This is a genomic window from Pseudomonas inefficax, from assembly GCF_900277125.1.
Taxonomy (GTDB): Bacteria; Pseudomonadota; Gammaproteobacteria; order Pseudomonadales; family Pseudomonadaceae; genus Aquipseudomonas; species Aquipseudomonas inefficax.
On sequence record NZ_OPYN01000224.1, the window covers coordinates 55,528 to 170,870 of the forward strand.

The following is a 115,343-nucleotide window of genomic DNA, read 5'->3' on the forward strand; positions in this document are numbered from 1 at the left end:
AAGACTGGGGCGTGACCGTGCGCTCGGTGGAAATCCAGGACATCAAGCCCTCGGAGAACATGCAACTGGCCATGGAGCGCCAGGCGGCAGCCGAGCGTGAGCGCAAGGCCGACGTGACCCGAGCCGAAGGAGCCAAGCAGGCGGCGATCCTGGAAGCAGAAGCACGCTTGCAGGCTGCCAGGCTGGATGCCGAAGCGCAGATCAGCCTGGCCGAGGCCTCGGCACGGGCGATTTCGCTGGTAAAGGACGCGGTCGGCAACGAGACCGTGCCGGCGATGTACCTGCTGGGTGAGCGCTATGTGGGGGCGATGGAGAACCTGGCGGGCAGCAGCAATGCCAAGGTGGTGGTACTGCCGGCGGACCTGCAGGAAACCGTGCGCGGGCTGATGGGGCGTGGCAAGGCTTGAGCTTGATTCAGTCTTCTTCTCGGGCACGCCCGCTCCCACAGTTCAGCACAGGCCTGAGATCTGCGCGGTCCCTGTGGGAGCTGGCTTGCCGGCGATTGGGCTGCAAGGCAGCCCCGAAACCGCAGCGACCTGCGTCACTTCACCGCACCCCGCCATTTTTACCTATACTCCGCCTTACAATACCCACCATGATTCCTGACCGGATCTCTCCATGCCCCCACGTCGGCACATAGCCTGGATAGCCTGCCTTGCAGTGCTGTTCAACCTGCTGGCCATGCCGCTGTCTTCTGCCGCGCCCAAGGGCCCGGCCGAGCAGCTGCTGTGGGGGGCCTTCTGTTCCAGCATGGCCAACAAGGCCAAGGTCGACGTCCAGGCCCTGGCCAAGATCAACCTCGGCCCGCAAAGCGACGACAGCGCCAGCATGATGAGTTGCTGGTGCTGTACCGGTGCCGCGCCACTGCTGGCCCTGCCCGGCTACCCGCCGCAGCTGCACAACCCGCCGATACTGCTCGCTGGGCTGCTGCCGCCACCCGCCGATTACCACGCCACGCCGCGCCAACTCTGGCCGGCGCTGAACCCCCGTGCCTCTCCGCTGGCCTGAGTTCATCACGCTGTCTGCCTGAACCTGAACAGAAACGGAGATTCACCATGCTCAAGCACGCCCTCGTCATGGCCGCCCTGCTGCTGCCCGGCGCCTTTGCCAACGCCCACGAATACAGCGTGGGTGACCTGCACATCGCCCACCCCTGGTCACTGCAGCTACCCCCCAATGCCCCCAACGTCGCGGCGTATTTCGTGGTGCACAACAATGGCCAGGCCGACGACCGCCTGCTCGGTGTCGACAGCCCCATCAGCGATGACGCACAACTGCACGAGCATGCCATGAGCGCCAGCGGTGCCATGAAGATGCAGCAGGTGCCCAGCGTGCTGGTGCCCGCAGGCAAGGACCTTACCTTCGCCCCCAGCGCCTACCACGTGATGCTGATGCAGCCCAAGGACCGCACCCTGCTCAGCGACGGCAAGCGCTTCCCGTTGACCCTGCACTTCGAAAAGGCCGGCGATATCACCGTCGATGTGGCCGTGCAGAAGCAGGCGCCAACGGACCAGCCGCAAGCGCACGAACACGCGCACTGATCAGCCGCTGAAAGGCACTCGTCATGAGCCTGGCACGCAACAGCATCAGCCGTACTACCCGCCCTGACCGCAGGCGCGCCGGTGGCGGATGGCTGAGCCTGTTCGCCATGTGGATGGTCTTCATCGGCCCGCTGATTTCCCAGTCGATGCCGATGGACCACCACCGCGGCATGAGCATGCCGATGGACATGCCGATGGCGACCGCCCATCAGCACGGCGGCGACACCCATCACGGCCAGCCTGGCGATGGCCAGCTGCATGTGATGTGGGAAAAGTGCGGTTACTGCAGCCTGTTGTTCAACTGCCCGGCCCTGCCTCAGGCCCTCAGCCCGCTCAGCGCAGGCAGCGTCGTACCCACCACTCACCTGTTCGCACCCACGCGCCAGGGCCATGCCCGGCAGGCTGTATTCCCTGGTGCGCGCAGCCGCGCCCCACCTTCCTCGATCAACGTCTGAATCCACATTTTTTGCGCACGAAGCCAGCAGGCTTCGCGCTGACTCATGACTGATCGACTGGAATCATTATGTACGGCTGCACCCCTGTTTTTGCCTTGTCCCTGCGTGGGACCATCGCCGCCGTGTGCGGCTCGCTGCTCGCGCCCGTGGCCCTGGCCGCCGACCCTGGCCATGAAGGCCATGTACATGACGCCCCCGAGCTGAGCCCGACGGTGATTACCGCCGTGGCCCCGAGCTCGCCGCTGACCGTGGTCACCAACCCGAAGGACCCGCGCCAACCGGTGCCGGCCAGCGACGGTGCCGACTATCTGAAGACCATCCCCGGTTTCTCGGCCATCCGCGCCGGCGGCACCAACGGCGACCCGGTACTGCGCGGCATGTTCGGCTCGCGCCTGAACATCCTCACCAATGGCGGCCTGATGCTGGGCGCCTGCCCCAGCCGCATGGACGCCCCCACCTCGTACATTTCGCCAGAAACCTACGACCGCCTGACCGTCATCAAAGGCCCGCAAAGCGTGATCTGGGGCCCGGGCGGTTCGGCAGGCACCATCCTCTTCGAGCGCGAGCCGGAGAAGTTCGGCACCCTCGGCAGCCGGGTCAATGCCAGCCTGCTGGCCGGCTCCAACGGCCGCTTCGACAAGGTACTGGACACCGCCGCCGGCACCGACCAGGCCTACGCCCGCTTCGTCGGCAACCAGTCGCGCTCGGACGACTACCACGACGGCGATGACAACACCGTGGCGTCACGCTGGGACAAATGGAACGGCGATGTCGCCCTCGGCTGGACGCCCGACCAGGACACCTTGCTGGAACTCACCGCCGGCAAGGGCGATGGCGAGGCCCGCTATGCCGGGCGCAGCATGGACGGCTCGCAGTTCAAGCGCGAAAGCCTGGGCCTGCGCTTCGAAAAGTCCAACCTTGGCGAGGTGCTCGACAAGGTCGAGGCGCAGGTCTACTACAACTACGCCGACCACGTGATGGACAACTACAGCCTGCGCACACCCTCGGGCAGCGGCATGATGGGCATGCCGATGGTCAGCAATGTCGACCGTCGCACCATGGGCACCCGCATCAAGGCCACCTGGCGCTGGGCCGATGTGCAACTGATCAGCGGCATCGACGCGCAGACCAACGAACATCGCAAGCGCGGCGGCATGGGCGTGGACGCGCACAAAGGCCAGGCCTGGACCAAGGACGCCGACTTCCACAACTATGGTGCCTTCGGCGAGCTGACCTGGTACGTCAGCGGCGAGGACCGGCTGATCAGCGGTGCCCGCCTGGACCGCGCTTCGGCCCGCGACTTCCGCGCGAATAGCGCCACCAACGGCAACACCCGCGCCGACACCCTACCCAGCGGCTTCGTACGCTACGAGCACGACCTGGCGGCGCTGCCAGCCACCACCTACATCGGCCTCGGCCATGCGCAACGCTTCCCCGACTACTGGGAGCTGTTCTCGGCGGGCGGCCCCACCGGCTCGGTCAATGCCTTCGACAGTATCAAGCCGGAGAAGACCACCCAGCTCGACTTCGGTGTGCAGTACCGCGACGAGCGCATGGAAGCCTGGGCTTCCGGCTACGTGGGGCAGATCCGCGACTACATCCTGTTCGACTACCAGGGGATGAGCTCCCGGGCCCGCAATATCGACGCCCGCATCATGGGCGGCGAACTGGGCGCGGCCTACCAGCTGACGCAAAACTGGAAGGCCGACGCCACGCTGGCCTACGCCTGGGGCAAGAACAGCAGTGACGGCACAGCACTACCGCAAATGCCGCCCCTGGAAAGCCGCCTGGGCCTGACCTACAGCCGCGATGTGTGGAGCGTCGGCGCACTGTGGCGGCTGGTGGCGGCGCAGAACCGCATCGCCGAGAACCAGGGCAACGTGGTTGGCAAGGATTACGACAAGAGCGCCGGCTTCGGCGTGTTCTCGCTCAATGGCGCCTACAAGGTGAGCAACCACCTCAAGCTCAGCGCGGGGGTCGACAACCTGTTCGACAAGACCTACGCCGAGCACTTGAACCTGGCCGGGAATGCCGGGTTCGGCTACCCGGCTACTGATCCACAGCCGGTCAACGAGCCAGGCAGGACCTTCTGGACCAAGGTCGACTTCAGCTTCTGACAACAACAACGGGCGCGGCGCAGTTCGCGCCCATCTGCTGGTCAAACAGGAGGTTCCCATGAGAGGAACACGCATCAACTTCTACAACCTGGCCTGGCGTTGGCACTTCTATGCGGGGTTGTTCGTGGCCCCGTTCATGATCCTGCTGGCAGTTACGGGGATCATCTACCTGTTCAAGCCGCAGCTCGACCCGCTGCTGTACCGCGAGCTGATGGTGGTCGAAGCCGGCCACCACCGACAGGGCGCGGACACGCTGCTGGCCGAGGTACGCAAGGCCTACCCCGAGGGCCACGTAGGCCAGTACCTGCCGCCGCTGGATGCCGAACGCAGCGCGCAATTCGTGGTGCATGACGCCGGACGCGAACTGAACGTGTTCGTCGACCCCTACAGCGGCAAAGTCCTTGGCGAACAGGATGGCAAGCAGAACCTGCAGGCCATCGCCCGCGCCCTGCATGGCGAACTGATGGTTGGCACGGTCGGCGACCGCCTGGTGGAACTGGCCGCGGGCTGGGGCATCGTACTGGTGGTGTCGGGCCTGTACTTGTGGTGGCCACGCGGGCGCAATGGCGCTGGCGTGCTGTGGCCACGGCTGTCTGCCCGCGGCCGACTGCTCTGGCGCGACCTGCATGCGGTGACCGGCTTCTGGGGCTCGGCCTTGTTGTTGCTGATGCTGCTCAGTGGCATGACCTGGACCGGCCTGTGGGGCAAGCAGTACGCCGACTTGTGGAACCGCTTTCCGGCGGCCATGTGGAACGACGTGCCCAAGTCGGACCAGCAGGCGGGTGAACTCAACAGCGCGCACCGCCAGACCGTGCCCTGGGCGCTGGAAAACACGCCGATGCCGCAGTCCGGCGCACATGCCGAACATGCAGGGCATCACACGATGTCGAGCGCGCCGGCAGCGCCACGGATAAGCCTGCAGCAGGTCGAAGACATCGCTACCGCGCGCCAGGTCGAACCGGGTTACAGCATCACCGCGCCGACCACGGCCGATGGCGTGTTCACCATCGCCGTATTCGCCGACGACCCGCGCAACGACGCTACCCTGCATGTCGACCAGTACACCGGCAAGGTCCTGGCCGATGTGCGCTGGCAGGACTACAGCCCGGTCGCACGTGCCACCGAGTTGGGCGTGATGCTGCATGAAGGCAAGATGTTCGGGGTGCTCAACCAGATCATCATCCTGCTGGTGTGCCTGATGATCTTGCTGGGCTCGGTGAGCGGATTGGTGATGTGGTGGAAGCGCAGGCCGGCCGGCGGGCTGGGTGTGCCGCCGCTGCGCCATGACCTGCCGCGCTGGAAGGCGGCGGTGGGGGTGATGCTGGTGCTGGGCTTGATGTTCCCGCTGGTGGGGGTGTCGATGGTGGTGATGTGGCTGGTGGATAGCCTGGTGGTGCGCCGCCGGGTGCTGGCCAGCGCTTGAGCCTTGCTTCGTCTGTGCCGGCCCTTTCGCGGGTAAACCCGCTCCCACAGTTTCTGCGCCAAGCCTGAGGGGAGCGCGGTCCCTGTGGGAGCGGGTTCACCCGCGAAGAGGCCGGTACAGGCAAACACTGCTCCCCAAAAGTCGAGTCGATCTGTCGCGCCCCAACCTGGAACGCGCGTGTTAGCCTAGCCGGCTACCTCTGACAAGACGACCGACTTTCCAAGGGAATGCAGCCTATGACGCAAACCTCACCCGCAGCGCCAGATGAACAGCATCTGCAGCGCAACCTGACCAACCGCCACATCCAGCTGATCGCCATTGGCGGCGCGATAGGTACCGGCCTGTTCATGGGCTCGGGCAAGACCATCAGCCTGGCCGGGCCGTCGATCATCTTCGTCTACATGATCATCGGCTTCATGCTGTTCTTCGTCATGCGCGCCATGGGCGAACTGTTGCTGTCGAACCTCAACTACAAGTCGTTCATCGATTTCTCCGCCGACCTGCTCGGCCCCTGGGCGGGCTACTTTACCGGCTGGACCTACTGGTTCTGCTGGGTGGTCACCGGCATCGCCGACGTGGTCGCCATCGCCGCATACACGCAGTTCTGGTTCCCCGAACTGCCGCAGTGGATACCCGCGCTAACCTGCGTAGGGCTGCTGCTGTCGCTGAACCTGGTAACGGTGAAGATGTTCGGTGAAATGGAGTTCTGGTTCGCCCTGATCAAGATCGTCGCCATCATCGGCCTGGTCGTCACCGGCCTGTACATGGTCATCAGCGGCTTCACCTCGCCCAGCGGGCGCACCGCGCAACTGGCCAACCTGTGGAATGACGGCGGCATGTTCCCCAATGGCCTGATGGGCTTCTTCGCCGGCTTCCAGATCGCCGTGTTCGCCTTCGTCGGCATCGAGTTGGTGGGCACCACCGCCGCCGAAGCGAAGAACCCGGAACGCACCCTGCCACGGGCGATCAATTCGATCCCGGTGCGGATCATCGTGTTCTACGTGCTGGCACTGATCGCGATCATGGCCGTGACCCCATGGCGCGATGTGGTTCCGGGCAAGAGCCCGTTCGTGGAGCTGTTCGTGCTGGCCGGCCTGCCGGCGGCGGCGAGCATCATCAACTTCGTGGTGCTGACCTCGGCGGCCTCGTCGGCCAACAGCGGCGTGTTCTCCACCAGCCGCATGCTGTACGGCCTGAGCCAGGAGGGTGACGCACCCAAAGCGTTCGAGAAACTGTCGAGCCGCTCGGTGCCGGCCAATGGCCTGTACTTCTCCTGCATCTGCCTGCTGCTGGGCGCAGTGCTGATCTACCTGGTGCCGAACGTGGTCGAGGCATTCACCTTGGTCACTACCGTTTCGGCGGTGCTGTTCATGTTCGTCTGGACGCTAATCCTGCTGTCGTACCTGAAGTACCGCAAGCACCGCGCAGCGCTGCACCAGGCCTCGAAGTACAAGATGCCGGGCGGGCGCTTCATGTGCTACGTGTGCCTGGTGTTCTTTGCCTTCATCCTGGTGTTGCTGAGCCTGGAGGACGATACCCGCGCGGCGTTGCTGGTGACGCCGATCTGGTTTGTGCTGCTGGCGGTGACTTATCAGGGGGTGCGCAGCAAGCGTCATCCGCGCACGGCTGTGCGTAACGGCTAATGGCCTCGGGGGCTGCTTTGCAGCCCATCGCGACACAAGGCCGCTCCTACAGGAGTACGCGTTTCCCTGTAGGAGCGGCCTTGTGTCGCGATGGGCCGCAACGCGGCCCCAATCCTGTGCACACTAATCCATCAGGCACCAACCTGGACCCAACCAACGCCCCAACACCTCGCACAACCCCTCTACTGCGCACCTTCCGCCGTTAGGCACACCCCTTGCAACACCCCTCCCCGCTTGCCCAACACATAACAACTCAGCGGAGAGAGCACATGAAGCGACGCAGTCTGATCAAGGCCTTCACCCTTAGCGCATCGATTGCCGCAATGGGCCTGAGCTGGAGCATCCAGGCCGCCGAAACCATCAAGGTCGGCATCCTGCATTCGCTGTCGGGGACCATGGCCATTTCCGAGACTTCGCTCAAGGACATGGCGCTGATGACCATCGAGCAGATCAACGCCAAGGGCGGCGTGAACGGCAAGCTGCTCGAACCGGTGGTGGTCGACCCGGCCTCCAACTGGCCGCTGTTCGCTGAAAAGAGCCGCCAGCTGCTGACCCAGGACAAGGTGGCAGTAGTGTTCGGCTGCTGGACCTCGGTGTCGCGCAAATCGGTACTGCCAGTGTTCGAAGAGCTCAACGGCCTGCTGTTCTACCCGGTGCAGTACGAGGGTGAAGAGATGTCGCCGAACGTGTTCTACACCGGTGCAGCACCCAACCAGCAGGCCATCCCTGCCGTGGAATACCTGATGAGCGAAGACGGCGGCAGCGCCAGGCGCTTCTTCCTGCTGGGCACCGACTATGTCTACCCGCGCACCACCAACAAGATCCTGCGTGCCTTCCTGCACAGCAAGGGCGTGGCCGACAAGGACATCGAAGAGGTGTACACGCCGTTCGGCCACAGCGATTACCAGACCATCGTCGCCAACATCAAGAAGTTCTCCGCCGGCGGCAAGACTGCGGTGATCTCCACGGTCAACGGCGACTCCAACGTGCCGTTCTACAAGGAGCTGGCCAACCAGGGCCTGAAGGCCACCGAAGTGCCGGTGGTGGCCTTCTCGGTAGGCGAAGAAGAACTGCGCGGCATCGACACCAAGCCGCTGGTGGGCCACCTGGCGGCGTGGAACTACTTCGAGTCGGTGGATAACCCGGTCAACCAGAAATTCGTCGCCGACTGGAAGGCCTACGCCAAGGCCAAGGGCCTGCCAGGCGCCGACAAGGCGGTGACCAATGACCCGATGGAGGCCACCTACGTGGGCATCCACATGTGGGCGCAGGCGGTGGAAAAAGCCAAGTCCACCGATGTCGACAAGGTGCGCGAGGCCCTCGCCGGGCAAAGCTTCGAGGCGCCGTCCGGGTTCACCCTGACCATGGACAAGACCAACCACCACCTGCACAAGCCAGTGATGATCGGTGAGATCCAGGATGACGGGCAGTTCAGCGTGGTGTGGGAGACCGAGCAACCGCTGCGGGCGCAGCCATGGAGCCCGTTCATTCCGGGCAACGACAAGCGCCCTGATTATGCCGTGAAAGGTAACTGAGTGCATGGGGCCGCTATGCGGCCCATTCGCGGGTAAACCCGCTCCCACAGGTACGGTGCAAGGTCTGAAACCGGCGCGGTCCCTGTGGGAGCGGGTTCACCCGCGAAGAATCCACCGCCGATTTCCAGGATTGCCCGCATGCTCAGACTGCTACTCACCCTGCTAATGCTGATCCCTCTGGCCACCCAGGCGAGCGAGGGCGAATTCTTTCTCACTGCCAAGCCCGCCGAGCAAGCCCGCCTGCTCGAAAGCTGGGCGGCGCAACCCGATACCGCACGCCTGCCGCTGCTGGACAACCTGCGCCAAGGCCGCATCGCCGCCGATGACACCCGCAAGGTACGCCTGAACAACCGCCTGCGCGGCCTGATCGACAACGCCCTGGCCAGCCACCAGTTGCTCAGCAACACAAGCGCCACCCGCCTGGCCGCCGCCCAGCAACTGCAAAAGAGCGCGCAACCGGCGCAGATGGCCTTCCTCGACCGGCGCTTTGCCCTTGAAGTGGACCCCGCCGTGCACGCCGCCATCGGCCTGGCCCTGGCCAACCTGCAACTGGATGCCAGCGAACCGGCAGTACGTTTGGCCGCCGTTCGCCTGCTCGGCGAAACCGGTGACCCGCTGGCCCGCACCCGCCTCGAGGCATTGCTGCAACCCAACGCGGAAACCGACCCCGGCGTGCGCACCGCTGCCGAAACCAGCCTGGCCCAGGTGCAGCGCAAGCTGCTGGTGGGCGAACTGCTCGGCCAAGCCTTCAGCGGCCTGTCGCTGGGTTCGATCCTGCTGCTGGCAGCCCTTGGCCTGGCCATCACCTTCGGCCTGCTCGGGGTGATCAACATGGCCCACGGCGAAATGCTGATGCTCGGTGCCTACAGCACGTACATGGTCCAGATACTGCTGCAGCGCTACGCCCCCGGTGCCATCGAGTTCTACCCGCTGATCGCCCTGCCGGTGGCTTTCGCCGTCAGTGCCGGGGTCGGCATGGCGCTGGAGCGCACGGTAATCCGCCACCTGTATGGCCGCCCACTGGAAACCCTGCTGGCGACCTGGGGCATCAGCCTGATCCTGATCCAGGCCATCCGCCTGCTGTTCGGCGCGCAGAACGTCGAAGTCAGCAACCCGGCCTGGCTGTCGGGGGGCATACAGCTGCTGCCCAACCTGGTGCTGCCATACAACCGCCTGGTGATCATCGGCTTCGCCCTGGCCGTGGTTCTGCTCACCTGGCTGCTGCTCAACCGCACACGGCTGGGCCTGAACGTGCGCGCGGTCACCCAGAACCGCAACATGGCCGCCTGCTGCGGCGTGTCTACCGGGCGTGTCGACATGCTCGCCTTCGGCCTCGGCTCGGGTATCGCCGGGCTCGGCGGCGTGGCCCTGAGCCAGGTCGGCAACGTTGGCCCGGACCTGGGCCAGAGCTACATCATCGACTCGTTCCTGGTGGTGGTGCTCGGTGGCGTCGGCCAGTTGGCCGGCAGCCTCTGGGCAGCCTTCGGCCTTGGCATCGCCAACAAGCTGCTTGAGCCGCAGATCGGTGCCGTGCTCGGCAAGATCCTCATCCTTGCGTTGATCATTCTGTTCATCCAGAAGCGCCCGCAAGGCCTGTTCGCCCTCAAGGGACGGGTAATCGACTGATGAACCAGCCACTGCTTGTCACCGCTACGCAAAAGGCCGGGCCACGCTTGACCCTGGCCATTGGCGCCATCGTCGTCCTGCTGCTGGTGGCCCTGCCACTGCTGTCGCTGCTGCCGGCGGGCCATGCCCTGCAAGTGTCGGCCTACACCCTGACCCTGGTCGGCAAAATCCTTTGCTACGCCATCGTCGCCCTGGCCCTGGACCTGGTCTGGGGCTACGCCGGGCTGTTGTCGCTGGGGCACGGGCTGTTCTTCGCCCTCGGTGGCTACGCCATGGGCATGTACCTGATGCGCCAGGCCGCCGGTGACGGCTTGCCAGGGTTCATGACCTTCCTGTCGTGGAGCGAGCTGCCCTGGTATTGGGCTGGTACCCAGCATTTCGCCTGGGCCCTGTGCCTGGTAGTACTGGCGCCCGGGCTGCTGGCGCTGGTGTTCGGCTGGTTCGCCTTTCGCTCGCGGATCAAGGGCGTGTACTTCTCGATCATGACCCAGGCCCTGACCTTCGCCGGCATGCTGCTGTTCTTCCGCAACGAAACCGGCTTTGGCGGCAACAACGGCTTCACCAGCTTCCGCACCATCCTCGGCTTCGACATTGCCGCCCAAGGCACCCGCGCGGTGCTGTTCCTGCTCACCGTCGGCCTGCTCCTGGCCAGCCTGTACCTGTGCTGGTGCCTGACCCGCAGCAAGTTCGGCCGCCTGCTCACGGCCGTGCGCGACGCCGAGAACCGCCTGATGTTCTGCGGCTACGACCCGCGCGGTTTCAAGTTGCTGGTGTGGGTGCTCAGTGCCGTGCTCTGCGGCCTGGCCGGTGCGCTGTATGTGCCGCAAGTGGGCATCATCAACCCCGGCGAGATGTCACCGACCAACTCCATCGAAGCCGCCGTGTGGGTGGCCCTGGGTGGGCGCGGCACCTTGATCGGCCCGCTGCTGGGCGCCGGCCTGGTCAATGGCATGAAAAGCTGGTTCACCGTGGCCTTCCCGGAGTTCTGGCTGTTCTTCCTCGGCGCATTGTTCATTCTCGTCACCCTGTACCTGCCCCAGGGCGTGGTCGGCCTGTTGAAGAAAAGGAGCCAGCCATGAGAGGCGTGCCCCCGGTACACCCGGAATTCATGCTCGAACCGGTGTTCGACAACCTCGGCGCCGGCCGCGACGCCATCGGCCTGGGCCAAAGCCGCAAGGCCGGCCTCGACACCCGCCACGGCACGGTGCTGAGCCTGGAAGACATCAGCGTCAGCTTCGATGGCTTCAAGGCGCTGAACGCGCTGAACCTGTACATCGGCGTGGGCGAGCTGCGTTGCATCATCGGCCCCAACGGTGCCGGCAAGACCACGATGATGGATGTGATCACCGGCAAGACCCGGCCCGACAGCGGCACGGCCTATTTCGGTGACACTCTCGACCTGACCCGCATGAGCGAATACCAGATCGCCCAGGCCGGCATAGGCCGCAAGTTCCAGAAGCCCACGGTGTTCGAGGCGCTGACGGTGTTCGAAAACCTGGAGCTGGCGTTGAAGACCGACAAGTCGGTGTGGGCCAGCCTGGCAGCGCGCCTGGGTGGTGAGCAGCGCCAGCGCATCGAGGAGGTGCTGGGCACCTTGCGCCTGCTGCCGCTGGCCCAGCGCCAGGCAGGCTTGCTGTCGCATGGGCAGAAGCAGTTTCTGGAGATCGGCATGCTGCTGGTGCAGGAGCCGCAATTGCTGTTGCTGGACGAGCCGGTGGCGGGCATGACCGATGCCGAGACCGAGTTCACCGCCGAGCTGTTCAAGGGGCTGGCTGGCAAGCATTCGCTGATGGTGGTGGAGCATGATATGGGCTTTGTCGGCAGCATTGCCGACCATGTGACTGTGCTGCATCAGGGCAGCGTGCTGGCGGAAGGGTCGCTGGAGCAGGTGCAGGCGGATGAGCGGGTGGTCGAGGTGTATCTGGGCCGCTAGACATTGAAACCTGTGTCGGCCTCTTCGCGGGTAAACCCGCTCCCACACAGGCCTGAAGAGCTGCGCGGTCGTTGTGGGAGCGGGCGAGCCCGCGAAAGGGCCAGCACAGGCACAGCAACAATTTCAGGAGTCCACACATGCTCAAGATCGACACCCTGCACCAGTACTACGGCGGCAGCCACATCCTCCGGGGCCTGTCCTTCGAAGCCAAGGTCGGCGAAGTCACCTGCCTGCTGGGCCGCAACGGCGTGGGCAAGACCACCCTGCTGCGCTGCCTGATGGGCCTGGTCCCGGCGCGCGACGGCAACATCCAATGGGAAGGCAAGCCGATCACCAGCCTCAAGCCACAGCAACGGGTCCACGCAGGCATCGCCTACGTCCCCCAGGGCCGCGAGATCTTCCCGCGCCTCACTGTTGAGGAAAACCTGCTGATGGGCCTTTCGCGCTTCCCCGCCCGTGAAGCGCGGGAGGTACCGCCCTTCATCTACGAACTGTTCCCCGTGCTGGAACAGATGAAACAACGCCGTGGCGGTGACTTGTCCGGCGGCCAGCAGCAACAGCTGGCCATCGGCCGCGCCCTGGCCAGCCGCCCGCGCCTGCTGATTCTCGACGAGCCCACCGAGGGTATCCAGCCTTCGGTGATCAAGGAGATCGGCGCAGTCATCCGTCGCCTGGCCGAGCGCGGCGACATGGCCATCCTGCTGGTGGAGCAGTTCTACGACTTCGCCGAGGAGCTGGCCGACCAGTACCTGGTGATGGCCCGCGGCGAGATCATCCAGCGGGGCCGCGGCGAAAACATGCAGGCCGAAGGTGTGCGCGGGCTGGTAACCATTTAATCTGCAAGCAACGACCCTGCGAGACGCTGTCATGAGTCATGAAATCCGCGACGCCCTGCTTTCCGATGTGCCGGGCATCCTCGACATCTACAACGACGCGGTGCGCAACACCACGGCGATCTGGAACGAAACGCCGGTGGACCTGGCCAACCGCCAGGCCTGGTTCGATGCAAGGGCACAGCAGGGCTACCCGATCCTGGTGGCGGTGGATGAGAGCGGGGTGCTGGGCTATGCGTCGTTTGGCGACTGGCGGCCATTCGAGGGCTTTCGCCTTACCGTCGAGCATTCGGTGTATATCCGTGGCGACCAGCGTGGCAAGGGGCTGGGGCCGGTACTGATGGCGGCGCTGGTCGAACGCGCGCGCGAATGTGGCAAGCATGTGATGGTGGCGGCCATCGAGAGCGGCAATGCAGCGTCGGTGCGCCTGCACGAGCGCCTGGGCTTCGTGGTGACCGGGCAAATGCCGCAGGTGGGGGTGAAGTTTGGCCGGTGGCTGGATCTGACCTTCATGCAGCTGGTGCTGAATCCGGGGGCAGAACCAAGCTGAATTTGATTTTGCCTGTACTGGCCTCTTCGCGGGTAAACCCGCTCCCACAGGTACTGCACACATCTCAGGAATCGTGCGATTCCTGTGGGAGCGGGCAAGCCCGCGAAGAGGCCGGGCCTGCAAACCTCACATCTGGGTAAACCTGCCCAACCGCTGCCTCAGCATGTTGTTCTCGCTGCGCAACTGCTGCACTTCCTGCAGCAGCTCCAGCGCCAATGCCACCCCTTCCCACTCCAGTTCCAGCTCCTGATGCAGCTTCGCCGCACGTTTGGCCAGCAACGGCGCCTGATCGTCGAACAACCAGTCCTCCGGCGTTCGGCCGGAAGGTTCGACAATGCCGTGCTCGACGATTTCGATCACGCAGTCAGCCGTGATATCGGCCTCCTGACACAAGGTACGCATGTCCAGTTGAACGATCAGGGTGCTGCTCATGATCACTTACTCCATTGTGTCCTCGGGTTGAACGCAGCCTTCTCGGAAAGCTTGGTCCACAGTTCGCGGGCAGACTCGTCGGATGCAGGCGGCATGACCACTTTCAGTTGCGCGTAAAGGTTGCCGCGCTCGCCACTCTTGTTGGCCAGGCCCTTGCCCGGTACGCGCAGGCGCTGGCCACTCTGGCTGTCGGGGCGGATGGTGAGGTTGATCTTGCCGTCCAGGGTCGGCACGGCCACCTTGGCGCCCAGTGCTGCCTCCCACGGTGCCAGCGGCACGGTGATGATCAGGTCATGACCTTCGACATCGAACAGCGGATGCGGTGCCATGCGAATGGTCAGGAACAGGTCGCCATTGGCCCCGCCGCCACTGCCCGGCGCGCCCTGGCCCTTGAGGCGGATGCGCTCGCCGTCGGTCACCCCGGCCGGGATCTTCACGTTCAGGGTCTTGGTAGTGAAGCCGGTGCGCTGGCCCATGGCATTGGTCTGCGGCACCTGGAAGCTGATCTGCTTGGACTCCTTGCTCAGGGTCTCTTCAAGGAATACCGCCAGTTCTAGCTCCACGTCCTGCCCCCGCCTGCCGGCGCTGCGTTGCTGCTGCCGGGCACCACCGAACGGGTTGCCCCCCCGGCTACCAAAGATCGAACTGAAGAAGTCGGAAAAATCACCGCCTTCGAAACCACCGCCACCGCCGCGGCTTTCCCAGCCCGGTGGTGCCTGGAACGGCCGGCCATGCTGGCCGCCATACTTGCGGATTTCGTCGAATTCGGCACGTTTCTGCGCGTCGCCCAGCACTTCGTAGGCCTCGTTGGCCTCCTTGAATTTTTCCTCGGCGTCGCGCTCCTTGCTGACATCGGGGTGATACTTGCGCGCCAGCTTGCGGTACGCGGCCTTGATCGCCTTGTCGTCCGCCGTGGGCTCTACGCCGAGTATCTTGTAATAGTCTTTGAAGTCCATCTATGGATCACCAATGTGAATGTGCGTGTTGCAAGAGAAGATAGGGGTCAAGCATAGCCTTTCAAGACCGCCTTGGGTTTGCTCCATGGCAGACGACCGGTCTTGATTCTGTAGCCAACTGGCATACACTGCGCGGCCGTTTTGCCTCCGGAAGCTCATTTCCCATGTCTGACGTATCCCCGGCCCGCGCCCTGGGCATCGACTTTGGCACCTCCAACTCCACGGTCGGCTGGCACCGCCCCGGCGTCGAGTCGCTGATTGCCCTGGAAGACGGCAAGATCACCTTGCCCTCGGTGGTGTTCTTCAACATCGAGGAGCGTCGCCCGGTATATGGCCGCCTGGCACTGAACGAGTACCTGGAAGGCTACGAAGGCCGCCTGATGCGTTCGCTGAAAAGCCTGCTGGGTTCCAAGCTGATCAAGCACGACACCAGCGTGCTGGGCAGCGCCCTGCCGTTCAAGGACCTGTTGGGCATGTTCATCGGCGAGCTGAAAAAACGCGCCGAGGCCACTGCCGGGCGCGAGTTCGAGCAGGTGGTGCTTGGCCGTCCGGTGTTCTTCGTCGACGAAGACCCGGCCGCTGACCAGGAGGCCGAGGACACCCTGGCCGAAGTGGCGCGCAAGATCGGCTTCAAGGATGTGTCGTTCCAGTACGAGCCGATTGCCGCGGCCTTCGACTACGAGTCGAGCATCAGCCGCGAAGAGCTGGTGCTGATCGTCGACATCGGCGGTGGTACCTCGGACTTCACCCTGATCCGCCTGTCGCCCGAGCGCCACCTGGTCGCCGAGCGCCAGAGCGACATCCTCGCCACCGGCGGTGTGCACATTGGCGGTACCGACTTCGACAAGCAGTTGAGCCTGCAGGGTGTGATGCCACTGTTCGGCTACGGCAGCCGCATGAAGAGCGGCGCGCTGATGCCGACCAGCTATCATCTCAACCTCGCCACCTGGCACACCATCAACGCCCTGTACTCGCAGAAGTCGCAGCTGGCCCTGGGCAGCATGCGCTATGACATCGAGGACAGCTTCGGTATCGATCGCCTGTTCAAGCTGATAGAGCAGCGCGCCGGGCACTGGCTGGCGATGGAAGTGGAAGCCAGCAAGATCGAGCTGACCGAGCAGGCCAGCCGCCGCATCGACCTGGGGCGAGTCGAGCCCGAGCTGGCTGCGGAACTGACCCGCGCGCTGTTCGAAGAGGCGATCGAAGGTTTGCTGGAGCGAGTGCGTGGTAGCGTGAGCGAACTGCTGGCCAAGGCTGGAGTGAGCGAGGCCCAGGTCGATACGGTGTTCTTCACCGGCGGTTCCAGCGGGATTCCGGCGCTGCGCAACAGTGTGTCGGCGATGCTGCCGAATGCACGGCATGTGGAAGGCAACATCTTTGGCAGCATTGGTAGCGGGCTGGCCATCGAGGCGCGCAAGCGTTACGGCGCGGCCTGAGCCATTTTGGGGCTGCTTTGCAGCCCATCGCGACACAAGGCCGCTCCTACAGAAGTTCGCGCAATCATTGGATTCACGCGGTCGCCTGTAGGAGCGGCCTTGTGTCGCGATAGGGCCGCAAAGCGGCCCCAGCAATCTGTCAGACCAGCTCCGCCCGCTTCAGCTCACTCTTCAGGTAGGCATAGTAGATCGGCCCTGCCACCACCCCAGGCAGCCCGAACGCCGCCTCGAACACCAGCATCGCCAGCAGCAATTCCCACGACTTGGCACTGATCTGCCCGCCGACGATCCGCGCGTTGAGGAAATACTCGACCTTGTGGATGACGATCAGGTAACCCAGCGCCGCCGCCGCCACCCAGATCGACAGCGACAGGCCGACGATGGTGATCAGGGTATTCGACATCAGGTTGCCGATCACCGGCAGCAGGCCCAGCAGGAAGGTCAGCACGATCAGCGTCTTGGTCAGCGGCAGGTGCACGTCGAACATCGGCAGCACCACCGCCAGGAAGATGCCGGTGAAGGTGGTGTTGAGCAGCGAAATCTTGATTTGCGCGAAGACGATGTTGCGAAACGCCTGCACCAGCAGGCTCAGGCGCTCGAACAGCGCTGCCGCGAGCGGCTTGCGCCGGGAGATGTCGGGGATGCGCTGCAAGGCGACGATGGCGCCGAGGATCATGCCGATCAGCAGGGTGACGAACATGTGCGCCATGCCCTTGCCGACCAGCTGCAGGTCGCTCAGGTGGCTCTTGATCCAGTCACCGATGGCCACCTTGAACTCCGCCGCACTGGCCGGCAGGTAGCTTTCGATGGACGGCGGCAGCTGGCTGCGGGCACGTTCCACCAGGGCCATGAACTTGTCCAGCGAGGCGCCGGGGTTTTCCGCCTCGTGCAGCAGGAAGCTGAAGGCACCGGCAAACAACAGGGTCAAAGTGCTGACCACAAGCGTGCCGAGCAGCGCCACCGCCAGCCACCGCGCACGCTGCCCGGCGATCAGCGGCTGCAGCCGCGGCGTTAGCATGTTGACCAGCTCGAACACCAGCAAGCCGGCCAGCAGGCTTGGCAGCAACTTCAGGGGCAACGCCAGCAACAGGCCGGCAAACACGATGATCCAGCTGGCCAGGGTGACCTGGCGGGGGGTGAAGGTCATACAGCCTCAACGGCAGACAACGGGAAAGACCCGCAGTCTGCCAGCCTTACGTCTGCAGGCATAGGCGCAGGTCATTTCTTCTTCAGGCAGTCGCTCATGAACGCTTTGCGCTCGTCACCCTTCAGTGCCTTGGTGGTGGCATCAGCGTTGCAGGTTTTCATCTTCTCTTGCTGGGTTTGTGGCACATCCTTCTTCAGGCAAGTGCTCATGAAGGCTTTGCGCTCATCGCCCTTGAGGGCCTTGGCGGTGGCGTCGGCGTTGCAGGTTTTCATCTTTTCCTGCTGCGCGGTATTGGCGGCGAAGCCTTGGGCGCTGAACAACACCGCCAGTACCAGTAAGGGGATTTGCAGCACTTTCATGGAGTAGTCTCCTTGGCTCCGCGCCCGATGCACGGGGGTCGAGCTGAGTGTAGCCAAGATTCTCAACGCCCTGCCCGTGCCTGGCGACGGTAATGCTCGGGCGTGCACCGGGCCTGGCGCTGGAACATGGCGATGAACGCCGAGGCGCTGCTGTAGCCCAGGTCGAAGGCGATGGCCTGGATCGGCTGGCCGGCCTCCAGCGCTTCGATGGCGCGCAAAAAACGCAGGCGCAGGCGCCACTCGCCAAAACTAATACCCAGTTCGCGCAGAAACTGGCGGGCCAAGGTACGTTCGCTGACATGCACCTTGGCGGCCCAGTCGGCCAGCGGGCGGTTGTCGCCCGGCTCGGCACCGAGGGCATCGAGCACCTGGCGCAAACCTTCGCTGTGGGCAAACGGCAGGTAGCAGGCCTGGGTGGGCGCCAGCAGCAGTTGGTCGACCAGCACCTGCACCAGGCGCTGGTCGCGCTCGCCCTCGGCTACTCGCAGGTCGCGCCGGGCGAAGTCGGCGAGGATGGCCTTGAGGATGTCGCTGATCATCAGGCTGCATGGTTGCTGCGGCAGTGCGGCGCACAGGCTGCGGTCCAGGTAGACCGAGCGGTAGACGATGGCCTGTGGGTTGTAGCAGCCATGCTCGGTGTCGGGCGGCACCCACACGGCGTATTGCGGTGGCGACAGGAAGTGCTGGCCGGCGACCTCCAGGTGCATCACGCCGTGGGCGGTGTAGTTGAGCTGGCCCCAGGCGTGGCGATGCAGGGCGCTGCGGGTGTCGGCACCGAACTCGTCGTGGCGGAAGTACACCGGGGCCGGGAGCTGGCTGAACTGGGGAATGTCGAGGTATTTGCGCGGCATGCTGTCTGCTTTGCGGGGTGGGTTGTCTGGATAGGAGTATAGGCTTGTGAACAGACAATCGATAATACAGGCCTGTCTAGGGCCTGCTCCGCAGGCCTTCGCGGGCTTGCCCACTCCCACAGGATCCACGCCAGCTTTCAGGCCTGTGATATCCCTGTGGGAGCGGGCAAGCCCGCGAAGGGCTGCAAAGCAGCCCCAATCCAAGCCCCAGCGAGTAACCTGCTTCATGAACTACCTGTTCCCGCTCACCGCCATCCTGATCTGGGCTGGCAACACCGTGGTCACCAAGATGTCCGCCGGTGCCATCCACCCCGCCGAGATCGGCTTCTACCGCTGGCTGCTGGCCGCGCTGCTGTTCACCCCGTTCCTGCTGCCCGCCGTGTGGCGCAATCGGGTGGCCATCCGCCCACACCTGGGCAAGGTCTTCGTGCTGGGCGTGCTGGGCATGGCGCTGTACCAGAGCCTGGCCTACTTCGCCGCCGGCATCACCAGCGCCACCAACATGGGCATCATCCTCTCGCTGATGCCACTGATGTCACTGGCACTGTCCATCGCCTGGCTGGGGCAGCGCCTGAGCTACGGCGCCCTGCTGGGCGCGCTGGTGTCATTTCTCGGTGTGCTTGAAGTGGTAAGCGCCGGCCACCCTGCCAGCCTGCTGCAACAAGGCCTGAACAGCGGCGACCTGCTGATGCTCGTGGCCACACTGGCCTACGCGCTATACAGCTTCCTGCTGAAGAAATGGCAGCTGCGCCTGCCGCCGATGCAGCTGCTGTACCTGCAGGTGCTGGTAGCCATCGTCGTGCTGCTGCCGCTGTTCCTGCTGTCGGACAAGACTGGCCTGAACAGCCGCAACATCGGCCTGGTGCTGTACGCCTGCGTGCTGGCCTCGATGATCGCGCCCCTGGTGTGGATGCAGGCCGTGCACCGCCTGGGGCCCAGCCGCACCACGCTGTTCTTCAACCTGCTGCCGCTGGTCACGGCACTGATTGCCGCCGTGGTGCTCGACGAGCAGCTGGCCCGCTATCACCTGGTCGGCGGCCTGCTGACCTTGGTGGGCGTAGTGCTGGCCGAGCGCTGGACCACACCGATTCGTCGCTAGAGCCCTGCCGCCTTGAGCCTGGCGGCATGTTCGGTGAACAGCCGTACCGGTTCGGCCCCCTTGCCCACCGCACCAAGCGACTGGTTGACGATATCCAGGTGGTCGAGCGGGTAATCGTCGCCGATCACCTGCCCCAGGTGCGAACTGAAGCGCCCGACCATACCGTCGCAATGGCCCTTTTCCTTGACGAAACTGCGCGCGAACAGGCGGCAGAAGTGGCTGCTGCCGTCAAAACGGTTGCGCCGCTGGTCGGTCAGGCCGGGCTGCAAGGTGCCAGACCAGGAGTAATAGCGCACGCCATCGACCTCATAGGCCCCTTCCCCGCCCCAGCTGTTTGGCAACCCCTGTGGATAAGCCTGGTTGAACAGCGCCACCCCGGCGCTGGTCAACGACTGGTGCGAGGCGTGTACATCCACCGGCAGCGGGTAGCGGCGCCAGCCGGTTTCCAGCCACACCAGCAGCACGGCCAAGCCATGCAGCACAGCCTTCAGGATACGCCCCTGCGGGGAGTCGCCCGGTGCCGTGCGCTCCAGGTAGTCGGCCAGTTCCGAGCCATGGTTGGGCCCCGCCACCGAAGTGACCGAAGCCACCCGCCCGGGCCGCCTGGCGGCCGCGTAGCGCGCGCTCAAGGCGCCCTGGCTGTGGCCGATGAGGTTGACCCTTTGCGCACCGGTGCGCTGGCAGATGTCTTCGATGATCGCCAGCAATTGCTCGCCGCGCACCTCGCTGGAATGCAGCGGCGAAACCTGTACCGGGAACACCTGCGCCCCACCCTTGCGCAGGGCTGGCACGATGCCGAACCAGTAGGGGTAGAGCACTACCCGGACAAAACCGAGCATGCCCGGCACCAGCACCAATGGGTATCGCGTGGCCAATTCCTGCTGCATTGCCCCAGCCCCTTTCCGTGGACGATCGGCCAACACTACAGCGGCCTTGATGACCATCGCAATCGAACTCCCGGCGCGCGCTGCGGTTCCAAACCAGACATACCCTTTGCAAGGAGCGGGACCATGTACAAGCAGACCCTGGCAATCCTTCTGGCAAGCGCCACCCTCGCCGCCTGCGGCAGCCGCCCGGAAAACCCGGTGGACTACGTCACCTACCGCGACGAGCCGCTGGTCAAGCAGGTGGAAAACGGCATGACCATGCAGAAAGTCATCGCCATCGGCGGCAGCCCGTCCAACGTCATCGACCTCCCCCATGGCGGCACCTGCAACGACTACATCCTCAACCATGACGGCCACCAGCAGCCCTACTACGTGCGCTTCGATGCCACTGGCCATGTCGATGCCAAAGGCTTCAAGACCTGCAAGCAACGCCAGGAAGACAGCGACGCTGCCCACGGCGCATAACTTTCACAGGACCTGCCATAACCACCCTGATGCTTTCGGAGATGAACATGAATGCGACTGAACTGACTGATGTGCAAACGCTTCGCGAACGAGCTCGCCAGCATGTCGAGAACGGGGCCGTGACCGAGGGTTACCAGGCTGACCGCGAGCAAATCATCAGCCTGCTCAACGAAGCCCTGGCCACCGAGCTGGTCTGCACATTGCGCTACAAACGCCACTACTTCATGGCCAGCGGCATCAAGGCCAGCGTGGCTGCCGCTGAATTCCTCGAGCATGCCAACCAGGAAGCCGAGCACGCCGACAAGCTTGCCGAACGGATCGTGCAGTTAGGCGGAGAGCCGGATTTCAACCCGGACAACCTGAGCAAGCGGTCTCATGCCCAGTATGTGGCGGGCACTTCACTGAAAGAGATGGTGCTGGAAGACCTGGTGGCGGAGCGGATCGCCATCGATAGCTATCGCGAGATCATTCGGTACATTGGTGACAAGGATCCTACTACGCGGCGGATTTTTGAAGACATCCTGGCGCAGGAAGAAGAGCACGCGGACGATATGTCCGACCTGTTGCAAGGCTTGTGATTCTTGGGGGCGCTTTGCGCCCCTTTCGCGACACAAGGCCGCTCCCACAGGTATTCAACAAGTCTTGAGGGCTGTGAAATACCTGTGGGAGCGGCCTTGTGTCGCGATGGGCTGCGAAGCGGCCCCTGCTACTTCCGCTCTTTCACCACCGCTGGCGCCTTGCCCGCCTTCATCTGCTGCAACAGCGGCGTGCACTGGTTGGGATCATCCCCGCTGCTAGGCGCAATCAGCGCCAGCAACCCCGCAGCCGGCCCGGCCACCACGCCCAACGCCACCATCCCCGCCCCGCGCAAGGCCAGCGGCACCGCCTGCACCCCGGCACTGGGCTTGGCGAACGGTCCGCGCACATACAGCGGCGAGCGCAGCGAGAACAGCCGCAACCCTTTCGATTCAGGGGTAATTTTCAGGTCCAACTGCTCAGTGGCGAAATTGGCCGTGCCGTTAATGTAGATGATCGCGTTCTCGGTATCGAAGATGAACAGGCGCGTAGTCGCCAGGCCATCCTTGATACCGACATCAGCCGCCGCGCAATTGATCTTCACATCCTCATCGCCAAACAGCTTGCCGACCACATAGTTGCCCACGTTCAACCCGGCAATCTCCATCAGGCTGCGGCTGATGGCGCCATCGTTGATGAGCATGCGCAGGTCGCCATTGGCGGTGCCCAGCAAGGCGGCCACCGAGTTGCCCCGGCCGGTGATATCGGCATCGCCGTTCAACTCACCAAAGCTGGTCTGCATTGGCGCAAAGGAGGGGAACAATTGCTTGAGCTTGAAGCCCCGCGCCGTCAGCCGGGCACGCCCCTGTAGCGGTACGTTGCGGCCATCCAGGCGGATCCTGGACGCCAGGTTGCCGCCAGCGACGCCAAAGCGCAGGGGCTCCAGGCGCAGCAGGCCGTCTTCCAGAATCACGTGGGCCGAAAGGTCGTTGAACGGCAGTTGCGCGCTGTGCACGATGCGCTTGCCGGCGAAGGTTACGTCAGCGTCCATCGCGCGCCAGCGCTCGGTGCGGAACTCTTCCACCGGCAGCACCTTGCCCGTCGGCTGCTTGCTGGCACCACCACGGGCCTTCTGCTCGGCGTTGGAGTCGGCGCCGATCAGCGGCGCCAGGTCCTTGAACAGCAACTGGTTGGATACCAGGTTACCGGACAGCTTGGGCCGTGGCTGGCTGGCAACGAAGGCCAGGTCGCCGTGGATATCGCTGTCACCGATCTTGCCGTTGAAACCCTGGTAGTTGAAGGTGGCCCCTTGCGCCGCGTGCAGGTTGGCGCTGAGGTGGCCGTCGGTGGAATAGGCCGGGGTATCGGGCAAGGTTACGCCGGTCAACGGGTAGAGGTTGCCCAGGCTGGCCCCGGACAGGCGCAGGCGCAGGTCGAGGGCACCGAGGTTGCGCGGGTCGGTCAGGGTACCGGCGAGCACCACATGAGTGTCGGCGATACGCACATCAGCCTGCAGCGGGAACGGTTGGCTGGCGTCCTGCAGGGCCAGCAGGCCGCCGATCTTGCCAGAGCCGGACACCGGCTGGCCTTTGTAGCGGCCCTGGGCCTTGAGCCCGAAGGCATAGTCCTGCGCGGCACCGGCCTTCTCGGCGCTGGCCTTGCCGACGATGTCGCTGAACGGGACAGGCTTGCCCAGCGGGTCGATCTGTACCTTCATGCTGGTTTTCAGGGTTTGGTCATCGAAGCTGACATTGCCCTGGTCGAAGCCGATGGCGCCAATGTCCAGCTGCCATTTGGAAGGCTCCGCATTTTCATCCTTTGGGCCGAAGTCAAAAGTCCAGTTGGCGCGGCCGTCGGCCAGGCGGGTGAGGCTGGCTGTGGGCTTGGTCAGGTCGATGCGCGGGATGCTGATCTGCTGGAACAGCAGGGGCAGCGGCGCCAGGCGGAACGCCACGCGCTCCAGGCCGACCATCTTCGGTTCCTTGAGCCAATCGGGGTTGCCCAGGGTCAGGTCTTCGGCAATGAAGTGCGGCCAGGGCACCCAGGCACGCCAGCCGCCTTCTTCTGGTTCGGTGCGCCAGTCCACGGCAAGGTTGCCATTGATCGCGAAAGGACGCTGCAGGGCCTCGGAGACTTTCTCGTTGAGCAGGGGCTTGACGCGGTTCCAGTCGAAGGTGGCGATCACCACCACCAGGATCGCCAGCAGGGTCAGCAGGCTGGTTAAAGTCCAGACGAGGATTCTGGCGGGACGCGTCATTGCGTGATTCTCCTTGCGGTATGGCACAGAACAGGCGCAGCGGTGGCGCTCAATATCTCGGACTGATGAAAACCCGTGGGGTTTTATCAATGGCGCCATGATAGCGAAGTTTTTCCTGGCCCTTTGCTCAGCAATTCGTCGCGCCAGAGCATGCGTGTTACTCGGAAGTGACGACATCAAATTGCCACCAAATGACCTGAAAATCGCTATCTAGAGCAGCTTCTGACCTCTATCAATACGGTCGATTGTTACCATTACCCGTATGAACTTCTCTCTGGCGTTACCCGGCGTAGCATTGGCTCCGTACCCAATTTCCAGCCCCCGAGAGGAGCACCGAATCATGAAACGCCATCTGCTGACCCTGACCCTGTCCATCCTGGCTGCCAACGCTTTTGCCCTGCCAGCCGACGAGCAACATCTGAGCGCCGAATCGCGCTCCAGCGCAGCTGAAATTGCCCAGCCGCTGAAAACTGTTGCCGAAGGCGGCGCTGATCGCCTGATCGAACGTAGTGGCCGTGTTGCCGAAGGTGGCTCCGATCGCCTCATCGAACGTAGTGGCCGCGTTGCCGAAGGTGGCTCCGATCGCCTGATCGAACGTAGTGGCCGTGTTGCCGAAGGTGGCTCCGATCGCCTGATCGAACGTAGTGGCCGTGTTGCCGAAGGTGGCTCCGATCGCCTGATCGAACGTAGTGGCCGCGTTGCCGAAGGTGGCTCCGATCGCCTGATCGAACGTAATGGCCGTGTTGCCGAAGGTGGCTCCGATCGCCTGATCGAACGTAATGGCCGCGTTGCCGAAGGTGGCTCCGATCGCCTGGTTGAACTCAGCCGTGTGAGCTGATCACCATGGCCGAAAACAACAACTTCTGTCACAACGCCTGCTCCCCTCCAAGCCCGGTCCATTGACCGGGCTTTGTTTTTTTAACTAGAGTGCCCAGCCTTACCGCCACAGAAGCCCGCACCATGCTGCCGCGCGCCGAACAGAAGCTACAGACCCGCCAGGCCCTGCTCGATGCTGCCTGCCAGCTCATGGAGAGTGGCCGTGGTTTCGGCAGTATCAGCCTGCGCGAAGTGGCGAAGACGGCCGGCATCGTACCCACCGGCTTTTACCGGCATTTTTCCGACATGGACGCCCTTGGCCTGGCCCTGGTTGCCGAGGTCGACACTACCTTCCGCCAGACCATCCGCCTGGTGCGCCAGAACGAATTCGAACTGGGCGGTATCACTGACGCCTCGGTGCGCATCTTCCTCGACGTAGTCGCCGCCCACCGTGCGCAGTTCCTGTTTCTCGCCCGTGAGCAGTACGGCGGTTCGCAGGCCGTACGCCAGGCCATTGCCCGCCTGCGCCAGGACATCAGCGACGACCTGGCCACCGACCTTGCGCGGATGAAGCGCTGGCAGCACCTGGACAGCGCCGCGCTGGCGGTGATGGCCGACCTGGTGGTGAAAACGGTGTTCGCCACTCTGCCCGAACTTATCGACAGCCCCGAAGCGGGTTACCCACAGGCGCTGACGCCGCAGGAAAAGATCACCCAGCAGTTGCGCTTCATCTTCGTGGGGGCGCGGCATTGGCAGGGGCTTGGCAACCCGGGCTGATCGGTACCTGTACTGGCCTCTTCGCGGGCGCGCCCGCTCCCACAGGTACCCCACATTGCTCTAGCCTGTGGTGATCCTGTGGGAGCGGGCGCGCCCGCGAAGAGGCCGGCACAGGCTACCCACAACCCAGTTCTGCTACCATGGCGCCCTGCCCGACAGCGACGAGCGCCGAAATGTCCGACCCCCGCCCCACCCTGCCCGAACTGGCCCGCTTCAACCAGCACTTCGCCGAACGCATCGTGCCGTTGTGGCAAGGCCCGGGCTGGAACGCCGACATGGCCCTGCCCTACGAAGCCCTGGACGCCCAGCACCAGCCATTGCCGGTGCAGCGCTACCGGGCCATGGCCTGCGCGCGCCAGCTGTACCTGTTCAGCAGCCGCATCGGGCAACCGGGCGCAGCCGAGCGTGCGGCCGCCCTGTTCCGCTCGCTGCAAAAGCACTTCCATGACGCCGAACACGGCGGCTGGTTCTACAGCATCGACGCCCAGGGCAAACCGCTGGATCGGCGCAAGGACCTCTACACCCACGCCTTCATCGTCTTCGCCTGTGCGCATTACTGGGGCAAGGTGCGTGAAAACCTGGTGAAGTCCACGCTGAACGCCGCGCTGGACATCATCGACCAGCAGTTCGCCCGCGACGATGGCCTGTACGAAGCCAGCCTCGCTGAAGACTGGGCAGACCTTGGCAGCGGCCCGCTGCAAAACCCGCAGATGCACCTGGCCGAAGCCTTCCTGCAGGTGCTGGCGGTGCGTGAGGACGAGCACGCTCGCCAGTCACTGCTGCAACTGTGCGAAGCGCTGCAGGCGCACTTCATCGAACCGGCCCACGGCCTGATGCTGGAAAAGCCACGTGGCGCTGTGGATAACTGGTTCGAGCCGGGGCACCAGTTCGAGTGGTTCTACCTGCTGCATACCTCGCCACTGCTGCGCGATACCCCGCTGCATGCGTCCATCGACCGGGCGTTCGGCTTTGCCGAGCAGTACGGGGTAAAGGATGCGGCGGTGCTGGCCATGCTGGATGCAGACGGCAAGGTGCTCGACGCCACCCAGCGGATCTGGGCACAAGCGGAGTATCTGCGTGCGTTGGTCTTGCGGACAGGAGGCGAGGCGAAGCTGGCCGGGCAGCTGCAGGCGCTGGAAACACGGTTCCTGCGTGAAGCGGGTTGGTATGAGTGCCGGGATGGGCAAGGCAGTGTCAGCCGGCATGACATGCCTTCGACTACGCCCTACCATTTGGCGACTTGCCTGGAAGGGCTGCAGCGCCTGGGCTGACGCATTCGCGGGTGAACCCGCTCCCACAGGGATAGCGCCTGCTCTGAAACTGGTGCAGTACCTGTGGGAGCGGGTTTACCCGCGAAGAGGCCCTCGGATCAGCCCTTGACCGACCGGTCGATCGAAAACCCTGCCCAGTCCTGGCTCACCGGCATCAGCTCGAGGCTGTTGATGTTGATATGCGCCGGCTGGTTGAGGATCCAGAAGATGGTCTCGGCAATGTCCTGCGGCTGGATCGGCTCGGCCCCGGCATAGGTGGCGTCATATTTGGCCTGGTCACCGCCGAAGCGCACCAGCGAGAACTCGCTCTCGCACAGGCCTGGCTCGATGTTGCTCACACGCACGCCCGTACCCCGCAGATCGCAGCGCAGGCTCAGCGAGAACTGGCCGACGAAGGCCTTGGTGCCGCCGTACACGTTGCTGCCCGGGTACGGGTAGTTGCCCGCCACCGAACCCACGTTGAGGATCGACGCCCCACGGCCATGGGCGATCAGCCGTGGCAGCAGCAGGCGGGTGGTGTACATCAGGCCCTTGATGTTGGTATCGACCATGGTTTCCCAGTCGTCCAGGCTGCAGTTCTGCGCCGCGTCCACACCCAGCGCCAGGCCTGCGTTGTTGACCAGGCCACGCAACTTGTCGAAGCCGGCCGGCAGGTTGGCGATGGCCTGCTCCATGGCCTTGCGGTCACGTACGTCGAGCACCAGGCCGTGCACTTCGGTCTTGGCCGACAGTTCGGCGCACAGGGCGTCCAGGCGCTCTTTGCGGCGGCCAGTGAGCACCAGCTTCCAGCCGGCTTCGGCGAAGCGGCGGGCTGTGGCCTCGCCGAAACCGGAAGTCGCGCCAGTGATGAATACGGTGGACGTCATGCTCTGTTCCTCACGGTGGGTTGTCATCGGCAGTCTTGCAGCATGCCCGCGCCGGGCGCTTGCAGCAACCCGCCCGCGGCACTGTTCATTTTTTGATCATATGCGGCAAAGCCTTGCAGCAGAGGGCTCGGCAGCAGCTATGCGCACGTTATCCACAAGGCTTTCCCCACGGATTGGGGGCAACTTGGCCACGGTGCGGAACCCTTTCAGCGACTTGCGGTCGGTGGATATCTTTTCGGTGATGGCGCAGGGCTTTCAAACATACAGCCTGCAGCGGTCTGTCCAAGGTTTTTTCACAGGTTTATCCACAGGCTTTGCGCAAAGCCTGGAGTGAATGCATGGCTTTGAAAAACCTGAGATATTTATTCACAAGGCGCTTGTGATCAAAAAATGATCATGAAGCTGCAGGGCTTGGTATCAAAGGGCTTGAGCGAGATGCCACCATGTTTTCCACAGGCGGTTCCACATTATCCGTGGAAAAGATCAGGCCTGTGGAAACAATGGCTTGCGAAGGGATGCAGAGTGTATGGGGACAGGCCCCGCGACAAGTTGTCCACATTTGGAATCGGGGCTGCTTTGCAGCCCATCACGACACAAGGCCGCTCCTACAAGGGACCGCGATGTCACATGGAATCGCAAATCGCTTGTAGGAGCGGCCTTGTGTCGCGATGGGCCGCAAAGCGGCCCCCGAATGCAACTCAATGCCCGCCGAGATAGGCGTTGCGCACTTCCTCGTTGACCAGCAGCTCCTGCCCCGTCCCGCTCATGCGAATCTGCCCGTTGACCATCACATAAGCCCGGTCCGACAGTTTCAGCGCATGGTTGGCGTTCTGTTCCACCAGAAAGATGGTCATCCCGGTCTTGGCCAGTTCGCGCAAGGTCGAGAAGATCTGCTTGACCACGATCGGTGCCAGCCCCAGCGATGGCTCATCCAGCAGCAACAACTTTGGCCGGCTCATCAGCGCGCGGGCAATCGCCAGCATCTGCTGCTCGCCACCGGACATGGTCATGGCCCTTTGGTTACGCCGCTCCTTCAAACGTGGGAACAGCTCGTACATGCGCTGCATGTCTTCGTCGGCATGCTTGTCGCCGATGGGGATGGTACCCATCATCAGGTTCTCCTCGACGGTCATGTCGGGGAACACCCGGCGCCCTTCCGGCGACTGGGCAATACCGTTGGAGGCGATGTAGTGCGACGACTTGCGGGTGATGTCGGTGCCGCGGTACACGATATGCCCGGAAGCCGCGCGCGGCTGGCCGAAGATCGACATCAGCAGGGTCGACTTGCCGGCACCGTTGGCACCGATCAGGCTGACCGTCTCGCCCTCGTTGATGTGCATCGAGACCTTTTTCAGCGCCTGGATCGGGCCGTAGAACACGTCCAGGTCCTTCAGTTCGAGAATGGGTGCACTCATACCAGCTCCTCTTCATCGGCACCCAGGTAGGCGGCGATCACCGTCGGGTTGTGGCGGATATCCTGCGGCGCACCTTCGGCAATCACGTTGCCATGGTCGAGCACCACGATATGGTCGGAAATGCTCATGACCATGCCCATGTCATGTTCGATCAGCACCACGGTGATGTCGTGCTCGTCACGCAGCACGCGGATCATGCGGCTTAGTGCCTCGGTTTCCTGTGGGTTCAGGCCAGCCGCCGGTTCGTCCAGGCAGATGATCTTCGGCCGCGTGCACATGGCCCGGGCAATCTCCAGACGGCGCTGCTGGCCGTACGAAAGCTCACCGGCCAGGCGGTTGGCGCAATCGACCAGATCGACCACCTCCAGCCAGTAGAATGCATGGTCCAGCGCGTCGCTCTCGGCCTTGCGGTAGGCCTTGGTGTTGAGCACCCCGGCCAGCAGGTTGCGGTTGACCCACATGTGCTGGGCCACCAGCAGGTTCTCTACCACCGACATTTCCTTGAACAGGCGAATGTTCTGGAAGGTACGTGCCAGGCCAGCACGGTTGACCAGGTGGGTACCGCCGAACATCTTGTAGTACATGCGGTTGGCAAAGCGCGCCGGCGACACGAAATCGGCCGCCTGGAAGCGTTCGCCGAGCAGCTGGATGACATTGGTATGGCTGCCGCGCACGTTCAGTTCGATGCGCCCGCCGCTGGCTTTGTAGAAGCCGGTCAGGCAGTTGAATACAGTGGTCTTGCCGGCGCCGTTGGGGCCGATGAGGGCGAAGATCTGGTTACGCCGGACCTTCAGGCTGACATCGCTGAGCGCCTTGATGCCACCGAACTGCATCATCAGGTTGTCGACCGAGAGAATGATATCGTCGCTCATGGCGCCACTCCTTTACGCGGGGTCACACCGGTACGGCTGATGCGGATCAGCCCACGCGGTCGCCAGATCATCATCAGCACCATCAGCACACCGAACAGCAGCACCCGGTATTCGGAGAAGCTGCGCAGCAGCTCCGGCGCCACGGTCAGCACGAACGCCGCGATCACCACGCCCACGGTCGAGCCCATGCCGCCAAGCACGACGATGGCGAGGATCAGCGCCGATTCGAAGAAGGTGAACGACGACGGGTTGACGAAGCCCTGGTAGGTGGCGAAGAACACCCCGGCCAGGCCGGCGGTAGAGGCACCCAGGGTGAAGGCCGAGAGCTTGACCAGCACGTGGTTCAGGCCCATCGAGCGGCAGGCGATCTCGTCTTCGCGTAGCGCTTCCCAGGCACGGCCGACCGGCATGCGGGTCAGGCGGTGCTTGATGTAAAGCACGGCCAGCACGACGATGAACAGCACCGCGTAGATGAACACGAACTTGAGGTTGGCGTTGTAATCGAAGCCGAAGAACTCATGGATCGGCACCCCGCCGTCCTTGGCCCGGCGGCCGAATTCCAGGCCGAAGAAGGTCGGTGCCGGCGCCGGCATGCCATTCGGGCCACCGGTGAACGACAGCCAGTTGTTCAGCACCAGGCGGATGATTTCGCCGAAGCCCAGGGTCACGATCGCCAGGTAGTCGCCATGCATTCGCAGCACCGGGAAACCGAGTATGCACCCCGCCAGCGCCGCGGCGATGGCCGCCAGTGGCAGCACGCTCCAGAAGCCCAGGCCAAGGTACTGGTAACCCAGCGCCAAGCCGTACGCGCCAATGGCATAGAACGCCACGTAGCCCAGGTCGAGCAGGCCGGCCAGGCCGACCACGATGTTCAGGCCCAGGCCCAGCAGCACGTAGATCAGGCCGAGGATGACCACGGTCAGCAGGTACTTGTTGGCGAAGATCGGGAAGACGATGGCGATCACCACCAGCGCCGGGATGATGTAGCGCAGGCGCGACACGTAGTTCGGCGCGCGCACATGCACGCCCGAGCCGCCGCTATCGAAGCCTTCCAGCATGCGCCGCCCGGCGGCTGTCTGCAGGTACAGGCTGAGCAGGAAGCGCCCGAGCATCACCCCGCCGACCAGCCACGCCACACGCCGCGGCTCGGCATTGAAGGTGTAGCCGTCGAGCACCACGCCGACGACGGGGCCAAACACGATGAGTGCCAGCAGGCCGGCGACGATGGTCTCCAGCAAGCTGCGTTTAAGGTCGAAACCCTTGTTGGTTTCGCTTACAGCGGCAGTTTTGGCAATGGACATGTTCACACCTTAGCCACGAGCGGGCGACCCAGCAGGCCTTGTGGGCGGAAGATAAGGATCATCACCAGCAGCGAGAAGCTGAACACGTCCTTGTAGTCGGAGTTGATCAGGCCAGAGAACAGCGACTCGGAAATGCCCAGGATGATCCCGCCGAGCATGGCGCCAGGCAGCGAGCCGATGCCGCCGAGTACTGCGGCAGTGAACGCCTTGATACCGATGATGAAGCCTGCGTAGAAGTCGAAGGTGCCGTAGTTCATGGTGATCAGCACGCCGGCCAGGGCAGCCATTACCGCACCGATTACGAACACGTAGGAGATAACCCGGTCGGTGTTGATGCCCAGGATCGAGGCCATCTTGCGGTCTTGCTGGGTGGCACGGCACATGCGGCCGAGCTTGGTGTACTTGATCACGTAGGTGAGCAAGCCCATACCGACGAAGGCTGCGACCAGGATGAAGATCTTGGTGTAGGTCAGTTGCACGAAGCCGGTGCCCACTTCGACGCGCCAGGCGCCTTCGAGCAGGGTCGGCACACCTTGCTGGCGGGCACCCTGGCTGATCTGCGCGTAGTTCTGCAGGATCAGCGAGATGCCGATGGCACTGATCAGCGGCGCCAGGCGGGTGGAGTTGCGCAGGGGTTTGTAGGCGATGCGTTCAATGGTGAAGCCGTATACGCCGGTGACGACGATGGTGAACAACAGGGTGCCCAGCATCAACAGGGGGAACGACTCGATACCGAAGTAAGCCAGCAATGCCAGGCTGATCGCCGCGAGGTACGCGGAAATCATGTAAACCTCGCCGTGCGCGAAGTTGATCATGCCGATGATGCCATAGACCATTGTGTAGCCGATGGCGATCAGGCCATAGACCGACCCGAGGGTCAGGCCGTTGACCAGTTGCTGCAGGAAAATACCATCCATAACGCAATCTCACCTATTGAGATTGCACGAGCGCCGACCACGGCGGGCCTGGGACAGGCGGCCCTCGCAGCGCAGAACTGTGCAGATCTACGGATAAAGACAGGTACCGCGGGGCTTTGGCCCGGGCTGACGCGCCCGGGCCGTGGGCCGTTGTTATTTTTGTTTTTCCAGCTGGTGGTACTTGCCTTGGGCATCCCACTGGTAGACCACGTAGTCGGACACGGTCAGGTCACCCTTCTTGTCCCACTTCTTCTCGCCCATGACGGTCTTGACCGGGTTGGCCTTGAGCCACTTGGCAGCGTCTTCGCCCTTGTTCGACTTGGCGCCGTTGAACGCGGCGGCCAGAGCCTGCAGCGAGGCGTAAGCGTATAGGGTGTAGCCTTCAGGCTCGGTACCGGCCTTGCGGAACTCCTCCACCACCGCCTTGCTGTCTGGCAGCAGGCGCGGGTCGGCGCCGAAGGTCATGTACACGCCATCGACATACTGCGCGCCGCCAGCGGTGGACACCAGTTCGTCGGTAACGATGCCGTCATCGGACATGAACTTGACGTCCTTCAGGCCCTGCTCGCGCAGCTGACGCACCAGCGGGCCGGCTTCCGGGTGGAGGCCGCCGAAGTAGACCACGTCGGCACCGGTGGAGCGGATCTTGGTGACCACGGCGCTGAAGTCTTTCTCGCCACGGGTCAGGCCTTCGTACAGCACCGGCTTGACGCCACGTTTCTCCAGCTGCGCCTTGGTCGCATCGGCCAGGCCTTGGCCATAGGTATCTTTGTCGTGCAGCACGGCAACTTTCTTGCCCTTGAGCACGTCGACGATGTAGTCGCCAGCAACGATGCCCTGCTGGTCATCACGGCCGCACATGCGGAACATGGCGCCCAGGCCGCGCTCGGTGACCTGTGGGTTGGTGGAGCCCGGGGTGATGGCAATGACGCCAGCCTCGTCATACACCTCGGAGGCCGGGATGGTGTTGGACGAACAGAAGTGGCCGACCACACCGATCACCTTGTCCTGGTCGACCAGGCGGTTGGCCACGGCCACGGCCTGCTTCGGTTCGCAGGCGTCATCGCCTTTGACCAGGACGATTTTCTCGCCGTTCACGCCACCGGCGGCGTTGATCTTGTCGGCCGCTGCCTGCGCACCTTTCATGTACTGCTCGCCAAACGCTGCGTTGGCTCCGGTCATCGGGCCCGCTACACCGATCTTGACGTCGGCCTGAACATACGAAGAAACACCCAGTGCCGTAGCTACGGCCAGAGCCAGGAAACCTTTCTTGTAAAACGTCTGCGACATGAGGTGGTGCTCCTAGAGTTTTTTTTGGTTGGCACTACAACTTCTCAGCCCTGTGCTCCGAGCAAGGGCCGTGCCATAGGTTTTGTCTTCCGGGAAAACACACAGTGCACGTTGCCAGCAGGCGACCGACGGCCTTTTCTTTATTGAGCGTGCAACCGTCTGCCACGCGGCAGGCGCCACCACACGTACAGACAAGGAGCAACCATCGAGTGCCATCATTGCAACCCTGGCAAGTGTTTACGTGCAACCGCCCTGTAACAGCGGACGTCACCGAACTGCACACAGCTGGTGCGCGACTGCTACAGGCGGCACCGTTTCAAGGCTAGCTGGTGCACGAAAAAACACGCGGTTTTGGCAGTTCCGGCCTCTTCGCGGGTAAACCCGCTCCCACAGGGACCCCACTGAGCTCAAGAGCGGTGCAGCACCTGTGGGAGCGGGTTTACCCGCGAAGAGGTCGGTACAGGCCCAACAAGCCGCAAAAGGCTGGCACAATGTCCGCCATTCGCCGCTTCCGGAGCCCCATTGATGAGCGAGAGCGCATTCGCCGAGCGCATCGTGCACAACCTGCTCGACACCGACTTCTACAAACTCACCATGATGCAGGGCGTGCTTCACAACTACCCGGACGCCGACGTCGAATGGGAATTCCGCTGTCGCAACGGCGAGGACCTGCGCCCCTACCTCGGCGAGATCCGCAACCAGCTCGAACTGCTCAGCGACCTGACCCTGGATGACGGCCAGCTGGCCTTCCTCGAACGTATCAGCTTCCTCAAGCCTGACTTCCTGCGCTTTCTGCGCCTGTTCCGCTTCAACCTGCGCTACGTACGCCTGGGGATAGAAAACGACCAGCTGTTCCTGCGCCTGAAAGGCCCGTGGCTGCATGTGATCCTGTTCGAAGTGCCGCTGCTGGCGATCATCAGCGAAGTGCGCAATCGCCATCTGCACCCGCGCATGCGCCTGGCCGAGGCGCGCGACCAGCTGTACCGCAAGTTCGACTGGCTACGCGCACATGCCACTGATGATGAACTGGCCGAAATGCAGGTGGCCGACTTCGGCACTCGCCGGCGCTTTTCCAGCCGTGTGCAGGAAGAGGTGGTGCGCGTGCTGCGCGACGATTTCCCGGGCCGCTTCGTCGGCACCAGCAATGTCGACCTGGCATGGAAACTGGATATCAAGCCGCTGGGCACCATGGCCCATGAATGGATCATGGCCCACCAGCAACTCGGCCCGCGGCTGATCGACAGCCAGATCGCCGCACTGGACTGCTGGGTGCGCGAGTACCGCGGCCTGCTCGGCATCGCTTTGACCGACTGCATCACCATGGATGCCTTCCTCGGCGATTTCGACCTGTACTTCGCCAAGCTGTTCGACGGCCTGCGCCACGACTCCGGCGAACCGGTGGCCTGGGCGGAAAAAGCCATTGCCCATTACCAGAAACTGGGTATCGACCCGATGACCAAGACCCTGGTGTTTTCCGACGGTCTCAACCTGACCCGCTCGCTGGAAATCTTCCGAGCCCTGCGCGGTCGCATCAATGTCAGCTTTGGCATCGGCACCAACCTGACCTGCGATATCCCGGGTGTGGCCCCGATGAGCATCGTGCTCAAAATGACCGACTGCAACGGCGCGCCGGTAGCGAAGATCTCGGACGAAGCCGCCAAGACCCAATGCCGCGACGAGAACTTCGTCGCCTACATGCGCCATGTATTCAAAGTCCCCAGCAAGGAGTAACCCATGCAAGCGGTTCAGCAAGAGATTGCCCAGGCGCTGAAGGTACAGCCGCCGTTCGCCGACGCCGCCGCGCTCGAGGCCGAAGTTGCCCGGCGCGTGGCGTTCATCAAGGATTGCCTGGCCAACGCCCGGCTCAAGACCCTGGTGCTGGGCATCAGCGGCGGCGTCGACTCGCTGACCGCCGCCCTGCTCGCCCAGCGTGCCATCAATGAGTTGCGCGCCGAAACCGGCGACAAGGCCTACACCTTCATCGCGGTGCGCCTGCCCTATCACGTTCAGCATGACGAGCACGACGCCCAGGCTTGCCTGGATGTGATCAAGGCCGATGAAGTACACACCATCGACATCGCGCCAGCGGTCAAGGCGCTTGCTGCAGAGACTGAGGCGCTAAAGGGTGGCTCGCCCAGCCTGGTGGACTTCGTGGTGGGTAATGTGAAGGCGCGCATGCGCATGGTCGCCCAGTACACCATTGCCGGCGCGCGCGCAGGCCTGGTGATCGGCACCGACCATGCCGCCGAGGCGGTGATGGGCTTCTACACGAAGTTTGGCGATGGCGCTTGCGACCTCGCGCCGCTGAGCGGCCTGGTGAAGAACCAGGTGCGGGCAATTGCGCACAGCTTTGGCGCGCCGGAGTCACTGGTAGAGAAGGTACCGACTGCGGACCTGGAAGACCTTGCGCCAGGCAAGCCGGACGAAGCATCGCATGGCATCACCTACCAGCAGATCGATGCCTTCCTGCACGGGCAGCCGGTTGACCAGGAAGCGTTCGACATCATCGTCGCTACCTACCGCAAGACCCAGCACAAGCGCGAACTGCCGTTCGCCCCTTGATAAGGCTATGAAAGGACCTGTGGGAGCGGGTTCACCCGCGAATACGATGGTGAATCCACCGACGCATTCGCGGGTGAACCCGCTCCCACAGGGTTCACCGTCAGCCTTTGATTACTTGACGACGACCTTGCCCTTCATCATCGAGATGTGGCCCGGGAAGGTGCAGAAGAAGCTGTAGTCGCCGCCCGCCTCCAGTTTGGAAGTGTCCAGGGTGATGCTGGATTTTTCACCCGCACCGATCATCTTGGTGTGGCCGATGATCGCTGCGTTGTCAGCCTTGATGTAGTCCTTTTCCAGACCTTGCGTCATGCCTTCGGTGGCGATGGCCTGCATATCGGCAGTCTTGCTGATCACCAGGTTGTGACCCATGACGTTCTTCGGCAGCTTGCCACCGTGGGTCAGTTCGATTTCAACGGTCTTGCAGCTCTTGTCGACAGTGAATTCTTTGGTGTTGAACGACATCTGGTCAGTCGAATCGACAGTGACTTTGCAGTCGGCGGCGAAGACGGAGGCGCTGGCGAGGGTCAGCAGGGATACCGCTACAGCTTTCGCAAACATCATGAATCTCCTTGGCAGGGTTTTATCAATTGCGAGACTGCCTGAAACCGTTCAGCTCCCTGCTGACATGAGTCAAAGGGGTGGCAAGCGGCCAGCCAGTTGAATTGTTCAATCGATTGTATACAACCAATCTAAGAGCACATCATGCCCTTTTATTGGACGATGGGACAACCTCTCATTTAGGAGCAATACGAAATGACCCTTGGTAGCTTGATGAACAGCCTGCTGGCGGCCTACGCCCATGGAGCGACTGGCGCCATCTGTGAATTCTCCCGGCCGGAGTGAAACCGGCCTTGGAACTGTAGGACATGGCCCTTACCCTGTCAGCCTGAGTGACTGGAGATGAGCAATGCCCGTACGTTCCGTTTGTGTGTTCTGCGGCGCCAGCATTGGTGCCAACCCCGCCTACCGTGAAGCGGCCATCGCGCTGGGCCAGGCGATCGCCCGTCGCGGCCTGACACTGGTCTATGGCGGCGGCGCAGTCGGCCTGATGGGTGTGGTGGCCGATGCGGCCATGGCAGCCGGTGGCGAAGTGGTTGGAATCATTCCACAGAGCCTGCTGGACGCTGAAGTCGGCCATAAGGGCCTGACTCGCTTGGAAGTAGTGGATGGCATGCACGCGCGCAAAGCCCGCATGGCCGAGCTGAGCGATGCCTTCATCGCCCTGCCCGGTGGGCTGGGTACGCTGGAGGAGTTGTTCGAGGTATGGACCTGGGGGCAGCTGGGTTATCACGCCAAGCCCTTGGGACTGCTTGATGTGAATGGCTTCTACGACAAGCTGGGCGGGTTCCTCGACCATATCGTCGAAGAAGGCTTTGTGCGGCCGCAACATCGGGCGATGTTGTTGTTGGAGCAGCAGCCGGACGCGCTGCTGGATGGCATGGACAGTTTCATTGCGCCGGTGGCGCCGAAGTGGGTCGACAAGAAGCCTGACTGATCTCGATTGATGGGCTAAACACCTGACCTGTGGGAGCGGGTTCACCCGCGAAGGCGGCAGTGAAGCCACCATTGCATTCGCGGGTGAACCCGCTCCCACAGGTTCTTTATTCAGCCTTCAGAATCAACGTGGGATAACGGGCTGACGCGGCTTCTTGTTGCCCTTGCCACCCTTGGCCGCTTCCTTGCGCTCTTTGGCCGCCTTCTCGTTACGCGCAAACGCTTCGGCCTTGGCCTTTTCACGCTTGTCCCACGGCTTGCTGCCATCGCTGCCACGCGGCGGCAGACCGGTGTGCTGGGTAAGGATCTTCTGCTCCTTGCCCACCTTGTGGCTACCCGCCGGGGTCGAGTTCTTGCGGCGCGCACTCTGGTAGGTATCGCTCTGCGGCTGGTGCAGCGGGATCAGCTGATGCTTGCCCGGCCCGATCAGGTCAGCACGGCCCATGCGCTGCAGCGCTTCACGCAGCATCGGCCAGCCCTTCGGGTCGTGGTAACGCAAGAACGCCTTGTGCAGACGGCGTTGCTCCTCGCTCTTGACGATCTCCACACCCTCGCTCTTGTAGGTCACCTTGCGCAGCGGGTTCTTGCCCGAGTGGTACATGGCCGTGGCCGAGGCCATCGGCGACGGGTAGAACGCCTGCACCTGGTCGGCACGGAAGCCGTTGCCTTTCAGCCACAGGGCCAGGTTCATCATGTCTTCGTCGGTGGTGCCCGGGTGCGCGGCGATGAAGTACGGGATCAGGTACTGCTCCTTGCCCGCCTCTTTCGAGAACTTCTCGAACATGCGCTTGAAGCGGTCATAAGTGCCGATGCCCGGCTTCATCATCTTGTCCAGCGGGCCACGCTCGGTGTGCTCCGGGGCAATTTTCAGGTAACCGCCGACATGGTGGGTGACCAGCTCCTTGACGTACTCCGGCGACTCCACCGCCAGGTCATAACGCAGGCCCGAGGCAATCAGGATCTTCTTCACACCCGGCAGGGCACGAGCCTTGCGGTACAGCTCGATAAGCGAGCTGTGGTCGGTGTTGAGGTTTTCGCAGATGCCCGGGAACACGCACGACGGCTTGCGGCAGTGCTTCTCGATGTCATGGCTCTTGCAGGCGATGCGGTACATGTTGGCAGTCGGGCCGCCAAGGTCGGAGACCACGCCGGTGAAGCCCGGCACCTTGTCACGCATCTCTTCGATTTCGTGCAAGATCGACTCGTGCGAGCGGTTCTGGATGATGCGGCCTTCGTGCTCGGTGATAGAGCAGAAGGTGCAGCCACCGAAGCAGCCACGCATGATGTTCACCGAGAAACGGATCATCTCGTAGGCCGGAATGCGCTCCTTGCCGTAGGCAGGGTGCGGCACACGCGCATAGGGCATGCCGAACACGTAGTCCATTTCCTCGGTGCTCATGGGGATGGGTGGCGGGTTGAACCACACATCCACTTCGCCGTGTTTCTGCACCAGGGCGCGGGCGTTGCCCGGGTTGGTCTCCAGGTGCAGCACCCGGTTGGCATGGGCATAGAGTACCGGGTCGTTACGCACCTTCTCGAACGACGGCAGGCGGATCACCGACTTTTCCCGGGTCATGCTCGGGCTGTCGAGAATCTGCACGACCTTGGCTTCGTTCGGGTCCTCCTGGTCGCCCTTGGCCTGCTCGATGGCACAGGCCTGGGTGTCCTGGGTATTCACGTACGGGTTGATGATCTTGTCGACGCGGCCCGGGCGGTCGATGCGGGTCGAGTCGATCTCGTACCAGCCCTGAGGCGTGTCACGACGCACGAAAGCAGTGCCGCGCACATCGGTGATGGTCTCGATCTTTTCGCCGTTGGACAGGCGCTGGGCCACCTCGACCACCGCGCGCTCGGCGTTGCCGAACAGCAGGATGTCGGCGCTGGCGTCGATCAGGATCGAGTGGCGGACCTTGTCCTGCCAGTAGTCGTAGTGGGCGATGCGGCGCAGCGAGGCCTCGATGCCGCCCAGTACGATCGGCACATGCTTGTAGGCTTCCTTGCAGCGCTGGCTGTAGACCAGGCTGGCGCGGTCCGGGCGGCTGCCAGCCTGGCCACCAGGGGTGTAGGCATCGTCGGAGCGGATCTTCTTGTCCGCGGTGTAGCGGTTGATCATCGAGTCCATGTTGCCCGCGGCCACGCCGAAGAACAGGTTCGGCTCGCCGAGCTTCATGAAGTCGTCTTTCGACTGCCAGTTCGGCTGGGCGATGATGCCCACCCGGAAGCCCTGAGCCTCCAGCAGGCGGCCGATGATGGCCATGCCGAACGACGGATGGTCGACGTAGGCATCACCGGTCACGATGATGATGTCGCAGGAATCCCAGCCGAGCAGATCCATCTCCTCCCTGCTCATCGGCAGGAAAGGTGCTGGCCCGAAGCATTCGGCCCAGTACTTGGGATAGTCGTAGAGTGGTTTGGCTGCTTGCATGTCAGTGACCGGTTCTGGTGTGCAGGGAAATCGCGGGCGCGGAATATAGCACAAATTTTGACCAAATCCGACGGTGGTTGTCGGATTCATGGGGTGCCTGTACCGCCCTCATCGCCGGCAAGCCAGCTCCCACAGGGGCTCCACCGGCCTGAAGGCAGTGATCTCCTGTGGGAGCTGGCTTGCCAGCGATGAGGCCAGTGGCTTATTCGTCGTCGTCGAAGTTGTACATGCCCGGTGCAAGGTTCTCGAAGCGGGTGTACTTGCCAATGAAGGCCAGGCGCACGAAGCCGATGGGGCCGTTACGCTGCTTACCGATGATGATTTCCGCCACGCCCTTGTGCTCGGTCTCGGGGTGGTACACCTCGTCGCGATACACGAACATGATCACGTCGGCGTCCTGCTCGATTGCACCGGATTCACGCAAGTCGGAGTTGACCGGGCGTTTGTTCGGGCGCTGTTCAAGGGAGCGGTTCAGCTGCGACAGGGCGATGACCGGGCAGTTGAACTCCTTGGCCAGTGCCTTGAGCGAGCGGGAGATCTCGGAAATTTCATTGGTCCGGTTGTCACCGGCCGAACCCGGGATCTGCATCAGCTGCAGGTAGTCGACCATGATCATGGCGATTTCGCCGTGCTCGCGGGCCAGGCGGCGGGTACGCGCGCGCATCTCCGAGGGGCTGATGCCAGCGGTATCGTCGATGAACAGCTTGCGATCGTTGAGCAGGTTCACCGCCGAGGTCAGGCGTGGCCAGTCATCGTCGTCCAGCTGGCCGGAACGCACCTTGGTCTGGTCGATACGGCCAAGGGACGACAGCATACGCATGATCAGCGATTCACCTGGCATCTCGAGGGAGAACACCAGTACCGCCTTGTCGGTACGCAGTACGGCGTTTTCCACCAGGTTCATGGCGAAGGTGGTCTTGCCCATCGACGGTCGGCCGGCGACGATGATCAGGTCGGCAGCCTGCAGGCCGCTGGTCTTCTCGTCGAGGTCGGTAAAGCCGGTGGACACGCCAGTGATGTCGCTGTCGGAGTTGAACAGCGTATCGATGCGGTCGATGGCCATGGTCAACAGTTCGTTGACTCCCACTGGGCCGCCGGTTTTCGGCCGGGCCTCGGCGATCTGGAAGATCTGCCGCTCGGCGTCGTCGAGAATCTCTTCAGCGTTGCGCCCTTGCGGGTTGAACGCGTTGTCGGCGATATCGGTACTGATGCTGATCAGCTGACGCAGGGTGGCGCGCTCGCGAATGATCGCGGCGTAGGCCTTGATGTTGGCTACCGACGGGGTGTTCTTGGCCAGCTCGGCCAGGTAGGCCAACCCACCGACTTGCGAAGAAAGGCCTTCCTTGTCCAACTGCTCGTGCAGGGTCACCACGTCGAATGGCTGGTTGGCATCGGCCAACTTGTGCACGGCACGGAAGATCAGGCGGTGGTCATGCCGGTAGAAGTCGCCATCCGATACCTGGTCCAGCACCCGCTCCCAGGCGTTATTGTCCAGCATCAGGCCACCGAGCACGGCCTGTTCGGCCTCGATGGAATGCGGCGGCACCTTCAGGGCTGCGGTTTGCAGGTCAAGCTGTTCGGAAGTGGTGATCTCGTTCATGGCCACGAAAGAATTCTGGAGGACGAAAAAGACAAAGGGCACGGCCTGTCGAAAACAGGACCGTGCCCGATGTTAACCGCCTGACCCGCAAGGAGCCAGACAGTCAGCGCAGCTTAGGCAGCTACGACGACCACGCGTACGGTGGCTTCAACGTCGCTGTGCAGGTGCACGGCTACGTCGTATTCGCCAACCTGACGGATGGTGCCGTTCGGCAGACGAACTTCAGCCTTGGCCACTTCAACGCCGGAGGCGGTCAGGGCGTCAGCGATGTCGTGGGTGCCGATCGAACCGAACAGCTTGCCTTCGTCGCCAGCGGTGGCAGTGATGGTCACTTCCAGCTCGGCCAGTTGGGCAGCGCGGCTTTCAGCCGAAGCTTTCTTGTCAGCAGCTGCTTTTTCCAGCTCGGCGCGACGCTCTTCGAACGCGGCCAGGTTGGCGGCGTTGGCAACGGTGGCCTTGCCGAATGGCAGCAGGAAGTTACGGCCGTAACCAGCCTTAACTTTTACTTTGTCGCCCAGGTTGCCCAGGTTAGCGACTTTTTCCAGCAGGATCAGTTCCATTTGGTAAAACCTCTTAACTTTTAACCTTCACCGTTCGCGGAGTCATTCCCCTTGGGGGACTTGCGACCGCGAAAATCAATCAGGCTGTCGACAATGGCCAAAACCATCAGCAACGGATAAATCAGCTGCATGATCAGCGGCAGCGTCACGTACATGCCCACCAGCCAGAAACCGGCCAGTCGACCCTGTGCCACCAGCCCGTGCATCAAGGCGATGCCGGCCAGCACCAGTACCAGGCTCGAGGCCGATGCCAGGACGATGAACTGCGGCCCGATGAACGGGGCCACCACCATCACTGCCACCAAGACCGCCATGGTCTGTTTTGGCAACTTCAGTTCGCGAAACTCGCGACCGAAGCCTCCAGGGTTGTACAACGCTGCCTGCCAATAGCGCGCCAGCATCAACGCCAGCACACTGAACAATTGCACCGTCACTGCTGTGGAAGCGACCAGCACAGGGCGGATCAGCTCACCGGAGAGCACCGGCTGCCCTTCGATTTTCGGCATGGCTTCGGCAAACGCCTTGGCCAGCACATCGAAGGTTTGCGCCAGCGCCAGATCAAGCACGAGGCTAAACGCCACGGCGAACACGGCACTGGCGAGCAACACCCGGCTCCAGGGATGCTCGGCACGCAACATGGCGGCCAGGGCCAGGGCACCCGCAATCACCAGAAAGGTGATGGGATCGCCCATGACCCACACGGCCAGCCCGGCCAGCAGGCCGCCGGCGATGACCGTTGTAGCATCCTTGAACCCACGCCGCAGCAGCACAAGGCTGCCGGCAGCGGCACTCAACCAGAACAGCAGCGGCAGTACCGCGCTGATGACCACCACGAGGGTGGCCTGCACACGACCGCGCATGATGAAACTTGCTAACGCTCGCATGCTAATCCCTTACTGCTTGTCGACGACCCGGTCTCAGCGGCCGTGGCTGTCGGTGTAGGGCAGCAGGGCCAGGAAGCGGGCGCGCTTGATAGCGGTAGCCAGCTGACGCTGATAACGAGCTTTGGTACCGGTGATACGGCTTGGAACGATCTTGCCGGTTTCGGATACGTAAGCTTTCAGGGTGTTGAGATCTTTGAAGTCGATCTCTTTCACGTCTTCAGCAGTGAAGCGGCAGAATTTACGACGACGGAAGAAACGTGCCATTTAATAGGCTCCTCTAAAGGTCCGTGGATTACTCGTCAGCGTTATCGCTGGAGTCGCTGTCATTGCTGTCGTCGCCTTCGGCGGAGTCAGCATGCTCAGGACGCTCGCGACGCTCACGGCGCTCGCTGCGGTTCTCTTCAGCCTTCAGCATCTCGGACTGGCCGGTAACGGCTTCGTCGCGACGGATGACCAGGTTACGGATAACGGCATCGTTGTAGCGGAAGTTGTCTTCCAGCTCGGCCAGGGCCTTGCCGGTGCACTCAACGTTCAGCATCACGTAGTGAGCCTTGTGAACATTGTTGATTGCGTAGGCCAGTTGACGACGGCCCCAGTCTTCCAGGCGGTGGATCTTGCCACCATCTTCTTCGATCAGCTTGGTGTAACGCTCAACCATGCCGCCGACTTGTTCGCTCTGGTCCGGGTGAACCAGGAAGATGATTTCGTAATGACGCATGAATGCTCCTTACGGGTTAGTAGTCTGCCAGTGAATCTGGTCAGACAAGGAGTGAATGACACTGTATGTCTTGCACGGAGGGGAGGCACATGTGCGCCTGCCAGCTCGGCAAGGGGCGCAATTGTAGAGAAGGCGGGGCGCACAAGCAAGGTAATTGGCGAATATTTGAACAGCCTGAAACACATTACAGTCTGCCGGCCCTTTCGCGGGTAAACCCGCTCCCACAGGTACTCGACAGGGCTCAGGCCTTGTGCGATCCCTGTGGGAGCGGGTTTACCCGCGAAGAGGCCGGTACAGGCCGAAGATCAGCGCTTGGCCTGACGCTGACGCACAGCCTCGAACAGGCAGACGCCGGTCGCCACCGACACGTTCAGGCTGCTGACACTACCGCCCATCGGCAACTTCACCAGGAAATCGCAATGCTCGCGGGTCAACCGGCGCATGCCCTTGCCTTCCGCGCCCATGATCATCACCAGCGGCCCGGTCAGGTCCTGCTGGTAGATCTCCTGCTCGGCCTCGCCGGCGGTACCGACCACCCACAGGCCACGCTGCTGCAGTTTCTCCAGAGTGCGCGCCAGGTTGGTCACGGCCACCAGCGGGATCACCTCCGCCGCGCCGCAGGCCACCTTGCGCACAACCGGGGTCAGGGTCGCGGACTTGTCCTTGGGCACGATCACCGCCGTGGCACCGGCGGCATCGGCGGTACGCAGGCAGGCGCCAAGGTTGTGTGGGTCAGTCACGCCGTCCAGCACCAGGATCAGAGGGGGTGTTTCGGTGCGTTCGAGCAACTCCTCGAGCATCAACTCGCCCCACACCTGGCTCGGACTTACCTCGGCGACCACGCCCTGGTGCACACCCTCTACCCAGGCATCCATCTCACGGCGCTCGGCCTGGCCGACCGCCACGCGATTTTCTGCGGCCAACGCCAGCAGCGCCTGGAGGCGCGGCTCGCTGCGCCCTTCCGATAACCAGATCTGCTTGACCCGCTTCGGATGATGCTGCAGCAATGCCTGTACGGCATGCACGCCGTAGATCTTTTCCAGCTGACTCATGACTTGCTCTTGCTCTTGCGTGGCGCGCCGGACTTCGGCGGGCCTTTACGGTGCTTGGTCGGCTTGCCGGACGCCGAGGCCTTGCCGCCCTTGTCCGACTTGCTGCCGGCATGGCTGCCACTGCGCGCCTCGCTCATCAGCGCCTTCTTCATTTCGCGGCTCTTGCGCACTTCGGCGTTGCGCTGCACGGCGTCTTTCGGGAAATACGCCTCGGACGCTTCGCTCTTGCGGCTGCGCGGCTTCGGCGAGGCTTTCGCTTCAGTTACCGGCTGCTGCTGTTCAACCTTGTCGGCAGCTGGCGCAGCGCCACGCTGCTTGCGACCGATCGGCGCGGCCAGGGTCTTTTCCGACACCTCGAAGTCGATCTTGCGCTCGTCCAGGTCAACACGCATGACCTTGACCTCGATGGTGTCGCCCAGGCGGAAGCTGCGTCCCGTACGCTCGCCAGACAGGCGGTGGTGCACCGGGTCGAAGTGGTAGTAGTCGCCCGGCAGCGCACTGACATGCACCAGGCCTTCCACATAGATGTCGGTCAGCTCGACGAACAGGCCGAAACCGGTCACCGCGGTGATCACACCCGGGAAGGTCTCGCCCACGCGGTCCTTCATGAACTCGCACTTGAGCCAGTTGACCACGTCACGGGTGGCTTCATCGGCCCGGCGTTCGGTCATCGAGCACTGCTCGCCGAGCTGCTCGAGGGTGTTTTCGTCGTACGGGTAGATACGCGCCTTGGGGATGCTCATGGCGCCGGCACGCTTGACGTGCGGGGTATCCACCTTGGAGCGGATGATGCTGCGGATGGCGCGGTGCACCAGCAGGTCCGGATAACGACGGATCGGCGAGGTGAAGTGGGTGTACGCCTCGTAGTTCAGGCCGAAGTGGCCGTTGTTCTCGGTGCTGTACACCGCCTGGCTCAGCGAACGCAGCATCACGGTCTGGATCAGGTGGAAGTCCGGGCGCCCGGCGATGCTCGCCAGCAGGGCCTGGTAATCCTTCGGCGACGGGTCCTTGCCCTTGTGCAGGCTCAGGCCCAGCTCGCCGAGGAACGCGCGCAGTTTTTCCAGGCGCTCTGGCGGCGGGCCGTCATGCACACGGTACAGGGCCGGCACGCCATGCTTCTGCAAGAACTCGGCAGTGGCAACGTTGGCCGCCAGCATGCATTCCTCGATCAGCTTGTGGGCGTCGTTGCGCACGGTCGGGCGGATTTCCGCGATCTTGCGCTCGTCACCGAAGATGATGCGGGTTTCCTGGGTCTCGAAGTCGATCGCACCCCGGGTGTGACGTGCATCCACCAGCACCTTGTACAGGTTGTACAGGTTCTTCAGGTCCGGCACGACAGCCTTGTACTCTTCGCGTAGCGCCTTGCCCTCACGGGTGCGCGAGTGCTCGAGCATGCTGCTGACCTTGTTGTAGGTCAGGCGGGCGTGGGAGTGGATTACGCCTTCGTAGAACTGGTAGTCGACCATCTGGCCGGCTTTGTTCATGGTCATTTCGCAGACCATTGCCAGGCGATCGACATGCGGGTTCAGCGAACACAGGCCGTTGGACAGCTCTTCCGGGAGCATCGGCACCACGCGCTCGGGGAAGTACACCGAGTTGCCGCGCTGCTGGGCCTCGACGTCCAGGGCCGAACCCAGGCGCACGTAGCTGGACACATCGGCGATGGCCACATACAGGCGCCAGCCACCCGAGAACAGCCGCAGCTTGCCCAGCGGTTCGCAATAGACGGCGTCGTCGAAGTCGCGGGCGTCCTCGCCGTCGATGGTGACGAACGGCAGGTGGCGCAGGTCGACGCGCTTCTCCTTGTCCTTCTCTTCGACTTCGGAGCGGAACTTGCGCGCTTCCTTGATCACATCCTTGGGCCAGACGTGCGGGATATCGTAGCTGCGCAGGGCAACGTCGATCTCCATGCCCGGCGCCATATAGTTGCCGATGACCTCGACCACGTCGCCCTGCGGCTGGAAGCGCGGAGTGGGCCAGTGGGTGATCTTGATCTCGACGAACTGGCCGATCTTCGCGCCACCGTTGCGCCCGGCGGTGACCAGCACTTCCTGCTGGATCTTCGGGTTGTCCGGGGTCACGTAGCCGATACCGCCTTCTTCGAAGTAACGGCCGACCACGCTCTCATGGGCACGGGAGATGACTTCGACCAGCACGCCTTCGCGGCGGCCACGGCGATCGACGCCAGAGACCCGGGCCAGGCCGCGGTCGCCGTCGAACACCAGGCGCATCTGCGACGGGCTGAGGAACAGGTCTTCGCTGCCGTCGTCCGGGATAAGGAAGCCGAAGCCGTCGCGGTGACCGGAGACCCGACCGCAGATAAGGTCCAGCTTGTCTACCGGGGCATAAGTGCCGCGCCGGGTATAGATAAGCTGGCCATCGCGCTCCATGGCACGCAGGCGGCGGCGCAGGGCTTCGATCTGGTCTTCTTCATACAGACCAAACTCTTTCGCCAGCTCCTCGCGCGCAGCGGGTTCGCCACGGTCGGCAAGGCGCTGCAGGATCAGCTCACGGCTGGGAATGGGGTTGTCGTATTTTTCCGCTTCGCGAGCGGCCTCGGGATCGAGGGATTGCCAATCGGCCATCAGAAGGGGTTCACCTTGGGGTATATAGATATGAATTCTGGCATAGGCGTATTGAAACCGGAAATGTCAGCCTTGGACAGCCCCACGGGCATACCCGGCGAGCAGGAATAGGCCTGCGGAATCAACAAGTTGAATTTTTTGAAATTTTTTTTGCTTTGGGGGTTTACAGCCTCCAGGACCGTCCGTATAGTGCGCACCACAACGACGGACAACCCCGAAGTTGTAGTAGAGATGAGCGACGCTGTAAAGCATCAGGTAATCTCGAATGTGTGCCCAGGTGGCGGAATTGGTAGACGCGCTGGTTTCAGGTATCAGTGGCTTAACGGCCGTGGAAGTTCGAGTCTTCTCCTGGGCACCAAATATTTTCAAGTAACAGATGACCAAGGATCTGTTACTACTGTGTGAAAGCGAACGATAGTCGCCTTCTCCAGATGATGCAAAGCTTTGCCCAGGTGGCGGAATTGGTAGACGCGCTGGTTTCAGGTATCAGTGACTTAACGGTCGTGGAAGTTCGAGTCTTCTCCTGGGCACCATACAAAAACCCACTAGCTTGCTAGTGGGTTTTTTCTTGCCTGCGATTTTTGTATCCCCCTCTTTCGGCCCTGTTCCGGCCTCTTCGCGGCTAAAGCCGCTCCCACATTGTCAGCACCGACTTCCAGGCATGCACAGGATCAGTAGGAGCAGCCTTGTGCTGCGAAGAGGCCGGATGGGCAAAAAATCCTCTTTGCCGGTAATGGCCTCTTCGCAGCACAAGGCTGCTCCTACAGGCAATGAGGCAACCTGATGGGGCAAGACAGTTGCTCCCACAGGTATTTTCACTCCCCTCGATACCTGTGCCCCCCCTGTGGGAGCGGCTTCAGCCGCGAAGAGGCCAGCACAGCCAACCCACCTTCAGGCTCTTGCACCTTGGTCTGACCATGAATTTCTCGGCACCCGGCCACTTGAGAAACGATTTCGTTTACCATTGTTTCCAAATATGTAGCCGTAAGCGAGGAAGTACCCGCATGACGATCCGCCCGCAACCGCTGATGCGTACCTTGGCCGCCGCCGCGCTGAGCCTGGTCATCGGCGCTCCGGCCGCCATGGCAGACGCACCAGTCACCCTGACCATGTACAACGGTCAGCACAAGGAAATCGGCGAAGCCATCGCCCAGGCCTACGAGGCCAAGACCGGCGTCCACATCAATATCCGCAAGGGCAGCAGCAACCAGCTGGCCAGCCAGATCATCGAGGAAGGCGAACGCTCGCCGGCCGACATCATCTATACCGAAGAGTCCCCTCCCCTGAACAACCTGGGCGAACTGGGCCTGCTGGCGAAGATCGACGACGCCACCGCGAACATGATGCCCAAGGAGTACGTTGGCGCCAACGGCACCTGGATGGGCATTACCGCCCGTACGCGCATCGTCGTGTTCAACCCGAAGAAAGTCGACGAGAAAGACTTGCCGACCACAGTGATGGACTTCGCCAACCCCGAGTGGGAAGGCCGCGTCGGCTATGTGCCCACCAGCGGCGCTTTTCAGGAACAGGCCGTGGCCATCCTGAAGATGCACGGCCGTGAAGCCACCGAAGAATGGCTGACCGGCCTGAAGGCATTCGGCAAGACCTACACCAACAACATGGTCGCCCTCAAAGCCGTGGAAAAAGGCGAAGTGGCTGCGGTACTGGTGAACAACTATTACTGGTATGCGCTCGAGCGCGAGCGCGGCAAGCTGGACACCAAGCTCTACTACCTGGCCGATGGCGATGCCGGCAACCTGGTCACCATTTCCGGCGCAGCCGTGGTCAAGGCCAGCAAGCACCCGAAAGAAGCCCAGGCCCTGCTCAACTGGATGGCCAGCGAAGAAGGCCAGCGCGTGATCACCCAGACCACCGCCGAGTACCCACTGCACAAAGGCATGGTCTCCGACCGTGGCCTGAAGCCGTTCGAAGACCTGCGTCCGCCGAAGATCTCGCCAGCCGACCTGGGCAATGCCGAGGAAGCGATCGAGCTTGAGCGCGAGGTCGGCCTGCTCTGATGACTGCCGCCCTGACCGAACCAGTGCCGGTACGCTTCGTACCACGCCGCAAGCGCCCCTCCGTCTGGGTGGTGCTGCCTGTGCTGTTCCTGGTAGCGATGAGTTTGCTGCCTTTGCTGTACGTTGCCATGAAAGCCTGGGAGGCCGGCTGGCGCGAAGCCTTGCACCTGCTGTGGCGGCCGTTTGTCTGGGGACTGATGCGCAACACCCTGATGCTGATGGTCGGGGTGACGCTGACCTGCATGGTAGTCGGCCTGGCCCTGGCCTGGCTGCTGGAGCGCAGCAACCTGGCCGGCCGCCGATTGTGGGGCGTGGTGCTATGCCTGCCGTTTGCCGTGCCGTCGTTCGTCAGCAGCTTCACCTGGGTGTCACTGAGCTCGGACTTCGAAGGGCTGGGCGGAGCGATCATGGTCATGGCCCTGTCCAAGTACCCGCTGGTGTTCCTGCCGGTGGCCGCAACCCTGCGCAACCTCGATACCTCGCTGGAGGAGTCGGCACGTACGTTGGGCTGCAGCCGCTGGGGCGTATTCGTCAAGGTCACCCTGCCGCTGCTATGGCCATCGATGCTGGGCGGCGCGCTGCTGATCGCCCTGCACATGCTGGTGGAGTTCGGCGCCTTGTCGATCCTCGGCCTGCAAACCTTCACCACGGCGATCTACCAACAGTTCGAACTGGAGTTCAGCAACGCCAATGCGGCCATGCTGTCCGCCGTACTGTTGGCGATGTGCCTGGTGATGCTGTGGCTTGAACTGCGGGTACGTGGCAAGGCCCGCCATGTGCGCATCGGCCAGGGTGTGGCGCGTCGTGCGCAACCGGTGCGGCTGCGTGGCTGGTCAGTGCCGGCGCAATTGTTCTGTGTGGGCCTGGCGGTATTGGGCAGCGGTATTCCGCTGGCCATGCTCGGCTACTGGCTGAGCGTGGGTTCATCGGCAGCGTTCCCTGTTGCTGCCATTTCCAAGGCGCTGTTCACCTCGTTGTCGGTGTCGCTGGGTGGTGCCGGTTTCTGCGTGCTACTGGCCCTGCCGATCAGCTTCCTGGTGGTGCGCTACAAGGGCCACCTGGCAATCTGGGCCGAGCGCCTGCCGTACCTTCTGCACGCCCTGCCCGGCCTGGTGATTGCCCTGACCCTGGTGTTCTTCGCCCTGCATTACGTGCCGGCGCTGTACCAGACCACGGCACTGTTACTGCTGGCCTATGCGCTGCTATTCCTGCCGCTGGCCCAGTCACCGGTGCGCACCGCTTTGAACAAGGCTTCGCCGACGCTGGAAGAAGCCGCGCGAACCTTGGGCGCGAACAGCTTTGCCGCGTTCTGCCGGGTGACCTTGCCGATCATCTTCCCGGCCATGGCGGCGGCTTTTGCGCTGGTGTTCCTGGATGCGATGAAAGAGCTGACGGCGACCTTGCTGCTCAGCCCGACCGGCATGACTACCCTGGCGACCGAGGTATGGGCGCATACGGCCAACGTCGAGTTTGCAGCGGCGGCGCCTTATGCGGCGCTACTGATCGTGGTTTCGGGGTTGCCGGTTTATCTGCTGACTACGCGGATGTATCTGAACAAGGCCTGATCGGCAACGCTCCCCAAGCCTGCGCGGTACCTGTGGGAGCGGCCGTGGCCGCGAACACCGGCGCAGCCGGTGCCATGCTCCGCGTCGCCTGCTTCGCGGGCTTGCCCGCTCCCACATGGGGACGGCGCAGGCCCGGATTCACGCGGCACCTGTGGGAGCGGGTTCACCCGCGAACACCGGCGAAGCCGGTGCCATCCAACGCGCGGTCTTCTTCGCGGGTAAACCCGCTCCCACAGGGGTAGCAATGTTCCCGGGAATGTCTATGCCCTGAACTGTCCCAGGCTGGCGCGCAGTTGCGCGGCCAGGTCATCCAGCACCTTGCTGCTGGCGGTGGTCTGCATCACCACTTCAGCCGAGCGCTCGGCCTGGGCATGGATGGTTTCCACCCGCCCACGTACCGCCTGCGCCCCACTCGCCTGCTGCTCGGCGGCGCGGGTAGCGAGGCCGATGGCCGCATGCACCTGCTCCACCGCTGCCTGCACAGACTGCTGGCGGCGCTCGTTGTCACGCAGCACCAGCAACCCTTCGCTGGCCTTGAGCCCGGCTTGGCTGATGGTGGCCACAGCTTCCTTGGCGCCTTTCTGCAGTGCGGCAATATGCGCCTGGATATCCCCGGTGGAGCTTTGCGTCTTGCTCGCCAGCGCCCGCACCTCATCCGCCACCACGGCAAAGCCACGCCCGGTTTCCCCAGCCCGGGCCGCTTCGATGGCGGCGTTCAGCGCCAGCAGGTTGGTCTGCTCGGCAATACCGTGAATTACCGTCAGCACCACCTCGATCTGTTCACTCTGCTTGGCCAGGCGCTCGATCACCTGGGAACCGGCATCCACCTGCCCGGCCAGGTTCTCGATCAAACCAGCGAGCTGGGTCGAGGTACGGCTGTTCTCGTCAGTCGCCTGGCGGATATCCACAACCTGCTGCAGGGCTGCCTGCATCGCGTGGCTTTCAGCCTGGGCCTCGTCGGCCATGCTAGACAGGTCGCGCAGGCTCGCGGCCACTTCATCGCGTTGCAGTGCAGCGGCAGCATCGGCGCCGGCATTGCGCTGGGCCATCGCACCAATCTCAACACCAGTGCGTTGTGCCACCTCGCCCGCCTCGCGCACGATGGGTTGCAGCTTGTCGACGAAGCGGTTCACCGCCGACGCCATGTCACCAATCTCGTCGCGACTGTCCAGCGGCACGCGCTTGGTCAGGTCGCCCTCGCCCGCCGCCAGGTCATTCAGGGCGGCAATCAGCAGGCGCAGCTTGCTCAACACCCGACGGCCCAACACCACAGCCACCACCAGCAGCACGCCGAGACCGACCAGCACCAGGCCCAGGCCGATGCGCCAGCGCAGCTCGGCGGCAGCATCACGCACGGTCTGTGCGGTATTGGCCTGCATCGCAGCAGCGCTGCCCTGCGCCTTTTCCAGGCGCTCGCGCAAGGTCTTGCCACTGTCGGCTGCCGCACCGACCAGGCTGTCGCCGACCAGTTGTTCACCACTGGCGATCAGGGCGGCGAAGCGCTGGTCAAGGGCCTTGAGTTCCTGATCGATGCCGGCAGTGGAAACGCCCATCACCACCTTGCCGATTTCTGCCCCATTGGGGTTGATCGACGCCTCCACGAAGTACACCGCCGGGTCGCGCCGGGCCGCGTCGATCACTTTGTCGAGCGCACGCTCGCCCTGGCCCTTGTCCATCAATGCCTGGTTGATCGGGTTTTGCCGGTTCAGATAGCGGGTCAGGTGCTGGCCCTGGGCGTCGTCGTACACCACGAACAGCACGTTGGGGTTGCGCTGGGCACGCCGAGCGAAGTCGGAGAGCACCGGCACGTCGTTGTCCCAGATCGCCCGCGGGGCGACCGAAGCCAGCAGTTCGGCCATATCGTTGGCGGAGTCCTTGAGGTTCTTTTCCAGCGTGCTGCGCAGTTGCTGCTGTTCACTCTGCAGGCGCGCGGACAAGCCGGCACTCAGGCGCTGGCGGGTGCTGCTGGACAAACTGTCAAGGCCCGAACGTACATCCTGCCCGGCCCTCTCCAGTTCGCCGGCAAGTTGACGGCTGTCATTGCCCAGACGCTCGCCCAGGTCGGCCTCCAGGGCGGAAACCGTGCTGCGAGTCAGCGCAACAGCAACCAGTACCTGCACCAAAAGCGCGATACCCAGGGCAACAAACACAGGCCGCAAAAGGCGGCTTCGTAACAGTGAAAGGATGGCAGACACGGTGTAACCCTCGTGTTTTCTGGCGCCACTACTTTGATGGCATCGTCAGAAGCTTCTTACAGCAAGGGTTGTGCCGAGGGCAGCAGGGAAATGCGCCAAGGTCTAGCAATGAGGTTACCCGCACGGGCCTCTTCGCGGGTGAACCCGCTCCCACATGGACCGCGCAGGGCCCCAGGACTGTGCAGTACCTGTGGGAGCGGGTTTACCCGCGAAAGGGCCGGGGCAGGCATACCCCACAAACGAAAACGCCGCAGCCCCTTTCAGGGCCACGGCGTCAGATCAGCCTGGAAGGCAGATCAGGCGAACGGATGACGCAGCACGATGGTCTCGTTGCGGTCCGGGCCGGTGGAGATGATGTCGATCGGCGCGCCGATCAGCTCTTCGATGCGCTTGATATAGGCGCGAGCGTTGGCTGGCAGTTCTTCCAGGGTTTTCACGCCCAGGGTCGATTCGCTCCAGCCTGGCATCTCTTCGTACACCGGCTCCAGGCCGATGTAGCTGTCGGCATCGGAAGGCGCGTCGATGACGGCACCGTTCTCGTTCTTGTAGCCAACGCAGATGTTGATGGTTTCCAGGCCATCCAGTACGTCCAGCTTGGTCAGGCAGATGCCCGAGATGCTGTTGACGTCGATGGCGCGACGCAGGATGACGGCATCGAACCAGCCACAACGGCGTGCACGGCCGGTGGTGGAGCCGAACTCATGGCCACGCTTGGCCAGGGTAGCGCCAGTTTCGTCGAACAGTTCGGTCGGGAACGGACCGGAACCTACGCGAGTGGTGTAGGCCTTGGTGATACCCAGGATGTAGTCCAGGTACATCGGGCCAACGCCGGAGCCGGTGGAGATACCGCCAGCGGTGGTGTTGGAGCTGGTGACGTACGGGTAGGTACCGTGGTCGATGTCCAGCAGCGAGCCCTGGGCGCCTTCGAACATGATGTCCTTGCCGGCGCGACGCAGGTTGTGCAGCTCGGCGGTGACGTCGAGCATCATCGGCTTGAGCTGTTCGGCATAGGCCATGCACTCGTCCAGAGTCTGCTGGAAGTCGATGGCCGGCTCTTTGTAGTAGTTCACCAGCTGGAAGTTGTGGTAATCCAGCAGCTCACCCAGCTTGGCGGCAAAACGCTCGCGGTGGAACAGGTCGCCCACGCGCAGGCCGCGGCGTGCGACCTTGTCTTCGTAGGCCGGGCCGATACCACGGCCGGTGGTGCCAATCTTGGCTTCGCCACGGGCTTTTTCGCGGGCCTGGTCCAGGGCAACGTGGTACGACAGGATCAGCGGCGCAGCCGGGCTGATGCGCAGGCGCTCGCGCACCGGTACGCCCTTCTCTTCCAGCTTGGTGATTTCACGCATCAGGGCATCCGGGGCAACGACCACGCCGTTGCCGATCAGGCACTGTACGCCTTCACGCAGGATACCGGACGGAATCAGGTGCAGAACGGTCTTTTCACCGTTGATCACCAGGGTGTGACCCGCGTTGTGGCCACCCTGGTAGCGCACTACGGCGGCAGCATGTTCGGTCAGCAGATCGACGATCTTGCCTTTGCCCTCATCACCCCACTGGGTGCCCAGGACGACGACATTCTTACCCATTACATTGGTCCTCATTCACGCAAACTTGGTTGCCGGCCTGTTGCCGACGCAGAAACTCACTGGGCCAGCGGCAGAACCTGCCAGCGCCCGTCTTGCTGAATCAATTGCCGATCACAATCCGCCTCGAGAGCAGCACTCAACGGCTGGCCAGGCAGGGCCTGGACCACACGCTGGCCCTCGTTGCGCAACTGGCAGACTTGCTGCCAGAGGGCCGCGTCGCCACTGTCCGGCATCCAGATGCCGCCAGCTGGCAATACGACCTCCGCTCGCCCCAGTGTGACCAGGGTCTTCAAATCCGTGGAGAAACCGGTGGCCGGGCGTGCCCGGCCAAAGTCGGCGCCGATGTCGTCATAGCGGCCGCCCTGGGCGATCGATTGACCTTCGCCCGGGACGAACACGGCGAACACCACGCCGGTGTGGTAGTTGTAACCGCGCAGCTCGCCGAGGTCGAAGTACAGCGGCAGGTCCGGGAAGCGCGACGCCAGGCGATCGGCGATCGCCAGCAGGTCGTCCAGCGCCGCCAGCACACTGGCCGGGGCACGGCCCAGGCGCACGCGGGCTTCGGCCAGCACTTCGCGCCCACCACACAGTTCGACCAGGGCGCGCAGCATATTGCCCAGGTCCTTCGGCAGGTCGGCGGTCAGCACCTGCACTTCATCAACGGCCTTGCGCTGCAGGGCATCGAACAGCTGCTGCTCGACCGCGCCGGACAGGCCGGCAGCACGGGCCAGGCCGCGGTAGATACCGACATGGCCCAGGTCCATGTGCACATCCGGCACATCGGTCAGTTGCAGCGTGGCGAGCATCAGGCTGATGACTTCGACATCGCTGGTGGGGCTGGCGTCGCCGTACAGCTCGGCACCCAGCTGGATCGGGCTGCGCGAGGTGGACAGGGCGCGCGGCTGGGCATGCAGCACGCTGCCGGCATAGCACAGGCGGCTCGGGCCTTCACGGCGCAGGGTGTGGGCGTCGATGCGCGCCACCTGCGGGGTGAAGTCGGCGCGGAAGCCCATCAGGCGGCCGGACTGCGGGTCCACCACCTTGAAGGTGCGCTGATCCAGGTCCTGGCCGGCGCCGGTGAGCAGCGACTCCAGGTACTCGATATGCGGGGTGACGACCAGTTCGTAGCCCCAACTCTGGAACAGGTCCAACACCTGGCGGCGCGCGATCTCGATGCGCGCGGCCTCAGGTGGCAGTACTTCCTCGATGCCATCTGGCAGCAGCCAGCGGTCTACCGTTGCCATTACGCCATTTCCCCTCTGGTCCGGGCGGCTTGCCAGCAGGCGAGCCGTCAGTAAAGCCGGTATCGCGCACAGCAGCGGGCAGCACTGATCCCAGCGCAGCCACCGTACCCGATACCCTCGAATTGCCTTGCGACCTGACCAAACCGTCAACTGGCGGTTTGCCAATCAACCTTGCAGACGCAAAAAAGCCGGGAAATTTCCCGGCTGCCTCATCATACACCCCTTTTCATTCAGGATGCACCCCGCCTGGTGTTTTAGCTGCCAGGCGGGGCGCCGCTGCATGAAAATCAGGGCCTGAGCATCACGGCTTGCTCTTGTCCAGGAAGCGGAAGAACTCGTTCTTCGGGTCCAGGACCAGCACGTCGCTCTTGCTCGAGAAGCTCTCGCGGTACGCCTGCAGGCTACGATGGAACGCATAGAAATCAGCGTCCTGGCTGTAGGCCTTGGCGTAGATGGCGGCCGCCTGGGCGTCGCCGTCACCGCGGGTTTCCTCTGCTTCGCGATAGGCCTCAGCCAGCAATACGCGCCGCTGACGGTCGGCATCGGCACGGATACCTTCAGCCAGCTCGTTACCCTTGGCGCGATGCTCGCGGGCTTCACGCTCACGCTCGGTGCTCATGCGGTCGAACACGCTGCGGTTGACTTCCTTCGGCAGGTCGATGGCCTTGACGCGCACGTCGACCACCTCGATGCCCAGCTCCTTGGAGGCCATGCGGTTCAGCGAAGCAGTGATGTCAGCCATCAGCGCGTCACGTTCACCGGAAACCACTTCGTGCAGGGTACGTTTACCGAACTGGTCGCGCAGGCCGCTTTCCAGACGACGCGACAGACGCTCGTCGGCGATCTGCTTCATGCCGGATGTGGCGGTGTAGAAGCGTTCGGCGTCCTTGACGCGCCACTTGGCGTAGGCGTCGACCATCACCGCTTTCTTCTCCAGGGTCAGGAACCGCTGGGTCGGGGCGTCGAGAGTCATCAGGCGGGCGTCGAACTTGCGCACCTGGTTCACGTACGGAATCTTCACATGCATGCCCGGCTGGACATCCGCCTGGACCACCTTACCGAAGCGCAGCAGTACCGCACGCTCGGTCTGGGACACGATGTAGAAGCTGTTCCAGGCCACGATGGCCAGGACCACGGCGGCGATCAGGGCGATCAGCGATCTGTTGCTCATCAGCGGCTCTCCCTAGTACGCAGCGGCTGCTGTTGCTGTTGCAGGTCCTGCGCCGCACGGGCGGCCGCATCGTTGACCGATGGCGACACGCTGGTCGTCGGCGCGGACGGGTTGCGGCTGCCTTCGACCATCTTGTCCAGCGGCAGGTAGAGCAGGTTGTTCTGCCCGTCCTTGGTCGCCACCATGACCTTGCTCGAATTGCTGTAGACCTCTTGCATGGTCTCCAGGTACAGGCGCTGACGGGTCACGTCAGGTGCCTTGCGGTACTCGGCAACCAGCTTGGTGAAGCGGTCGGCCTCACCCTTGGCGCGGGCGATGACTTCGTCGCGGTAACCGTTGGCGTCCTCGATGATGCGCTGGGCCTGACCACGGGCTTCGGGCACCACGCCATTGGCGTAGGACTCGGCCTGGTTGCGGGCACGCTGCTCGTCTTCGCGGGCGCGGATCACGTCGTCGAAGGCTTCCTGCACTTCACGCGGGGCTGCCGCGCTCTGTACGTTGACCTGGGTAACGGTGATACCGGTACGGTAGGTGTCGAGGAAGCGCTGCAGGCGTTCGCGGATATCCACGGCCATCTGCTCACGGCCTTCGGTCAGCACCTGGTCCATCGAAGTGGAACCCACCACGTGGCGCAGGGCACTGTCGGTCGCGTGCTGCAGGCTGACCTCAGGCTGGTCGACGTTGAGCACGAAGTCCTGCAGGTTGCTGATCTTGTACTGGACGGTCAGCGGTACCTCGACGATGTTCTCGTCTTCGGTCAGCATCTGGCCCTGTTTGGTATAGGCACGCTCGCGCGTGACGTTCTCCATGTACTTGCGATCGATCGGCGGGAAGTAGATGTTCAGGCCGGGACCGACCGTCTCGTAGTACTTGCCGAAGCGCAGCACCACGGCCTGCTCCTGCTCGTCGACCACGTACACGGCGCTGTACAGCCAGATTGCAGCCAGCACCGCCAGGCCGATGCCCAGCAGGCCCAGGCCACCGCCCTTGCCGACATTGCGGTCACCGCCGCCACGTTTCTTGCCACTGCCGAACATGCCGTTCAGGCTGTCCTGCAATTTGCGGAAGGCCTCGTCCAGGTCCGGTGGACCTTTCTTGTCACCACCGCCGCCACCGCCATTTCGGCGACCGCCCCAGGGGTCCTGATTGTTCGAGTTGCCACCCGGCTCGTTCCAAGCCATAGCGCTCTCCATCTGATAAAGCAAAGACGCGCCCACGGCGCGCCGTCCAATGCTACAGAATGCCTGTCACTGCTGCCCGGCGACCTCGACGAGCATTTATTGCAAAGTGTGTTGCTCGACAAACATTTGCGGCTCCATGCCTTCGCGGCTGACCAGGCGATTCAGTTCGACCATGGGCAGTCGCACGCTCAGCAGGCTGCGCCCTTCTTCATCATGCTCTTCACTCTGCACGGCACCCAGGGCAAAGAATTGCGCGCGCAAGCGGGCAAAACGCTGCTCCAGACACAGGGTACCGACAAACAGATCATCCCCCAGCAACTCGGCAATCGCCTGGCCGACCAGCTCCAGGCCACGCCCATCGCGTGCCGATACCCAGACCCGTTCCGGCTTGCCATCGGCATTGCGCTGGATCTGCGGCTCGACATCTTCGAGCAGGTCGAGTTTGTTATACACCTCGAGGATCGGCAACCCTTCGGCACCAATCTCGCCCAATACCGCCAGCACCTGCTCGATCTGCTCCATGCGCTCCGGCTCATGGGCGTCGATCACATGCAGCAACAAGTCGGAATTGCTCGACTCTTCGAGCGTAGCCCGAAATGCCTCGACCAGCTTGTGCGGCAGGTGGCGAATGAAGCCCACGGTATCGGCCAGCACGATCGGCCCCAGGTCGTTCAGCTCGAGCCGGCGCAGGGTCGGGTCAAGGGTGGCGAACAACTGGTCTGCGGCATACACCTCGGACTCTGTCAGGGCGTTGAACAGCGTGGACTTGCCGGCGTTGGTATAACCCACCAGCGACACCGACGGGATGTCCGCGCGCTTGCGCCCGCGGCGCGCCTGCTCGCGCTGGCTGCGCACCTTCTCCAGGCGTGACTTGATCTGGCGAATGCGCACCCGCAACAGGCGGCGGTCGGTTTCCAGCTGAGTTTCACCCGGGCCCCGCAGGCCGATACCACCTTTCTGTCGCTCAAGGTGGGTCCAGCCGCGCACCAGCCGCGTGCTCATGTGCTCGAGCTGGGCCAGTTCGACCTGCAGCTTGCCTTCATGGGTACGCGCCCGTTGGGCGAAGATATCGAGGATCAGCCCGGTACGATCGAGCACACGACACTCGAACACGCGTTCGAGGTTGCGCTCCTGACTGGGCGTGAGGGTGTGATTGAAAATCACCAGGTCTACCTGCTCGGCATGGACCAGGTCGTGCAACTCTTCGACCTTGCCACTGCCAATCAGGTATTTGGCGGAAGGCTGATGCCTTGACACCGTGACCAGCGAGACGATGTCGGCACCGGCCGACAATGCCAGCTCCTGAAACTCCTGCGGGTCTTCGCGCGCCTCAGGGTTCTGACCTTCCAAGTGAACGAGCAACGCCCGCTCACCACCACCGTGGCGCTCAAAGAACAATGCAGGCTCCTATCAGGCGTTGCCTGGCTCGCTGTCGCCGTGCTCGGAATCGGACGGGCTTGGCAGGCGAACCGGACGGGCAGGGACCACGGTCGAGATGGCGTGCTTGTAGACCATCTGGCTGACGGTGTTCTTCAGCAGTACCACGAACTGGTCGAAGGACTCGATCGAACCCTGCAGTTTGATGCCGTTGACCAGGTAAATGGATACCGGGACCTTTTCTTTTCTCAAGGTGTTCAAGTAAGGGTCTTGTAGCGAATGCCCTTTTGACATATGCCGCACTCCTGTAAGGATAAATAATAGAAAATCAAGAAAATCGATAAATTAGGCCGCCCCTTCGCAAGAATAGACGGCAATCAGCAGGGACTCAGCTCAATATGGAGATGGCCCCAAGGTATTTCAAGGTGCGGGACAGATTGTCGCAGGCCAGGCTGTCAAGCCAGTGTACTTCAGGCCAGCCACGCAACCAGGTGAACTGCCGCTTGGCCAGCTGCCTGGTAGCAATGATACCGCGTTCACGCATCTCATTCTCAGTCAGCTTGCCGTCCAGGTAATCCCAGACCTGCCGATACCCCACTGCCCGTATAGACGGCAGCCCGGCGTGCAAGTCACTTCTGGCTCGCAGCGATCGGACCTCGTCGACGAAGCCCTGTTCCAGCATCTGTGAAAATCGTAACGCAATTCGCTGATGCAAAATGTGACGATCTGTAGGAGCAATCGCCAAACTCGCGACAGTATAGGGCAAATGTCCGCCAGCGCCTGCGTCTGCGCCGCGACTTTCCGCGAATTGACGCTGTCGATGTGCCGTCATGCTCTCGCCACTCACCCGGTACACCTCCAATGCCCGGATCAACCGCTGCGGGTCGTTGGGGTGGATACGCGCCGCCGACTCGGGGTCAACCTCGGCCAACTGGCGGTGCAACTCGGCCAGGCCCAGCGCTTCGGCCTGGGCTTCCAGCTCGGCACGCACTGCGGCATCGGCCGCCGGCATGTCGGCCAGGCCATCGATCAACGCTTTGTAATAGAGCATGGTGCCGCCCACCAGCAGCGGAATCTTGCCGCGTGCGGTGATCTCGGCCATGGCCTCCAGGGCATCGGCACGGAACTGCGCAGCCGAATAGCTCTCGGCCGGGTCGCGAATGTCGATCAACCGGTGCGGGTAAGCGGCGAGGACTTCTTTCGACGGCTTGGCCGAACCGATGTCCATGCCCCGGTAGACCAGCGCCGAATCGACGCTGATCAGCTCGCACGGCAGTGCTTTGGTCAGCTCGATGGCCAGGTCGGTCTTGCCGGCCGCTGTCGGGCCCATCAGGAATATTGCAGGGGGCTTGCCGCTCATTTCATCGACCGCGCAGGAAGAGTTTGTCCAGGTCGTCCAGGCCCATCTGGGTCCAGGTGGGGCGACCATGGTTGCATTGGCCGCTGCGCTCGGTGTTTTCCATGTCACGCAGCAGCGCGTTCATCTCGGGGATCGCCAGGCGCCGATTGGCGCGCACCGCGCCGTGACAAGCCATGGTACCGAGCAGCTCGTTGAGGTGCGCCTGGATACGGTCGCTGGTGCCGTATTCCATCAGGTCGGCGAGCACATCCTGCACCAGGCGGTTGGCCTCGGCCTGCTTGAGCAAAGCCGGGATCTGACGGATGGCCAGGGTCTCGGGGCCCAGGCGCTGCAGTTCGAAGCCCAGCCGCTGGAACCACTGCGCATGCTCTTCGGCGCAGTCTGCTTCACGCTGGCTCAAGGCAAGGGTCTCGGGCACCAGCAGCGGCTGGCCGCTGAGGCCTTCGCTGGCCATGGCCACCTTCAGACGCTCGTACATGATGCGCTCGTGTGCGGCATGCATGTCTACCAGCACCAGGCCGATGGCGTTCTCGGCCAGGATGTAGATGCCCTTGAGCTGCGCCAGCGCATAGCCCAGCGGGGGAATGTCACCCTGGCTTTCAGGCAGCGCCGTCGTCGGCGCCGCGCCTTCATCCAGCGGTTTGTAAAACTCGCGATACACTGCCTGTGCCTCGGCGGCCGGCAGCGGCTGGGAGGGGCGCGGAGTGTACTGGTACTGGTAACCCGCGCCACTGCCACCACTGGAAAACGACTGCTGCGGGGCACGTGGCTGCTCGAGCACCGGCGAGGCCAGGCGCATTTCGCCCTGTGGGCCGAACTCGCCGGCCTGCTGGCCCGTGGCGCGGACCACTTCGGGCACGGCAGCAGGCGCCGCCAACTGGTCCTCCGGGCGCACATCGGCCAGGGCGCGATGCAGGGTGCCATACAGGAAGTCGTGCACCGAGCGCCCCTCGCGGAAACGCACTTCGTGCTTGGTCGGGTGCACGTTGACGTCGACGCCGTTGGGTTCCAGCTCCAGGAACAGCACGAAAGTCGGGTGCCGACCATTGAACAGCACGTCGCGGTAGGCCTGGCGCACGGCGTGGGCGACCAGCTTGTCGCGCACCGCACGGCCGTTGACGAAGAAATACTGCAGGTCTGCCTGGCTGCGCGAGAAGGTCGGCAGGCCGACCCAGCCCCACAGACGCAGGCCGTTGCGCTCCACATCGATCGGCAGCGCCTGTTCCATGAAGCCCGGGCCGCAGATGGCGCCCACCCGCCGCGCACGGGCGGTTTCATCGTGAGCCTCATGCAGGCTGAAAATGCTCTTGCCGTTGTGCCGCAGGTGGAAGCCGACATCGAAGCGCGCCAGCGCCAGGCGCCGTATCACTTCCTGCAGGTGATCGAATTCGGTTTTCTCGGCCTTGAGGAACTTGCGCCGGGCCGGGGTGTTGAAGAACAGGTCGCGCACTTCCACCGAAGTACCCACCGGGTGCGCCGCCGGCTGCACCCGCGGGGTCATGTCGCGGCCCTCGGTTTCCACCTGCCAGGCCTCGGTAGCGCTGGCGGTGCGCGAGGTCAGGGTCAGGCGCGCCACCGAACTGATCGAGGCCAGGGCCTCACCACGGAAGCCCAGGCTCAATACCCCTTCGAGGTCTTCCAGCTCGCGGATCTTGCTGGTGGCATGACGGGCCAGGGCCAGCGGCAGGTCGTCGGCGGAGATGCCGCTGCCATCGTCACGCACCCGCAGCAGCTTGACGCCGCCCTGCTCCACTTCCACGTCGATACGCCGGGCGCCGGAGTCCAGGCTGTTCTCCAGCAGTTCCTTGGCGACAGAAGCTGGCCGCTCGACAACCTCGCCGGCGGCAATCTGGTTGGCCAGCCGCGGGCTGAGCAGCTGGATGCGCGAACCGCCACTCATTGCGAGGCCAATGTGGTAGCAGGGATGTCGAGGCGCTGGCCGACCTTCAGCTCATCGGTCTTGAGGCTGTTGGTGCTGCGCAGGCTGGTCACGCTGACCTGGTAGCGCACGGCAAGCATCGCCAGGGTCTCGCCGGGGCGCACCGTGTGCTCACGAGGGCCAGCGGCGATCTTGCCGGTATCGCGCAGCCAGGCGATGTAGGTACCGGGCGGCGGGTTCTGCTGGAAGTACTGGCGCACACCGGTGTGGATCGAACGGGCCAGGGCCTGCTGGTGGCTGGCGGTGGCCAGCTTGGCGGCTTCGTTGTTGTTCGAGATGAACCCGGTTTCAACGAGGATCGACGGAATATCCGGCGACTTCAGCACCATGAAGCCGGCTTGTTCCACCCGCTGCTTGTGCAGCGAGGTAATGCGGCCCATGTTGCCCAGCACCTTCTGCCCCACATTAAGGCTGGAGCTGAGCGTAGCGGTCATCGACAGGTCGAGCAGCACGCCGGCCAGCATGCGGTCCTTGTCGTCGAGGCTGACGTTACCGGCACCACCGATCAGGTCGGAACGGTTTTCCGTGTCGGCCAGCCAGCGCGCAGTCTCGGAGGTAGCGCCACGATCGGACAGGGCGAATACCGAGGCGCCAAAGGCGGCACGGGACGGAGCGGCGTCGGCGTGGATCGAGATGAACAGGTCGGCACCCTTCTTGCGGGCGATTTCCGTACGTTTGCGCAGCGGGATGAAGTAATCGCCAGTACGGGTCAGCTCGGCCCGGAAGCCTTTTTCGCTGTTGATCTGGCGCTGCAGCTCCTTGGCGATCTGCAGCACGATGTCTTTTTCATGCTGGCCACGCGAGCCGGACGCACCCGGGTCTTCGCCACCGTGGCCGGCGTCGATGGCAACCACGATGTCACGCTTGCCGCTGGGTACCGGCGGCAGCTTGATGGCTGGCTGGGCCGGAGTCACCGGCACTGCCGGCGTGGTTGCAGGCGTTGGTACCGGGGCTGGGGCCGGAGTCGGCGCGCTGGCCGCGATGGCGTCAGCCTCCTGGTCATACAGATCGACCACCAGGCGGTTGCCGTACTGGGCGTTGGGCGCCAGGGTGAAGCTTTTTGGGGTGACCGACTTTTTCAGGTCGACCACCACCCGCAGGTCGGTCGGGGTGCGCTGGGCCGAACGGACGCTGCTGATCGGCGTATTGGAGGTGGCCACGTTCAGTGGCGCAGCCAGGGTCGCGCCATTGATGTCGATGACCAGGCGATCGGGCGCGCTCAGGGTGAAGACGCTGTGTTGCACGGGGCCAGACAGGTCGAAGACCAGCCGCGTGTTGTCCGGCGCGCGCCACAGGCGCATGCTCTTGACTTGAGTGACGGCCAGAGCGTCAACGGTCACCGTTGTCAGCAGCAGCCCAACGATGGCGACCAGTGCGCGTATGCGCATACCTACCCCACTTACTGTTTATAGTGTTCGGCCAGTGCCACGCACCAGGCCTCGCCGCGAGCCCCCTGCGGCGAAAGGATCAGCGAGCGTCCGCCCGCTTGGGGGCTTATGGTAATGGTCAGGTCGGGCTTTGGCAAAACGCCCGCACCCTTTTGTGGCCACTCGAACAGGCACAGCGGGTCGCCCTCGAAATAGTCACGAATGCCCATGAACTCCAGCTCTTCCGGATCGACCAGGCGGTACAGGTCGAAATGGAACGCCCGCACCTCGCCGATCTCGTAAGGCTCGACCACAGTGAAGGTCGGGCTTTTCACTGCACCAGTATGGCCCAGGCCGCGAATCAGGCCACGCGACAGCGTGGTTTTGCCCGCACCCAGGTCACCTTCCAGAAAAATCACGCCGTGACCGCCGGTCACCTCGGCCAGTTGTGCACCGAATTTGACCGTGGCCGCTTCATCGGCCAGAAACAGGTTTAAGCCAGACACGCAGAATGCTCCTCCAACAACTCACGAATGACCGGCGCCAGATCGCTGGCAGCCAAGCCCCTACCTTTTACGCCCAGACGCTCGCCCGCGCAGGCGTGCAGCCATACCCCCAGCCCTGCGGCATGCCAGGCATCCAGGCCTTGGGCCAGCAGCGCCGCCAGCACGCCGGTCAGCACATCGCCCAGCCCAGCACCTGCCATGGCCGGGTGGCCACGTTCGCACAGCAGTAACTGCCCGACCGGGTCGACTACCAGAGTGCCGGCCCCCTTGAGCACGCAGACGCTGTTGTACCGGCGCGCCAGCTTGCGTGCGGCGCCCGGGCGGTCCGCCTGCACAGCCTCGGTGGAAATGCCCAACAGCCGCGCCGCCTCCCCCGGGTGCGGGGTAAGAATGCTGCCACTGGGCAGAGCTAGCGGGGTGCGCGCCAGCAAGTTCAGGGCGTCGGCGTCCCACACCTGCGGGCGCTCGGCATTGGCCACCGCCGACAGCAGGCTGCGGCCCCAGGCCGCCTGGCCCAGGCCAGGGCCGACCACCAGCACCGAAGCGCGCTCCAGCACGCCCATCAGCTGGTTGGCCGAGCTGGCGCCCAGGCACATGACCTCGGGCAGGCGCGCCAGGCTGGCAGTCACGTGTTCGGGCCGCGTCGCCACACTGACCAGCCCCGCGCCACAGCGCAGGGCAGCTTCGGCGCTGAGCAGCACGGCGCCGCCAGTGCCAAGGTCGCCACCGACCACCAGTACATGGCCGAAGTCGCCTTTATGGGCGTGCGCATGCCGTGCCGGCAGGCGCGCGACGCTCACGCTGCTGAGCAATTGTGGGGTATGGCTGGGGTGTTTGGTCTGCGGCATGGGGTCAAAGGCTCCAATGTCTGGCAGAATTATACGCACCTGAGCCCGTATTGCCTTGCCCATCCATGTCCGCCTGTACGCCTGACCTCATCCAACTGGCCCAATCGATCAAGATTTGGGGCCAAGAACTCGGTTTTGCCCATGTCGGCATCGCCGGGGTCGACCTTGGCGAACACGAACACCACCTGCAGCGCTGGCTCGACGCCGGCTACCAGGGTGAGATGGAATACCTGGGCGCTCACGGCAGCAAGCGCGCGCACCCAGAGCAACTGATCCCCGGCACGGTACGCGTGGTATCGCTGCGCATGGACTACCTGCCCGGCGATACGCAGATGGCGCAGCGCCTGGCACAGCCGGAGAAAGCCTATGTGTCGCGCTACGCCCTGGGCCGGGATTACCACAAGCTGGTGCGCAAGCGTGTGCAGTTTCTGGCCGATCGTATTCAGGAAGCCATCGGCCCGTTCGGCTACCGCGCCTTCGTCGACAGCGCTCCGGTGCTGGAAAAGGCCCTGGCCGAGCAGGCCGGGCTAGGCTGGATCGGCAAGAACACCCTGCTGCTCAACCGCAAGGCCGGTAGCTACTTCTTCCTCGCCGAGCTGTTCGTCGACCTGCCGCTGCCGGTGGACGAAGCCACCACCAGCGAACATTGCGGGCGCTGCCAGGCCTGCCTGGACATCTGCCCGACCCAGGCCTTCGTCGGGCCGTATGTGCTGGATGCACGGCGCTGCATCTCCTACCTGACCATCGAACTGCGGGGTCCGATCCCTGTCGAGTTGCGTTCGAAGATGGGCAATCGGGTGTTCGGTTGCGATGACTGTCAGATCGTCTGCCCGTGGAACCGCTTTGCCAGGCACAGCCAGGAACAGGACTTCCAGCCACGGCACGGGCTGGAGAATGCCGAGTTGGCGGAGATGTTCCTGTGGGATGAAAGGACCTTCCTGCGCAAGACCGAAGGTGGGCCGTTGCGCCGGGCCGGGTATGAGCGCTGGTTGCGCAACCTGGCAGTGGGGCTTGGCAATGCACCTTCGACGATCCCGGTGATCGAGGCGCTGAAGGCACGACGCGAGGATGCATCGGAGCTGGTGAGGGAGCACGTGGAGTGGGCGCTAGCGCAACACGGCGTTTCGTAGCCACACAATCCCTGTGGGAGCGGGTTCACCCGCGAACACGGGCGAAGCCCGTGCCATGCACCGCGTTGGATTCTTCGCGGCTAAAGCCGCTCCCACAGGGTACTCGGAGCGCCAGCGCAGCCCAAAGGGCTGGGTAATCCCCACAGGAGCCAGGTTGCGCCCGCGATTGCCTCATTGCTGGTCGTTGTAGTGAAACTTGGGCATTTCCCAATGGAACCGAATCGCCAGCAGCCGCACCAGGAACCCGCCAAACAAGGTCAGCAGCATCGCCTGCTCCGCCGGCACCTTGAAATACACGCAGCCCAGATAGAACCACGCCGCGGCAAACGACACGCTGGCGTACAGCTCGCGACGGAACACCAGGGGAATGTCGTTGCAAAAGATATCCCGCAAGATCCCGCCGAACACCCCGGTGATCACCCCGCTGATCGACGCCACCAGCATGCCCTGCCCCATCTCCAGTGCGGTCATGCAGCCGATCAGGGTAAAGGCCACCAGCCCCAGGGCATCGAGCACCAGAAACAGCGAGCGCAGGCGGCGCATCATCGGCGCGATGAAAATGGTCAGCAGCGCTGCACAACTGGTCAGCACCAGGTATTCAGGGTGCTTCACCCAGGTCAGCGGGTAGTGCCCAAGCAGCACGTCACGCACCGAGCCGCCACCCAGGGCGGTGACACAGGCAATCAGCACCACGCCGAACCAGTCCATGCCGCGGCGGCCGGCAGACAACGCGCCGGTCATGGCTTCGGCGGTGATGGCGATGAGGTAGAGCATCAACAACATGGTGCGGAGTCCGTGCGGGCGTGCGAGAAAGGCGCGCAGTCTAACCAGTTGCCCAGGGCACCAAAAGAGGGCGCAGATACAATATCTGCGCCTTTTCGGCTCACACCTTGATGAAGTGCTCGCGATAGTGGCGCAGTTCGGCGATCGATTCGCGGATGTCGTCCAGCGCCAGGTGGGTGTTGCCCTTCTTGAAGCTGTCGCGCACGTCAGGCGCCCAGCGTGCAGCCAGTTCCTTCAGGGTCGACACATCCAGGTTGCGGTAGTGGAAGTAGTTTTCCAGGTTGCGCATGTGCCGGTACAGGAAGCGGCGGTCCTGGCAGATGCTGTTGCCACAGATCGGCGACTTGCCTTTCGGCACCCACTGCTCGAGGAAGGCAATGGTCTGCGCCTCGGCTTCGGCCATGCCGACCTTGCTCTCGCGTACGCGCTGGGTCAGGCCCGAAGCACCATGGGTGCGGGTGTTCCATTCGTCCATGCGCGCGAGCACTTCGTCACTGTGGTGGATGGCGATCACCGGCCCTTCGGCCAGGGTGTTCAGTTCGCTGTCGGTGACGATGGTGGCCATCTCGATGATGACGTCGCTGTCCGGATCCAGGCCTGTCATTTCCAGGTCGATCCAGATCAGGTTCTGTGGGTTTTGCATGCGGGGACTCCTCGTATAGGCCGTCATAGTAGCGTAGTGGCCAAGGCACGCCCATTCACGGCACGAAGGTAAGCCAAATGGTCCGGCGCCTGGCGTGCTAAACTGCCTGCCGTTTTCAACCTGCCCCACGCACGGAACCTTCATGGCCAAACGCCAGCTCAATCGCCGCCAGAACTGGCGCATCGAAAAAATTCAGAACGAGCGCGCCGCGCGTGCGGCCAAACGCGAACAGCACGCACTGCAGGAGCTGGAGGGTGGCGACCTGGGGCCGGAGCAGCTGGGCCTGGTGATTGCGCACTTCGGTGTGCAGGTAGAGGTGGAAGCCCAGGATGGCGAAGCGGCTGGCCAGGTGTTCCGCTGCCACTTGCGCGCCAATCTGCCGGCGCTGGTTACCGGCGACCGCGTGGTATGGCGGGCGGGCAACCAGGGCATTGGCGTGATCGTCGCGCAGATGCCGCGCAGCACCGAGCTGTGCCGGCCTAACAACCACGGCCAGCTGAAGCCGGTGGCGGCCAACGTCGACCTGATCGTGATCGTCTTCGCCCCTGCGCCCGAACCGCACCCCAACCTGATCGACCGCTACCTGGTGGCCGCAGAGCACGCCGGCATTCGCCCGCTGTTGCTGCTGAACAAGGCCGACCTGATCAACGACGAGAACGGCCCGGGGCTGCACGCACTGCTGGAGGTTTACCGCGAGCTGGGCTACCCGCTGCTGGAAGTCTCGGCACATCACGGTGACGGCATGCAACGCCTGCAGCAGATGCTCGACGGCCACATCAGCGTATTCGTCGGCCAGTCGGGGGTGGGCAAGTCGTCTTTGGTCAACAGCCTGCTGCCGGACGCCGGCACCCGTGTCGGTGACCTGTCGGAATGGTCTGGCCAGGGCACCCACACCACCACTACTGCGCGGCTGTACCACTTCCCCAATGGCGGTGACCTGATCGATTCGCCGGGTATCCGCGAGTTCGGCCTGGGTCATGTCAGCCGCAGCGATGTGGAGGATGGTTTCATCGAGTTCCGCGACTTGTTCGGCACCTGCCGCTTCCGCGACTGCAAGCATGATCGCGAACCGGGCTGTGCGCTGCTCAAGGCGCTGGACGAGGGGCGCATCAAGCCGCAACGGATGAGTAGCTACCGCTCGATCATCGCCAGTTTGCCGGAAGACGCTTACTGACCGCTTGCGCCACAGGTTCTGCGCCGGTTTCAGCTACGGCGCGATCCTGTGGGAGCGGCCTTGCGTCGCGAAAGGGGCGCGCAGCGGCCCCAGATATCAGCATTAATACAAATATTGCCGGGGCCGCGTTGCGGCCCTTTCGCGACACAAGGCCGCTCCCACAAGGGACCGCGTAAGACGAAAAAGGGTTTACTGGTCCTTTGCCTCATCCATCTTCAGCGTCCCTTCTTCGAAGATGTTCAGCTTCTGGCGCAGCTCGCGCGGCTGCATGGGTGCCTGCCCGGCCTCCCCTGGCGCAGCCGGTGCCGCAGCGGCCGGCGGTGCGGGCTCGGCAGCCGGTGCTTCTGGCGCGCCCTGCTCGCCTTCGATATTGCGCTGGGCCTTCTTGGTCAGCACGATGATGTCGATGCGGCGGTTGACCGGGTTGAACGGGTCCTTGCGGTCGAACAGCGACGACGAGGCGTAGCCGACCACCCGTGCCACCTGGCCGTCCGGGTAACCACCAGCCACCAGCGCGCGGCGCGCGGCGTTGGCACGGTTGGCCGACAGTTCCCAGTTGCCGAACTCGCCAGTGCCGGCATACGGCTTGGCATCGGTGTGGCCACTGATGCTGATCTTGTTCGGCACCGCTTTGATGGTGTCGGCCATAGCCAGCAGAATGTCCTCGAAGTACGGCTGCAGGCGCGCGCTGCCGATGTCGAACATCGGCCGGTTCTCGGCATCCATAATCTGGATGCGCAGGCCGTCCTGGGTGATCTCGAACAGGATCTGGTCCTTGAACTTCTGCAGCTGCGGGTTCTCTTCCACCTTGTTCTGCAGTTCCTGCAGCAGCAACTCCAGGCGCTCACGCTCAACCTGCTCGGCCATGGTCTCCACCTGGTCCTTGTCCAGCTGGATGCTGGTATCAGGCGTCGGTTCCGACTTGGCTTCGGGGTTGATGGTCTTTTCCGGCGCCAGCTGAGGGGAGCCACCCAGGTCGATGATGTAGGGCGTACCGCTTTCCGAGAAGCCGATCGGGTCCTTGAAGTAGCCGGCAATGGCGATCTTCTGTTCCGGCGTGGCCGTGGACAACAGCCAAAGCACCAGGAAGAACGCCATCATCGCCGTGGCGAAGTCGGCGAAGGCGATTTTCCAGGCGCCGCCGTGGTGGCCGCCGCCATAGCGCTTGACGCGCTTGACGATGATGGGCTGATTGTTCTCCATGACTCAGCGACCGCGGACCGCTTGTTCCAGCTCGGCGAAGCTTGGGCGGTGCTTGGGGTACAGCACCTTGCGCCCGAACTCGACCGCCAGCGAAGGCGGCATGCCCGAGGCCGAGGCCACCAAGGATGCCTTGATCGATTCGTAGAGGTTCAGCTCTTCCTTGGCATCGTGCTCCAGGCACTTGGCCAGCGGGCCGAAGAAGCCGTAGGCCGCCAGAATACCGAAGAAGGTACCCACCAGTGCCGCACCCACATGGAGGCCGATCGAGGCCTGGTCACCCTCGCCGAGCGAGGCCATGGTCACCACGATACCCAGTACCGCCGCAACGATACCGAAGCCGGGCATGCCGTCGGCGATACCGTTCACCGCATGGGAAGGGTGCTCCAGCTCTTCCTTCATGCTCAGCAGTTCCATGTCGAACAGGCCCTCGAGTTCGTGCGGGGCCATGTTGCCGGTGGACATGATGCGCAGGTAGTCGCAGACGAACGCGGTCATGCGCTCATCGGCCAGCACCGTCGGGTACTTGGCGAAGATCGGGCTGGCGGCGGCATCCTCGATGTCAGCCTCGATGGCCATCATGCCTTCGCGCCGGCTCTTGTTGAGGATCTCGTACACCAGGCCCAGCACTTCCAGGTAGAAGGCATGAGTGAAGCGCGAGCCGAACATCTTCATCGACTTCTTGATGACGTGCATGGTCATGTGGCCAGGGTTGGCCTGCAGGAATGCACCAAAGGCCGCACCGCCGATGATCAGTACTTCGAACGGCTGGATCAGTGCCGCGATCTTGCCGTGGGAAAGCACGTATCCGCCGAGCACGCTCGCGAATACGACGATGATGCCGATAATTTTAGCCATAGGTTCAAAGCACTTGCTGTCGTGGTCAGGGGAAGAGACGGGAGCTTTAAAACTCTTCTTCTACTTATCGGCAGAACTGCGCCAGACTATAGCCACTCAATGCGAAAAGCCAGTTCGGACTGATGTCAAAATGCCAATTGAAACCAAGGTGCCCGCTCAGGCTCCACGTACGCTAGAGGCCTGGGTAAAGCTGCTCGAGAGTGTTCGCATCCCCGTGCCGAAGCACAGCTACGACCGGGTCATGGCCGCCATCTACGATAGCCGCCGCTCGCTGCGCGATATCGCCGAACTGATGCAGGATAGCCCGGCACTGGTGCTGTCGGTGATGCGCGAAGCCAATCACCCCACCAATGCCAGCCTGGCAGAGCCCGCCGAAAGCCTGGAAGTCGCCCTCAACCGCCTGGGCCTGGAGCGCAGCGAGCAGCTGCTCAAGCGCCTGCCCGCAGTGCCCGTCGAAGAGATCCCGCCGGTACTGTGCCAGTTCCAGCTGATCAGCCAGCACGCCTCGCAGCAAGCCAGCGGCCTGTTCGCCAGCCGTCTGGCACGGCTGTGGCAGGAAATCCACTGGGGCAGCCTGTTGTTCCTGTCGCCGCTCTGGCCGCTGGCGCTGGCCTACCCCAAGCTGCTCGATACCTGGGAGCTGCGGGTAATCCACAAGGGTGAAGACGCTGCACATGTCGAGGAAGAACTGTTTGGCGTGCGCATCATGGAGTTGTGCCAGACCATGGCGGAGTACTGGCGCCTGCCACAGTGGGTGACCCAGGGTTACCGCCTGCTGCTGAAAGAGCGCGAACAACTGGCCCAGGTGCTCAGCATCGCCCGCGACCAGGACCTGCTCAGCCAGCAACACCGCCTGGATGCCGAGCCTGGTCTGCGCCGCTGGTTCAACCAGCCGGCCAACACCGTGCTGCTGGCCAACAACCTGGCCCTGGCGGCACAGGTGGGCTGGGACAACCCGCACCTGCTGCGCTGGCAACTGCTGACCGCACTGTACCTGCAGACCTCGCTGGAAGACGTACAGCAACAGGTGCACCAGCAGGCTGCGGCCAGCGCCCGCCGCCATGCCCAGCATGCCCTGTTCCACCCAGCCGAAGCGCTGATCTGGCCCTGGCACCAGCGCCGCCCGCACCCGGACATGCTGGCTCCGCCACCGCCGACCAACGACGAACTGGCACGCTGGCGCAAGCTGTGCCAGGACCTTCTGGTCCAGCCCAGCCCGTTTACCAACAGCGTGCACCTGGCCACGCAGGTTATCGAGGCCCTTCTGGCCGCTGGCCTGCAACGGATCCTGCTACTGAGCCTGGACAGGGCCAACGACCAGCTGCGCGTGCAGCAGATGGCCGGCCTGCCCAAGGAAGCCGGGGCACTGGTACTGCCGGTGGCGGAGAACAAACTGCTGCAAAAGCTGCTGGCCAAGGCCGGACAATTGCGTATCACCCCGGAAAACCACAGCCAGCTCTCGGCCCTGCTGCCGGCCCCACTGCGTGCCTTGTTCCGCAGCGAGCACGTACTGCTGCGCTCACTGGCGGTAAACGATCAGGTGCTGATGCTGATGGTGGCTGACCAAGGCTGTCGGCCGCTGGCCGATATCAGCGTGCAAGCCTTCGGCAAGACCGCACAGTGCACCGAACGGGCGATGTCGGTGTTTGCCAACCGCAAGGCCTGAGCCATGCGCTACAATCGCCCCTCTTTCCACACTGGAGACCGTGGATGACTGACTTTTCCGGCCTGCCCCTGGTGATCGAAGCTGCGGACCTGCTGCCGCGCCTGGATTCGCCACAGCTGATCCTGGTCGACCTGAGCAGCGCCAACCGCTATGTCAGCGGGCATATCCCCGGCGCACGCTTCGTCGAAGGCAAGCGTACCCAGCTCGGCCAGCCCCCCGCGCCCGGCCTGCTGCCGGCCCTGGGTGAGCTGGAAAAACTGTTCAGCGAACTCGGCCACCGCGACGATGCCGTGTATGTGGTGTATGACGATGAAGGCGGCGGCTGGGCCGGGCGCTTCATCTGGCTGCTCGATGTGATCGGCCACAAGCGTTACCACTACCTCAATGGCGGCATCCAGGCCTGGCCCGCGGACAAGCTCTCCACAGAGGTACCCACCAGCGGCAACACACCGGTGCACCTGCGCATCGACAGTTCGCCCACCGCCACCCGCGAGTACCTGCAAAGCCGCCTGGGCGCCAACGACCTGGTCATCTGGGACGCCCGTGGCCCGCAGGAATTCAGCGGCGAAAAAGTACTGGCAGCCAAGGGCGGCCACATCCCCGGCGCAATCAACTTCGAGTGGACCGCCGGCATGGACCTCAACGACCACCTGCGCATTCGCCAGGACATCGCCGAAGTCCTGCAGAACCTGGGCATCACCCCCGACAAGGAAGTGATCACCCACTGCCAGACCCACCGCCGCTCCGGTTTCACCTACCTGGTGGCCAAGGCCCTCGGCTACCCGCGCGTCAAGGCCTACGCCGGCTCGTGGAGCGAATGGGGCAACCACCCGGACACGCCTGTAGAAGTCTAAGGAACCTGCATGAAATCCCGTTTGTTCATCATCAGCCAGTACCTGCTGCCGCACCACCTGCTGTCGCGGCTGGCCGGCTGCATCGCCGAGTGCCGCGTGCGCTGGTTCAAGAACGCCTTCACCGCCTGGTTCGCCAAGCGTTACCAGGTCAACATGAGCGAAGCGCTGGTCGAGGACCTGAGCGCCTACGAGCACTTCAATGCATTCTTCACCCGCGCCCTGAAGCCGGGTGCCCGCCCGCTGGACGAGACCCCGGGCGCTATCCTGTGCCCGGCCGACGGTGCCGTCAGCCAGCTTGGCCCGATCGAGCATGGCCGCATCTTCCAGGCCAAAGGCCACGGTTTCAGCGCGCAGGAGCTGCTGGGTGGTGACCCGGCCATGGCCGCGCCGTTCATGGGTGGCGAGTTCGCCACCATCTACCTGTCGCCCAAGGACTACCACCGCGTGCACATGCCGCTGGCCGGCACCCTGCGTGAAATGGTCTACGTGCCGGGCCGCCTGTTCTCGGTCAACCAGACCACCGCAGAGAACGTCCCCGAGCTGTTCGCCCGTAACGAGCGCGTGGTCTGCCTGTTCGATACCGAGCGCGGGCCGATGGCCGTGGTGCTGGTTGGCGCAATGATCGTCGCTTCGATCGAAACCGTATGGGCCGGGCTGGTGACGCCGCCCAAGCGTGAACTGAAAACCTTCCGCTACGACGAAGCCAGCCGCGCGCCGATCCACCTGGAGAAAGGCGCCGAACTGGGCCGCTTCAAGCTGGGGTCGACTGCTATCGTGCTGTTCGGGCCGGAGCAGGTGAAATGGGCCGAAACGCTGGGTGCCGGCTCTGCGGTGCGTATGGGGCAGCAGCTGGCGGCGCCTGTGCAGGCTTGATTGCCTGATAGAACTTGGGGCCGCTTCGCAGCCCTTCGCGGGCACGCCCGCTCCCACAGGCTAAGCGCGACCTTTTCTGTGGGAGCGGGCGTGCCCGCGAAGGGCCGCAAAGCGGCCCCAAGTTTGCAGATCAGCCGCGGGCGTCGCGGTCGCGCAGGCCCAGCAGGTACAGCACCCCATCCAGCCCCAGCGTGGAAATCGCCTGCTTGGCCGACTGACGCACCAGCGGCTTGGCCCGGAACGCAACGCCCAAGCCGGCCAGCGACAACATCGGCAGGTCATTGGCACCGTCACCCACGGCAATGGTCTGCTCCAGCTGCAAACCTTCTTCGCTGGCCAGCTTCTGCAGCAGCTCGGCCTTGCGCTGGGCATCGACGATCGGCTCCACCGCCACACCGGTCACCTTGCCGTCGACCACTTCCAGCTCATTGGCGAACACATAGTCGATGCCCAGGCGTGCCTGCACCTGGCGGGCAAAGTAAGTGAAGCCACCGGACAGTATCGCTGTCTTGTAACCCAGGCGCTTGAGCTCGGCGAACAGGTTCTCGGCGCCCTCGGTCAGGCGCAGCGACGCACCGATCTCGTCCAGCACACCCACATCCAGGCCCTTGAGCAGCGCCATGCGCTCCTTGAAGCTGGCGCGGAAATCCAGTTCGCCACGCATGGCGCGCTCGGTGATTGCGGCCACCTGCTCACCCACGCCAGCAGCCTTGGCCAGTTCGTCGATGACTTCGGCTTCGATCAGCGTCGAGTCCATGTCGAACACCGCCAGGCGACGGTTGCGGCGGAACAGATCGTCCTTCTGGAAGGCGATATCGATGCTCAGCTCTTCAGCCAGGGCGAAGAAGTCTGCACGCAGCGCCTGGGCATCGCTCGGTACGCCGCGCACGGAGATTTCGATAGCCGCCTTGCCCTTGTCGGTCTCGGCATCCAGCGCCACACGTGCCGACAGGCGCTCGATGCGCTCGATGGTCAGGCCGTACTGGCTGATTACCGCACTCACCCGCTGCAGCTGCTCTGGCGTGATCTTGCGGCTGAGCAAGGTGACGATGTGGCGCGCCTCGCCCTGGCCATCGGCCCAATGCTGGTAGTCTGCCTCGGAAATCGGCGTATAGCGGGCCTGCAGGTTCAGTTCGTGGGCCTTGGCCTGCACGCTCTGCAGCAGCGAAGTTGCCACTTCGTTGTCCGGGATATCGACCAGAATGCCGAACGACAAGGTACCGTGCATGACTGCCAGGCCAATGTCGAGGATGCTCACACCGCCCTGCAGCAGGACGCCGGTGATAGCCGCAGTGAGACCGGGACGGTCCTCACCGGTGATGTTGATCAGGACGATTTCGCGCACAACCTGGCTCCGACTTCGATGAAAAATGCGCATTCTACCGATTTTCCGTGACCATCGGGCGCCAACGATACTTTGCCGACAAAACCCGGCTCGCTATACTGCCCCACACTTTCATGCCATTAAGAGCCGAGCTCAGTGAACCGGCCCACGCCCGTCAAAGCAGACAACTTCTTCCTGATGATCTATCGCGCCCTGAGTCAACGTCGCGTGCCGCTGGCACTGCGCATCGCCTGCACCAACATATTCCTGGTGGCGCTGGCGTTGGTGATCTACGCCTGCGTAATGGGCCTGCAGTTCAAGCAGGCCATGCACGAGCAGGCCGATGCCCTGGGCCAAAGCCTGACCACCCAGACCGCCACCTCGGCGACCGAGCTGCTGGTGGCCAACGACATCCTCAGCCTCAACGTGCTGCTCGGCAACCTGGTGAAGAACCCGCTGGTGGCCCATGCGGCGATCTACAGCGTGGACAACCGCATCCTCGCCGAAGCCGGGCAGCGCCCGCGCAACAGCCTGCTGGGCGAGGCCGAAGGCCTGTACCAGACCAAGATCACCTTCCAGGATGTGACCGCCGGGCAACTGCGCATCAGCCTGGACATGAGCCAGTTCCAGCAGCCGATGCTGATCAGCCTGCAGAGCATGGGCATACTTGCCGCCATCCTGCTGGTGCTGGCGCTGACCTTGAGCCTGCGCCAGGGCCGCTTCATCACTCTGCCATTGCTGCAGCTGCGGGTGTGGCTGCGCGACCCGCAACCCTATACCCCGGCCACCGACCGGCAGGACGAGATCGGCGACATCGCCCGCCAGCTGCACGCGCGCCTGGCCCCGCCACCGCCACCTGAGCCGGAGCCTGAAGAAGAGGACGACGAGCAGTTCGATGACCTGCACGACGCAGTCCCGGCAGCCAAGGCCGCACCACGCGCCAAACCTGCCACCCAGGCGGACGATGATGATGAAGCCTTCGCCGGCCTGCTGGACGACGAAAGCGCGCCCAAGGCCGCCGTGATTGAATCCGACGAGCCTCAGTACAGTGCCGTGCTTGCCGTGCAACTAGGTTCGCAGGAGCAGCTGCGTCGCCTGCCGCGCACGCGCCTGACCGAACTGACCGAGCGCTACCGCGATTGCCTGGAGCACGCCGCCTCGCTCTACGACGGCGAAACTCACACGCTCAACGACGGCAGCACCCTGGTGCTGTTCCACAGCCGCGACTGCGGCGAGGACTATCTGACCAACGCCATCTGCTGCGGCGAGCTATTGCGCGCCCTGGGCCATGCCCTGCAGATCGAGGTAGCGGACAGCGGCATAACCCTGCAGCTGCAACTGGGCCTGGCCCTGGGCAATGACCTGCAAGGGCTGGAGCTGGTGGACCTGCTGATGGCCGAAAAGGCCCAGGACGCCCTGGCACTGTCGCAGCACAGCCGCAACCTGTTGCTGGTGGAGCGGCAGATCAGCGATGACACGCTGATTCGCCAACGCGCCCGCATTCGCCCGATTGCCAGCCCCGAAGGCGCCTGCTGCGTGGAGCGCCTGATGGAGCCCTACCCGTCGATGCTGGAGCGGCAACTGGCGCGGATGCACGAACGCCGAGCCTGATATCGAGGTGGCTTCTTCGCGGGTAAACCCGCTCCCACAGGGATATCACCGCCCTCAAGGCCTGTGTTGTACCTGTGGGAGCGGGTTTACCCGCGAAGAGGCCGGTACAGGCAGTACACAAACAGCAGATACGAAAAAGCCCGCATCGTTGCGGGCTTTTTCGTACCTGGCAGTTCGATCAGAACCGGTAGACTTCCATATCGGTCCGAATCGGCGCAGCCATCGGGATCTTGGATTTCTCCGGCGTCTTCTTTACCTGAACCGGAGCAGCCTGCTTCTTTGGCGACTCTTCGGCAATCGCCGGCTGGTTTGCCAGCGGCTTGACCGCCGTGCTCAGCTGTTCGGCCAGCTTCTGCAGCAATTGACCCTGGGCCTGCACCTGCGACGCCTCGCTGCCCGCATGTGGCTGCTCAAGGTGAACGATGCGGTTGTCACGCACGTGGCCTCGGCGGTCCAGCAGGCGCCACTGGGCATCCAGGATGGCCGGCTGGTCCTTGCCCGAGTCCAGGCGCGTGATCGACAGCAGCACTTGTACATCCGGGTTGAAACCGGCCGCCGCCGGCGCCAGCACCACACGCTGGCTGTCCAGGCGCCAGGCAAGCTGGCGCACCAGCAGCTGGTCGATATCCGACGAAAGGCTACCGGCCCAACGACCGTCGGTCGCCGAACTCAGGCTGCCATCGGGCTGACGCTGCAGGAACGTCTCACGTTGCAGGTAATCGGCTACCGATACCGGGCCGAGCACCACGGCCATGCCCGCACTCTGCGAAGGCTGACCAGGATCACCACTGTCGAGCTGGTACAGGGCAACCGGCTGGTGCATGGTGCACCCGCCAAGGCCCAGCAGGCCAGTCATCAACAGCGCAAATGGAAGGCGCAGAAATTTCATCATCCCATCCAGGCGGTCGCCAACAGGCCAACCGCAGTGATACATGTAGGTTCAAACGGGCACACGGCCACGCCGGCACCGCAAGGGCCATATCATCCGCGAAATAACCGTCCGACTCCAGCATTTCTGCCCGGAACGGCGCTGAAATTGCCGTTCCAGACATTTCACCGGTTATGCCGGCACTTCCACCTGCAACCCATCGACCCGCTGGAACCCGCGTGGCAGCTTGCTGCCGCGCCGTCCGCGCTCGCCCTTGTAATGCTCCAGGTCGTCCGCTTTCAGAGATAGGGTACGCTTGCCGGCTTGCAATACAAGAGTCGCGCCATCGGCAATCACTGCCAGATCGGTAACGAATTCTTCACGGCTGGCCACCCGGTCGCCCGGCACCCCGATGATCTTGTTGCCCTTGCCTTTGCCCAGCTGAGGCAGGTCACTGACCTTGAACACCAGCAGGCGGCCTTCGGTGGTCACCGCCGCCAGCCAGTCCTGCTCGCGGTTGGCCACCAGGCGCGGGGTCATGACCTTGGCACCGTTGGGCAGGCTGAGCAAGCCCTTGCCGGCCTTGTTCTTGGCCTGCAGGTCTTCACCCTTGACCACGAAGCCATAGCCGGCGTCCGAGGCCACTACGTACAGCGCGTCGTCGTCCGGCAACAGCACGCACTCGAAGGTGGCCCCCGGCGGTGGTGTCAGGCGACCGGTCAGCGGTTCGCCCTGACCACGCGCCGATGGCAGGCTGTGGGCGGCCAGCGAGTAACTGCGGCCAGTGGAGTCGATGAGTACGGCAAACTGGTTGGAGCGCCCGGCAGCGGCGGCCTTGAAGCCATCGCCGGCCTTGTACGACAGGCCGGTGGCATCGATGTCGTGGCCTTTGGCGCAGCGCACCCAGCCCTTCTCCGACAGCACCACGGTGACCGGCTCGGTCGGCATCAGCTCGTTTTCCGACAGGGCCTTGGCCTCGGCGCGCTCGACGATCGGCGAGCGGCGGTCGTCGCCATAGGTTTCGGCATCCTTGATCAGCTCGCTGCGTACCAGCTTGCGCAGCTTGGCCTCACTGCCCAGCAGGGCCAGCAGTTTGGCCTGTTCCTTCAGCAATTCGTCCTGCTCGCCGCGGATCTTCATCTCCTCCAGGCGCGCCAATTGACGCAGGCGGGTCTCGAGGATGTAATCGGCCTGGATTTCGGTCAGGCCGAAGCGGGCAATCAGCGCCTGTTTGGGGTGCTCCTCGGTGCGGATGATGTGGATCACTTCATCCAGGTTGAGGAACGCGGTCAGCAAACCTTCCAACAGGTGCAGACGCTTCTCCACCTTGTCCAGGCGGTGCTGCAGACGGCGACGAACGGTATTGGTGCGGAACTCCAGCCATTCCACCAGAATCGTCCGCAGGTTCTTCAACTGCGGGCGGCCATCCAGGCCGATGATGTTGATGTTGACCCGGTAGCTGCTCTCCAGGTCAGTGGTGGCAAACAGGTGCTGCATCAGTTCATCGGCATCCACCCGGTTGGAGCGCGGGATGATGACGATGCGGCACGGGTTCTCGTGGTCCGACTCGTCACGCAGGTCGGCGACCATCGGCAGCTTCTTGGCCTGCATCTGCGCAGCGATCTGCTCCAGCACCTTGGCTCCGGAGACCTGGTGCGGCAGCGCGGTGACAACGATGTCGCCATCCTCGACGCGGTACACGGCACGCATGCGGATGGAACCGCGGCCGCTTTCGTACATCTTGAGGATTTCTGCCCGCGGCGTGACGATCTCGGCCTCGGTCGGGTAGTCCGGCCCCTGGATGTGCTCGCACAGCTGCTCGATGGTGGCCTTGGGCTCGTCGAGCAGGCGCACACATGCCGTAGCCACTTCACGCAGGTTGTGCGGCGGCACGTCGGTGGCCATGCCCACGGCGATACCAGTGGTGCCGTTGAGCAGGATGTTGGGCAGGCGCGCAGGCAACACGGCCGGCTCCTGCAGGGTGCCGTCGAAGTTGGGCACCCAGTCCACGGTGCCCTGGCCGACTTCGCTGAGCAGCACTTCGGCGTAGCGCGAAAGACGCGCTTCGGTATAACGCATGGCAGCGAACGACTTCGGATCGTCCGGCGCACCCCAGTTGCCCTGACCGTCGACCAGGGTGTAGCGGTAGCTGAACGGCTGCGCCATCAGCACCATGGCCTCGTAGCAGGCCGAGTCGCCGTGGGGGTGGAACTTGCCGAGCACGTCACCAACGGTACGCGCCGACTTCTTGTGCTTGGCATCGGCATCGAGCCCCAACTCGCTCATGGCGTAGACGATGCGTCGCTGCACCGGCTTCAGGCCATCGCCGATGTGCGGCAGGGCGCGGTCCATGATCACGTACATGGAGTAGTTGAGGTAGGCCTGTTCGGTGAAGTCAGCCAGCGAGCGGCGTTCCACGCCGTCCAGGCTGAGTTCCAGTGAGTCGCTCATGCGGGCCTCGTCATTTCAGGTTCTGGCGCAGCAGCATGGTGCCGCCGCGCTGGGTAAATTCAAGTTGTTTCAGGGCACTCATGCCCAGCAATACGGTATGCCCGTCCAGGCCCGGTACCACGATGGCACGCACGTCCTGCAGGCGGATATCACCCAACTGCAGGCTGGCAAGGCGCGTTCGGTAACCTTCGGTACGACCGTTGGCGGTACTGAGCTGCACCGGGCTGCCGCGCTGCAGGCCCAGCTCGCGAGCCAATGCCTCGGGGATGGCCACGTCGGTGGCACCTGTGTCGAGCATGAAATGCACCACCTGGCCATTGATCGCGCCATCCACCACGAAGTGGCCCTGGCCGTTGCCGAGCAGACGCACCTCGATGAAGCCTTCGCCATGCGACGATTGCACCTGGGCATTGGGGTTGCGCTGGCTGTCTTCCCATTGGCCGAAGAAACGCGTGGCAAGGAACAGCGCCGCCGCCCAGGCGACGATCATCAATACCTTGCCAGCCCGCTTGCCCGGTGCCTGGCTCATGGCTTGGCGCTCCATCCGCCTTCCGGCGCATCGAAGCGCCAGACGATCGGGCGTGTCTCGCCATCGGCGCGGGCGCCGTTGTTGTTGTCCACACCGATCCAGGCGCCCTTGGCATCGATCACCAGGGCCTCGGCCAAGCCGAACGGCTGTTGATAACGGCGCGACTCGACCAGGGCATCGGCAGCGAACGACCAGCAGCGCTCGACCTTGCCACTGTCGGTATCGCGACGGCACACCCTGTAAGCGTTGCGTTCGAGGGTGAACAGCTTGCCTTCGAACCAGGCCAGGTCGGCAAAGTCGCGTGACAGCGCCTGGGCATTGGGCATCTGTGCCGGCTGCATTTCGACGCCAGCCTCGCTCAGCAGCACGCAGCTGCGCCCGCAGGTCCACACCGATTGCTGGCGCTCGATTGCCACCAGGCCCCGCCGTTCGCGCTCGGCGGCCAGCCACAGGCGGTCGCCCGCCGGGCTGATCGCCAGGCCTTCGAACAAGGCGTTGAAGTTCAGCAGCATGCCACTGGCCCGGGCCTGGCGCACCATCGCCGGGTCGATCTTCAACCAGTCCGGCTTGCCCTCCAGCGGTAGCTGCAGTACGGCAGCATGGGCCTCGCTGACCAGGTACAGGTTACCAGCCTGGTCACAGGTGATGCCTTCGAAATCCAGCTCACCACCGCGAACGTACGAAGCCGCCCAGTTGCGCGACTTCAGCCCCCACGGCAGGCCGCTTTCCGGCACCGGCGGCGGCGTGAAGGTGAGCGGCTGTGCGCGCCAGGTGGCGTTCTGCTGGTCAAGGCGGTAGATGCGGTCGTCGTCACGGTCGGACACGCCCCACAGTCCGCCCCGGCATTCCACCAGGCCAGACAGGTTGCCACCGCGCATGCCTTCGATCGGGTGCTCGGCGTTCAGCTTCAACTCTGGCCAGCTGCCCGCCAGGCTCGGCAGGGCAACCAGCGCCAGGCAGGCAGCCAGAAGCCGCCGAATCAAACCATGACCTCGGCCAGGTTGCCCTTGGTTTCCAGCCAGCTCTTGCGGTCGCCCGCGCGCTTCTTGGCCAGCAGCTTGTCCATCAGCTCGCAGGTGGCCTGTACATCGTCCAGGGTCAGCTGCACCAGGCGCCGGGTGTTCGGGTCCATGGTGGTTTCGCGCAGCTGTGGCGGGTTCATCTCGCCCAGGCCCTTGAAGCGGGTGACCTGTGGCTTGCCGCGTTTCTTCTCGGCCACCAGGCGATCGAGGATACCGTCACGCTCGGCCTCGTCGAGGGCGTAGTAGATTTCCTTGCCCAGGTCGATGCGATACAGCGGCGGCATGGCCACGTACACATGCCCGGCCTCGACCAGCGCGCGGAAGTGCTGGACGAACAGCGCGCACAGCAGCGTGGCGATGTGCAGGCCGTCGGAGTCGGCGTCGGCGAGGATGCAGATCTTGCCATAGCGCAGCTGCGCAAGGTCGGTGGCCCCCGGGTCGACGCCAATGGCCACGGCGATGTTGTGCACTTCCTGGCTGGCCAGGACTTCGCCACCGTCCACTTCCCAGGTGTTGAGGATCTTGCCACGCAGCGGCAGGATCGCCTGGAACTCCTTGTCACGCGCCTGCTTCGCCGAGCCACCGGCCGAGTCACCCTCGACCAGGAACAGTTCGGCGCGCATCGGATCCTGGCCGGCGCAATCGGCCAGTTTGCCGGGGAGTGCCGGCCCCTGGGTGATGCGCTTGCGCTCGACCTTCTTGCTGGCCTTCAGGCGACGCCCGGCGTTGCTGATGGCCAGCTCCGCCAGCTGCATGCCCAACTCGGGGTGGGCGTTGAGCCACAGGCTGAAAGCGTCCTTGACCACGCCGGAAACGAAGGCAGCCGCCTCGCGCGACGACAGGCGCTCCTTGGTCTGCCCGGAGAACTGCGGGTCCTGCATCTTCATCGACAGCACGAAGGTGATACGTTCCCAGACGTCTTCCGGGGCCAGCTTCACGCCGCGCGGCAGCAGGTTGCGGAACTCGCAGAACTCACGCATGGCGTCCAGCAGGCCCTGGCGCAGGCCGTTGACGTGGGTGCCGCCCTGGGCAGTAGGGATCAGGTTGACGTAGCTTTCCTGGATGCTGTCACCGCCTTCGGGCAACCACAACAGGGCCCAGTCCACGGCCTCCTTGTTACCGGCCAGGCTGCCGCAGAACGGCTCGTCGGGCAGGCGCTGGAACTCGTTGACCGAATCGACCAGGTAGGAGCGCAGGCCGTCTTCATAGTGCCATTCGACCTTCTCGCCGCTGGCCTTGTCCTCGAAGCTGACCAGCAGGCCCGGGCACAGCACGGCCTTGGCCTTGAGCACGTGCTTGAGGCGGCTGATGGAGAACTTCGGCGAATCGAAGTACTTGGGGTCGGGGCTGAAGTACACGCTGGTACCGGTGTTGCGCTTGCCAACCGAGCCGACCACTTCCAGCTCGCTGGCCTTGAAGCCATCGGCGAAGGTCATCTGGTATTCGTTGCCGTCACGTTTGACGCGCACGCGCACCTGGGTCGACAGGGCGTTGACCACCGAAATGCCCACGCCGTGAAGGCCACCGGAGAACTGGTAGTTCTTGTTGGAGAACTTGCCGCCGGCGTGCAGCTTGGTGAGGATCAGTTCGACCCCGGACACGCCCTCTTCCGGGTGGATGTCCACCGGCATGCCGCGGCCATCGTCGCTGACTTCCAGCGAGTGGTCGGCATGGAGGATGACCTGCACCGAACGGGCATGCCCGGCCAGGGCTTCGTCGACACTGTTGTCGATGACTTCCTGGGCCAGGTGGTTGGGGCGGCTGGTATCGGTGTACATGCCCGGCCGCTTGCGGACCGGGTCAAGGCCCGAGAGGACTTCGATGGCGTCTGCGTTATAGGCGCTAGCGCTGGGAGTGGCCATAGGGTCTCGTCGTCAGTCTGGTGAATGCAAAAAGTCAAAATACAGAAAAATCGAGCGCTGCATACTGCCCACGGGCAATGCCGGCGAAGGCCAGCAGTGCCGGCAGGCGCTCGGCGAAGCCCTGGAAGCTGTGATCGCCGCCGGCCTGTATGCGCAGCGCACAAGCACGGTAATAGCGCTCGGCATGGCGATAGTCCAAGGTTTCATCGGCGGTCTGCAGCCACACTTGATAGCGGCTGGCATCCACCGGGGCTGGTACTTCCAGTTCGGCCAGGGCCTGCACGTGATCGTGGGTCAACTCCCAGGCTTCACCGGTGTAGTGATTGTGCTGGATGCCCAGGTAGCCGTCGAAATGCTTGTGCGGGGTTACCGCCGGGTTCACCAGCAGGGCCTTGAGGCCGTGGCGCTCGGCCAGATGGGTGGCATAGTAGCCGCCGAGCGAACTGCCCACCAGTAATGGCGCGCCAAGTTCGCCGATGGCCGCTTCGAGCTGGGCGATGGCCTGGCGTGGGTGGTGGTGCAAGGCAGGCACCCGCAATTGGGCCGACAGACCCAGCTGCTGCATCACGGCCTCGAGTTGGCGCGCCTTGGTCGAAAGTGGCGAGCTGTTGAAGCCATGGATATAGAGGATGGAACCCGACATGCTGCCCCCGGAATCTGCGGCTTCGCGCCCGGTGATATGGGCGCAGGGACGCGCAGTGTAGCGCGTTCGCCGGGTTTTGACGCAGTGTCACGGGTTTCGCAACAATTTCTTCACCGAAGTCGCAACCACAGTTCCCTGTAGGAGCGCGTCTGCAGCCGCAGCTCAATACCCCGGGCTATCGAAATCGAGCTTCACTTCGAAGTCCAGCGCCCGCTCCACTCCAGTCTCCAACCGCCCATCGGCATGCAGGCGCAGCCAGCGGTATCCAGGCTGCTCGTCGCTCACCTTGAAGTCTTCGCTACCCGCCGCAAACTGGATACAAGTCGACGGGGTGGCCAGCAGGCGCCGACCACCGCGCATTTCATCCCATTCCTGATGCACATGCCCCCACAGCAGCGCCCGCACCTGTGGATAACCCTCGACGATATCGAACAGCGCCTGGGCATTGCGCAAGCCGATTGGCGCGATCCAGGCACAGCCGATATCCACCGGCTGATGGTGGAAGCACACCAGGCAGTGCCGGTTGCCCGCCTCTTGCAGGGCTGCCTTCAACACGCTCAGCTGGTCATCTTCCAGCAGCCCATGGGTGGCCCCAGGTACCGCAGTGTCGAGCGTGATGATGCGCCACGCACCGATATCGGTCACTGCCTGCACCAGCTCCGGTGCCACTTGCGCCATGACCCGCGCCTCGTCGTGGTTGCCCGGCAACCAGCGCGTGGGCACGGCAAATGGCGCGGTCAGCTCGCGGAACGCTTCGTAGGACGCCGCGCTGGCGTCCTGGGACAGGTCGCCGGTGCACAGCAGCAGGTCGACAAGCGGCTGCTCCCGCCGCACCTGGGCCACTACATGGCGCAAGCTGTCACGGGTATTGAGGCCCAGCATGCTGCCGGCCGGGTCGGCGAACAGGTGGGCATCGGTCAGTTGCACCACATGCACGGGGCGCGATTGGTCTTGCTGCGGCAACGGCCGTCTCCTCGAACGGATTCAGCAGGAATTATGGCTGTGCAACGGTCGCGAGCAAACACCCACGAACGACCTGCGTCACACTTCAGCGAACGCTCGCCAGTTCGTGACCACAAGCCAGGCAGTGACTCAGCCATTCACCGAGAAACAGGTTGAGCTGGGCCTTTTCGTCCGGCTGGTGCATGGCCTCGTTCGGATATGGGTAGATGCTGCGCAGGCGCCGGGTGTGCTCGGCACTGACCACTTCGGCCATGCGCGCATCGTGGTACACCTGCACTTCCAGGTGCGGAACCGGCAACCACGGCAGGCTGTGCTCTTGGCGCACGTGCAGGGTAGTGGTGTACGGGCAGGCCAGTACCACGTCGAGCACCAGCACGCCGAGCATCTGGTCGCCTTGGGTCATGCCGATGCGGCGCGAGCTCTGGGTGGTGCGCATGTCTGGCAACAGGCGCATCAGCCGGGCGTAGTTGGCCTCGCAGGCTGCCTGCAGCCCGACCAGGTCGACCCGATAACGCTCGCGCAGCAGGTTCACTTCCACATACCTCGTACTTCGTCACGATTCAGCGCCAGCCATTGCAGGCCGATGATGGTCGCCGCGTTGCAGATGCGCCCGTCGCGTACCGCCTGCAAGGCATCCTCGAACGACCACACGCGCACGCGAATGTCCTCGCCCTCTTCTTCCAGGCCATGCAGGCCGCCCGCCCCTTCACTGCGGCAACGGCCGAGGAACAGGTGAACGTATTCGTCACTACCGCCGGGCGACGGGAAGTAACGGGTCATCGGCCACAGGGCGCTGAAGGCCAGGCCGGCTTCTTCTTCGGCTTCGCGGTGAGCGACTTCCTCGGGTTGCTCGTCCTTGTCGATCAGCCCGGCCACCATCTCGATCAGCCAGGGGTTGTCGACCTTGTCCAGTGCACCGACGCGGAACTGCTCGATCAGCACCACTTCATCGCGCAATGGGTCGTACGGCAGCACGCACACCGCATCATGGCGCACGAACAGTTCGCGGCTGATCTCGCGGCCCATGCCCCCGGCAAACAACTCGTGGCGCAGGCGTAGCTTGTCGAGCTTGTAAAAGCCCTGGAAGCAGTTGGCCCGCTCGATGATTTCGAAGCCCTTGGGCACTGAGTTCAACGCGTCTGACATGGAAATCCTCATTACCTCGAATACCGCATCGCGCCATCCTACTCTGCACGCCTGCCGGTTTCACCCCTTTCCGGCAACCGTTCGCCCACTCGGGACAGCGCGCCTTCTCTCTGTTAGCTTAGTGGCGAACTGAAGGCCGCGCAGACGGTCAAAGGCCGACTTTTCCCTGTTCTGCAAGGATCCTCATGACACTCGTCAAACTGACTTCCGTGGCTGTGCTGGCCCTGGCCCTGGGGGCCTGCCAAAGCCTGTTCACGCCTAACTACCGGGCGCCGCTCGAGGTCAAGCGCGATGCCTGGGAGCATGTCAAACCCGGCTGCAGCGAAAGCGACTGCCCGCTGGTGAACATCGACATGATCCACTTCCCGGCCTTGCCCAAGCTCGATGGCATTGTCGAGAAACGCCTGCTGCAACTGACCGAAGACAACCAGCGCGGTAACGCACCCGCCACCCTGCAAGCCTACGAGCAGCAGTACCTGGCCAGTGCCGACAAGCGCAACAGCAGCTACCTGCAGGCCAAGGTACGCGAGCAGCATGACGGACTGGTGATCATCGAACTGTCCAGCTACCTGGACAGCGGCGGCGCCCACGGCATGCCCGGGCGCGGTTTCATCAACTATTCGCGCAAGCTGGACAAAGTGCTGACCCTGCAGGACATGCTGGTGCCCGGCCAGGAAGACACCTTCTGGAAAACCGTCGAAGAATCGCACCGCGCCTGGCTGATCAGCGTGGGCATGGACAAGGATGCCGAGTTCATCAAGACCTGGCCGTTCAAACGGTCGCCGCACGTCGCCCTGACGTACGGCGCGGTGGTGGTCAAGTACGAGGTCTATACCATCGCGCCCTATTCCATGGGCCACGTGGAATTAAAGATCCCCTACCCGCGCCTGAATGGCGTGCTCAAGCCCGAACTGTTTCCCGGCCGCGGCTGAAGCTCAGCAGCCCGTGCAGTAGCCCTGCCAGCAGCAATGCCGGCAGGGTCGCCCCCACGTCGGGCGCTTGCGCGGCGATCACATGGTACGCCGCAACACCCACCCCCCAGGCCAGCAGTGCCTGCCAGTGCAAGCCATGCACCTGTGCCGGCAGGCGGCGGCGACGGATCACGTAGTGGTCCATCAAGACCACACCGAACAGCGGTGCAAACACCGAACCGATCAGCAGCAGGAAGTTCTCGTACTGTGCCAGAGGCGCCAGCAGGGCGATCAGCGTGCACAGCACGCCAATGGCCAGCGCCAGGTGTTCGACCTTCAGGCGCACCAGCACCCCGGTGGAAACGGCCGCCGAGTGAATGTCGGCAAATGCCTTTTCCGACTCGTCGAGCAGGATCAGCAGCAGTGGAATGCCCATGCCAGCGCCCGCCAGGGCCAGCAGCAGGGCGTTGGCTTCGCCACTGCCGGCAAAGGCCAAGGTGTAGCCCACGCCCAGGCTCATCAGCCAGGTGTTGCCGATGAAGTAGCCCAGCACCGTACCGCCGAATACATGTTTGCCGTTACGGGCAAAACGCGAGTAGTCGGCGATCAGCGGCAACCAGGACAGCGGCATGGCAATGGCAATATCGAAGCCCACGGCCAGCGACATCGAACCGTCGCCGGCGCGGTCCCACAGTGCCGCCAGGTCGGCCTTGGCGAACAGGTTCCAGGTCAGCCACAGGCAAGCACCCAGCAGCAGCCAGATGCCCCAGGTACGCAGCACCTTGCGCACGAACGCCAGCGGCCCACCGACCGCGAGCAAGGTGGCCAGGGCGCCGAAGCACAGCGTCCAGAGCACAGGGCTGTTCCAGGCACTGGCTTCGCCGAACGCCCGCGCACCCAGCAGACTGGCGGCATCGCGCATGACGATGATCTCGAACGCGCCCCAGCCGACCAGTTGCAGCAGGTTGAGCAGCGCCGGCAAACGCGCGCCGTGGCCGCCCAGGCTCAGTTTAAGCGTGCCCATGGCCGACAGGCCGGTGTCGCTGCCAATGACACCGGCAGCCCCCAGCAGCAGCACACCCACACCGGTGCCAAGGGCGATGGCCAGCACTGCGCCTGCAAGGCCAAGGCCGGGGGCCAGCATGGCGCCGACCTGCAGCACCATCAGGCCGATGCCGAGGGAAAACCATAGCGAGAACAGGTCGCGGGCGCCGAAGATGCGCTGGGCGATGGGGACCGGGTGGTCGGGGGAGAATTGGCTGGGTGATGTCATGGTTGGCGCTCGCCGGCAATATTGTTGGTGTTCCTGGCGAGGACTGCGTCCTCGTATCGCGACACAAGGCCGCTCCCACAAAAACCGCACTGGCCTCAAGCCTTGCGCGGTCCCTGTGGGAGCGGCCTTGCGTCGCGAAAGGGCCGCAAAGCGGCCCCAGCGGTCTTAGACTTTGTGGTACAGCTGGCTGCCTTCCTGGCGGAACCGCTCGGCCTGCTCGCGCATACCTTGCTCAACCGTCACATCCACGGTTTCGATCTTGGCCGCGTACTCACGCACTTCCTGGGTAATCTTCATCGAGCAGAACTTCGGCCCGCACATCGAGCAGAAATGCGCGACCTTGGCCGATTCCTTCGGCAGGGTTTCGTCGTGGTAGGCACGAGCGGTGTCCGGGTCCAGGCCGAGGTTGAACTGGTCTTCCCAACGGAATTCGAAGCGCGCCTTGGACAAGGCGTTGTCACGAATCTGTGCACCCGGGTGGCCCTTGGCAAGGTCGGCGGCATGCGCGGCGATCTTGTAGGTGATGATGCCGGTCTTCACGTCATCCTTGTTCGGCAGGCCCAGGTGCTCCTTGGGCGTGACATAGCAGAGCATGGCGCAACCGAACCAGCCGATCATCGCTGCACCAATGCCCGAGGTGATGTGGTCGTAGCCAGGGGCGATATCGGTGGTCAGCGGGCCGAGGGTGTAGAACGGCGCCTCGTCGCAGCATTCCAGCTGCTTGTCCATGTTCTCCTTGATCAGCTGCATCGGCACGTGGCCTGGGCCTTCGATCATGCACTGCACATCGTGCTTCCAGGCGATCTTGGTCAGCTCGCCGAGGGTTTCCAGTTCACCGAATTGTGCGGCATCGTTGGCGTCGGCAATCGAGCCGGGGCGCAGGCCATCGCCCAGCGAGAAGCTGACGTCGTAGGCCTTCATGATTTCGCAGATTTCGTCGAAGTGGGTGTACAGGAAGTTTTCCTTGTGGTGTGCCAGGCACCACTTGGCCATGATCGAGCCACCACGGCTGACGATACCGGTGACACGCTTGGCGGTCAGTGGCACATAGCGCAGCAGTACGCCGGCGTGGATGGTGAAGTAGTCCACGCCCTGCTCGGCCTGCTCGATCAGGGTGTCGCGGAACAGCTCCCAAGTCAGGTCCTCGGCCACGCCGTTGACCTTTTCCAGGGCCTGGTAGATCGGCACGGTACCAATCGGCACCGGCGAGTTGCGGATGATCCACTCACGGGTTTCATGAATGTGCTTGCCGGTGGACAGGTCCATGACCGTGTCCGAACCCCAGCGGATGCCCCAGGTCAGCTTGGCCACTTCTTCCTCGATCGAGGAACCCAGGGCGCTGTTGCCGATGTTGCCGTTGATCTTCACCAGGAAGTTACGGCCGATGATCATCGGCTCCACTTCCGGGTGGTTGATGTTGGCCGGGATGATCGCGCGGCCACGGGCGATTTCCTGGCGCACGAACTCGGGGGTGATTTCTTTCGGGATGTTGGCCCCGAAGCTGTGGCCGGCGTGCTGCTCGTCAAGCAGGCCGGCGGCGCGTGCCTCTTGCAGCTTCATGTTTTCGCGGATGGCCACGTACTCCATCTCGGCGGTGATGATGCCCTGGCGGGCATAGTGCATCTGCGAGACATTGGCGCCAGCCTTGGCACGGCGCGGGTTGCGCACGTGGGCGAAACGCAGCTTGGCCAGTTCGGCATCGTTCAGGCGCTGCTGGCCGAAGTCTGAGCTCAGGCCGGCCAGCCGCTCGGTGTCACCGCGCGCCTCGATCCACGCTGAACGCACATCGGCCAGGCCCTTGCGCACATCGATGACAACGTTAGGGTCGGTGTACGGGCCGGAAGTATCGTAAACCAGCACCGGGGCATTGGACTCGCCACCGAAGTCGGTCGGGGTGTCGTCCAGGCTGATTTCACGCATGGGGACCCGGATGTCCGGGCGCGAGCCTTCGACATACACCTTGCGCGAACGCGGGAACGGTTGCACGGACTGCTGATCGACTTGTGCCGATTCGCTTAGGTTGATCGCTTTTTCTTGTTTGGTCATCACAGGCTCTCCAGACGGCTTCCTAGCAGTGGAATGTCGGGGTGAACCTGAAAGGCGCGGACGCACCCTTGATGGGTGCAGTGCCGGATATGGGGGTGCCTGAAGCTGCATGCAGCTGCGACATTCCCGGACCTGGCACAAGAGGCTCCCCGGGAAGGCGAGCAATCTTGTTCCCTACGCAGGCGCTAACCTGATCAGGTTCAACGGGATCCGCAACTTTGCGATCTCAGCCTTTGCTTCAAGGCACCCCGACAAGAACATGCGCAGTCTAGACTGGAGTGGTCGGTGAAGCCAAGCGGGTAAATGCGCGGATGATGAAAGGCACCCCGAGCGATTGTTGCCGGGTGCGCATGGCACTACACTGGCCCGTCGCTCGATACTCAACAGTTCAGTAATTAAATTTCGTACAAGGATTGCCTCTATGCTGCGCAAACTTTCACTGGCGATAGCCGTGTCTTGTGCGTCCAACGGAGTGGTCTGGGCAGCGGACGTGCCCCAAACAGTCAAGACCGACCTGGTCAGCGTCTACCAGGAAGCGGTCGACAACAACGCTGACCTGGCTGCGGCCCGTGCCGATTACGGCGCACGCCGCGAAGTGGTGCCACAGGCTCGTGCCGGGTTGCTGCCCAACCTTTCGGCCGGTGCCGAAATGCTGAACACCCGCACCAAGCTGGACGAACCCTCGGCCACCAGCAACCGCAGCGGCAATACCTGGAGCGCTACCCTGGCGCAACCTATCTTCCGCGCCGACCGCTGGTTCCAGTTGCAGGCGGCCGAAGCGGTCAACGAACAGGCGGCGCTGGAGCTGTCGGCGACCGAACAGAACCTGATCCTGCAAACCGCGCAGAATTACTTCGCCGTGCTCCGCGCCCAGGATAACCTGGCGGCGACCAAGGCCGAGGAAGCTGCCTTCAAGCGTCAGCTGGACCAGTCAAACGAACGCTTCGACGTCGGCCTCTCAGACAAGACCGACGTGCTGCAATCCCAGGCCAGCTACGACACGGCGCGAGCCAACCGGATCATTGCCGAGCGCCAGGTACAGGATGCCTTCGAGGCCCTGGTGACCCTGACCAACCGGGAATACACGTCGATTCAGGGCGTGGTCCATACCCTGCCGGTGCAGGTCCCTACGCCCAACGACGCCAAGGCATGGGTCGAAACCGCAGGGCGCCAGAACCTCAACCTGCTGGCCACCAACCATGCGGTGGTGGCGGCCGAGGAAACCCTGCGCCAGCGCAAGGCCGGCCATGCGCCGACCCTGGACGCAGTTGCCAAGTATCAGAAGGGTGACAACGATAATTTCGGTTTCACCAACCCCGCACCGGCCCCCGTCACGCGCTATGGCGGCGACGTCGAGCAGACCAGCATCGGCCTGCAGTTGAACATCCCGATCTACAGCGGCGGCCTGACCAGCTCGCAGGTGCGCGAGGCCTACCAGCGCCTGAGCCAGAGCGAGCAGCAGCGGGAAAGCCTGCGCCGCCAGGTGGTGGAGAACACCCGCAACCTGCACCGCGCGGTGAACACCGATGTGGAACAGGTGCAGGCGCGCAAGCAGTCGATCATCTCCAACCAGAGCGCGCTGGAAGCCACCGAAATCGGCTACCAGGTGGGTACCCGCAATATCGTCGACGTGCTCGACGCTCAGCGCCAGCTGTACACCTCGGTGCGCGACTACAACAACAGCCGCTATGACTACATCCTCGACAACCTGAGCTTGAAGCAGGCGGCCGGTACCTTGAGCCCGCAGGATCTGCAGGACCTCAAGCGGTACCTGAAGCCGGACTACAACCCGGACAAGGACTTCCTGCCGCCGGACCTGGCGGCTGCAGCGGCCAAGAACTTCGAGCGTCGCCCCTGAGAGTACTGGACCAAGGCGAGCGCGGTCGCTGTAGGAGCGGCCTTGTGTCGCGAAAGGGCCGCAGAGCGGCCCTAGAGAATCAGCATTGATGCACAGATTGCTGGGGCCGCTATGCGGCCCTTTCGCGACACAAGGCCGCTCCTACAAGGACCGCACCATTGCTGACTCTGGTTAGAAGTCAGCTGATGAGTTTGCCCAACCCATCGAGCAGCCGCTGCAAAGCCCCTTGATTGGCCCGCATCACCGCTCTGCCCGCCTCGCCCATGCGCTGGGCATCCTGCGGCAACTCGATCAGTCTCCGCACCGCTTCGGCCAGCCCGTCGGCATCGTCCACCTGCTGCAACGCCCCCGCCTCGCGCAGCATCGCGCTGATTTCGAGGAAGTTGAACACATGCGGCCCCATCAGTACCGGCAAGGCCAGCGCCGCGGGCTCCAGCGGGTTGTGCCCACCGGTTGCCACCAGGCTGCCACCGACAAAGGCGATGTCGGCCAAGGCATAGAGGAACAGCAGTTCGCCCATGGTGTCGCCGACCAATACCTGCGTCTTGGCATCCACCGGCGTACCAGCAGACCGGCGCACGGTGGTGAACTGCTCGCTGCATTGTGCATGCACCGTGGCGAACCGCTCGGGGTGGCGTGGCACCAGGATCAGCAGGGCATCGCCATGCACCTGCAGCAACTGCCGATGCGCCTGCAGGATCAATGCGTCTTCACCGTCGTGGGTGCTGGCGGCGATCCATACCGGGCGCTGTGCAGCGTCCCACTGTTCACGCAATGCCCTGGCGCGCGGCAACAGTTGCTCGTCGATCTTCAGGTCGAACTTGATCGAACCGGTGACCTCCACGCACTCCGAACGCGCGCCCAGGTCACGGAAGCGCTGGGCCTCGGTTTCGGTCTGCACGGCAATCAGGCTCATCTCGGCCAGCATGGGCCGGGTCAGCCTGGCAAAGCGCCCATAGCCACGGGCCGAACGCTCAGACAAGCGTGCGTTGGCCAGCGCTACCGGAATGCCGCGCTTTGCACACTGGTGAATATGGTTGGGCCACAGCTCGGTTTCCATGATGATGCCCAGCTTCGGCTGCACCTGGTCGAGAAAGCGCCCCGCAGCCCAAGGCAGGTCGTAGGGCAAGTAGCAATGCTGCACGCGCGGATCGTCGGCGAACATGGCGCGAATACGCTCGGAACCGGTCGGGGTCATGCAGGTAAGCGTGATCGGCAATTCCGGGTAGGCCTTGAGCAAGGCTCGCACCATCGGCGCCGCCGCAATGCTCTCGCCCACCGATACCGCGTGCACCCAGATGCCGCCCCGGCGCATGGCCGGCAGCTTGAAGGCAAAGCGCTCGCCGATGCGTTGGCCATAGGCCGGCGCCTTGCGTGCGCGCAGGTACAGGCGCAGCGCAACCAGCGGCAGGCCCAGGTGAAACAACAAGGTATAGAGAGTTCTGTTCATGGCCGCGGAGTTTACCCGATCGCGCGCAGGTGCACCGCAAAGCGCTCGGCCAGCCACTGCGCTGCCGGCCCCAGTGGCGCGTCGCGGCGCCAGGCCAGTTCAGCCACCAAGGCCGGTGGCCGCCACTCGCTGTCCAGTTCGACCATGTGCGCCTGGTAGGTCGGGTACTGCACCACGTGCCGCGGCAGCCAGGCCCAGCCCAGGCCGCGCATCAGCAGTTCGGCCATTGCATAGAAGCTGTCGGCGCGCCACACCTGCGGGCTGATCGCCTCGCCGCCGGGGTAGCCGCTTTGCTGCGGGGTGATCAGTAATTGTCGGTGGCGCGCCAGTTGCTGGCGGGTGACCCGGTCTTCGCCGGCGAGCGGGTGGCCGACCGCGCATACGGTGACCATTTCCACGCTACCCAGGGCGCGCCGCTCCAGCGAGGCCGGGATGCTCTCATGGTGGAAGAACAGGCCAAGATCGGCGCGCCGCTCTACCAGCTTGCGCGCCACATCGCCCTGGGCGCCGCTGGCCAGTTGCACCTCCAGGAACGGATAGCGGCTGGCCAGTTCGTCGAGGCTGTCAATGACCGGCTGATAGGGCATGGCTTCATCCTGGGCGACCCGCAACAAGGCCTCCTGCCCGCGCATCAGCGCCAACGCACGGCCATCCAGACGCTCGCACTGGCGCAACAGCTCGCGGGCATCTTCCAGCAAGGCGCTGCCGTTTTCGGTCAGCTTGGGTTGCCGGCCACTGCTGCGCTCGAACAGGGTGACGCCCAGATCGGTTTCGAGCAGGGCGATCGCGCTGCTGATCGCCGACTGGGCCTTGCGCTGCTCACGGGCCACGGCAGAGAACGAGCGCAGTTCTGCAACGCGCAGGAAGGTACGCAACTGTTCAAGGTTCCACTGCTCGGCCATCAGCCTATCTCCAATAGTGATAGGTAATGACTTTACCCCATCCAGGTAACGTCTAGAATGCCCGTCCAGTCACCGGAGGATCCCGCCATGAATGCCTACACTTACCTCGCCATCGCCATCTGCGCCGAAGTCATCGCCACCGCCTCGATGAAAGCGGTAAAAGGCCTGAGCACGCCGTTGCCGTTGCTGCTGATGGTGGTTGGCTATGGCATTGCGTTCTGGATGCTGACCCTGGTGGTGCGTAGCATTCCGGTGGGGATCGCCTATGCCATCTGGTCGGGGCTGGGGATTGTACTGATCAGTGTGGCGGCGCTGGTGATCTACGGGCAGAAGCTGGATATGCCGGCGATGCTGGGGATGGCCATGATTGTGGGTGGGGTGGTGGTGATTCAGCTGTTTTCGAAGACGGCTGGGCATTGATGTTTGCCTGATGGATTTTGGGGCCGCTTCGCGGCCCTATCGCGACACAAGGCCGCTCCTACAGGGACCGATGCATACGCGGGGCCTGTAGGAGCGGCCTTGTGTCGCGATGGGCTGCGCAGCAGCCCCAGGATCGCAAAGCCCACGCCGGCCCGACCCTGTATACTTGCCAGCTGTCCCAGTCTTCGAGGTACCGCCATGCCATCCGCCATTTCCACTGACGTGCTGATCGTCGGCGCCGGGGTCGCAGGCCTCTGGCTCAATGCCCGCCTGCGCCGCCTGGGCTATTCGACAGTACTTGTGGAACGCGCCAGCCTTGGCGGCGAGCAGACCATCAAGTCCCAGGGCATCATCCATGGCGGCACCAAGTACGCCCTCCATGGCGCCCTCACCGGCGCCTCGGAAGCCATCGCCGACATGCCACGCCGGTGGCGCGAAGCGCTGAACGGTAGCGGCGAACTGGACCTGACCAGCACCCGCCTGCTGTCCGACGCCCACTACCTGTGGTCACCAGGCACCCTGGCCGGCAACCTCACCAGCTTCTTCGCCAGCAAGGCCGTGCGCGGCCGGGTCGACCAGGTCAAGGGCGAACAACTGCCACCCGCACTGCAGGACCGTGCCTTCAAGGGCAAGGTCTATCGCCTGGCCGAGCTGGTCATCGACGTGCCCAGCCTGCTGGCCAACCTGGCCGAACTGGCAGGCCACAGCCTGCTGGCCGGTGAGTGCATCGAGCCGCTACGCGAGGGCGACGACCTGGTCGGCTTGCGCGTCGACGAACGCGACATCCGCGCCCAGCGCATCGTGCTCAGCGCCGGCGCCGGCACTGAAGACCTGCTGCATGCCCTGGGCCTGAACCAACCGGCCATGCAGACACGTCCGTTGCATATGGTGATGGCCAAGGGGGCCAACCTGAAGCCGCTTTACGCCCACTGCCTGGGTGGTGGGCCGAAACCACGGGTGACAGTTACCACCCACCCGGCCGCCGACGGCCAGTGGGTCTGGTACCTGGGTGGTGACCTGGCCGAAGCCGATGGCGTCGCCCGCGAGCCGGCTGCGCAAATTGCCGCGGCGCAGAAAGAAATCGCCAGCCTGCTGCCATGGGTCGACCAGAGCCTGGTGCGCTGGGCCACCCTGCGGGTCGACCGGGCGGAGCCGGCGCAATCGGGCCTGGTACGCCCGGACAACGCCTTCCTCGCCGACCAGCACCGCCTGCTGGTCGGCTGGCCGACCAAGCTGGCTCTTGCGCCGGACTTCAGCGACCGGGTCATCAGCCACCTGGAGCGCGACGGCATTCGCCCACAAGCGCAGGCCGACCTGGCCGACCTGCCACGCCCACCGCTGGCCGTAGCGGCCTGGGAGCAACTGCTGCCATGAGCCTGCCCACCCTGCACGACTTCCATCGCCCCTTGGGCAGCACCGGTTTCAAGGTTTCGCCACTAGGCCTGGGCACGGTCAAGCTGGGCCGCGACCAGGGCGTGAAGTACCCGACCGGTTTCACCATTCCCGGCGACGACGAAGCCCGCCTGCTGCTGGCCCAGGCCCGCGAGCTGGGCATCAACCTGATCGACACCGCCCCAGCCTACGGCCGCAGCGAAGAGCGCCTGGGCCCGCTGCTGCGCGGCCAGCGCGACGAATGGGTGATCGTCAGCAAGGTTGGCGAAGAATTCGACAACGGCCAATCGCACTTCGATTTCAGCGCCACTCATACCCGCCGCTCGGTGGAACGCAGCCTGCGACGCCTGGAAACCGACCGCATCGAGCTGGTGCTGGTACATTCCGACGGCAACGACCTGGCGATCCTGGAACAGCAGGAGGTCTACCAGACCCTTGCCGAGCTCAAGCAGGAGGGCAAGATCCTCGGCTTCGGCCTGTCCGGCAAGACCGTCGCTGGCGGCTTGAAGGCGCTGGAGCAAGGCGACTGCGCCATGGTCACCTACAACCTCAACGAACAAGCAGAACGCCCGGTACTGGACTACGCTGCCGAGCACGGCAAGGCCATCCTGGTAAAGAAAGCCCTGGCCAGTGGGCATATCTGCCTGGCCCCCGGCGTTGACCCGGTGCAAGCCAGCTTCGAGCTGTTATTCGCCCACCCGGGCGTCAGCAGTGCTATCGTCGGCACCATCAATCCGTTGCACCTGGCCCACAACGTGGCCACCGTCGCCCGTATCCTGGGCCAGCATTGAGTTGCCCCAGGCCCACGGGCCTGGACTGACCCGACGCAAGGAGGAGCCTCGTGGCGCGAACGCTGATCCGCAAGAACCCGAGCAACTTCAAGACACTGCCGCTGCATGTCGAGGCCACGCCCGAAGGGCTGATCTACCAGAGCATCGGCATGCCGCTGAACTTTGCCCAGACCCAACAGCGGCGCAAGGCCATCCAGTTGCCCGACGTGCAGCGCTTCGTGGTCGAACTGGCCAACCTGGGTGTGTCGGTACGGCTGACCCTGCATTGGCAGAACCGCGATTACTGGGTGCTGGTGCGTCAGCGCCGGCAAGATCGCGGCGATGTGGTGCTGAAACTGATTTCCGGCTATGTGCCAGCACAGGAACTGAACCTGCCATTGCACACGGCTGTGCAGGAAGTGGCCGAGGAATGCCTGCTGGAAACACCGGAAGGCTGGCTGGGCGGGCGCTTCAACGACACCTGGCTGCCGGTACCCTACGCTGCCGCCCTGCACTACCGCGAAACGCCGCACTTCGTGCTGACCCCGGAGTCCGGTGCCGCGCGCCCGGTGCACTGCGGCAAGCTGATGCTGCTGGAACGGCCACGGGCGTATGTGCACTTGCCCACCGCCTCGCTGCAACTGATCTACGACATGCGCCTGCAGGTACCCCGGGACGCCAAGAAGCTCAGCCTGTTCCATGTTGATGAACGGCTGGAGGGCGACCAACTGGTGGCACGGCTAAACCGCAAACGGCCAGATCTGTACCTGATGCCATTGAAAGACGGCCAGCCACTGGCTGAGCTGTATACCGTGAAGAAGGATGAACTGGTGCCGGCGAGCACGCGCGGGCTGTACCTGGCCGAGAGTTTTGCCCGACAGGAGGGCTGGGTGGTCACGGACGAGCGGGTGCGCTGGAAGGATTGGGTGAAACAGCAGGGGTTGGTGGAGAACAAGCCGGTGCGGGCGTCGCACCTGCAGCGGTTTGGCGACAAGGCGCGGGAACTGCTGGTGCGGGCGCGGACCTCATTGCACAAGTAAGACTCTGGGGCTGCTGCGCAGCCCGTCGCGACACAAGGCCGCTCCTACAGGGGACCGCGCAAGCCTTGAAGTTGAACGGCCTGGTGTAGGAGCGGCCTTGTGTCGCGATGGGCCGCAAAGCGGCCCCAGCTTTCTCAGTTCTTGCGAATCTTCTCGACGATCGCCGTGGTCGAGCTGTTCTCGACCAGCCCCAGCACCTTCACGGTACCGCCATAGGCCTTGACGATATCGGCACCCACCACCTGGTCGATGCCATAATCACCACCCTTGACCAGAACGTCCGGCTTGACTTGGCTCAGCAGGTTCTCCGGCGTGCCCTCGGGGAAGCTGATGACCCAGTCCACAGCCCCCAGCCCCGCCAGTACGGCCATACGCCGGTCGACGCTGTTGATCGGCCGGCCCGGCCCTTTCAGGCGGCTGACCGAGGCATCGTCGTTGACCGCGACGATCAGGCGATCGCCCTGGGCCCGCGCCTGCTCCAGGTAGGTCACATGCCCGGCATGCAGGATGTCGAAGCAGCCGTTGGTGAAAACGATCTTCTCTTTGTGTGCCCGAGCGTCATCAATGGCCAGCAGCAATTGCTCCAGGCCCAGCACACCGCGCTCGGAGCCTTCCTCGCGCTGGATCGCCCGGCGCAGCTCGGGGGCGCTGATCGCAGCCGTACCCAGCTTGCCGACCACGATGCCCGCTGCCAGGTTGGCCAGGGCCACTGCGTGGGGCAGGTCCTCGCCGGCAGCGATGGCCGCAGCGAGGGTGGAGATGACAGTATCGCCCGCACCGGTCACGTCAAACACTTCACGCGCCCGCGCCGGCAGGTGCAGCGCCGGCTGGCCGCTGCGCAGCAGGGTCATGCCGTGCTCGCCACGTGTCACCAGCAAGGCGCCCAGGTCCAGGTCCTGCAGCAGCTGCAGGCCCTTGGCGACCAGCTCGGCTTCATCGGCGCAACGGCCGACGATGGTCTCGAACTCGCTGAGGTTAGGGGTGATCAGGCTGGCACCACGGTAGATGGAAAAGTCCTTGCCCTTGGGGTCGGCCAGTACCGGAATGCCCTTGGCACGCGCCGCCTGGATCAGGCTCTGGTGGTTTTTCAGTGCGCCCTTGCCGTAGTCGGACAGGACCAGCACCTTGACGCCCTCGAGCAGGCTGTCGACCTCGGCACCCAGCGACAGCGGGTCGGTGGCGAACGGTTCTTCGAAATCGATGCGCAGCAACTGCTGGTGACGGCTCATGACCCGCAGCTTGACGATGGTCGGCTGATGCGCGATGCGCTGGAACACCGAGCGCACGCCTGCAGCCTGCAAGCTGTTGGCCAGGCTGTCGGCGGCCTCGTCCTGGCCGGTGACGCCAATCAGCGAAGCCGGTGCACCCAGCGCGGCGATGTTCAAGGCAACGTTGGCCGCGCCGCCGGGGCGATCCTCGATCTGATCGACCTTGACCACCGGGACTGGCGCTTCAGGCGAGATACGCGAAGTACCGCCATGCCAGTAGCGGTCGAGCATGACATCGCCGACCACCAGTACCGGGGCTTGATCGAAACGCGGCATGGACAACTTCATGGGCAACCCATATGAAAATAATGAACAGGGGCAGGATATTAGCACAGGGTAGACGACGGCTTTATGGCCAGATCACCCCAGGAAAATTCCCGTGACAATCGGGGCCGCGATGGCCCCGATCAACGAGGGTTCAGGTGATATCGGCCTTGGCCGGCTCATCCAGGCCCATGGCATGCAGGCGGGCATAATGGCCATTGGCCGCGAGCAGCTCGGCATGGGTGCCGCGTTCGACCAGGCGGCCCTGGTCCATGACCAGGATCTGGTCGGCCTTCTCGATGGTCGACAGGCGGTGGGCGATCACCAGCGTGGTACGGCCCTGCATCACATGGTCCAGTGCAGCCTGGATATGCCGCTCGGACTCGGTATCCAGCGCCGAGGTGGCTTCGTCGAGGATCAGCAGCGGTGCGTTCTTCAACAGTGCCCGGGCGATGGCTAGGCGCTGGCGCTGGCCGCCGGAGAGCAACACACCGTTTTCACCCACGTAGGTATCGAAGCCTTTTGGCAGCCGGTCGACGAACTCCTTGGCGTAGGCATCGGCCGCAGCGGCTTCGATGTCGGCGCGCGGGGCGCCGGCCAGGTCACCATAGGCGATGTTGTTGGCCACGGTATCGTTGAACAGGGTGACATGCTGGGTCACCTGCGAAACGTGGCGACGCAGGTTGCGCAGACGATAGTCCTCGATCTCCACGCCATCGAGCAGGATCTGCCCGTGATCGTGGTGATAGAAGCGCGGGATCAGCGCTGCCAGGGTCGACTTGCCACTGCCGGAACGGCCGACCAGTGCAATCATCTGCCCTGGCTCGGCGACGAAGCTGATATCGCTCAACACCTCACGCTCGGTACCTGGGTAGGTGAAGCTGAGGTTGCGCACTTCCAGGCGACCTTCCACCCGCTCCTTCTCGACGGTACCGCTGTCCACTTCAGGTGCTTCGTCCAGTTGTTCGAAGATGCTTTCGGCGCCGGCCAGGCCCTTCTGGATGGTGGAGCTGACTTCCGAAAGCTGACGAATCGGCTTGGGCAACAGACCGGCGGCGGTAATGTAAGCCACCAGGTCACCGGCAGTGGAATCACCGCGCAGGAACAGCACCAGGAACATCAGCGCGGCCATGGCGCTGTAGATCACCAGCTGCAGCATCGGCGTGTACAGCGAGCCGGTCTTGGTCATATGCAGCTGCTTGTCGGTATTGCTCTGGCTGGCCTTGCCGAACCGCTGCTGCTCGTAGGCCTCGCCGCCGAAGCTGCGCACCACGCGGTAGCCCTGGATGGTTTCCGAGGCGACATGGGTGACATCCCCCATGGCCACCTGGATCTTCTTGCTCTGCTTGCGGAATTTCTTGCTGGCGACGCTGACCATCACCGCGATCACCGGCAGGATGGCGACCATTACCAGGGTCAAGTGCCAGTTCATCCACAACAGGTAGCCGAACAGGAACACCACGGTCAGGCCTTCGCGGATCACCACCTTGATCGCATCGGTGGCAGCACCGGTTACCATTGTCACGTTGAAGGTAATGCGCGAGATCAAGTGCCCGGAGTTGTGGTTGTCGAAGTAGCGGTTAGGCAGCACCAGCAGCTTGTTGAACAGTTCCACACGCAGGTCGTGCACCAGACACAGGGAAACCTTGGCCAGGAAGTAGTTGCCAAGGAACGAGCCCAGCCCCTGCCACGCGGCGATCAGGATGATCAGCAGCGGCACCGCCTGCAGCAGTTGCAGGTCGCGCAGGTAGGGAACGTTGGGGAACAACACTGCTTCGGGGTTGCTCAGCCCATCGACGAAATACTTCAGGATCCCGGCCAGCATCGGCTGGGTCGAGGCAAAGATCACGAAACCGATGATGCTCAGCAGGAAAATGCCGACATAGGGTTTCACATAGCTCAGCAGCCGGAAGTAGATCTTCAGGCTGGAGGTGTGTTCCGCCGATCGCGGTGTTTCGGCCATTATCAAGCTCGCTGTTCAGGTTGAACCGGAAATTTTACCACAGGCGCCATTTTCGGCACTCCCCCATGGCAGCAACATGGCCAGGCCCACGGGCAGCCAGCTGATGAACCATTCGGCACGTGGCGTACCGGTGAGGCTGGCGGCATCGAACTGCATCGCCAGGGTGGAGTACACCCAGAAGCCGAGCAGGATCTTGCCGAACAGCGTGCCGCGTGCGCGTACGATTTCACCCAGGGTGTACAGCCACACCATGACCCACAGCAGCATGCCGGGCAGGCCCATCTCCACGGCGATGTGGGTGAACATGTTGTGGGTATGGTCGAAGTGCTTGCCCACAGCACTCACATCGTAGGCAGCACCCAGGCCAAGCCCGGTCCACGGGTGCGCGGCGATCATGTCAACCACAGCATGGAAGATTTCCGGCCGGTAGGACGAGCCGCGGTGGGCGATCACGTCGTACACAAGATAGAAGGCCAGGCCGGTGGCGATGGCCGCCAGCATGGCGAACACCCGGCTGTGGCGGTCACGGAACCACAGCGGCGCCAGGATCACGGTGAGTACCAAGGCCAGGATTGCCCCACGGCTCTGGCTGAGCATGGCAAACAGGCCCAGGCAAACCAGTGCCGCCAGCCACAACAACTGCAGGCCACGTTGCCGCGGCGGCTCGTAAAGCAGGAAAAGCACGGCCGCACCGATGACATAGGCGCCCAGGATCGGGTGCGATATCTCGCCGATGCCCTCCAGGCGTGCCAGCAAAGGCATGCCCAGCACACCATAGAAATGGATGACCGAAACCAGTGCGGCAACGGCCAGCAAGGCGCTGCCGGCCAGCAGCAGTTGACGAATGCGGGCCTGACCGAGCTGGCCCAGTAGCGGGAACGCCAGCAGGAATACCAGGATGTAGAGCAGGCGCTTGGCCTCGCGCCCCGGGTCTTCTGCAGCCGACCAGACCAGGCTGAGCCCGCTCCACGCGAGCAGCAACGACACACTCCCCCACAAGGCAGGCTGACGCCGCCAGGCCTGTACGATGACCTGCCTCGCGGACCACGCCATTACCAGCGTCGGTAACCACAGGAACAGCACCAGGCCTTGCTGATAGACCTTGTTGCTCGGTGCCAGGGCAATCGCTGCCAGGAACCAGACCAGACCAAACCCCAACCAGGCTTGCGCCCAGCTTTTTTGATACAACATCCTTCCCCCGATGAACCAAAGACACCATCCAATGGTGCTACAACATTATTTTCGGCATTATTGCCGGTCATTCTGTTCGCCCGACGACAAGGCTCTATTCATGCAATGCTCCCGGCTCCCCCAGGTCGACTTCGATCAGCTGACACAAGGCGCACAGGTGCTTGAGGCAGATAGCCATGGCGCCAAAGTCTACCTGCTCGCGGATGGTAATTTCCTCAAGGTTTTTCGTAGAAAGCGGTTGATTTCATCTGCACTGCTGCGCCCGTACTCGCAGCGCTTCGTCGACAACGCCGCACGCCTTGCACAACTGGGCATCCCCACACTGGAAGTAATCAGCCAGCACAAGCTCGACCTGCCAGGCCGCACCGCCGTGCTGTACCGCCCGCTGCCTGGGCGTACCTTACTGCAGATGTCGCGCGATGAAGGTTTCAGCTGGGACACCTACCTGCCGCGCCTGATCGAACTGATCCGTCAACTGCACCGCAGCGGCGTGTACTTCCGCTCGTTGCACCTGGGCAATGTGGTGGTCACTCCCGACCAGCACCTGGGGCTGATCGACGTGGCCGACATGCGCTTCCTGCGCCCGCCACTGTCGGCGCGCATGATTCGGCGCAACGTGCAGCATATGGTGCGATACATCGAGCGGGAGAACCTGGGCGACCGGTTCCCCCTTGCCGCCTTCGAGGCAGCCCTGCTGGCACGCTGAGCGTCAGCTGCGCAGCAGGCTTTGCGAGCCGTGGCAGAATGCTTGCCAGGCCTGCTCCGGCGCCAGCGCCTCACGCTGCCGGGCAGCTACCGCCGGGGCACCGAGCACCGAGCAACGTTCGATCGCCTCGGCCCAGGCATTTTCATTGGCTACAGGCAAATAGCCACCGGTGTCCTGCAGCTGCTCGCGGAACACCTGCAGGTCGCTGCACACCACCGGCACATCGGCCATGACCGCCTCCTGCACCACCAGCCCCAGGCCTTCGGAGCGCGAAGGCACCAATAGCCAGTCGAATGCCCGGTACAACTGCTGCAGGTCGTCGCGGTGACCGCTCAAGTGAACACGCCCGGCCAGGCCCAATGCGTCGATACGGGCTTGCAGCACCTCATGCTGAGGGCCTTCACCGATTATTGCCAACTGCAGGTTCGGCTGACGTACACAGGCCTTGGCGAACGCCTCGATCAGCATCTCGAAACCCTTGCTTTCCACCAGCCGCCCGACCGCACCCAGCATCACCCCGGTTACCGGTGGCAATTGCAGGGCTCGCCTGGCCGCCTCCCGGCTTAGCAACGGCTCGGCGAAAGCCAGCGGGTCAAGGGCCATGCGCAAAGTCTGCACCGGTCTGCCAAGGTCGTGTTCGAGCGATGTGGCAAGCGTCTGCGAAACGGCGGCGATGCTCAGCCGATCGGCAGGGAACATGCGCAGCAGGCGAATATCACTGGCATTCAGGCGCGTCTTGCCGTGGAACAGCACCTTGGCACGTACCTGCGGAACCTGCTGCAACAACGGCAACACCAACCGCGCCACACCGACACCGTCAAGGAGCACGACCTCAGCCTGGGCCTCGTTCAGCGCCTTGCGCAAGCGCATGCGCAACCATGGGCGCAACAGGCGCCAGAAGTGCCGCCCTTTCAGCGCTCGTGCGGGCATATGCCATTCCCGGGTCGAACCAAGCCCACAGCAGAGCCCGCTACCCAGCAACAGCCAGTTACTGATCCGGGCATCGGCACCCGCGTGCGACAGTACCTGCCGATGCACCTTGTGGATGGACATGTACGGCGTTCCACCCGCCCACATCATATTGACGATGTTCATGGGCCCTCTCCCGCTCATGTCAGGTGGGACAGCGACTTCATTGAACAAAAATGGTGATTCCCATGCCGATCACGGCACCCGCCACCAGCGTCAATGCCAGCTTTATCCGATCACGTCTACGACGTTTGGCCTTGCGCTTCACTTCGATGGGCAAGGTCACGTGATTACCAAATCCGGTGTGCAATACTGCATCACCCTCCAGGGTGACCGCTGTAAGGTTTAACTCAGCGTAGCGTCGGGAAAGTGCCTTCTCTCCAGCATAGGCGGCAAATGGCGCGCAACGCTGGTAATCGCTCAAACGACGCAGCCCCGGGTTGAGCGAAAACGCCTGCCACTCGGCCTTGTCGGACAGCAGCGGGTAGCATGGCACCCCGGCGATCACCTGGCGATCGCCCAGGCGGATGTACGGACTGTGGATGGCCAGGTCATGGGCATGGCTGCGCAGCCACACCTGCAACAGGTCGGGGCTGACCTCCAGGATGGCCCGTGAGTCTTCGACGAAGCCCTGGCGATAGAAGCGCCAGTCATCCTCGCAGTGAAAGATGTAGGGCGTCTTGACGTGGCTGTAGGCCAGGTCGATAGACGGCAGCTGGCCCAGCTTGGGCCGGTTGACGAACACCTTGCAGTGCGATTTCCAGTGTTCCGGCACAGCGGCATGCACGGCATCGTCACCGGAATCTTCGGTGATGAACACTTCGCGAATGGGCGCGGTGTTGTAGCGATCGAAACTCTCAAGCGTATCTTTGAGCAGATCGAACCGCCCACAACTGGTCACGACGAGCGTGACGTCACTCTCATTTGAAAAGCGCACCGGACTCCCTCCGCATTGCGACTATCGACTTTCAACGCCCGTTCCTTGGGCGCGAAAGTTCTTATGTTAGATGCCCAGCTTCAGGCGCAACCGCTGCCATGCAGATAACGGCGGATGGGGCCTGAGCGCCGGGCGCATATGGTCGACGATGCTACGTCCAACTGCGCCGAAACTGAAACGGGAAACCGCCAGATGGCGGCCATTTTCTGCAATCTGCCGGGCCAGCTCAGGGTCCGCACGCAAACGGTGGAGCTTTTCCTGGAGGGTCGGGATGCTGTCATAGAACACCACGTTGTGCATGTCCTGCAGGCCCAGCGCTCGGTTCTCTTCCTCGCCCTGGTCATACGCCAGCAGCACACAGCCACAGGCCATGGCTTCGAAGTTCTTGATCATGTATTCGCCCATGCCGACGTCGGCACTGACGAAGAAGCGGATCCGGTTGAGCGTGTTGCAATAGTCTTCACCCGACTTGGTACGAGTGACTACCAGGTTCTCGACCCGGCCCAGCTCGTCCAGCAAGGCCTTGCGGCCGCTGTAGGCCACGCTGTTGGTGCTGCCGACGAAGGCCAGCTCGATGTCGCGCTCACGCCCCTGGTCGGCAAGCAACTGCTCGTCGTAGCCCTTGGGCACGAACACGGCGTCGAAACCTTCCTGGCGCAGGCGCTCGCTGACCATGTAGCCGGAGCTGATTACCCGCGCCCAAGGCAACTTGCGGTAATGGGCGCTGAACTTGCCGGTGTATTTGCACGGGATGTAGTTCTGGTAAGCATCGTGCTCGAGGATGACCAGGTTCGGCACGGTACGGATGAATGCCACCTGACGGATTTCCTGCTTGAAACGCAGGAAGAAGACAATGCGGTCATAGCGCTCGACCTGCACTTCACGCTTGAAATAGCGGCGCAGGTTGCGCTGGTCTTCGCTGGTCAGCCAGCGCAGGTCGCACTCGCAGTTGGCCGCGACGCCATCGTACAGGCGGTCGAGAATCGCCCGCTGTTCCTTCTGCACCAGAAATAGGACTTTCATTGGGTTCCTTGGGCGCTCTGCGCCATCGCGGTCAACCATGGGGCGCGGCTACAGCTCACGCCGCCAGAACAGTTCATGTCGGCGCACGGCCTTGCGGAAAAATTCGTTCTCGCCGTAAGGCGACGGCCGCCGCCCGGCCAGCCAGCGCTGCAACAGGCGGCGCAGGCGACGCTTGAACGGCGCCGGCGGCTGCAGGTCGTGCATCATGCCCAGGGCCATGGCCTTGTCGCGCTGGGTCGCCAGGTCCAGAACCAGGCTGCAAGGGGCCCAGGCCTGGGCAACACTCAGCTGTGGCGGCAAGGCCACGCCATCACCACTGTCGCCCATTGGCCAACGGTCGTTGTCATGCAGGTGGTTGGCGTAGCACAGCAGGGTTTGCGGCTGCCAGGCCAGGCCTTGCAAGGCTTCCAGCACCGCTGCCTGGGCACAGATGTGGTCGGGGTGCGGGTCGAGCTGCGGGTGCGGCATCACCAGCACCTCTGGCTTGGCCATTTCCAGCAAGGCCCGCAGGTCGGCCAGCAGGTTGTGCCAGGTCGGCGCGCCATCACCGTCGGCCGGCAGCGGGAACGGGTTGAACTGGCGGAACACGCGAATATCGGCGAGGTCAGCCTCGCGGGAAGCGGCCGGCTGGTCTGGCGCGGCCTGCATGGCAGGCAGTTGCAGGCAGAAGTAGCCCAGCTGCACACAACGCGACTCCGCCACACCGGCCCAGCGTGGCACGGCAATACTGTCCCAGGCCCGCAGGCGGCCCTTCAGCCGCGCGGCCTCGGCCTTTGCCAGCCCCATCTGCTGATAGTGTTCGGCCTCGATCTCACCGGCGGTCAGGGTCACTACCCAGGTTTCGTCAGCCTGGCTGTATAGACCGTAAGCGGCCAGCTCGGCGTCATCGGCATGCGGCGCGATCACCATCACCCGGCGCCGTTGCAGCTCCACCGCCGGGGTTATCCACAAGCGCGGCTGGCCTGACAGCCGGCAATGCCGGCCACGCAGGCGCAACGCGCCAGCCTGCAGAGGTGCGGCGAGGCCGGTCAGGTTGAGAAAGCGCACGCCATCGACGCCGCGCTCGAAGGTTTGCCGGTCGGCCTGCTCGCCAGCCACCAGCTCGACCTGTGGGTCGAGGAAGCGTCCCAGCCAGCTGCTTTTCACCTGCAGCTCGAGAATCAGGGTTTCGTTGCCTTGCAATGCACAGTCAGCCTTGAGCAGGCCGCCGTTCAGGCTGGCAGGGGCTTCCCGCGTCTGCTCGCCGAAGTCGTAGGCGTAGTCCTCGCCTGGCGCGTAGAACAGGTGGTCGGCAAACCAGGCCTCATGGGCAGCCCACAGCAGCGGCAACAGCAGTAGTGGCAACCACCACCAGCTGAACACACCTACGGCCACCAGCGCGACCAGCCCCGCCAGCAAGCCCAGGCGCTTGCTGCGCCGGTGGCGCTTGAGCAACTGCTGCTTGCGACTCACGCCTGATACACCGGTACGGGGTTGCACCAGCGGTCCTTGTACTCGCGGTCGGCACGGCCGAACGAGAACCGCAGCGGCTTGTTGCGCGCACGGGCGTCTTCCCAGGCGGCCTGGGTATTGAGGAAGCTCAGCACGCTACCGGGGCTGAAGGCCTTGGTTTCAGGGTCGACACCGCCATTGATGTACTCGACGCTTATCCATTCCGGCGCTTCGACACGGTACACCAGCTGGATGGCGATCGGCTTGCCGTCCAACAGCAGCACCGAGCCAATCAGCAGCTCGCGCAGGCGTTCCAGCACCTCGGCCATGCGCTCGGCACCAGTAGCCGGGAAGCCCCAGCGGCGCTGGAACAGGTCGCAGTACATGCTGGCGATTTCCTTCGCGCTGAAGTCGCTGATCGGGCGCACCACGCCGCCCGCCTCTTCCAGCAGGCGCAGCTCGCGGCGCTGGTTGTAGCGGAACTTCTTCGACAGGTCTTCGTGGGCGCGGGCCATGGCCAGCTGTTCCTTCTGCGCCTTGAGGCCGCTGAAGCGGCCCTGGTTCAGTTCGGACAGGTAGCGCGCGGCATGGCGCAACGGTGCAGCGGCATCTGCCGCCGCCGGCAGGATGATCTCGGCGTTGCCCAGGTCGAACAGGGCCTTTTTACCTGCACGCTTGAGCACATCCTTGGACAGCGCAAGGTGGCGCCCCCAGGTGGGGATGGCGGCCTTCAGCTCGCCGGCCTGGTGCCAACCCAGGTAACGCACCGGGATCTGTGCCAGGTCCGCCAGTTGCTCGACTACCAGTGGATGGGTAGCGACACTTCCGCCAAAGCGGGCCCATGCCTCGGCGTAGGCCTTGGCGTCGATAACTTGCCAACCGCGCTCGCGGAAGGCCTGGATACGGTTGAGCATCAGGCCTGCCCCACCAGCGCACGAACTTGCGGCAGCTGCCAGAATGCTTCGCGCACCGCCTGGTCGGAAAAGCGTTCACGCAGGCGCTGCAGCATATGCTCGGCACATGTCTGGCGCTGCTGCCCATCGAGCACAGCCATGTGCTTCAGGCCTTGGGCCAGCTGCCCGGCATCGCCCAGCGGGAACAGCACGCCAACACCCTCGACCACTTCACGGGCGCCGCCACAGGCCGTGGCCAGTACCGGTACACCGGCGACCATGGCTTCGAGCAGGACCATGCCGAACGGCTCATGGTCGGAGCTCAGGGCGAACACATCAAACGCCTGGAAGTAACGCCGCGCATCCGGCACCTGGCCAAGGAAGTCCACTTGCCCGGCAATGCCCAGCTCAGCGGCCTGGGCCTTGAGCCTGGCTTCCAGGCGGCCCTTGCCAAGGATTGCCAGGCGGGCGCCGGCGGGCAGCCCCGGCAGCGCTTCGGCAAAGCCACGCAGCAGGGTGGCCTGGTCCTTGTCCGGGTGCAGGCGCCCGACGTTACCGACAATCCACGCTTGGGCGTCCAGGCCGAGGGCCTGGCGGGCCTCGGCGCGTGGTACCAGGGCCGCTTGCAGGGCGTCGATGTCGATGCGGTTGTACAGGGTCTGGATACGCTCTGCCGGCCACTGCGGCAGACAGCGGCGCATGTCGTCGCGTACTGCGTCCGACACGCCCAGCAAGCTCAGGCGCTTGCTGAACAGGTTGGCGAAGATGCGTCGCCCCTTGCGCTCGTAGTCACCGAAAGCATGGTGCACGCCGATCACCGGCAAGCCGGTGCCCAGCAACGCCACGTAGATCGGCTTGAAGCGATGGGCAATGCAGAAGGCGAAATTGCGCTCGGCCGCGATCCGCCGCAACGCACGGATGGCGCCGAGTTTCAGGCCGCGCACGGCCTTGGAGCTGAACTCCAGGAACAGCACCTCGTCCGACGCGCAGCCAGCCGCTACCTGCGGGTCGGCGGCGCCGGTGAGGAACACGGTGGTCACCTGGTAGCCATGCCCCTGGAACAGGCTGGCGTACTGACGGGCGCAGTCCAGGAACGGCCCGTCATAGCCATGGCAGAACTGCAGGATGCGCGGTTCAGAGCGGCTGGTCATACGGGGCCGCGCCGTCCTTCACAACCAGGATGTCTTCCATGATCAGGTACTGCAGGTCCGAGCCGAAGAACATGTTCAGGGCGTCGGTCGGCGAGCAGATCATCGGTTCACCACGGCGGTTCAGCGAGGTGTTCAGCGACACGCCGTTGCCTGTCAGGTCTTCCAGCGCCTTCATCATGTCGTAGTAGCGCGGGTTGTACTCGCGCTTGAGCACCTGGGCACGCGAAGTGCCGTCCTCGTGGACCACTTCCGGCACGCGGGTCTTCCACTCTTCAGCCACTTCGAAGGTGAAGGTCATGAACGGCGCCGGGTGGTCGACCTTGATCATTTGCGGGGCGACGGTGTCGAGCATCGACGGGCAGAAAGGTCTCCAGCGTTCGCGGAACTTGATCTGCTCGTTGATGCGGTTGGCCACGCCCGGCACGCTCGGGCAACCGATGATCGAACGGCCGCCCAGGGCACGGGGGCCGAACTCCATGCGGCCCTGGAACCAGGCCACAGGGTTGCCGTCGACCATGATTTTGGCGATGCGCTGCGGCATGTCGTCGAGCTTGCGCCACTTCGGCGCGTTCGGATGACGGGCGCAGGCAGCGATAACGTCTTCGTTGGAGTACGAAGGGCCGAGGTAGACGTGTTCCATCTTCTCGACCGGCACGCCACGGGCGTGGGAAACGTAGGCGGCAGCACCCACGGCGGTACCGGCGTCACCGGAAGCCGGCTGGACGAACAGCTCTTTCAGGTCTGGGCGGGCGATGATCTTCTGGTTGAGCTTGACGTTCAGCGCGCAACCGCCGGCAAAGGCCAGCTTGCCGGTTTCACGCAGAACGTCGCCCAGGTAGTGGTCGATCATCTGCAGGGCGATCTTCTCGAACAGCGCCTGCATGCTGGCCGCGTAATGGATGTACGGCTCGTCGGCGATGTCGCCTTCGCGCTTGGGGCCCAGCCATTCGATCAGCTTCGGCGAGAAGTAGAAGCCCTTGCCCTTCTCTTTATAGCGGCGCAGGCCGATGACGTTGGCGTATTCGGTGTTGATCACCAGTTCGCCGTTTTCGAAGCTGGCCAGACGAGAGAAGTCGTACTTGCTGGCGTCACCATATGGCGCCATGCCCATGACCTTGAACTCGCCATCGAGCATCTCGAAGCCGAGGAACTCGGTGATCGCGCCGTACAGGCCGCCCAGCGAGTCCGGGTCGAAGAACTCCTTGATCTTGTGGATCTTGCCGTTTTCACCATAGCCAAAGAAGGTGGTGGCGTATTCGCCTTTACCATCGATGCCGAGAATTGCGGTTTTTTCCTTGAAGCCCGAGCAGTGGTAGGCACTGGAGGCGTGGGCCAGGTGGTGCTCTACCGGCTCGATCTTGACCTTTTTCGGGTCGAAGCCCAGTTGCTCCAGGCACCAGACGATCTTCTTGCGGTAGCGCTTGTAGCGACGGTTGCCCATCAGGATGGCGTCAAGGGCGCGGTCCGGGGCGTACCAGTAGCGCTTGGCATAGTGCCAGCGCGCCTTGCCGAACAGGCTGATCGGGGCGAACGGGATGGCTACCACGTCGACGTCGGATGGCTTGATGCCTGCCTGCTCCAGGCAGAACTTCGCCGACTCGTAGGGCATGCGGTTCTTCGCATGCTTGTCACGCACGAAGCGCTCTTCTTCGGCGGCGGCAATCAGTTTGCCGTCAATGTACAAGGCCGCGGAAGGGTCATGGCTAAGGGCGCCGGACAGGCCAAGAATCGTCAATGCCAAGGGATTAGCCTCTTCATTCGGTAGAAATGCGCCACCGGCCTCTTGGGCGGGTGGCGGCTAAAGGGCGGGATTATAACGCAAAGCGCAGTACGCGCATGCCTCTGCGAGGGCTGCGCCCTCGATCGCGACACAAGGCCGCTCCCACAGGGATAGTGCAACCCTTGTGGGAGCGGCCTTGTGTCGCGAAAGGGCCGCACCGCGGCCCCAGGGATTTCAGCCACACCGCATGAGTTTCATGGGCCTGCGCTGTTCGCTTATTCAGCGATCAACCAGTCCATCCGGTAGCTACCGGCGGTCTGCGCCAGCTCTTTGGCCAGCCAGGGCAGCAGCTCCTTCAGTTCGTCTTCCAGCCCCCACGGCGGGTTGGCGATGGCCAGGCCGGAGCCGTTCAAGCCTTGCGGGCTGTCCTGGTGGTGCACATACAACTCGACCCGCAGCAGCTTCGGCGCACCGGTGCTGGTCAGATCCTGATAGAAGCGGGTCAGCGAGCGCTGGTCCTTGATCGGGTACCAGATTGCCGCGACGGTCTGGCGCATGCGGCCGATCGCTTCTTTCATGGCGGTAGTGCAGCGCTTGAGCTCATCAGCCTGTTCGAACGGCGGGTCGATCAGCATGATCGCGCGTTTTTCCTGAACCGGCAGCAAGGCCCGCGGCACATGCCAGCCTTCGCCCAGGTGCACGGTCACGCGCGGGTCTTTCTTCATGTTCTCCTTGAGCAGCGGCCCGTCCTCTGGGTGCTTCTCGTTGAGCAGGGCGCGGTCCTGCTGGCGCATCAGGCGGCGGGCCAGTTCAGGCGAGCCGGGGTAGTAGCGCAGCTCGCCATCGGCATTCAGGCGCTTGATGATGCGCAGGTAGTCGTCGGCCATGGCCGGCAGGTCATCGCGATTCCACAGACGGGCGACACCTTCCAGGTACTCGCCGGTGCGGGTTGCCTGGTCACCCTGCAGGTCATACAGGCCGAGCCCGGCATGGGTATCGATGTAGGCGAACGGCTGCTCCTTGCGCGACATCAGGGCGATGAGGCGGGTCAGCACGATGTGCTTGAGGACGTCGGCGTGGTTGCCGGCGTGGAAGGCGTGACGATAGTTCATGGCAACTCCTGCGGGGGTGGCAAGTTTACCTTGCCTTGCAGGCGGAGTCAGGCCTGGCTGCTGATCGGCGGGGGCTTCTTCGCGGGTAAACCCGCTCCCACAGGGGTTGCACAGAACTCGAAGCCTGCGAGGTACCTGTGGGAGCGGGTTCACCCGCGAAGCAGGCGCCGCCGATTCAACCGGTGTTACTTGTCAGCGTGATACGCCGCATCAGCAGTTTCGAAGCGCTTGACCATCGCCTGCGACGGGCTGCCCAGCTTGCTCACCACGATGATGGCGATGCTGGCGAACAGGAAGCCCGGGATGATTTCGTACAACCCGAGGGTGTCGAAGTTCTTCCACAGGATCACGGTCAGGGCGCCGACCACGATACCGGCCAGTGCGCCGTTACGGGTCATGCCTTTCCACAGCACAGAAATCAGCACCACCGGGCCGAAAGCAGCACCGAAGCCGGCCCAGGCGTAAGCCACCAGGCCCAGCACGCGGTTTTCCGGGTTGGCAGCCATGGCGATGGCGATCAGGGCGACGGCCAGCACCATCAGGCGCCCAACCCACACCAACTCGACCTGCGAAGCGTTCTTGCGCAGGAAAGACTTGTAGAAGTCTTCGGTCAGGGCGCTGGAGCACACCAACAGCTGGCAGCTCAAGGTGCTCATCACCGCAGCCAGGATGGCCGACAGCAGCACACCGGCGACCCACGGGTTGAACAGGATCTTGGCCAGTTCGATGAACACACGCTCATGGTTCTCGGTGACCGGGCCCGCCAGTTCAGGGTGCGCAGAGAAGTAGGCGATGCCGAAGAAGCCCACCGCGCAGGTACCGCCCAGGCACAGGATCATCCAGGTCATGGAGATGCGACGGGCATTGGCGATCGACTTCACCGAGTCGGCAGCCATGAAGCGCGCCAGGATGTGCGGCTGGCCGAAGTAGCCCAGACCCCAGCCCATCAGCGAGATGATGCCGATGAAGGTGGCGCCCTTGAGCATGTCGAAGTTGGCCGGGTTCACCGCCTCGATGGCAGCGAAGGTGGTGTCGAAGCCGCCAGTGGAGATCAGCACGATCACCGGGGTGAGGATCAGCGCAAAGATCATCAGCGACGCCTGCACGGTATCGGTCCAGCTCACCGCCAGGAAACCACCGACGAAGGTGTAGGCGATGGTCGCTGCGGCGCCGGCCCACAGAGCGGTTTCGTACGACATGCCGAAGGTGCTTTCGAACAGGCGGGCA

102 protein-coding genes, 2 tRNA genes and 1 riboswitch (2 of these 105 only partly in view) are annotated in these 115,343 nt (G+C 63.6%); of the genes, 40 read left to right on the top strand and 64 right to left on the bottom strand.

Translation table 11 applies throughout. The features are described 5' to 3' along the window. The 13 genes from JV551A3_RS28005 to JV551A3_RS28065 all read left to right on the top strand — a co-directional run. On the top strand, positions 1-407 hold the end of the coding sequence (locus JV551A3_RS28005; protein WP_112253646.1) for an SPFH domain-containing protein. 448 nt of this gene lie to the left of the window's left edge; only the last 407 of its 855 coding nucleotides appear in the window; its start codon lies beyond the left edge, outside the window; it ends in the stop codon at positions 405-407. A gap of 211 nt (positions 408-618) precedes the next feature. Then, positions 619-1,008, top strand: a complete 390-nt coding sequence (locus JV551A3_RS28010) for a DUF2946 domain-containing protein (protein WP_133975683.1) — start codon at positions 619-621, stop codon at positions 1,006-1,008. A gap of 47 nt (positions 1,009-1,055) precedes the next feature. Continuing rightward, positions 1,056-1,541: a copper chaperone PCu(A)C gene (locus JV551A3_RS28015; RefSeq protein WP_133975684.1), complete on the top strand. Its 486-nt coding sequence runs from the start codon at positions 1,056-1,058 to the stop codon at positions 1,539-1,541. Between the two features lie 23 nt (positions 1,542-1,564). Then, positions 1,565-1,996 carry a DUF2946 domain-containing protein gene (locus tag JV551A3_RS28020; RefSeq protein ID WP_133975687.1) on the top strand — a complete coding sequence of 144 codons (432 nt, stop codon included), beginning with the start codon at positions 1,565-1,567 and terminating at the stop codon, positions 1,994-1,996. Positions 1,997-2,064: 68 nt separating this feature from the next. Then, positions 2,065-4,113, top strand: coding sequence for a TonB-dependent copper receptor (locus JV551A3_RS28025; RefSeq protein WP_133975689.1), 2,049 nt, complete (start codon positions 2,065-2,067; stop codon positions 4,111-4,113). A gap of 58 nt (positions 4,114-4,171) precedes the next feature. Beyond that, positions 4,172-5,536, top strand: coding sequence for a PepSY-associated TM helix domain-containing protein (locus tag JV551A3_RS28030; protein WP_133975691.1), 1,365 nt, complete (start codon positions 4,172-4,174; stop codon positions 5,534-5,536). A 236-nt stretch (positions 5,537-5,772) separates the two neighbouring features. Then, positions 5,773-7,179 (top strand): D-serine/D-alanine/glycine transporter, encoded by a 1,407-nt coding sequence (cycA, locus tag JV551A3_RS28035; protein ID WP_133975694.1) that lies wholly within the window; start codon positions 5,773-5,775, stop codon positions 7,177-7,179. A 269-nt stretch (positions 7,180-7,448) separates the two neighbouring features. Next, the gene (gene urtA / locus JV551A3_RS28040) at positions 7,449-8,714 is read left to right on the top strand and encodes an urea ABC transporter substrate-binding protein (RefSeq protein WP_133975696.1); all 1,266 of its coding nucleotides are present in this window, start codon (positions 7,449-7,451) and stop codon (positions 8,712-8,714) included. A gap of 138 nt (positions 8,715-8,852) precedes the next feature. Next, a complete protein-coding gene (gene urtB, locus JV551A3_RS28045) occupies positions 8,853-10,340 on the top strand; it encodes an urea ABC transporter permease subunit UrtB (RefSeq protein ID WP_133975698.1) in 1,488 nt (495 codons plus the stop codon). After that, complete coding sequence (gene urtC, locus JV551A3_RS28050; protein ID WP_133975700.1) at positions 10,340-11,419, top strand: urea ABC transporter permease subunit UrtC; 1,080 nt, start codon at positions 10,340-10,342, stop codon at positions 11,417-11,419. The genes urtB and urtC overlap by 1 nt, the downstream gene beginning before the upstream one ends. Further along, the gene (gene urtD / locus JV551A3_RS28055; RefSeq protein WP_177421382.1) at positions 11,416-12,273 is read left to right on the top strand and encodes an urea ABC transporter ATP-binding protein UrtD; all 858 of its coding nucleotides are present in this window, start codon (positions 11,416-11,418) and stop codon (positions 12,271-12,273) included. The genes urtC and urtD overlap by 4 nt, the downstream gene beginning before the upstream one ends. A gap of 137 nt (positions 12,274-12,410) precedes the next feature. After that, complete coding sequence (urtE, locus tag JV551A3_RS28060; protein WP_133975702.1) at positions 12,411-13,109, top strand: urea ABC transporter ATP-binding subunit UrtE; 699 nt, start codon at positions 12,411-12,413, stop codon at positions 13,107-13,109. Positions 13,110-13,140: 31 nt separating this feature from the next. After that, positions 13,141-13,656: a GNAT family N-acetyltransferase gene (locus JV551A3_RS28065; protein ID WP_133975704.1), complete on the top strand. Its 516-nt coding sequence runs from the start codon at positions 13,141-13,143 to the stop codon at positions 13,654-13,656. 126 nt (positions 13,657-13,782) lie between these two features. Here JV551A3_RS28065 and JV551A3_RS28075 read toward each other — a convergent pair whose 3' ends face one another. Then, positions 13,783-14,088, bottom strand: a complete 306-nt coding sequence (locus JV551A3_RS28075; RefSeq protein WP_025340803.1) for a chaperone modulator CbpM — start codon at positions 14,086-14,088, stop codon at positions 13,783-13,785. Between the two features lie 2 nt (positions 14,089-14,090). After that, positions 14,091-15,044 (bottom strand): curved DNA-binding protein, encoded by a 954-nt coding sequence (gene cbpA, locus JV551A3_RS28080; protein ID WP_133975706.1) that lies wholly within the window; start codon positions 15,042-15,044, stop codon positions 14,091-14,093. Between the two features lie 164 nt (positions 15,045-15,208). Between cbpA and JV551A3_RS28085 the strand changes: the two genes are divergently transcribed. Further along, complete coding sequence (locus tag JV551A3_RS28085; protein WP_133975708.1) at positions 15,209-16,480, top strand: Hsp70 family protein; 1,272 nt, start codon at positions 15,209-15,211, stop codon at positions 16,478-16,480. A 139-nt stretch (positions 16,481-16,619) separates the two neighbouring features. Here JV551A3_RS28085 and JV551A3_RS28090 read toward each other — a convergent pair whose 3' ends face one another. From JV551A3_RS28090 to JV551A3_RS28100, 3 genes are all read right to left on the bottom strand, one after another. Beyond that, positions 16,620-17,627 (bottom strand): AI-2E family transporter, encoded by a 1,008-nt coding sequence (locus JV551A3_RS28090; RefSeq protein WP_133975710.1) that lies wholly within the window; start codon positions 17,625-17,627, stop codon positions 16,620-16,622. 71 nt (positions 17,628-17,698) lie between these two features. Beyond that, entirely contained in the window at positions 17,699-17,986 is a 288-nt protein-coding gene (locus JV551A3_RS28095) for a PsiF family protein (RefSeq protein WP_003258250.1), read from the bottom strand. A gap of 62 nt (positions 17,987-18,048) precedes the next feature. Then, on the bottom strand, positions 18,049-18,837 hold the full coding sequence (locus JV551A3_RS28100; protein ID WP_133975712.1) for an AraC family transcriptional regulator: 789 nt from the start codon (positions 18,835-18,837) through the stop codon (positions 18,049-18,051). A 226-nt stretch (positions 18,838-19,063) separates the two neighbouring features. On the opposite strand from JV551A3_RS28100, the gene JV551A3_RS28105 reads away from it, so the two are divergent. After that, entirely contained in the window at positions 19,064-19,936 is an 873-nt protein-coding gene (locus JV551A3_RS28105) for a DMT family transporter (RefSeq protein WP_133975714.1), read from the top strand. On the opposite strand, the gene JV551A3_RS28110 is transcribed toward JV551A3_RS28105, so the two are convergent. Beyond that, on the bottom strand, positions 19,933-20,823 hold the full coding sequence (locus tag JV551A3_RS28110; protein WP_133975716.1) for a lipase family alpha/beta hydrolase: 891 nt from the start codon (positions 20,821-20,823) through the stop codon (positions 19,933-19,935). The two genes, JV551A3_RS28105 and JV551A3_RS28110, sit on opposite strands and share 4 nt — an antisense overlap. 123 nt (positions 20,824-20,946) lie before the next feature. Here JV551A3_RS28110 and osmE point away from each other — a divergent pair, with 123 nt between their 5' ends. Together osmE and JV551A3_RS28120 are read left to right on the top strand one after the other, a co-directional pair. Continuing rightward, positions 20,947-21,288 (top strand): osmotically-inducible lipoprotein OsmE, encoded by a 342-nt coding sequence (osmE, locus tag JV551A3_RS28115; RefSeq protein WP_112253663.1) that lies wholly within the window; start codon positions 20,947-20,949, stop codon positions 21,286-21,288. Positions 21,289-21,335: 47 nt separating this feature from the next. Beyond that, a complete protein-coding gene (locus JV551A3_RS28120; protein WP_133975718.1) occupies positions 21,336-21,866 on the top strand; it encodes a ferritin-like domain-containing protein in 531 nt (176 codons plus the stop codon). A 128-nt stretch (positions 21,867-21,994) separates the two neighbouring features. Here JV551A3_RS28120 and JV551A3_RS28125 read toward each other — a convergent pair whose 3' ends face one another. After that, positions 21,995-24,061 (bottom strand): AsmA family protein, encoded by a 2,067-nt coding sequence (locus tag JV551A3_RS28125; RefSeq protein ID WP_133975720.1) that lies wholly within the window; start codon positions 24,059-24,061, stop codon positions 21,995-21,997. A 340-nt stretch (positions 24,062-24,401) separates the two neighbouring features. Between JV551A3_RS28125 and JV551A3_RS28135 the strand changes: the two genes are divergently transcribed. The 3 genes from JV551A3_RS28135 to JV551A3_RS28150 all read left to right on the top strand — a co-directional run bounded on the left by JV551A3_RS28135 (position 24,402) and on the right by JV551A3_RS28150 (position 26,925). After that, positions 24,402-24,899 (top strand): phage infection protein, encoded by a 498-nt coding sequence (locus JV551A3_RS28135; RefSeq protein ID WP_133975722.1) that lies wholly within the window; start codon positions 24,402-24,404, stop codon positions 24,897-24,899. Between the two features lie 122 nt (positions 24,900-25,021). Next, complete coding sequence (gene fabR, locus JV551A3_RS28140) at positions 25,022-25,654, top strand: HTH-type transcriptional repressor FabR (RefSeq protein ID WP_015271984.1); 633 nt, start codon at positions 25,022-25,024, stop codon at positions 25,652-25,654. Between the two features lie 173 nt (positions 25,655-25,827). After that, positions 25,828-26,925, top strand: coding sequence for an AGE family epimerase/isomerase (locus JV551A3_RS28150; RefSeq protein ID WP_133975726.1), 1,098 nt, complete (start codon positions 25,828-25,830; stop codon positions 26,923-26,925). Between the two features lie 98 nt (positions 26,926-27,023). On the opposite strand, the gene JV551A3_RS28155 is transcribed toward JV551A3_RS28150, so the two are convergent. From JV551A3_RS28155 to JV551A3_RS28180, 6 genes are all read right to left on the bottom strand, one after another. After that, positions 27,024-27,791 (bottom strand): SDR family oxidoreductase, encoded by a 768-nt coding sequence (locus JV551A3_RS28155; protein ID WP_013974408.1) that lies wholly within the window; start codon positions 27,789-27,791, stop codon positions 27,024-27,026. Positions 27,792-28,489: 698 nt separating this feature from the next. Continuing rightward, the gene (locus JV551A3_RS28160) at positions 28,490-29,206 is read right to left on the bottom strand and encodes an ABC transporter ATP-binding protein (protein ID WP_015271986.1); all 717 of its coding nucleotides are present in this window, start codon (positions 29,204-29,206) and stop codon (positions 28,490-28,492) included. Beyond that, complete coding sequence (locus JV551A3_RS28165) at positions 29,203-30,078, bottom strand: ATP-binding cassette domain-containing protein (RefSeq protein ID WP_010955466.1); 876 nt, start codon at positions 30,076-30,078, stop codon at positions 29,203-29,205. The genes JV551A3_RS28160 and JV551A3_RS28165 overlap by 4 nt, the downstream gene beginning before the upstream one ends. Further along, a complete protein-coding gene (livM, locus tag JV551A3_RS28170) occupies positions 30,075-31,379 on the bottom strand; it encodes a high-affinity branched-chain amino acid ABC transporter permease LivM (protein ID WP_112253667.1) in 1,305 nt (434 codons plus the stop codon). The genes JV551A3_RS28165 and livM overlap by 4 nt, the downstream gene beginning before the upstream one ends. Before the next feature lie 2 nt (positions 31,380-31,381). Then, positions 31,382-32,296: an ABC transporter permease subunit gene (locus JV551A3_RS28175; RefSeq protein WP_013974411.1), complete on the bottom strand. Its 915-nt coding sequence runs from the start codon at positions 32,294-32,296 to the stop codon at positions 31,382-31,384. 153 nt (positions 32,297-32,449) lie between these two features. Beyond that, entirely contained in the window at positions 32,450-33,586 is a 1,137-nt protein-coding gene (locus JV551A3_RS28180; protein WP_133975728.1) for a branched-chain amino acid ABC transporter substrate-binding protein, read from the bottom strand. Between the two features lie 525 nt (positions 33,587-34,111). Here JV551A3_RS28180 and pncB point away from each other — a divergent pair. Both pncB and nadE read left to right on the top strand, forming a co-directional pair. Next, the gene (gene pncB, locus JV551A3_RS28190) at positions 34,112-35,317 is read left to right on the top strand and encodes a nicotinate phosphoribosyltransferase (protein ID WP_112253668.1); all 1,206 of its coding nucleotides are present in this window, start codon (positions 34,112-34,114) and stop codon (positions 35,315-35,317) included. A gap of 3 nt (positions 35,318-35,320) precedes the next feature. Further along, positions 35,321-36,148: an ammonia-dependent NAD(+) synthetase gene (gene nadE / locus JV551A3_RS28195; RefSeq protein ID WP_133975730.1), complete on the top strand. Its 828-nt coding sequence runs from the start codon at positions 35,321-35,323 to the stop codon at positions 36,146-36,148. A 111-nt stretch (positions 36,149-36,259) separates the two neighbouring features. On the opposite strand, the gene azu is transcribed toward nadE, so the two are convergent. Next, positions 36,260-36,706, bottom strand: a complete 447-nt coding sequence (azu, locus tag JV551A3_RS28200; protein ID WP_085627326.1) for an azurin — start codon at positions 36,704-36,706, stop codon at positions 36,260-36,262. Between the two features lie 349 nt (positions 36,707-37,055). Here azu and JV551A3_RS28205 point away from each other — a divergent pair, with 349 nt between their 5' ends. Further along, positions 37,056-37,643 carry an LOG family protein gene (locus JV551A3_RS28205; RefSeq protein ID WP_133975732.1) on the top strand — a complete coding sequence of 196 codons (588 nt, stop codon included), beginning with the start codon at positions 37,056-37,058 and terminating at the stop codon, positions 37,641-37,643. Positions 37,644-37,766: 123 nt separating this feature from the next. Here JV551A3_RS28205 and JV551A3_RS28210 read toward each other — a convergent pair whose 3' ends face one another. The 8 genes from JV551A3_RS28210 to rnr form a co-directional block, all read right to left on the bottom strand. After that, entirely contained in the window at positions 37,767-40,067 is a 2,301-nt protein-coding gene (locus tag JV551A3_RS28210) for a YgiQ family radical SAM protein (protein ID WP_133975734.1), read from the bottom strand. Between the two features lie 202 nt (positions 40,068-40,269). Then, a complete protein-coding gene (gene dnaB, locus JV551A3_RS28215; RefSeq protein ID WP_009681285.1) occupies positions 40,270-41,667 on the bottom strand; it encodes a replicative DNA helicase in 1,398 nt (465 codons plus the stop codon). Between the two features lie 113 nt (positions 41,668-41,780). After that, on the bottom strand, positions 41,781-42,227 hold the full coding sequence (rplI, locus tag JV551A3_RS28220; protein ID WP_003249568.1) for a 50S ribosomal protein L9: 447 nt from the start codon (positions 42,225-42,227) through the stop codon (positions 41,781-41,783). Positions 42,228-42,247: 20 nt separating this feature from the next. Next, a complete protein-coding gene (locus JV551A3_RS28225) occupies positions 42,248-43,111 on the bottom strand; it encodes a hypothetical protein (protein WP_112253673.1) in 864 nt (287 codons plus the stop codon). Between the two features lie 33 nt (positions 43,112-43,144). After that, complete coding sequence (rpsR, locus tag JV551A3_RS28230; RefSeq protein WP_003249563.1) at positions 43,145-43,375, bottom strand: 30S ribosomal protein S18; 231 nt, start codon at positions 43,373-43,375, stop codon at positions 43,145-43,147. Between the two features lie 28 nt (positions 43,376-43,403). Further along, on the bottom strand, positions 43,404-43,829 hold the full coding sequence (gene rpsF / locus JV551A3_RS28235) for a 30S ribosomal protein S6 (protein WP_003249557.1): 426 nt from the start codon (positions 43,827-43,829) through the stop codon (positions 43,404-43,406). A gap of 305 nt (positions 43,830-44,134) precedes the next feature. Beyond that, entirely contained in the window at positions 44,135-44,881 is a 747-nt protein-coding gene (gene rlmB, locus JV551A3_RS28240; RefSeq protein ID WP_110745923.1) for a 23S rRNA (guanosine(2251)-2'-O)-methyltransferase RlmB, read from the bottom strand. After that, on the bottom strand, positions 44,878-47,466 hold the full coding sequence (gene rnr, locus JV551A3_RS28245; RefSeq protein WP_133975736.1) for a ribonuclease R: 2,589 nt from the start codon (positions 47,464-47,466) through the stop codon (positions 44,878-44,880). Before rnr ends, rlmB begins: the two co-directional genes overlap by 4 nt. 271 nt (positions 47,467-47,737) lie before the next feature. Between rnr and JV551A3_RS28250 the strand changes: the two genes are divergently transcribed. The 4 genes from JV551A3_RS28250 to JV551A3_RS28265 all read left to right on the top strand — a co-directional run bounded on the left by JV551A3_RS28250 (position 47,738) and on the right by JV551A3_RS28265 (position 51,049). Continuing rightward, positions 47,738-47,824, top strand: a tRNA-Leu gene (locus JV551A3_RS28250). 88 nt (positions 47,825-47,912) lie between these two features. Further along, positions 47,913-47,999: transfer RNA gene (locus JV551A3_RS28255), tRNA-Leu, on the top strand. Positions 48,000-48,470: 471 nt separating this feature from the next. Next, on the top strand, positions 48,471-49,484 hold the full coding sequence (locus tag JV551A3_RS28260) for an extracellular solute-binding protein (protein ID WP_133975738.1): 1,014 nt from the start codon (positions 48,471-48,473) through the stop codon (positions 49,482-49,484). After that, complete coding sequence (locus JV551A3_RS28265; protein ID WP_133975740.1) at positions 49,484-51,049, top strand: ABC transporter permease; 1,566 nt, start codon at positions 49,484-49,486, stop codon at positions 51,047-51,049. The genes JV551A3_RS28260 and JV551A3_RS28265 overlap by 1 nt, the downstream gene beginning before the upstream one ends. 260 nt (positions 51,050-51,309) lie before the next feature. Here JV551A3_RS28265 and JV551A3_RS31540 read toward each other — a convergent pair whose 3' ends face one another. The 12 genes from JV551A3_RS31540 to JV551A3_RS28330 all read right to left on the bottom strand — a co-directional run bounded on the left by JV551A3_RS31540 (position 51,310) and on the right by JV551A3_RS28330 (position 65,826). After that, positions 51,310-53,244, bottom strand: coding sequence for a methyl-accepting chemotaxis protein (locus JV551A3_RS31540; protein WP_133975744.1), 1,935 nt, complete (start codon positions 53,242-53,244; stop codon positions 51,310-51,312). A 296-nt stretch (positions 53,245-53,540) separates the two neighbouring features. Further along, positions 53,541-54,833 carry an adenylosuccinate synthase gene (locus tag JV551A3_RS28280; RefSeq protein WP_013974430.1) on the bottom strand — a complete coding sequence of 431 codons (1,293 nt, stop codon included), beginning with the start codon at positions 54,831-54,833 and terminating at the stop codon, positions 53,541-53,543. 56 nt (positions 54,834-54,889) lie between these two features. Continuing rightward, a complete protein-coding gene (locus tag JV551A3_RS28285) occupies positions 54,890-56,077 on the bottom strand; it encodes an ATP phosphoribosyltransferase regulatory subunit (RefSeq protein ID WP_112253679.1) in 1,188 nt (395 codons plus the stop codon). A 301-nt stretch (positions 56,078-56,378) separates the two neighbouring features. Continuing rightward, positions 56,379-57,248, bottom strand: a complete 870-nt coding sequence (gene hflC, locus JV551A3_RS28290; RefSeq protein WP_133975746.1) for a protease modulator HflC — start codon at positions 57,246-57,248, stop codon at positions 56,379-56,381. Next, the gene (hflK, locus tag JV551A3_RS28295) at positions 57,248-58,429 is read right to left on the bottom strand and encodes an FtsH protease activity modulator HflK (protein ID WP_112253681.1); all 1,182 of its coding nucleotides are present in this window, start codon (positions 58,427-58,429) and stop codon (positions 57,248-57,250) included. The genes hflC and hflK overlap by 1 nt, the downstream gene beginning before the upstream one ends. Positions 58,430-58,525: 96 nt before the next feature. Continuing rightward, positions 58,526-59,827 carry a ribosome rescue GTPase HflX gene (gene hflX, locus JV551A3_RS28300; protein WP_112253682.1) on the bottom strand — a complete coding sequence of 434 codons (1,302 nt, stop codon included), beginning with the start codon at positions 59,825-59,827 and terminating at the stop codon, positions 58,526-58,528. A gap of 12 nt (positions 59,828-59,839) precedes the next feature. Continuing rightward, the gene (gene hfq, locus JV551A3_RS28305) at positions 59,840-60,100 is read right to left on the bottom strand and encodes an RNA chaperone Hfq (protein ID WP_003258160.1); all 261 of its coding nucleotides are present in this window, start codon (positions 60,098-60,100) and stop codon (positions 59,840-59,842) included. Between the two features lie 94 nt (positions 60,101-60,194). Further along, the gene (miaA, locus tag JV551A3_RS28310) at positions 60,195-61,166 is read right to left on the bottom strand and encodes a tRNA (adenosine(37)-N6)-dimethylallyltransferase MiaA (protein WP_133975748.1); all 972 of its coding nucleotides are present in this window, start codon (positions 61,164-61,166) and stop codon (positions 60,195-60,197) included. 1 nt (position 61,167) lies between these two features. Then, entirely contained in the window at positions 61,168-63,066 is a 1,899-nt protein-coding gene (gene mutL, locus JV551A3_RS28315) for a DNA mismatch repair endonuclease MutL (protein WP_133975750.1), read from the bottom strand. Then, positions 63,063-64,493, bottom strand: a complete 1,431-nt coding sequence (locus JV551A3_RS28320; protein WP_133975752.1) for an N-acetylmuramoyl-L-alanine amidase — start codon at positions 64,491-64,493, stop codon at positions 63,063-63,065. Before JV551A3_RS28320 ends, mutL begins: the two co-directional genes overlap by 4 nt. An 11-nt stretch (positions 64,494-64,504) precedes the next feature. Next, on the bottom strand, positions 64,505-64,963 hold the full coding sequence (tsaE, locus tag JV551A3_RS28325; protein ID WP_153671421.1) for a tRNA (adenosine(37)-N6)-threonylcarbamoyltransferase complex ATPase subunit type 1 TsaE: 459 nt from the start codon (positions 64,961-64,963) through the stop codon (positions 64,505-64,507). A gap of 2 nt (positions 64,964-64,965) precedes the next feature. Next, on the bottom strand, positions 64,966-65,826 hold the full coding sequence (locus tag JV551A3_RS28330; RefSeq protein ID WP_133975754.1) for an NAD(P)H-hydrate dehydratase: 861 nt from the start codon (positions 65,824-65,826) through the stop codon (positions 64,966-64,968). Positions 65,827-65,891: 65 nt separating this feature from the next. Between JV551A3_RS28330 and queG the strand changes: the two genes are divergently transcribed. Next, entirely contained in the window at positions 65,892-66,956 is a 1,065-nt protein-coding gene (gene queG, locus JV551A3_RS28335; protein WP_112253687.1) for a tRNA epoxyqueuosine(34) reductase QueG, read from the top strand. Positions 66,957-67,127: 171 nt separating this feature from the next. Here queG and JV551A3_RS28345 read toward each other — a convergent pair whose 3' ends face one another. Then, positions 67,128-67,739, bottom strand: a complete 612-nt coding sequence (locus JV551A3_RS28345; RefSeq protein WP_013974442.1) for a trimeric intracellular cation channel family protein — start codon at positions 67,737-67,739, stop codon at positions 67,128-67,130. Between the two features lie 100 nt (positions 67,740-67,839). After that, on the bottom strand, positions 67,840-68,382 hold the full coding sequence (orn, locus tag JV551A3_RS28350; RefSeq protein WP_003258152.1) for an oligoribonuclease: 543 nt from the start codon (positions 68,380-68,382) through the stop codon (positions 67,840-67,842). 142 nt (positions 68,383-68,524) lie between these two features. On the opposite strand from orn, the gene rsgA reads away from it, so the two are divergent. Next, positions 68,525-69,556, top strand: coding sequence for a small ribosomal subunit biogenesis GTPase RsgA (rsgA, locus tag JV551A3_RS28355; RefSeq protein ID WP_133975756.1), 1,032 nt, complete (start codon positions 68,525-68,527; stop codon positions 69,554-69,556). Between the two features lie 189 nt (positions 69,557-69,745). On the opposite strand, the gene motB is transcribed toward rsgA, so the two are convergent. Further along, a complete protein-coding gene (gene motB, locus JV551A3_RS28360; RefSeq protein ID WP_133975758.1) occupies positions 69,746-70,759 on the bottom strand; it encodes a flagellar motor protein MotB in 1,014 nt (337 codons plus the stop codon). 3 nt (positions 70,760-70,762) lie between these two features. Continuing rightward, entirely contained in the window at positions 70,763-71,614 is an 852-nt protein-coding gene (motA, locus tag JV551A3_RS28365) for a flagellar motor stator protein MotA (protein ID WP_112253690.1), read from the bottom strand. Between the two features lie 130 nt (positions 71,615-71,744). On the opposite strand from motA, the gene JV551A3_RS28370 reads away from it, so the two are divergent. From JV551A3_RS28370 to asd, 3 genes are read left to right on the top strand one after another with little or no spacing between them, the layout of a single operon-like run. Continuing rightward, positions 71,745-73,280: an HDOD domain-containing protein gene (locus tag JV551A3_RS28370; protein ID WP_133975760.1), complete on the top strand. Its 1,536-nt coding sequence runs from the start codon at positions 71,745-71,747 to the stop codon at positions 73,278-73,280. A 44-nt stretch (positions 73,281-73,324) separates the two neighbouring features. Further along, positions 73,325-74,134: a rhodanese-like domain-containing protein gene (locus JV551A3_RS28375; protein ID WP_133975762.1), complete on the top strand. Its 810-nt coding sequence runs from the start codon at positions 73,325-73,327 to the stop codon at positions 74,132-74,134. 9 nt (positions 74,135-74,143) lie between these two features. Beyond that, positions 74,144-75,007 (top strand): archaetidylserine decarboxylase, encoded by an 864-nt coding sequence (gene asd, locus JV551A3_RS28380; RefSeq protein WP_133975764.1) that lies wholly within the window; start codon positions 74,144-74,146, stop codon positions 75,005-75,007. Positions 75,008-75,137: 130 nt separating this feature from the next. On the opposite strand, the gene serB is transcribed toward asd, so the two are convergent. Further along, a complete protein-coding gene (gene serB / locus JV551A3_RS28385; protein WP_166674312.1) occupies positions 75,138-76,352 on the bottom strand; it encodes a phosphoserine phosphatase SerB in 1,215 nt (404 codons plus the stop codon). 135 nt (positions 76,353-76,487) lie between these two features. On the opposite strand from serB, the gene JV551A3_RS28390 reads away from it, so the two are divergent. After that, on the top strand, positions 76,488-77,942 hold the full coding sequence (locus tag JV551A3_RS28390) for an AhpA/YtjB family protein (protein ID WP_112253695.1): 1,455 nt from the start codon (positions 76,488-76,490) through the stop codon (positions 77,940-77,942). A 178-nt stretch (positions 77,943-78,120) separates the two neighbouring features. On the opposite strand, the gene JV551A3_RS28400 is transcribed toward JV551A3_RS28390, so the two are convergent. The 9 genes from JV551A3_RS28400 to JV551A3_RS28440 form a co-directional block, all read right to left on the bottom strand. Continuing rightward, entirely contained in the window at positions 78,121-78,831 is a 711-nt protein-coding gene (locus JV551A3_RS28400) for a PqiC family protein (protein WP_112253696.1), read from the bottom strand. A gap of 171 nt (positions 78,832-79,002) precedes the next feature. Beyond that, a complete protein-coding gene (gene parC / locus JV551A3_RS28405; RefSeq protein ID WP_133975768.1) occupies positions 79,003-81,261 on the bottom strand; it encodes a DNA topoisomerase IV subunit A in 2,259 nt (752 codons plus the stop codon). A 10-nt stretch (positions 81,262-81,271) separates the two neighbouring features. Further along, positions 81,272-81,790, bottom strand: coding sequence for a retropepsin-like aspartic protease family protein (locus JV551A3_RS28410; RefSeq protein ID WP_133975771.1), 519 nt, complete (start codon positions 81,788-81,790; stop codon positions 81,272-81,274). Then, a complete protein-coding gene (locus tag JV551A3_RS28415; protein ID WP_133975773.1) occupies positions 81,787-82,773 on the bottom strand; it encodes an esterase-like activity of phytase family protein in 987 nt (328 codons plus the stop codon). The genes JV551A3_RS28410 and JV551A3_RS28415 overlap by 4 nt, the downstream gene beginning before the upstream one ends. Continuing rightward, positions 82,770-84,674, bottom strand: a complete 1,905-nt coding sequence (gene parE / locus JV551A3_RS28420; RefSeq protein ID WP_015272020.1) for a DNA topoisomerase IV subunit B — start codon at positions 84,672-84,674, stop codon at positions 82,770-82,772. Before parE ends, JV551A3_RS28415 begins: the two co-directional genes overlap by 4 nt. Positions 84,675-84,708: 34 nt before the next feature. Then, positions 84,709-85,317: a YqiA/YcfP family alpha/beta fold hydrolase gene (locus JV551A3_RS28425; protein WP_133975775.1), complete on the bottom strand. Its 609-nt coding sequence runs from the start codon at positions 85,315-85,317 to the stop codon at positions 84,709-84,711. A 162-nt stretch (positions 85,318-85,479) separates the two neighbouring features. After that, positions 85,480-86,280, bottom strand: coding sequence for a 3',5'-cyclic-AMP phosphodiesterase (gene cpdA, locus JV551A3_RS28430; RefSeq protein ID WP_133979312.1), 801 nt, complete (start codon positions 86,278-86,280; stop codon positions 85,480-85,482). An 85-nt stretch (positions 86,281-86,365) separates the two neighbouring features. Next, complete coding sequence (locus JV551A3_RS28435; RefSeq protein ID WP_016501905.1) at positions 86,366-86,818, bottom strand: DUF1249 domain-containing protein; 453 nt, start codon at positions 86,816-86,818, stop codon at positions 86,366-86,368. After that, positions 86,809-87,426, bottom strand: a complete 618-nt coding sequence (locus tag JV551A3_RS28440) for an NUDIX domain-containing protein (protein WP_133975780.1) — start codon at positions 87,424-87,426, stop codon at positions 86,809-86,811. The genes JV551A3_RS28435 and JV551A3_RS28440 overlap by 10 nt, the downstream gene beginning before the upstream one ends. Positions 87,427-87,611: 185 nt before the next feature. Here JV551A3_RS28440 and JV551A3_RS28445 point away from each other — a divergent pair, with 185 nt between their 5' ends. Further along, positions 87,612-88,358: an RsiV family protein gene (locus JV551A3_RS28445; protein WP_133975782.1), complete on the top strand. Its 747-nt coding sequence runs from the start codon at positions 87,612-87,614 to the stop codon at positions 88,356-88,358. On the opposite strand, the gene cytX is transcribed toward JV551A3_RS28445, so the two are convergent. Both cytX and thiC read right to left on the bottom strand, forming a co-directional pair. Beyond that, positions 88,327-89,610, bottom strand: a complete 1,284-nt coding sequence (gene cytX, locus JV551A3_RS28450; protein ID WP_133975785.1) for a putative hydroxymethylpyrimidine transporter CytX — start codon at positions 89,608-89,610, stop codon at positions 88,327-88,329. The genes JV551A3_RS28445 and cytX overlap by 32 nt on opposite strands. A 165-nt stretch (positions 89,611-89,775) precedes the next feature. Beyond that, complete coding sequence (gene thiC, locus JV551A3_RS28455; protein WP_025340847.1) at positions 89,776-91,656, bottom strand: phosphomethylpyrimidine synthase ThiC; 1,881 nt, start codon at positions 91,654-91,656, stop codon at positions 89,776-89,778. A 154-nt stretch (positions 91,657-91,810) separates the two neighbouring features. Continuing rightward, positions 91,811-91,917, bottom strand: a riboswitch (TPP riboswitch). A gap of 160 nt (positions 91,918-92,077) precedes the next feature. On the opposite strand from thiC, the gene JV551A3_RS28460 reads away from it, so the two are divergent. After that, on the top strand, positions 92,078-93,514 hold the full coding sequence (locus JV551A3_RS28460; RefSeq protein ID WP_133975787.1) for a TolC family outer membrane protein: 1,437 nt from the start codon (positions 92,078-92,080) through the stop codon (positions 93,512-93,514). A 178-nt stretch (positions 93,515-93,692) separates the two neighbouring features. Here the strand turns inward: JV551A3_RS28460 and waaA are convergent, their stop codons facing one another. Together waaA and JV551A3_RS28470 are read right to left on the bottom strand one after the other, a co-directional pair. Next, positions 93,693-94,964 (bottom strand): lipid IV(A) 3-deoxy-D-manno-octulosonic acid transferase, encoded by a 1,272-nt coding sequence (waaA, locus tag JV551A3_RS28465; protein ID WP_133975789.1) that lies wholly within the window; start codon positions 94,962-94,964, stop codon positions 93,693-93,695. Between the two features lie 11 nt (positions 94,965-94,975). After that, a complete protein-coding gene (locus JV551A3_RS28470) occupies positions 94,976-95,866 on the bottom strand; it encodes a LysR family transcriptional regulator (RefSeq protein ID WP_133975791.1) in 891 nt (296 codons plus the stop codon). Positions 95,867-95,953: 87 nt separating this feature from the next. On the opposite strand from JV551A3_RS28470, the gene JV551A3_RS28475 reads away from it, so the two are divergent. The 4 genes from JV551A3_RS28475 (at position 95,954) to JV551A3_RS28490 (ending at position 99,488) form a co-directional block, all read left to right on the top strand. Next, entirely contained in the window at positions 95,954-96,286 is a 333-nt protein-coding gene (locus JV551A3_RS28475) for a DMT family transporter (RefSeq protein WP_004577390.1), read from the top strand. 198 nt (positions 96,287-96,484) lie between these two features. Next, entirely contained in the window at positions 96,485-97,660 is a 1,176-nt protein-coding gene (locus JV551A3_RS28480; protein WP_133975793.1) for an NAD(P)/FAD-dependent oxidoreductase, read from the top strand. After that, positions 97,657-98,469: an aldo/keto reductase gene (locus JV551A3_RS28485; RefSeq protein WP_133975795.1), complete on the top strand. Its 813-nt coding sequence runs from the start codon at positions 97,657-97,659 to the stop codon at positions 98,467-98,469. The genes JV551A3_RS28480 and JV551A3_RS28485 overlap by 4 nt, the downstream gene beginning before the upstream one ends. A gap of 50 nt (positions 98,470-98,519) precedes the next feature. Then, positions 98,520-99,488, top strand: coding sequence for a metal ABC transporter ATPase (locus JV551A3_RS28490; protein ID WP_133975797.1), 969 nt, complete (start codon positions 98,520-98,522; stop codon positions 99,486-99,488). Between the two features lie 134 nt (positions 99,489-99,622). On the opposite strand, the gene hldE is transcribed toward JV551A3_RS28490, so the two are convergent. From hldE to JV551A3_RS28505, 3 genes are all read right to left on the bottom strand, one after another. Beyond that, on the bottom strand, positions 99,623-101,044 hold the full coding sequence (gene hldE / locus JV551A3_RS28495; RefSeq protein ID WP_013974472.1) for a bifunctional D-glycero-beta-D-manno-heptose-7-phosphate kinase/D-glycero-beta-D-manno-heptose 1-phosphate adenylyltransferase HldE: 1,422 nt from the start codon (positions 101,042-101,044) through the stop codon (positions 99,623-99,625). A gap of 130 nt (positions 101,045-101,174) precedes the next feature. Next, positions 101,175-102,983: a lipid A export permease/ATP-binding protein MsbA gene (gene msbA / locus JV551A3_RS28500; RefSeq protein ID WP_133975799.1), complete on the bottom strand. Its 1,809-nt coding sequence runs from the start codon at positions 102,981-102,983 to the stop codon at positions 101,175-101,177. A 15-nt stretch (positions 102,984-102,998) separates the two neighbouring features. Beyond that, on the bottom strand, positions 102,999-104,174 hold the full coding sequence (locus JV551A3_RS28505) for an O-antigen ligase family protein (protein ID WP_133979314.1): 1,176 nt from the start codon (positions 104,172-104,174) through the stop codon (positions 102,999-103,001). 100 nt (positions 104,175-104,274) lie between these two features. Here JV551A3_RS28505 and JV551A3_RS28510 point away from each other — a divergent pair, with 100 nt between their 5' ends. Then, on the top strand, positions 104,275-104,880 hold the full coding sequence (locus JV551A3_RS28510) for a serine/threonine-protein kinase (protein WP_133979316.1): 606 nt from the start codon (positions 104,275-104,277) through the stop codon (positions 104,878-104,880). Positions 104,881-104,883: 3 nt separating this feature from the next. On the opposite strand, the gene JV551A3_RS28515 is transcribed toward JV551A3_RS28510, so the two are convergent. The 9 genes from JV551A3_RS28515 to putP form a co-directional block, all read right to left on the bottom strand. Beyond that, positions 104,884-105,975, bottom strand: coding sequence for a glycosyltransferase (locus JV551A3_RS28515; RefSeq protein ID WP_133979318.1), 1,092 nt, complete (start codon positions 105,973-105,975; stop codon positions 104,884-104,886). 37 nt (positions 105,976-106,012) lie between these two features. After that, positions 106,013-106,786 (bottom strand): glycosyltransferase family 2 protein, encoded by a 774-nt coding sequence (locus JV551A3_RS28520; protein WP_133975807.1) that lies wholly within the window; start codon positions 106,784-106,786, stop codon positions 106,013-106,015. 66 nt (positions 106,787-106,852) lie between these two features. Further along, a complete protein-coding gene (locus JV551A3_RS28525) occupies positions 106,853-107,809 on the bottom strand; it encodes a glycosyltransferase family protein (RefSeq protein WP_133975810.1) in 957 nt (318 codons plus the stop codon). Between the two features lie 48 nt (positions 107,810-107,857). Beyond that, the gene (locus tag JV551A3_RS28530) at positions 107,858-109,261 is read right to left on the bottom strand and encodes a PIG-L deacetylase family protein (RefSeq protein WP_133975812.1); all 1,404 of its coding nucleotides are present in this window, start codon (positions 109,259-109,261) and stop codon (positions 107,858-107,860) included. Continuing rightward, a complete protein-coding gene (locus tag JV551A3_RS28535; protein ID WP_133975814.1) occupies positions 109,258-110,154 on the bottom strand; it encodes an antimicrobial resistance protein Mig-14 in 897 nt (298 codons plus the stop codon). Before JV551A3_RS28535 ends, JV551A3_RS28530 begins: the two co-directional genes overlap by 4 nt. Continuing rightward, complete coding sequence (locus JV551A3_RS28540; RefSeq protein ID WP_133975816.1) at positions 110,154-111,284, bottom strand: glycosyltransferase; 1,131 nt, start codon at positions 111,282-111,284, stop codon at positions 110,154-110,156. The genes JV551A3_RS28535 and JV551A3_RS28540 overlap by 1 nt, the downstream gene beginning before the upstream one ends. After that, complete coding sequence (locus JV551A3_RS28545; protein WP_133975818.1) at positions 111,268-113,025, bottom strand: carbamoyltransferase family protein; 1,758 nt, start codon at positions 113,023-113,025, stop codon at positions 111,268-111,270. The genes JV551A3_RS28540 and JV551A3_RS28545 overlap by 17 nt, the downstream gene beginning before the upstream one ends. 254 nt (positions 113,026-113,279) lie before the next feature. Further along, positions 113,280-114,116 (bottom strand): 23S rRNA (adenine(2030)-N(6))-methyltransferase RlmJ, encoded by an 837-nt coding sequence (locus JV551A3_RS28555; RefSeq protein ID WP_133975822.1) that lies wholly within the window; start codon positions 114,114-114,116, stop codon positions 113,280-113,282. A gap of 185 nt (positions 114,117-114,301) precedes the next feature. Then, positions 114,302-115,343, bottom strand: the 3' portion of a protein-coding gene (gene putP / locus JV551A3_RS28560; protein ID WP_133975824.1) for a sodium/proline symporter PutP. It continues 437 nt past the right edge of the window; only the last 1,042 of its 1,479 coding nucleotides appear in the window; the start codon falls outside the window, past its right edge; the stop codon is at positions 114,302-114,304.

Coding starts and splice junctions, on each gene's coding strand:
- JV551A3_RS28010 (WP_133975683.1), top strand. CDS start 619: ATGCCCCCACGTCGGCACATAGCCTGGATAGCCTGCCTTGCAGTGCTG.
- JV551A3_RS28015 (WP_133975684.1), top strand. CDS start 1,056: ATGCTCAAGCACGCCCTCGTCATGGCCGCCCTGCTGCTGCCCGGCGCC.
- JV551A3_RS28020 (WP_133975687.1), top strand. CDS start 1,565: ATGAGCCTGGCACGCAACAGCATCAGCCGTACTACCCGCCCTGACCGC.
- JV551A3_RS28025 (WP_133975689.1), top strand. CDS start 2,065: ATGTACGGCTGCACCCCTGTTTTTGCCTTGTCCCTGCGTGGGACCATC.
- JV551A3_RS28030 (WP_133975691.1), top strand. CDS start 4,172: ATGAGAGGAACACGCATCAACTTCTACAACCTGGCCTGGCGTTGGCAC.
- cycA (WP_133975694.1), top strand. CDS start 5,773: ATGACGCAAACCTCACCCGCAGCGCCAGATGAACAGCATCTGCAGCGC.
- urtA (WP_133975696.1), top strand. CDS start 7,449: ATGAAGCGACGCAGTCTGATCAAGGCCTTCACCCTTAGCGCATCGATT.
- urtB (WP_133975698.1), top strand. CDS start 8,853: ATGCTCAGACTGCTACTCACCCTGCTAATGCTGATCCCTCTGGCCACC.
- urtC (WP_133975700.1), top strand. CDS start 10,340: ATGAACCAGCCACTGCTTGTCACCGCTACGCAAAAGGCCGGGCCACGC.
- urtD (WP_177421382.1), top strand. CDS start 11,416: ATGAGAGGCGTGCCCCCGGTACACCCGGAATTCATGCTCGAACCGGTG.
- urtE (WP_133975702.1), top strand. CDS start 12,411: ATGCTCAAGATCGACACCCTGCACCAGTACTACGGCGGCAGCCACATC.
- JV551A3_RS28065 (WP_133975704.1), top strand. CDS start 13,141: ATGAGTCATGAAATCCGCGACGCCCTGCTTTCCGATGTGCCGGGCATC.
- JV551A3_RS28075 (WP_025340803.1), bottom strand. CDS start 14,088: ATGAGCAGCACCCTGATCGTTCAACTGGACATGCGTACCTTGTGTCAG.
- cbpA (WP_133975706.1), bottom strand. CDS start 15,044: ATGGACTTCAAAGACTATTACAAGATACTCGGCGTAGAGCCCACGGCG.
- JV551A3_RS28085 (WP_133975708.1), top strand. CDS start 15,209: ATGTCTGACGTATCCCCGGCCCGCGCCCTGGGCATCGACTTTGGCACC.
- JV551A3_RS28090 (WP_133975710.1), bottom strand. CDS start 17,627: ATGACCTTCACCCCCCGCCAGGTCACCCTGGCCAGCTGGATCATCGTG.
- JV551A3_RS28095 (WP_003258250.1), bottom strand. CDS start 17,986: ATGAAAGTGCTGCAAATCCCCTTACTGGTACTGGCGGTGTTGTTCAGC.
- JV551A3_RS28100 (WP_133975712.1), bottom strand. CDS start 18,837: ATGCCGCGCAAATACCTCGACATTCCCCAGTTCAGCCAGCTCCCGGCC.
- JV551A3_RS28105 (WP_133975714.1), top strand. CDS start 19,064: ATGAACTACCTGTTCCCGCTCACCGCCATCCTGATCTGGGCTGGCAAC.
- JV551A3_RS28110 (WP_133975716.1), bottom strand. CDS start 20,823: ATGCAGCAGGAATTGGCCACGCGATACCCATTGGTGCTGGTGCCGGGC.
- osmE (WP_112253663.1), top strand. CDS start 20,947: ATGTACAAGCAGACCCTGGCAATCCTTCTGGCAAGCGCCACCCTCGCC.
- JV551A3_RS28120 (WP_133975718.1), top strand. CDS start 21,336: ATGAATGCGACTGAACTGACTGATGTGCAAACGCTTCGCGAACGAGCT.
- JV551A3_RS28125 (WP_133975720.1), bottom strand. CDS start 24,061: ATGACGCGTCCCGCCAGAATCCTCGTCTGGACTTTAACCAGCCTGCTG.
- JV551A3_RS28135 (WP_133975722.1), top strand. CDS start 24,402: ATGAAACGCCATCTGCTGACCCTGACCCTGTCCATCCTGGCTGCCAAC.
- fabR (WP_015271984.1), top strand. CDS start 25,022: ATGCTGCCGCGCGCCGAACAGAAGCTACAGACCCGCCAGGCCCTGCTC.
- JV551A3_RS28150 (WP_133975726.1), top strand. CDS start 25,828: ATGTCCGACCCCCGCCCCACCCTGCCCGAACTGGCCCGCTTCAACCAG.
- JV551A3_RS28155 (WP_013974408.1), bottom strand. CDS start 27,791: ATGACGTCCACCGTATTCATCACTGGCGCGACTTCCGGTTTCGGCGAG.
- JV551A3_RS28160 (WP_015271986.1), bottom strand. CDS start 29,206: ATGAGTGCACCCATTCTCGAACTGAAGGACCTGGACGTGTTCTACGGC.
- JV551A3_RS28165 (WP_010955466.1), bottom strand. CDS start 30,078: ATGAGCGACGATATCATTCTCTCGGTCGACAACCTGATGATGCAGTTC.
- livM (WP_112253667.1), bottom strand. CDS start 31,379: ATGTCCATTGCCAAAACTGCCGCTGTAAGCGAAACCAACAAGGGTTTC.
- JV551A3_RS28175 (WP_013974411.1), bottom strand. CDS start 32,296: ATGGATGGTATTTTCCTGCAGCAACTGGTCAACGGCCTGACCCTCGGG.
- JV551A3_RS28180 (WP_133975728.1), bottom strand. CDS start 33,586: ATGTCGCAGACGTTTTACAAGAAAGGTTTCCTGGCTCTGGCCGTAGCT.
- pncB (WP_112253668.1), top strand. CDS start 34,112: ATGAGCGAGAGCGCATTCGCCGAGCGCATCGTGCACAACCTGCTCGAC.
- nadE (WP_133975730.1), top strand. CDS start 35,321: ATGCAAGCGGTTCAGCAAGAGATTGCCCAGGCGCTGAAGGTACAGCCG.
- azu (WP_085627326.1), bottom strand. CDS start 36,706: ATGTTTGCGAAAGCTGTAGCGGTATCCCTGCTGACCCTCGCCAGCGCC.
- JV551A3_RS28205 (WP_133975732.1), top strand. CDS start 37,056: ATGCCCGTACGTTCCGTTTGTGTGTTCTGCGGCGCCAGCATTGGTGCC.
- JV551A3_RS28210 (WP_133975734.1), bottom strand. CDS start 40,067: ATGCAAGCAGCCAAACCACTCTACGACTATCCCAAGTACTGGGCCGAA.
- dnaB (WP_009681285.1), bottom strand. CDS start 41,667: ATGAACGAGATCACCACTTCCGAACAGCTTGACCTGCAAACCGCAGCC.
- rplI (WP_003249568.1), bottom strand. CDS start 42,227: ATGGAACTGATCCTGCTGGAAAAAGTCGCTAACCTGGGCAACCTGGGC.
- JV551A3_RS28225 (WP_112253673.1), bottom strand. CDS start 43,111: ATGCGAGCGTTAGCAAGTTTCATCATGCGCGGTCGTGTGCAGGCCACC.
- rpsR (WP_003249563.1), bottom strand. CDS start 43,375: ATGGCACGTTTCTTCCGTCGTCGTAAATTCTGCCGCTTCACTGCTGAA.
- rpsF (WP_003249557.1), bottom strand. CDS start 43,829: ATGCGTCATTACGAAATCATCTTCCTGGTTCACCCGGACCAGAGCGAA.
- rlmB (WP_110745923.1), bottom strand. CDS start 44,881: ATGAGTCAGCTGGAAAAGATCTACGGCGTGCATGCCGTACAGGCATTG.
- rnr (WP_133975736.1), bottom strand. CDS start 47,466: ATGGCCGATTGGCAATCCCTCGATCCCGAGGCCGCTCGCGAAGCGGAA.
- JV551A3_RS28260 (WP_133975738.1), top strand. CDS start 48,471: ATGACGATCCGCCCGCAACCGCTGATGCGTACCTTGGCCGCCGCCGCG.
- JV551A3_RS28265 (WP_133975740.1), top strand. CDS start 49,484: ATGACTGCCGCCCTGACCGAACCAGTGCCGGTACGCTTCGTACCACGC.
- JV551A3_RS28280 (WP_013974430.1), bottom strand. CDS start 54,833: ATGGGTAAGAATGTCGTCGTCCTGGGCACCCAGTGGGGTGATGAGGGC.
- JV551A3_RS28285 (WP_112253679.1), bottom strand. CDS start 56,077: ATGGCAACGGTAGACCGCTGGCTGCTGCCAGATGGCATCGAGGAAGTA.
- hflC (WP_133975746.1), bottom strand. CDS start 57,248: ATGAGCAACAGATCGCTGATCGCCCTGATCGCCGCCGTGGTCCTGGCC.
- hflK (WP_112253681.1), bottom strand. CDS start 58,429: ATGGCTTGGAACGAGCCGGGTGGCAACTCGAACAATCAGGACCCCTGG.
- hfq (WP_003258160.1), bottom strand. CDS start 60,100: ATGTCAAAAGGGCATTCGCTACAAGACCCTTACTTGAACACCTTGAGA.
- miaA (WP_133975748.1), bottom strand. CDS start 61,166: ATGAGCGGCAAGCCCCCTGCAATATTCCTGATGGGCCCGACAGCGGCC.
- mutL (WP_133975750.1), bottom strand. CDS start 63,066: ATGAGTGGCGGTTCGCGCATCCAGCTGCTCAGCCCGCGGCTGGCCAAC.
- JV551A3_RS28320 (WP_133975752.1), bottom strand. CDS start 64,493: ATGCGCATACGCGCACTGGTCGCCATCGTTGGGCTGCTGCTGACAACG.
- JV551A3_RS28330 (WP_133975754.1), bottom strand. CDS start 65,826: ATGCCGCAGACCAAACACCCCAGCCATACCCCACAATTGCTCAGCAGC.
- queG (WP_112253687.1), top strand. CDS start 65,892: ATGTCCGCCTGTACGCCTGACCTCATCCAACTGGCCCAATCGATCAAG.
- JV551A3_RS28345 (WP_013974442.1), bottom strand. CDS start 67,739: ATGTTGTTGATGCTCTACCTCATCGCCATCACCGCCGAAGCCATGACC.
- orn (WP_003258152.1), bottom strand. CDS start 68,382: ATGCAAAACCCACAGAACCTGATCTGGATCGACCTGGAAATGACAGGC.
- rsgA (WP_133975756.1), top strand. CDS start 68,525: ATGGCCAAACGCCAGCTCAATCGCCGCCAGAACTGGCGCATCGAAAAA.
- motB (WP_133975758.1), bottom strand. CDS start 70,759: ATGGAGAACAATCAGCCCATCATCGTCAAGCGCGTCAAGCGCTATGGC.
- motA (WP_112253690.1), bottom strand. CDS start 71,614: ATGGCTAAAATTATCGGCATCATCGTCGTATTCGCGAGCGTGCTCGGC.
- JV551A3_RS28370 (WP_133975760.1), top strand. CDS start 71,745: ATGCCAATTGAAACCAAGGTGCCCGCTCAGGCTCCACGTACGCTAGAG.
- JV551A3_RS28375 (WP_133975762.1), top strand. CDS start 73,325: ATGACTGACTTTTCCGGCCTGCCCCTGGTGATCGAAGCTGCGGACCTG.
- asd (WP_133975764.1), top strand. CDS start 74,144: ATGAAATCCCGTTTGTTCATCATCAGCCAGTACCTGCTGCCGCACCAC.
- JV551A3_RS28400 (WP_112253696.1), bottom strand. CDS start 78,831: ATGAAATTTCTGCGCCTTCCATTTGCGCTGTTGATGACTGGCCTGCTG.
- parC (WP_133975768.1), bottom strand. CDS start 81,261: ATGAGCGACTCACTGGAACTCAGCCTGGACGGCGTGGAACGCCGCTCG.
- JV551A3_RS28410 (WP_133975771.1), bottom strand. CDS start 81,790: ATGAGCCAGGCACCGGGCAAGCGGGCTGGCAAGGTATTGATGATCGTC.
- parE (WP_015272020.1), bottom strand. CDS start 84,674: ATGGCCACTCCCAGCGCTAGCGCCTATAACGCAGACGCCATCGAAGTC.
- JV551A3_RS28425 (WP_133975775.1), bottom strand. CDS start 85,317: ATGTCGGGTTCCATCCTCTATATCCATGGCTTCAACAGCTCGCCACTT.
- JV551A3_RS28440 (WP_133975780.1), bottom strand. CDS start 87,426: ATGTCAGACGCGTTGAACTCAGTGCCCAAGGGCTTCGAAATCATCGAG.
- JV551A3_RS28445 (WP_133975782.1), top strand. CDS start 87,612: ATGACACTCGTCAAACTGACTTCCGTGGCTGTGCTGGCCCTGGCCCTG.
- cytX (WP_133975785.1), bottom strand. CDS start 89,610: ATGACATCACCCAGCCAATTCTCCCCCGACCACCCGGTCCCCATCGCC.
- thiC (WP_025340847.1), bottom strand. CDS start 91,656: ATGACCAAACAAGAAAAAGCGATCAACCTAAGCGAATCGGCACAAGTC.
- JV551A3_RS28460 (WP_133975787.1), top strand. CDS start 92,078: ATGCTGCGCAAACTTTCACTGGCGATAGCCGTGTCTTGTGCGTCCAAC.
- waaA (WP_133975789.1), bottom strand. CDS start 94,964: ATGAACAGAACTCTCTATACCTTGTTGTTTCACCTGGGCCTGCCGCTG.
- JV551A3_RS28470 (WP_133975791.1), bottom strand. CDS start 95,866: ATGGCCGAGCAGTGGAACCTTGAACAGTTGCGTACCTTCCTGCGCGTT.
- JV551A3_RS28475 (WP_004577390.1), top strand. CDS start 95,954: ATGAATGCCTACACTTACCTCGCCATCGCCATCTGCGCCGAAGTCATC.
- JV551A3_RS28480 (WP_133975793.1), top strand. CDS start 96,485: ATGCCATCCGCCATTTCCACTGACGTGCTGATCGTCGGCGCCGGGGTC.
- JV551A3_RS28485 (WP_133975795.1), top strand. CDS start 97,657: ATGAGCCTGCCCACCCTGCACGACTTCCATCGCCCCTTGGGCAGCACC.
- hldE (WP_013974472.1), bottom strand. CDS start 101,044: ATGAAGTTGTCCATGCCGCGTTTCGATCAAGCCCCGGTACTGGTGGTC.
- msbA (WP_133975799.1), bottom strand. CDS start 102,983: ATGGCCGAAACACCGCGATCGGCGGAACACACCTCCAGCCTGAAGATC.
- JV551A3_RS28505 (WP_133979314.1), bottom strand. CDS start 104,174: ATGTTGTATCAAAAAAGCTGGGCGCAAGCCTGGTTGGGGTTTGGTCTG.
- JV551A3_RS28510 (WP_133979316.1), top strand. CDS start 104,275: ATGCAATGCTCCCGGCTCCCCCAGGTCGACTTCGATCAGCTGACACAA.
- JV551A3_RS28515 (WP_133979318.1), bottom strand. CDS start 105,975: ATGAACATCGTCAATATGATGTGGGCGGGTGGAACGCCGTACATGTCC.
- JV551A3_RS28525 (WP_133975810.1), bottom strand. CDS start 107,809: ATGAAAGTCCTATTTCTGGTGCAGAAGGAACAGCGGGCGATTCTCGAC.
- JV551A3_RS28535 (WP_133975814.1), bottom strand. CDS start 110,154: ATGCTCAACCGTATCCAGGCCTTCCGCGAGCGCGGTTGGCAAGTTATC.
- JV551A3_RS28540 (WP_133975816.1), bottom strand. CDS start 111,284: ATGACCAGCCGCTCTGAACCGCGCATCCTGCAGTTCTGCCATGGCTAT.
- JV551A3_RS28555 (WP_133975822.1), bottom strand. CDS start 114,116: ATGAACTATCGTCACGCCTTCCACGCCGGCAACCACGCCGACGTCCTC.